This window comes from Pseudomonas xionganensis (assembly GCF_009763245.1).
In the GTDB taxonomy this organism is placed as follows: domain Bacteria; phylum Pseudomonadota; class Gammaproteobacteria; order Pseudomonadales; family Pseudomonadaceae; genus Aquipseudomonas; species Aquipseudomonas xionganensis.
This window is the reverse complement of the sequence record NZ_WKJZ01000001.1, coordinates 1,222,168-1,333,987: the sequence shown is the minus strand read 5'-3', so window position 1 is coordinate 1,333,987 and position 111,820 is coordinate 1,222,168. Positions and strand designations below refer to the sequence as shown.

At 64.2% G+C, this 111,820-nt stretch carries 109 protein-coding genes, 1 other RNA gene and 2 pseudogenes (1 of these 112 cut by a window edge); 48 read left to right on the top strand and 64 right to left on the bottom strand.

Annotation, left to right across the window (positions count from 1 at the left end):
- Both GJV18_RS18845 and GJV18_RS18840 read left to right on the top strand, forming a co-directional pair.
- Positions 1-899 (top strand): annotated as a pseudogene (locus GJV18_RS18845) (HAMP domain-containing protein) (its annotated part extends 382 nt beyond the left edge of the window); the annotation flags it as partial.
- A 15-nt stretch (positions 900-914) separates the two neighbouring features.
- Positions 915-1,757 carry a methyl-accepting chemotaxis protein gene (locus tag GJV18_RS18840; protein ID WP_407692351.1) on the top strand — a complete coding sequence of 281 codons (843 nt, stop codon included), beginning with the start codon at positions 915-917 and terminating at the stop codon, positions 1,755-1,757.
- A 31-nt stretch (positions 1,758-1,788) separates the two neighbouring features.
- Here the strand turns inward: GJV18_RS18840 and GJV18_RS06095 are convergent, their stop codons facing one another.
- From GJV18_RS06095 to GJV18_RS06085, 3 genes are read right to left on the bottom strand one after another with little or no spacing between them, the layout of a single operon-like run.
- A complete protein-coding gene (locus GJV18_RS06095; protein WP_160343811.1) occupies positions 1,789-2,406 on the bottom strand; it encodes an SOS response-associated peptidase in 618 nt (205 codons plus the stop codon).
- 49 nt (positions 2,407-2,455) lie between these two features.
- Entirely contained in the window at positions 2,456-2,716 is a 261-nt protein-coding gene (locus GJV18_RS06090; RefSeq protein ID WP_160343810.1) for a putative signal transducing protein, read from the bottom strand.
- Complete coding sequence (locus tag GJV18_RS06085; RefSeq protein ID WP_160343809.1) at positions 2,716-2,898, bottom strand: CPXCG motif-containing cysteine-rich protein; 183 nt, start codon at positions 2,896-2,898, stop codon at positions 2,716-2,718. The genes GJV18_RS06090 and GJV18_RS06085 overlap by 1 nt, the downstream gene beginning before the upstream one ends.
- Before the next feature lie 101 nt (positions 2,899-2,999).
- Here GJV18_RS06085 and GJV18_RS06080 point away from each other — a divergent pair, with 101 nt between their 5' ends.
- On the top strand, positions 3,000-4,166 hold the full coding sequence (locus tag GJV18_RS06080; RefSeq protein ID WP_160343808.1) for a 1-acyl-sn-glycerol-3-phosphate acyltransferase: 1,167 nt from the start codon (positions 3,000-3,002) through the stop codon (positions 4,164-4,166).
- A 67-nt stretch (positions 4,167-4,233) separates the two neighbouring features.
- On the opposite strand, the gene GJV18_RS06075 is transcribed toward GJV18_RS06080, so the two are convergent.
- On the bottom strand, positions 4,234-4,521 hold the full coding sequence (locus tag GJV18_RS06075; RefSeq protein WP_160343807.1) for a hypothetical protein: 288 nt from the start codon (positions 4,519-4,521) through the stop codon (positions 4,234-4,236).
- A 255-nt stretch (positions 4,522-4,776) separates the two neighbouring features.
- Between GJV18_RS06075 and GJV18_RS06070 the strand changes: the two genes are divergently transcribed.
- Positions 4,777-4,965: a hypothetical protein gene (locus GJV18_RS06070; RefSeq protein WP_160343806.1), complete on the top strand. Its 189-nt coding sequence runs from the start codon at positions 4,777-4,779 to the stop codon at positions 4,963-4,965.
- Between the two features lie 61 nt (positions 4,966-5,026).
- Here GJV18_RS06070 and GJV18_RS06065 read toward each other — a convergent pair whose 3' ends face one another.
- Entirely contained in the window at positions 5,027-5,611 is a 585-nt protein-coding gene (locus GJV18_RS06065) for a YajG family lipoprotein (RefSeq protein WP_160343805.1), read from the bottom strand.
- A gap of 175 nt (positions 5,612-5,786) precedes the next feature.
- Between GJV18_RS06065 and GJV18_RS06060 the strand changes: the two genes are divergently transcribed.
- Both GJV18_RS06060 and mqo read left to right on the top strand, forming a co-directional pair.
- Positions 5,787-6,020 carry a hypothetical protein gene (locus GJV18_RS06060; RefSeq protein ID WP_160343804.1) on the top strand — a complete coding sequence of 78 codons (234 nt, stop codon included), beginning with the start codon at positions 5,787-5,789 and terminating at the stop codon, positions 6,018-6,020.
- 457 nt (positions 6,021-6,477) lie between these two features.
- On the top strand, positions 6,478-7,989 hold the full coding sequence (mqo, locus tag GJV18_RS06055) for a malate dehydrogenase (quinone) (protein ID WP_160343803.1): 1,512 nt from the start codon (positions 6,478-6,480) through the stop codon (positions 7,987-7,989).
- Between the two features lie 119 nt (positions 7,990-8,108).
- On the opposite strand, the gene GJV18_RS06050 is transcribed toward mqo, so the two are convergent.
- The 3 genes from GJV18_RS06050 to GJV18_RS06040 form a co-directional block, all read right to left on the bottom strand.
- Entirely contained in the window at positions 8,109-8,465 is a 357-nt protein-coding gene (locus tag GJV18_RS06050) for a PilZ domain-containing protein (RefSeq protein ID WP_160343802.1), read from the bottom strand.
- 64 nt (positions 8,466-8,529) lie between these two features.
- Positions 8,530-8,955, bottom strand: coding sequence for a DUF4124 domain-containing protein (locus GJV18_RS06045; RefSeq protein ID WP_160343801.1), 426 nt, complete (start codon positions 8,953-8,955; stop codon positions 8,530-8,532).
- Positions 8,956-9,020: 65 nt separating this feature from the next.
- Positions 9,021-9,395 carry a tetratricopeptide repeat protein gene (locus tag GJV18_RS06040; protein WP_160343800.1) on the bottom strand — a complete coding sequence of 125 codons (375 nt, stop codon included), beginning with the start codon at positions 9,393-9,395 and terminating at the stop codon, positions 9,021-9,023.
- A 145-nt stretch (positions 9,396-9,540) separates the two neighbouring features.
- Here GJV18_RS06040 and GJV18_RS06035 point away from each other — a divergent pair, with 145 nt between their 5' ends.
- Positions 9,541-10,347, top strand: coding sequence for a tetratricopeptide repeat protein (locus tag GJV18_RS06035; protein WP_160343799.1), 807 nt, complete (start codon positions 9,541-9,543; stop codon positions 10,345-10,347).
- 92 nt (positions 10,348-10,439) lie between these two features.
- Complete coding sequence (gene pyk, locus GJV18_RS06030) at positions 10,440-11,891, top strand: pyruvate kinase (RefSeq protein ID WP_160343798.1); 1,452 nt, start codon at positions 10,440-10,442, stop codon at positions 11,889-11,891.
- Positions 11,892-12,137: 246 nt separating this feature from the next.
- Here pyk and GJV18_RS06025 read toward each other — a convergent pair whose 3' ends face one another.
- The 3 genes from GJV18_RS06025 to GJV18_RS06015 all read right to left on the bottom strand — a co-directional run bounded on the left by GJV18_RS06025 (position 12,138) and on the right by GJV18_RS06015 (position 15,082).
- On the bottom strand, positions 12,138-12,911 hold the full coding sequence (locus tag GJV18_RS06025) for an enoyl-CoA hydratase (protein WP_160343797.1): 774 nt from the start codon (positions 12,909-12,911) through the stop codon (positions 12,138-12,140).
- Positions 12,912-13,014: 103 nt separating this feature from the next.
- The gene (locus tag GJV18_RS06020) at positions 13,015-13,953 is read right to left on the bottom strand and encodes an iron-sulfur-binding ferredoxin reductase (protein WP_160343796.1); all 939 of its coding nucleotides are present in this window, start codon (positions 13,951-13,953) and stop codon (positions 13,015-13,017) included.
- Positions 13,946-15,082, bottom strand: a complete 1,137-nt coding sequence (locus GJV18_RS06015) for a GGDEF domain-containing protein (protein ID WP_218571967.1) — start codon at positions 15,080-15,082, stop codon at positions 13,946-13,948. Before GJV18_RS06015 ends, GJV18_RS06020 begins: the two co-directional genes overlap by 8 nt.
- A 234-nt stretch (positions 15,083-15,316) precedes the next feature.
- Between GJV18_RS06015 and GJV18_RS06010 the strand changes: the two genes are divergently transcribed.
- From GJV18_RS06010 to GJV18_RS06000, 3 genes are all read left to right on the top strand, one after another.
- The gene (locus tag GJV18_RS06010; protein WP_160343794.1) at positions 15,317-16,840 is read left to right on the top strand and encodes a fumarate hydratase; all 1,524 of its coding nucleotides are present in this window, start codon (positions 15,317-15,319) and stop codon (positions 16,838-16,840) included.
- A 187-nt stretch (positions 16,841-17,027) separates the two neighbouring features.
- The gene (locus GJV18_RS06005; protein ID WP_160343793.1) at positions 17,028-17,720 is read left to right on the top strand and encodes a class I SAM-dependent methyltransferase; all 693 of its coding nucleotides are present in this window, start codon (positions 17,028-17,030) and stop codon (positions 17,718-17,720) included.
- A gap of 2 nt (positions 17,721-17,722) precedes the next feature.
- Positions 17,723-18,439 carry a lipopolysaccharide kinase InaA family protein gene (locus GJV18_RS06000; protein ID WP_160343792.1) on the top strand — a complete coding sequence of 239 codons (717 nt, stop codon included), beginning with the start codon at positions 17,723-17,725 and terminating at the stop codon, positions 18,437-18,439.
- A gap of 80 nt (positions 18,440-18,519) precedes the next feature.
- Here GJV18_RS06000 and pdxR read toward each other — a convergent pair whose 3' ends face one another.
- Positions 18,520-20,019, bottom strand: coding sequence for a MocR-like pyridoxine biosynthesis transcription factor PdxR (gene pdxR, locus GJV18_RS05995; RefSeq protein ID WP_160343791.1), 1,500 nt, complete (start codon positions 20,017-20,019; stop codon positions 18,520-18,522).
- Positions 20,020-20,143: 124 nt separating this feature from the next.
- Here pdxR and GJV18_RS05990 point away from each other — a divergent pair, with 124 nt between their 5' ends.
- Positions 20,144-21,349, top strand: coding sequence for an NAD(P)/FAD-dependent oxidoreductase (locus GJV18_RS05990; RefSeq protein ID WP_160343790.1), 1,206 nt, complete (start codon positions 20,144-20,146; stop codon positions 21,347-21,349).
- Between the two features lie 105 nt (positions 21,350-21,454).
- Here GJV18_RS05990 and GJV18_RS05985 read toward each other — a convergent pair whose 3' ends face one another.
- Positions 21,455-21,796 (bottom strand): FKBP-type peptidyl-prolyl cis-trans isomerase, encoded by a 342-nt coding sequence (locus tag GJV18_RS05985; RefSeq protein WP_160343789.1) that lies wholly within the window; start codon positions 21,794-21,796, stop codon positions 21,455-21,457.
- Between the two features lie 80 nt (positions 21,797-21,876).
- Positions 21,877-22,389, bottom strand: coding sequence for a MarR family winged helix-turn-helix transcriptional regulator (locus GJV18_RS05980; RefSeq protein WP_160343788.1), 513 nt, complete (start codon positions 22,387-22,389; stop codon positions 21,877-21,879).
- A 91-nt stretch (positions 22,390-22,480) separates the two neighbouring features.
- Here GJV18_RS05980 and GJV18_RS05975 point away from each other — a divergent pair, with 91 nt between their 5' ends.
- Positions 22,481-23,374: an EamA family transporter gene (locus GJV18_RS05975; RefSeq protein WP_160343787.1), complete on the top strand. Its 894-nt coding sequence runs from the start codon at positions 22,481-22,483 to the stop codon at positions 23,372-23,374.
- Positions 23,375-23,385: 11 nt separating this feature from the next.
- Positions 23,386-24,003, top strand: coding sequence for a nitroreductase family protein (locus tag GJV18_RS05970; protein WP_160343786.1), 618 nt, complete (start codon positions 23,386-23,388; stop codon positions 24,001-24,003).
- A gap of 5 nt (positions 24,004-24,008) precedes the next feature.
- Here GJV18_RS05970 and GJV18_RS05965 read toward each other — a convergent pair whose 3' ends face one another.
- The 3 genes from GJV18_RS05965 to GJV18_RS05955 form a co-directional block, all read right to left on the bottom strand.
- Positions 24,009-24,314, bottom strand: coding sequence for a ribbon-helix-helix domain-containing protein (locus tag GJV18_RS05965; protein WP_160343785.1), 306 nt, complete (start codon positions 24,312-24,314; stop codon positions 24,009-24,011).
- A 43-nt stretch (positions 24,315-24,357) separates the two neighbouring features.
- Complete coding sequence (locus GJV18_RS05960) at positions 24,358-24,939, bottom strand: DJ-1/PfpI family protein (protein WP_160343784.1); 582 nt, start codon at positions 24,937-24,939, stop codon at positions 24,358-24,360.
- Between the two features lie 184 nt (positions 24,940-25,123).
- Positions 25,124-25,534, bottom strand: coding sequence for a hypothetical protein (locus GJV18_RS05955; RefSeq protein WP_160343783.1), 411 nt, complete (start codon positions 25,532-25,534; stop codon positions 25,124-25,126).
- A 193-nt stretch (positions 25,535-25,727) separates the two neighbouring features.
- On the opposite strand from GJV18_RS05955, the gene GJV18_RS05950 reads away from it, so the two are divergent.
- Genes GJV18_RS05950 through GJV18_RS05920 form a run of 7 tightly spaced genes read left to right on the top strand, consistent with a single transcriptional unit; the run spans position 25,728 to position 32,137 of the window.
- Positions 25,728-26,417, top strand: coding sequence for a thermostable hemolysin (locus tag GJV18_RS05950; protein WP_160343782.1), 690 nt, complete (start codon positions 25,728-25,730; stop codon positions 26,415-26,417).
- On the top strand, positions 26,401-27,861 hold the full coding sequence (locus tag GJV18_RS05945) for an AMP-binding protein (protein WP_160343781.1): 1,461 nt from the start codon (positions 26,401-26,403) through the stop codon (positions 27,859-27,861). The genes GJV18_RS05950 and GJV18_RS05945 overlap by 17 nt, the downstream gene beginning before the upstream one ends.
- The gene (locus GJV18_RS05940; RefSeq protein ID WP_160343780.1) at positions 27,861-28,526 is read left to right on the top strand and encodes a TenA family transcriptional regulator; all 666 of its coding nucleotides are present in this window, start codon (positions 27,861-27,863) and stop codon (positions 28,524-28,526) included. Before GJV18_RS05945 ends, GJV18_RS05940 begins: the two co-directional genes overlap by 1 nt.
- Positions 28,523-29,314 (top strand): SDR family oxidoreductase, encoded by a 792-nt coding sequence (locus GJV18_RS05935; protein ID WP_160343779.1) that lies wholly within the window; start codon positions 28,523-28,525, stop codon positions 29,312-29,314. Before GJV18_RS05940 ends, GJV18_RS05935 begins: the two co-directional genes overlap by 4 nt.
- Positions 29,315-29,326: 12 nt before the next feature.
- Positions 29,327-29,977, top strand: a complete 651-nt coding sequence (locus tag GJV18_RS05930) for a tetratricopeptide repeat protein (protein WP_160343778.1) — start codon at positions 29,327-29,329, stop codon at positions 29,975-29,977.
- Between the two features lie 43 nt (positions 29,978-30,020).
- Positions 30,021-30,680: a response regulator gene (locus tag GJV18_RS05925; protein WP_160343777.1), complete on the top strand. Its 660-nt coding sequence runs from the start codon at positions 30,021-30,023 to the stop codon at positions 30,678-30,680.
- Complete coding sequence (locus GJV18_RS05920; protein ID WP_160343776.1) at positions 30,680-32,137, top strand: ATP-binding protein; 1,458 nt, start codon at positions 30,680-30,682, stop codon at positions 32,135-32,137. The genes GJV18_RS05925 and GJV18_RS05920 overlap by 1 nt, the downstream gene beginning before the upstream one ends.
- Before the next feature lie 26 nt (positions 32,138-32,163).
- Here the strand turns inward: GJV18_RS05920 and GJV18_RS05915 are convergent, their stop codons facing one another.
- From GJV18_RS05915 to GJV18_RS05890, 6 genes are all read right to left on the bottom strand, one after another.
- Positions 32,164-32,778: a DUF2846 domain-containing protein gene (locus GJV18_RS05915; RefSeq protein WP_178113416.1), complete on the bottom strand. Its 615-nt coding sequence runs from the start codon at positions 32,776-32,778 to the stop codon at positions 32,164-32,166.
- Positions 32,779-32,848: 70 nt separating this feature from the next.
- On the bottom strand, positions 32,849-34,003 hold the full coding sequence (locus GJV18_RS05910) for a phospholipase D-like domain-containing protein (protein WP_160343774.1): 1,155 nt from the start codon (positions 34,001-34,003) through the stop codon (positions 32,849-32,851).
- An 86-nt stretch (positions 34,004-34,089) separates the two neighbouring features.
- Positions 34,090-34,410 (bottom strand): amidase, encoded by a 321-nt coding sequence (locus GJV18_RS05905; RefSeq protein WP_160343773.1) that lies wholly within the window; start codon positions 34,408-34,410, stop codon positions 34,090-34,092.
- A complete protein-coding gene (locus GJV18_RS05900) occupies positions 34,407-35,519 on the bottom strand; it encodes a serine hydrolase domain-containing protein (RefSeq protein ID WP_160343772.1) in 1,113 nt (370 codons plus the stop codon). The genes GJV18_RS05905 and GJV18_RS05900 overlap by 4 nt, the downstream gene beginning before the upstream one ends.
- 105 nt (positions 35,520-35,624) lie before the next feature.
- Positions 35,625-36,410: an oxygen-binding di-iron domain-containing protein gene (locus GJV18_RS05895; RefSeq protein WP_160343771.1), complete on the bottom strand. Its 786-nt coding sequence runs from the start codon at positions 36,408-36,410 to the stop codon at positions 35,625-35,627.
- Positions 36,411-36,504: 94 nt separating this feature from the next.
- A complete protein-coding gene (locus tag GJV18_RS05890; RefSeq protein ID WP_160343770.1) occupies positions 36,505-37,386 on the bottom strand; it encodes an acyl-CoA dehydrogenase family protein in 882 nt (293 codons plus the stop codon).
- A gap of 189 nt (positions 37,387-37,575) precedes the next feature.
- Between GJV18_RS05890 and olsB the strand changes: the two genes are divergently transcribed.
- Both olsB and GJV18_RS05880 read left to right on the top strand, forming a co-directional pair.
- Positions 37,576-38,331 (top strand): L-ornithine N(alpha)-acyltransferase, encoded by a 756-nt coding sequence (gene olsB / locus GJV18_RS05885; RefSeq protein ID WP_160343769.1) that lies wholly within the window; start codon positions 37,576-37,578, stop codon positions 38,329-38,331.
- Positions 38,332-38,462: 131 nt separating this feature from the next.
- Positions 38,463-39,236, top strand: coding sequence for a lysophospholipid acyltransferase family protein (locus tag GJV18_RS05880; protein WP_160343768.1), 774 nt, complete (start codon positions 38,463-38,465; stop codon positions 39,234-39,236).
- Here GJV18_RS05880 and GJV18_RS05875 read toward each other — a convergent pair.
- Entirely contained in the window at positions 39,233-39,820 is a 588-nt protein-coding gene (locus GJV18_RS05875; RefSeq protein ID WP_160343767.1) for an acyl carrier protein phosphodiesterase, read from the bottom strand. The two genes, GJV18_RS05880 and GJV18_RS05875, sit on opposite strands and share 4 nt — an antisense overlap.
- A 113-nt stretch (positions 39,821-39,933) precedes the next feature.
- Between GJV18_RS05875 and GJV18_RS05870 the strand changes: the two genes are divergently transcribed.
- On the top strand, positions 39,934-40,983 hold the full coding sequence (locus GJV18_RS05870; RefSeq protein WP_160343766.1) for an alkene reductase: 1,050 nt from the start codon (positions 39,934-39,936) through the stop codon (positions 40,981-40,983).
- Between the two features lie 56 nt (positions 40,984-41,039).
- On the opposite strand, the gene GJV18_RS05865 is transcribed toward GJV18_RS05870, so the two are convergent.
- Positions 41,040-41,882, bottom strand: a complete 843-nt coding sequence (locus GJV18_RS05865; protein ID WP_160343765.1) for an ATPase — start codon at positions 41,880-41,882, stop codon at positions 41,040-41,042.
- A 240-nt stretch (positions 41,883-42,122) separates the two neighbouring features.
- Here GJV18_RS05865 and GJV18_RS05860 point away from each other — a divergent pair, with 240 nt between their 5' ends.
- The gene (locus tag GJV18_RS05860; RefSeq protein ID WP_160343764.1) at positions 42,123-42,413 is read left to right on the top strand and encodes a hypothetical protein; all 291 of its coding nucleotides are present in this window, start codon (positions 42,123-42,125) and stop codon (positions 42,411-42,413) included.
- 6 nt (positions 42,414-42,419) lie between these two features.
- Here GJV18_RS05860 and GJV18_RS05855 read toward each other — a convergent pair whose 3' ends face one another.
- Positions 42,420-43,415: an NAD-dependent epimerase/dehydratase family protein gene (locus GJV18_RS05855; RefSeq protein WP_160343763.1), complete on the bottom strand. Its 996-nt coding sequence runs from the start codon at positions 43,413-43,415 to the stop codon at positions 42,420-42,422.
- Positions 43,416-43,578: 163 nt separating this feature from the next.
- On the opposite strand from GJV18_RS05855, the gene GJV18_RS05850 reads away from it, so the two are divergent.
- Together GJV18_RS05850 and GJV18_RS05845 are read left to right on the top strand one after the other, a co-directional pair.
- Positions 43,579-44,634 carry a saccharopine dehydrogenase family protein gene (locus GJV18_RS05850; protein WP_160343762.1) on the top strand — a complete coding sequence of 352 codons (1,056 nt, stop codon included), beginning with the start codon at positions 43,579-43,581 and terminating at the stop codon, positions 44,632-44,634.
- Positions 44,635-44,872: 238 nt separating this feature from the next.
- Positions 44,873-46,831, top strand: coding sequence for a methyl-accepting chemotaxis protein (locus GJV18_RS05845; RefSeq protein ID WP_160343761.1), 1,959 nt, complete (start codon positions 44,873-44,875; stop codon positions 46,829-46,831).
- A 66-nt stretch (positions 46,832-46,897) separates the two neighbouring features.
- On the opposite strand, the gene GJV18_RS05840 is transcribed toward GJV18_RS05845, so the two are convergent.
- On the bottom strand, positions 46,898-47,797 hold the full coding sequence (locus GJV18_RS05840; RefSeq protein WP_233280073.1) for a LysR family transcriptional regulator ArgP: 900 nt from the start codon (positions 47,795-47,797) through the stop codon (positions 46,898-46,900).
- Between the two features lie 97 nt (positions 47,798-47,894).
- Between GJV18_RS05840 and GJV18_RS05835 the strand changes: the two genes are divergently transcribed.
- The 3 genes from GJV18_RS05835 (at position 47,895) to GJV18_RS05825 (ending at position 49,640) form a co-directional block, all read left to right on the top strand.
- Positions 47,895-48,296 (top strand): ACT domain-containing protein, encoded by a 402-nt coding sequence (locus tag GJV18_RS05835; RefSeq protein WP_160343759.1) that lies wholly within the window; start codon positions 47,895-47,897, stop codon positions 48,294-48,296.
- A 1-nt stretch (position 48,297) separates the two neighbouring features.
- A complete protein-coding gene (locus GJV18_RS05830; RefSeq protein WP_160343758.1) occupies positions 48,298-48,909 on the top strand; it encodes a LysE/ArgO family amino acid transporter in 612 nt (203 codons plus the stop codon).
- A 149-nt stretch (positions 48,910-49,058) separates the two neighbouring features.
- Positions 49,059-49,640 carry a superoxide dismutase gene (locus tag GJV18_RS05825; RefSeq protein WP_160343757.1) on the top strand — a complete coding sequence of 194 codons (582 nt, stop codon included), beginning with the start codon at positions 49,059-49,061 and terminating at the stop codon, positions 49,638-49,640.
- Between the two features lie 135 nt (positions 49,641-49,775).
- Here GJV18_RS05825 and GJV18_RS05820 read toward each other — a convergent pair whose 3' ends face one another.
- Positions 49,776-50,417: a hypothetical protein gene (locus GJV18_RS05820; protein ID WP_160343756.1), complete on the bottom strand. Its 642-nt coding sequence runs from the start codon at positions 50,415-50,417 to the stop codon at positions 49,776-49,778.
- Entirely contained in the window at positions 50,414-51,715 is a 1,302-nt protein-coding gene (locus tag GJV18_RS05815) for an ammonium transporter (RefSeq protein ID WP_160343755.1), read from the bottom strand. The genes GJV18_RS05820 and GJV18_RS05815 overlap by 4 nt, the downstream gene beginning before the upstream one ends.
- A 186-nt stretch (positions 51,716-51,901) precedes the next feature.
- On the opposite strand from GJV18_RS05815, the gene GJV18_RS05810 reads away from it, so the two are divergent.
- On the top strand, positions 51,902-53,965 hold the full coding sequence (locus GJV18_RS05810) for a putative bifunctional diguanylate cyclase/phosphodiesterase (protein WP_160343754.1): 2,064 nt from the start codon (positions 51,902-51,904) through the stop codon (positions 53,963-53,965).
- Positions 53,966-54,039: 74 nt separating this feature from the next.
- Here GJV18_RS05810 and GJV18_RS05805 read toward each other — a convergent pair whose 3' ends face one another.
- Complete coding sequence (locus GJV18_RS05805; RefSeq protein WP_160343753.1) at positions 54,040-54,936, bottom strand: GIDE domain-containing protein; 897 nt, start codon at positions 54,934-54,936, stop codon at positions 54,040-54,042.
- Positions 54,937-54,939: 3 nt separating this feature from the next.
- Positions 54,940-55,512: a LemA family protein gene (locus GJV18_RS05800; RefSeq protein WP_160343752.1), complete on the bottom strand. Its 573-nt coding sequence runs from the start codon at positions 55,510-55,512 to the stop codon at positions 54,940-54,942.
- Positions 55,513-55,695: 183 nt separating this feature from the next.
- Between GJV18_RS05800 and GJV18_RS05795 the strand changes: the two genes are divergently transcribed.
- From GJV18_RS05795 to GJV18_RS05760, 9 genes and pseudogenes are all read left to right on the top strand, one after another.
- On the top strand, positions 55,696-57,030 hold the full coding sequence (locus GJV18_RS05795) for an imelysin family protein (RefSeq protein WP_160343751.1): 1,335 nt from the start codon (positions 55,696-55,698) through the stop codon (positions 57,028-57,030).
- A 165-nt stretch (positions 57,031-57,195) separates the two neighbouring features.
- Complete coding sequence (locus GJV18_RS05790; protein WP_160343750.1) at positions 57,196-58,611, top strand: di-heme oxidoreductase family protein; 1,416 nt, start codon at positions 57,196-57,198, stop codon at positions 58,609-58,611.
- 9 nt (positions 58,612-58,620) lie between these two features.
- Entirely contained in the window at positions 58,621-59,682 is a 1,062-nt protein-coding gene (locus tag GJV18_RS05785; RefSeq protein ID WP_160343749.1) for an imelysin family protein, read from the top strand.
- A gap of 1 nt (position 59,683) precedes the next feature.
- The gene (locus GJV18_RS05780) at positions 59,684-60,790 is read left to right on the top strand and encodes a DUF1513 domain-containing protein (RefSeq protein ID WP_160343748.1); all 1,107 of its coding nucleotides are present in this window, start codon (positions 59,684-59,686) and stop codon (positions 60,788-60,790) included.
- Positions 60,791-60,906: 116 nt separating this feature from the next.
- Positions 60,907-61,932, top strand: a complete 1,026-nt coding sequence (locus GJV18_RS05775; protein WP_160343747.1) for a CNNM domain-containing protein — start codon at positions 60,907-60,909, stop codon at positions 61,930-61,932.
- Between the two features lie 157 nt (positions 61,933-62,089).
- Positions 62,090-62,779, top strand: a pseudogene (locus GJV18_RS18995) (methyl-accepting chemotaxis protein); the annotation flags it as partial.
- Between the two features lie 165 nt (positions 62,780-62,944).
- Positions 62,945-63,712: a methyl-accepting chemotaxis protein gene (locus GJV18_RS18990; protein WP_456107190.1), complete on the top strand. Its 768-nt coding sequence runs from the start codon at positions 62,945-62,947 to the stop codon at positions 63,710-63,712.
- Between the two features lie 190 nt (positions 63,713-63,902).
- Entirely contained in the window at positions 63,903-65,024 is a 1,122-nt protein-coding gene (locus GJV18_RS05765; RefSeq protein WP_160343745.1) for an efflux RND transporter periplasmic adaptor subunit, read from the top strand.
- 91 nt (positions 65,025-65,115) lie between these two features.
- On the top strand, positions 65,116-68,157 hold the full coding sequence (locus GJV18_RS05760; protein WP_160343744.1) for a multidrug efflux RND transporter permease subunit: 3,042 nt from the start codon (positions 65,116-65,118) through the stop codon (positions 68,155-68,157).
- 55 nt (positions 68,158-68,212) lie between these two features.
- Here the strand turns inward: GJV18_RS05760 and GJV18_RS05755 are convergent, their stop codons facing one another.
- The 5 genes from GJV18_RS05755 to GJV18_RS05735 form a co-directional block, all read right to left on the bottom strand.
- Positions 68,213-68,440, bottom strand: a complete 228-nt coding sequence (locus GJV18_RS05755) for a hypothetical protein (RefSeq protein WP_160343743.1) — start codon at positions 68,438-68,440, stop codon at positions 68,213-68,215.
- Positions 68,441-68,978: 538 nt separating this feature from the next.
- Positions 68,979-70,625: a chaperonin GroEL gene (groL, locus tag GJV18_RS05750; protein ID WP_160343742.1), complete on the bottom strand. Its 1,647-nt coding sequence runs from the start codon at positions 70,623-70,625 to the stop codon at positions 68,979-68,981.
- Between the two features lie 47 nt (positions 70,626-70,672).
- Positions 70,673-70,966, bottom strand: coding sequence for a co-chaperone GroES (locus tag GJV18_RS05745; RefSeq protein ID WP_160343741.1), 294 nt, complete (start codon positions 70,964-70,966; stop codon positions 70,673-70,675).
- A 219-nt stretch (positions 70,967-71,185) separates the two neighbouring features.
- Positions 71,186-71,635, bottom strand: coding sequence for an FxsA family protein (locus tag GJV18_RS05740; RefSeq protein WP_160343740.1), 450 nt, complete (start codon positions 71,633-71,635; stop codon positions 71,186-71,188).
- A gap of 68 nt (positions 71,636-71,703) precedes the next feature.
- The gene (locus GJV18_RS05735) at positions 71,704-72,435 is read right to left on the bottom strand and encodes a HugZ family pyridoxamine 5'-phosphate oxidase (protein WP_160343739.1); all 732 of its coding nucleotides are present in this window, start codon (positions 72,433-72,435) and stop codon (positions 71,704-71,706) included.
- Positions 72,436-72,522: 87 nt separating this feature from the next.
- Between GJV18_RS05735 and GJV18_RS05730 the strand changes: the two genes are divergently transcribed.
- On the top strand, positions 72,523-73,281 hold the full coding sequence (locus tag GJV18_RS05730; RefSeq protein ID WP_160343738.1) for an SDR family oxidoreductase: 759 nt from the start codon (positions 72,523-72,525) through the stop codon (positions 73,279-73,281).
- Positions 73,282-73,329: 48 nt separating this feature from the next.
- Here the strand turns inward: GJV18_RS05730 and GJV18_RS05725 are convergent, their stop codons facing one another.
- Positions 73,330-74,328 carry a DUF481 domain-containing protein gene (locus tag GJV18_RS05725; RefSeq protein ID WP_160343737.1) on the bottom strand — a complete coding sequence of 333 codons (999 nt, stop codon included), beginning with the start codon at positions 74,326-74,328 and terminating at the stop codon, positions 73,330-73,332.
- A 1-nt stretch (position 74,329) separates the two neighbouring features.
- Here GJV18_RS05725 and GJV18_RS05720 point away from each other — a divergent pair, with 1 nt between their 5' ends.
- Both GJV18_RS05720 and GJV18_RS05715 read left to right on the top strand, forming a co-directional pair.
- Positions 74,330-74,719, top strand: coding sequence for an MGMT family protein (locus GJV18_RS05720; RefSeq protein WP_160346005.1), 390 nt, complete (start codon positions 74,330-74,332; stop codon positions 74,717-74,719).
- Positions 74,720-74,820: 101 nt separating this feature from the next.
- Positions 74,821-76,368: an AmpG family muropeptide MFS transporter gene (locus GJV18_RS05715; protein ID WP_160343736.1), complete on the top strand. Its 1,548-nt coding sequence runs from the start codon at positions 74,821-74,823 to the stop codon at positions 76,366-76,368.
- A 38-nt stretch (positions 76,369-76,406) separates the two neighbouring features.
- On the opposite strand, the gene GJV18_RS05710 is transcribed toward GJV18_RS05715, so the two are convergent.
- Together GJV18_RS05710 and GJV18_RS05705 are read right to left on the bottom strand one after the other, a co-directional pair.
- Positions 76,407-77,237, bottom strand: a complete 831-nt coding sequence (locus GJV18_RS05710) for a mechanosensitive ion channel family protein (RefSeq protein WP_160343735.1) — start codon at positions 77,235-77,237, stop codon at positions 76,407-76,409.
- 259 nt (positions 77,238-77,496) lie between these two features.
- Positions 77,497-77,976 carry a YajQ family cyclic di-GMP-binding protein gene (locus tag GJV18_RS05705; RefSeq protein ID WP_160343734.1) on the bottom strand — a complete coding sequence of 160 codons (480 nt, stop codon included), beginning with the start codon at positions 77,974-77,976 and terminating at the stop codon, positions 77,497-77,499.
- Positions 77,977-78,127: 151 nt separating this feature from the next.
- On the opposite strand from GJV18_RS05705, the gene GJV18_RS05700 reads away from it, so the two are divergent.
- The 4 genes from GJV18_RS05700 to GJV18_RS05685 are packed head-to-tail and all read left to right on the top strand — an operon-like array spanning position 78,128 to position 82,677.
- Entirely contained in the window at positions 78,128-79,093 is a 966-nt protein-coding gene (locus tag GJV18_RS05700) for a GGDEF domain-containing response regulator (protein ID WP_160343733.1), read from the top strand.
- A gap of 6 nt (positions 79,094-79,099) precedes the next feature.
- Positions 79,100-80,011, top strand: coding sequence for a putative 2-dehydropantoate 2-reductase (locus GJV18_RS05695; protein WP_160343732.1), 912 nt, complete (start codon positions 79,100-79,102; stop codon positions 80,009-80,011).
- A 60-nt stretch (positions 80,012-80,071) separates the two neighbouring features.
- A complete protein-coding gene (locus GJV18_RS05690) occupies positions 80,072-82,090 on the top strand; it encodes a sensor histidine kinase (RefSeq protein ID WP_160343731.1) in 2,019 nt (672 codons plus the stop codon).
- Between the two features lie 2 nt (positions 82,091-82,092).
- Positions 82,093-82,677, top strand: coding sequence for a cob(I)yrinic acid a,c-diamide adenosyltransferase (locus tag GJV18_RS05685; protein ID WP_160343730.1), 585 nt, complete (start codon positions 82,093-82,095; stop codon positions 82,675-82,677).
- A gap of 138 nt (positions 82,678-82,815) precedes the next feature.
- Here the strand turns inward: GJV18_RS05685 and GJV18_RS05680 are convergent, their stop codons facing one another.
- The 7 genes from GJV18_RS05680 to GJV18_RS05650 form a co-directional block, all read right to left on the bottom strand.
- Positions 82,816-83,709 (bottom strand): RluA family pseudouridine synthase, encoded by an 894-nt coding sequence (locus tag GJV18_RS05680; protein WP_160346003.1) that lies wholly within the window; start codon positions 83,707-83,709, stop codon positions 82,816-82,818.
- Between the two features lie 36 nt (positions 83,710-83,745).
- A complete protein-coding gene (locus GJV18_RS05675; RefSeq protein WP_218571966.1) occupies positions 83,746-84,837 on the bottom strand; it encodes an HPP family protein in 1,092 nt (363 codons plus the stop codon).
- Between the two features lie 71 nt (positions 84,838-84,908).
- Positions 84,909-85,850, bottom strand: coding sequence for a Nudix family hydrolase (locus GJV18_RS05670; protein ID WP_160343729.1), 942 nt, complete (start codon positions 85,848-85,850; stop codon positions 84,909-84,911).
- The gene (locus GJV18_RS05665; RefSeq protein ID WP_160343728.1) at positions 85,847-86,479 is read right to left on the bottom strand and encodes a glutathione S-transferase; all 633 of its coding nucleotides are present in this window, start codon (positions 86,477-86,479) and stop codon (positions 85,847-85,849) included. Before GJV18_RS05665 ends, GJV18_RS05670 begins: the two co-directional genes overlap by 4 nt.
- 185 nt (positions 86,480-86,664) lie before the next feature.
- Entirely contained in the window at positions 86,665-87,882 is a 1,218-nt protein-coding gene (gene argJ / locus GJV18_RS05660; protein WP_160343727.1) for a bifunctional glutamate N-acetyltransferase/amino-acid acetyltransferase ArgJ, read from the bottom strand.
- Positions 87,883-88,024: 142 nt separating this feature from the next.
- Positions 88,025-90,757 carry a preprotein translocase subunit SecA gene (gene secA, locus GJV18_RS05655; protein ID WP_160343726.1) on the bottom strand — a complete coding sequence of 911 codons (2,733 nt, stop codon included), beginning with the start codon at positions 90,755-90,757 and terminating at the stop codon, positions 88,025-88,027.
- Positions 90,758-90,874: 117 nt separating this feature from the next.
- Complete coding sequence (locus GJV18_RS05650; protein ID WP_160343725.1) at positions 90,875-91,795, bottom strand: M23 family metallopeptidase; 921 nt, start codon at positions 91,793-91,795, stop codon at positions 90,875-90,877.
- A gap of 78 nt (positions 91,796-91,873) precedes the next feature.
- On the opposite strand from GJV18_RS05650, the gene GJV18_RS05645 reads away from it, so the two are divergent.
- A complete protein-coding gene (locus GJV18_RS05645; protein WP_160345999.1) occupies positions 91,874-92,329 on the top strand; it encodes a DUF721 domain-containing protein in 456 nt (151 codons plus the stop codon).
- A gap of 101 nt (positions 92,330-92,430) precedes the next feature.
- On the opposite strand, the gene lpxC is transcribed toward GJV18_RS05645, so the two are convergent.
- From lpxC to rsmI, 18 genes are all read right to left on the bottom strand, one after another.
- Positions 92,431-93,342 carry a UDP-3-O-acyl-N-acetylglucosamine deacetylase gene (lpxC, locus tag GJV18_RS05640; protein ID WP_160343724.1) on the bottom strand — a complete coding sequence of 304 codons (912 nt, stop codon included), beginning with the start codon at positions 93,340-93,342 and terminating at the stop codon, positions 92,431-92,433.
- 112 nt (positions 93,343-93,454) lie between these two features.
- Positions 93,455-94,648 (bottom strand): cell division protein FtsZ, encoded by a 1,194-nt coding sequence (gene ftsZ / locus GJV18_RS05635; RefSeq protein WP_160343723.1) that lies wholly within the window; start codon positions 94,646-94,648, stop codon positions 93,455-93,457.
- Positions 94,649-94,692: 44 nt separating this feature from the next.
- Complete coding sequence (gene ftsA / locus GJV18_RS05630) at positions 94,693-95,940, bottom strand: cell division protein FtsA (protein ID WP_160343722.1); 1,248 nt, start codon at positions 95,938-95,940, stop codon at positions 94,693-94,695.
- 19 nt (positions 95,941-95,959) lie between these two features.
- A complete protein-coding gene (locus GJV18_RS05625; RefSeq protein ID WP_160343721.1) occupies positions 95,960-96,823 on the bottom strand; it encodes a cell division protein FtsQ/DivIB in 864 nt (287 codons plus the stop codon).
- A 3-nt stretch (positions 96,824-96,826) separates the two neighbouring features.
- On the bottom strand, positions 96,827-97,768 hold the full coding sequence (locus tag GJV18_RS05620) for a D-alanine--D-alanine ligase (RefSeq protein ID WP_160343720.1): 942 nt from the start codon (positions 97,766-97,768) through the stop codon (positions 96,827-96,829).
- Positions 97,765-99,165 (bottom strand): UDP-N-acetylmuramate--L-alanine ligase, encoded by a 1,401-nt coding sequence (murC, locus tag GJV18_RS05615; RefSeq protein ID WP_218572048.1) that lies wholly within the window; start codon positions 99,163-99,165, stop codon positions 97,765-97,767. Before murC ends, GJV18_RS05620 begins: the two co-directional genes overlap by 4 nt.
- A 34-nt stretch (positions 99,166-99,199) precedes the next feature.
- Positions 99,200-100,270, bottom strand: coding sequence for an undecaprenyldiphospho-muramoylpentapeptide beta-N-acetylglucosaminyltransferase (gene murG, locus GJV18_RS05610; RefSeq protein ID WP_160343718.1), 1,071 nt, complete (start codon positions 100,268-100,270; stop codon positions 99,200-99,202).
- A complete protein-coding gene (gene ftsW / locus GJV18_RS05605) occupies positions 100,260-101,471 on the bottom strand; it encodes a putative lipid II flippase FtsW (protein WP_160343717.1) in 1,212 nt (403 codons plus the stop codon). Before ftsW ends, murG begins: the two co-directional genes overlap by 11 nt.
- A complete protein-coding gene (murD, locus tag GJV18_RS05600) occupies positions 101,471-102,817 on the bottom strand; it encodes a UDP-N-acetylmuramoyl-L-alanine--D-glutamate ligase (RefSeq protein WP_160343716.1) in 1,347 nt (448 codons plus the stop codon). The genes ftsW and murD overlap by 1 nt, the downstream gene beginning before the upstream one ends.
- Before the next feature lie 21 nt (positions 102,818-102,838).
- The gene (mraY, locus tag GJV18_RS05595) at positions 102,839-103,921 is read right to left on the bottom strand and encodes a phospho-N-acetylmuramoyl-pentapeptide-transferase (protein WP_160343715.1); all 1,083 of its coding nucleotides are present in this window, start codon (positions 103,919-103,921) and stop codon (positions 102,839-102,841) included.
- The gene (locus tag GJV18_RS05590) at positions 103,921-105,291 is read right to left on the bottom strand and encodes a UDP-N-acetylmuramoyl-tripeptide--D-alanyl-D-alanine ligase (protein ID WP_160343714.1); all 1,371 of its coding nucleotides are present in this window, start codon (positions 105,289-105,291) and stop codon (positions 103,921-103,923) included. Before GJV18_RS05590 ends, mraY begins: the two co-directional genes overlap by 1 nt.
- Positions 105,284-106,747 (bottom strand): UDP-N-acetylmuramoyl-L-alanyl-D-glutamate--2,6-diaminopimelate ligase, encoded by a 1,464-nt coding sequence (gene murE, locus GJV18_RS05585; RefSeq protein ID WP_160343713.1) that lies wholly within the window; start codon positions 106,745-106,747, stop codon positions 105,284-105,286. The genes GJV18_RS05590 and murE overlap by 8 nt, the downstream gene beginning before the upstream one ends.
- Positions 106,747-108,471: a peptidoglycan D,D-transpeptidase FtsI family protein gene (locus GJV18_RS05580; protein ID WP_160343712.1), complete on the bottom strand. Its 1,725-nt coding sequence runs from the start codon at positions 108,469-108,471 to the stop codon at positions 106,747-106,749. The genes murE and GJV18_RS05580 overlap by 1 nt, the downstream gene beginning before the upstream one ends.
- The gene (gene ftsL / locus GJV18_RS05575) at positions 108,468-108,761 is read right to left on the bottom strand and encodes a cell division protein FtsL (RefSeq protein WP_160343711.1); all 294 of its coding nucleotides are present in this window, start codon (positions 108,759-108,761) and stop codon (positions 108,468-108,470) included. Before ftsL ends, GJV18_RS05580 begins: the two co-directional genes overlap by 4 nt.
- A complete protein-coding gene (gene rsmH / locus GJV18_RS05570; RefSeq protein ID WP_160343710.1) occupies positions 108,758-109,705 on the bottom strand; it encodes a 16S rRNA (cytosine(1402)-N(4))-methyltransferase RsmH in 948 nt (315 codons plus the stop codon). The genes ftsL and rsmH overlap by 4 nt, the downstream gene beginning before the upstream one ends.
- A complete protein-coding gene (gene mraZ / locus GJV18_RS05565) occupies positions 109,702-110,157 on the bottom strand; it encodes a division/cell wall cluster transcriptional repressor MraZ (protein WP_160343709.1) in 456 nt (151 codons plus the stop codon). The genes rsmH and mraZ overlap by 4 nt, the downstream gene beginning before the upstream one ends.
- Positions 110,158-110,469: 312 nt before the next feature.
- Positions 110,470-110,817, bottom strand: an RNA gene (gene rnpB, locus GJV18_RS05560) — RNase P RNA component class A.
- A 40-nt stretch (positions 110,818-110,857) separates the two neighbouring features.
- Entirely contained in the window at positions 110,858-111,706 is an 849-nt protein-coding gene (gene rsmI / locus GJV18_RS05555; RefSeq protein WP_160345997.1) for a 16S rRNA (cytidine(1402)-2'-O)-methyltransferase, read from the bottom strand.
- Positions 111,707-111,820: the final 114 nt, after the last annotated feature.

The window sequence follows — 111,820 nt, the reverse complement described above, 5'->3', positions numbered from 1 at the left end:
CCAATGCCTTCGACCAGGACGACGATCTCTACGCCGGTCAGACAGAAAACGGTTATGACGCCAGCGGACGCTTTATGCCCTGGTGGTACCGCGACGGCGGCCAGCTCAAGCGCGAGCCGCTGACCGTCGAGCAGATGGAAAGCGAGGAGCGCCAGCCGACTGGCGTGCGTACCGGCGAGTACTACCTGTGCCCCAAGGAAACCGGCAAGCCCTGCGTGATCGACCCGGCGTCCTATGACTTCGGCGGCAAGCAGGTGCTGGTCGCCTCCTTCAATGCGCCAATCATGGTAGACGGCCAGTTCAAGGGCATTGCCGGTAACGACCTGGCCCTGGACTTTATCCAGGACCTGCTCAACCAGGCCAAGCAGCAGCTCTATGCCGGGGCCGGCGAACTGGCGCTGATTTCCGCCAATGGCAGCCTGATCGCGGCGACCAAGGACGCCAGCCTGATCACCCAGCCCGCCGAGAAGGCGCTCGACCCCGAATTGCTGCAGGCCTTCAGGCAGAACGGCGGCGACAAGCCCATCCTGCGTCTGGATGCCGGGGGCGAAAACGTGCAGCTGCTGCAGCCCTTCCGCGTTGCCGGCACCGAAACCCGCTGGACCCTGGCCATCGCGCTGCCCACAGAAGCCGTACTGACCGAACTGCATCAACTGCAGAATGACCTGGCTGCGCAAGCCAACGAAGATACCCTGGGCATGGCTCTGGTCGGCCTGCTGGTCGCCGCCCTTGGCCTGCTGGTGATCTGGCTGGTCAGCTATGGCATCGCCAAACCCCTCAAGCAGATGGTGGCCATGCTCGACGATATTGCCCAGGGCGACGGTGACCTGACGCGGCGCCTGGAGGTGGATCGCGCCGACGAGCTGGGAGCGATCGCCAAGGGGTTCAACACCTTCCTCGGCAAGCTGCAGAGCATGATCACCCAGGTGGTCAGCTCGGTGCAGAAGGTCAGCGACTCCTCGGAACACACCGCCGATATCGCCATTCGCACCAACCAGGGCATGCAGAAACAGCTGGCCGAAATTGATCAGGTGGCCACCGCCGTGCATGAAATGACGGCTACCGCACAGGACGTGGCCCGTAATGCCACGCAGGCGGCAGAGGCTGCCAGTCACGCCGACCAGGCTGCCCACCAGGGCCGCCAGACAGTTCAGCTCACCGCCGATTCGATTGCCGCCCTGGCTGCGGAAATCGGCCGCGCCGTCGGTGTGGTGCAGACCCTGGCTAAGGACAGCGAGAACATCAACGCCATCCTGGTGGCCATCCGCGGAATTGCCGAGCAGACCAACCTGCTGGCGCTGAACGCGGCCATCGAAGCGGCGCGCGCCGGCGAACAGGGGCGCGGCTTTGCCGTGGTGGCGGATGAGGTGCGCAATCTGGCGCAGAAAACCCAACAGGCCACGGAAGAAATCCAGAGCATGATCCAGCAACTGCAGCAGGGCACGCGTGATGTGGTGCGGGTCATGGAGGACAGCCAGAACAAGACCGAAACCAGCGTGCAACAGGCCAGCGCGGCCGCCCAGGCCCTGAACGACATTACCCAGGCGGTGTCGGTGATCAACGACATGAACACCCAGATCGCCAGCGCCGCCGAGGAGCAGAGTGCCGTCGCCGAGGATATCAACCGCAACGTCACCAATATTGGCCAGGTGGCCAATGAGGTTGCCGGTGGCGCCGATGAGGCCAGCCAGGCCAGTGCTGAACTGACCAAGCTGGCCGAACAGCAGCGCCGGCTGATCAACCAGTTCAAGGTCTAGACCGAACCGCGCTGCTGCCTGGACGGAGGATTCACGCCGGAGTCAGACACTCCGGCGCATCCAGCGCAGGATCGTTGACCAGACTGGCCAGGGCACGCTCCCTGAGCTGCACCTGGGGGCGGGCCAACAGGGCGAGCAGATCGGACTGCGGGGTTTGCGGGTTCAGCCATAGCGCCCGCTCGGCGGCATCGAGCACCAGCGGCCGGCGCAATCCACCGGCCTCCTGGGTGACCAGGGCGGTACTCAGATAGTTGTGCCCGGAGACCGGATAGGCTTCCCACAAGGCGGCGAAATACAGAATCGAGTCCTCGGCGGTCATCCAGTAGGCGCGCTTGCGGGCACTGCCACGCCATTCATAGAAGCCGTTGGCCGGTACCAGGCCACGGCGCAGACGAAAGGCCTCGCGAAACATCGGCTGCTCGGCCAGGGTTTCGGCCCGGGCCTGGGCGGGGGTCTTGCTCAGGTCGGTGAGCCAGGCCGGCGTCAGCCCCCAACGCACCCGGTCCAACCTTGGCGCATCCTCGGTATGGCGCAGCAACAGCACCTGGGCCGGCGGGGCAATATTCCAATGGGGCTGCTGGTCAGCGGGAAAGCCTGGCAGCGCGGCAAACTCGGCAGACCAGCGAAACAGGGCAAAACGTCCACACATGGGCAGGCTCAACAGGGGGAAAGCATTGCAGCGGAGCGGCGGGCGTGACTCAACAGAGCAGCACGCCCAGGCTTGGCTCCGCGTCATCACCGGGCAAGGGTTGCGCCGCATTGTACGCGGCGATCAGCTGCTGCGCGCGCTCGGCCTGCTCATCGTCCACCAACAACCCCAGCAGCCCACAAGCGGGCAACTCACCCACCGCGCCGGACAGGTGACGACCGGTCAGATAGGCCTTTACCCCCTCGCTGGCCAGCATGGCCTGTAACAGTTCGCCTTCCATGGTGTCCTGGGGCTCGTAGATTCGCTGCATCAGTCATTCTCCGTACGCACGACCAGGGACCAGTCACGACCATCGGTGCACAACTCGAACAGCACCGGTCGGCAACACACCGGGCAATCCTCGATGTACTGCTGATCGCCGCCGGACAGATCCAGAGTCGCCTCCACCGATTCGCCGCAATAGGGGCATTGGTAAGCCTGATATTCCAGCATCTGAGCCTCCGTGTGACTTGGGCGTATAATCGCCGGTCTATACCTGGCCCCGGATTTCCTAAAGCGGGCGCCACCACCACCGCAGCCAACCACAAGAGAACATGATGGGCGAATTCGATGCCATCCGACCTTATGCCGACGCCGAAGTGCCCGCCGTTATGGCGCGCCTGCTGAAGGATCAGGCCTTTCTCGACACGCTCACCCGCTTCCGCTTTCCGCGCCTGGCCGGCTCATTCGCCTGGCTGCTCAAACCACTTATAGCCTATCGCCTGGGGCTTGAGTTCCGCGGCATCAACAGCGTGGCCGGACTGCAGGAAAAAATCGAACCCTATATCGACCGCACGGTGGAGCGCGCCACCGACGGCGTGACCTACTCCGGCACGGAAAACCTGTCCCGGGGCAACGCCTACCTGTTTCTGGCCAACCACCGCGATATCGTCATGGACCCGGCCTTCGTCAACTACGCCGTGTACCACGCCGGGCTGCCGACACCGCGCATCGCCATTGGCGACAACCTGCTGCAGAAGCCCTTTGTCAGCGATCTGATGCGCCTGAACAAGAGCTTTATCGTGCACCGCTCGCTGAGCGGCCGGCGCGAAAAGCTGGCGGCCTTTCAGCTGTTGTCGGCCTATATCAACCATTCGATCCTCAAGGACGGTGAGTCGATCTGGATCGCCCAGGCCGAAGGCCGTGCCAAGGACGGTGATGACCGCACCGACTCGGCCATCCTCAAGATGTTCCACATGAGCCGCAAGGACGAGCCCTTCGCCGAGGTGATCAATTCCCTGCAGCTGATCCCGGTGTCGATCAGCTACGAATACGACCCCTGTGACCAGGCCAAGGCCCGCGAGCTGTTTATCCGCGAGAGCAGCGGCAGCTATCAGAAGGCGCAAGGCGAAGACGACCAGAGCATTGCCCTGGGCATTACCGGCTACAAGGGCCGGGTGCATATCCATTTCGGCCAGCCGATCAGGCAGTGCCCGGAAGACAGCAAGCAACTGGCCAGTGAAATGGACCGACAGATTCTCACCGGCTATCGCCTGTTCCCCGTGCACTACCTGGCCTATGCCATGCACAGCGAGCGCGACCCGCAACTGGCCGTGCCGGACGCCAGCGAGCTGTTCCCCGCCGACGAGCTGGCCAAGGCCAGCCGCGAATGGCAGCGGCGCCTGGACGCCTGCCCGGCGGAACAGCGGCCACAGCTGATCCGCCAATACGCCAATCCGGTGCGCAATCAGTACCGCATCAAAGCTGGCTTGCCGCTCTAGCAGGCTCGGCGGCGGATGCAAAAACGGCAGCCCTGGGCTGCCGTTTCTCTTGCTGGGCGATGGCCGGCTAAACCTGGGTACTGGCCCAGGAAATCAGCAGCGCCGCGGCCAGCGTCACCAGACCAAAGCCGTAAAAGAAGCGGTTGATGCGCAGGCCCGGCTCGTCTTCGGGATATTCGGCGCTGCCCAGCTCATCCAGCTCACCCTGGGCCAACAGGCGGGCCACAACTCGTTGCTCGCGCATGCGGGTGGCCAGTAGCAGCCAGGCCCCGGCCAGGGCAAAAAACAGCGCCAGCCCGTTGAGCAGCTGGGCAGGATAGGCAAGAAACAGCGACCACAACACCTGCAACGACATCTTCGACCTCAACTTGGGGTCACCGGCTTCCTGCTCCGAACCCCGATGACGGCGACACGCTGCGACCGAGCCGAGCGTGCCCAAAGGCCGCGCAGTCTACCCAATCAGCCCCCTGACCAGATCCCTTTCCGACGAACTGCAAGATAAATGACCAGCCGGTCTAAACGCTGTCACATTCATGGCCTATGGTCTAAGGGCCCGGGGCAAACCAGACAGGCGCCCCAGGCCAGCCAACCACTCAAGGAGGGAAGACCCATGCTGCATACGCAACCCCAAGACCACGACTATCTGATCGACAGCCTGGAGGAGATCGAAGCGGTGATCGACGAGCTGTCATTCAATGTGCAGGATCACAACTGGCTTGTGTACTGCACCCTCGGGGGTCACGAGCATTACGCATTGCCCGATATCAGCGAGCCCGGTCACTACAGCGAAGCGGCCTGATACCCAGGATCTTTAAAGCACAAAGCCCGGTCTAGACGGGCTTTGTGCTTTACGGGGGAGCCTACTGCGCCAGCATCTGCGCCACGGCCGGATCCTTGAAGGCCCGGGTCAGGGCATCGCTGAGCACATCGCTGACCAGTTTGGTATTGGTGGCCTGGTTCGGTGCCATGCCGAAACGCTGATTGAGGGAGGCACCATAACGACCGCTGTAACGGCGATTGGCATTCTGCACCTCGATCCGCATGGTGGCAGCGATATCGGCTTCGGTCACATACAGGCCTTCCTTGGGCGACTGGTACTTCAACTCGGCCAGGGTCAGGGTCAACTGCGGGGCATTGTAGGCGCCAGCCGTGGGGGTAAAGCCGAGTAGACGCACGGCGGCCTCGGCCTGGGCCTGCAGCTTGGGCAGCACGTCCTGGCCGCTGACACTGATTGCGCTGGTATCAGGATAGAGGCCGCCACGGGTTCCCAGCACCGGAGAGGGACGACCATCCGCCACCCGCACCACCACCGGCTGGCCCTGCCCCACGGCAGTCAGCGGCGCATTGAGAGTCGGTTGCGGACGGAGTTGTTGCGGGCTGTGGGCGCACCCCACCAAGGCCAGACTGGTGACTGCGACCAGACCAATCAGCAGACGCTGCAGCATGCTCATCTCTCCAATAAAAAGGGGCGTATGCAAAAGTGGCCGCAGTATAACCAGCGCGGCCAGGGCCTAACAGGGCCTTGCTGGGACGTTATGGCGACGATTTTGGTTCCCGTCATGGCGCTGTCACGACGCTCTGGCATAAGACTTTAGTCTTCCCCAGCCGTGAGTCATCGCCATGTTTTCACTTCGTGCCCTGCTCGCTCCGCGCCCCGTCAAACGCTGCTTCGCCCTGCTCGACGCCCAGGGCATCTGCCGCGCATTGCGCCACTCAGCCCAGGCGCCACAAGGCCTGGGCTGGGTTGAAGTCGAGACGATGGGTTTGCACTGGCTCGATCAGCGCTTGCCCGCCCACGTCAGAATCAGCGCCCAACAGAGCCCGGCCTTTCGCCCCAAGGCGCTGACCGCCTGATCATCGGTCGAAGAAAAGCCACGTCAGGCAATCAATTTTCCCGCTTTGGCCTTATAATCGCGCCCCGATTATAAGGACGCCTCCTGTTCGGGCCTTGCCGTAACGCTGATGCACCCCCATCGGCCACGCCCCAGAGAGTCGCCCACTTCGCGCTGCCGCCCAGGCCGCCGCCTTTACCCATACGCAGAATGCCTTGCAACCATGCAAGGCGCTGCTATGCCGGTAAAAAGGCAGACCGGCGCAGACGTGCTTGAGGTTCACAGCTCCAAAAGAGCGTGACAGAAACGGTTTTGAAAACTTCACGAGAGTGTGGCGAAAATGAACGATCTTGCGGCAGTAATCTGCATCTTGAGCCCTTCCCCCTATAACCCCGAGTCTCTCCTCGACTGCTGATAGGCTGTGCTTTGCGCACAAGCCAACTAACGTCTATTGAGTGCTGGTTTGCGGAGAAGTGGTAATGACGCAGAACGAATACGAAACGATGGATGTGGTGCTGGTTGGAGCCGGCATCATGAGCGCGACCCTGGCCGTGCTGCTGAAGGAGCTCGACCCGGGCATCAAGCTGGAAGTGGTGGAACTGATGGCCTCCGGGGCGATCGAGAGCTCCAACCCCTGGAACAATGCCGGCACCGGCCACGCGGCTCTGTGCGAACTGAACTACACCCCGGAAGCGGCAGATGGTTCGATCGACATCAAGAAGTCGGTCACCATCAACGCCCAGTTTGAAGAGTCCAAGCAGTTCTGGGCTTATCTGGTCAATAAAGGCGCCATCGGCTCACCGCGCAGCTTTATCAACCCGGTGCCGCACATGAGCATGGTGCGTGGCAATGAGGGCATCGCCTTCCTGAAGAAGCGCTTCGATGCGCTGACCCAGCACCACGCTTTCAGCTCCATGGAATACACCGAGGATCGCGCCACCATTGCCAAGTGGGCGCCGCTGCTGATCCCCGGACGCGACCCCAGCGAACCCCTGGCCATGACCCGCGCCGAGGGCGGCACCGACGTCAACTTCGGCGCCGTGACCCAGAAGATGCTGGACTACCTGGGCCGTCAGGCCGAGGCCAAAGTGACCTGCAACCAGAAGGTTACCGATCTGAACCGCGATGGCGATGGCTGGCGAGTCACCATCAAGGACACCCAGACCGGCGCCAACCGCCAGATCAAGACCAAGTTCGTCTTCCTCGGCGCCGGTGGTGCCGCCCTGCCGCTGCTGCAACTCTCCGGCATTCCGGAAAGCAAGGGCTTTGGTGGGTTCCCGGTCAGTGGCCAGTGGCTGCGCTGCGACAACCCCGAGGTGGTCAAGCAGCACCAGGCCAAGGTCTACAGCCAGGCGGCCGTGGGCTCGCCGCCCATGTCGGTACCGCACCTGGATACCCGCGTGGTGGATGGCAAGACCTCCCTGCTGTTCGGTCCGTATGCCGGCTTCTCCACCAAGTTCCTGCGCCACGGCTCCTTCCTCGACCTGCCACTGTCGGTACGCCCGAACAATATCGGCCCGATGCTGGCGGTGGCCCGCGACAACTTCGACCTGACCCGCTACCTGATCAAGGAAGTGATGCAGTCCGAAGAGCAGCGCCTGGAAACCCTGCGCGGTTTCTACCCCGAGGCCAGGGCCGAAGACTGGCGCCTGGAGATGGCCGGTCAGCGCGTACAGATCATCAAGAAAGACCCGAAGAACGGCGGCATCCTGCAGTTCGGCACCGAGCTGGTGGCCGCGGCCGACGGCTCCATCGCCGCACTGCTGGGTGCCTCGCCAGGCGCATCGGTAACCGTTTCGATCATGCTTGATCTGCTTAACCGCTGCTTCCCCGAGCGCGTCAAGTCTGAGCAATGGCGCAGCAAGCTGGACGAGATCTTCCCGGCCATGGGTAAGGTTCTGGCCAGCGACCCGGAACGCTACCGTGAAGTCCAGGCGCGCTCCGATGCCCTGCTGCAACTGGCGCCGCTGGAACAGCCGGTTAACGCCTAAAAGGCTTCGAGCGACACTAAAAAACCGCCTTTATGGCGGTTTTTTAGTATCTATTTATCCAACAGCCTTGTAACCAGCTCGCACGGCTTGGGCCGGGCCAGCCAGTCACGCCGCGCGCCCTAGGCCGAGGCCGCCAGCGGGTGAAAGCTGAAATAGAAACGCAGCGCATCGACCATTTCCACATAGTCAGCCGGCGGGGCCACCAGGGCGAAGCCCGAATCGTAACAACCGGGCGTGACATCCTCGCGCGACCACTGGCAGGTGCCGGAGAAGTCGATGCAATGCAGGCCATGCTGGCCGGGAATCTTCAAACGCATATCGAACCGCGCGCCCACCAGCATGGGCAGCTGGCTGATCAACAGCAGGCCATCCAGGGAGACATTGCCGATGTAGCCCATCGGCTTGTCAGTAAAGCGGTTGAACACCTTCAGGTAGTAAGGCAGCTGATGGCGCTCGATGCGGCGTTGCACGGGCATAGGAATGCTAGCAGATGGCTACTGAGCATTTGAGTATGGCCCCACACCCACGTATCAGCCAGGCTCAGGAACAGCGTTCGGATATTCGGTCACGCAGTTGCCGACGAGTGGCATCCAACTCCTCATCGCTGTAGTACACGCGCTGCCCCTGCGCATCCTTGCGGTAATAACTGGCACCTTCAGGAATATCTGCAAGCTTACGCTGCAATTTCGCGCATTCAGCATCCCGTTGACGACGCTGCTCAGCAGCCTCGGCAGCGGCCTGGGCCTGCTCTGCTTGTCGTGCCTGATAAAAGCGTGCGGCGCGCTCCTCCCGCCCCTTGGTTTCTTCATCGCGCTCTATGACTTGGGGTCTGACCTCCACCTGCTGAGCCTGCACATCAGCAGCCGGACGCTGGCCGAAATGGACGCGCCCCTGCTCGTCGGTCCAACGATATATCTCCGCCATTGCCACGCCCGGCAATAGCAACAGACACCATATCGCACGCATAAATGTTCTCCCTGCATTGCGCACACCACAATCACTGAACCGGCCGCCCATACGAATCACGCTAATCAAGGCGTAGCCGGCACCAACTTGACCGACGCCGGCAGGCCGTCATGGCCCAACTGGCGCAGCGTTTCCATTCGAGCCCGGGCACGGTAGGCATATTCGCTCGCCGGATACTGGGTGAGGATGAATTGATAGGTTTGCATGGCATCTACGAATAAAGCCTGGCGCTCCAGGCACTGGCCCCGTAGCAGAGAAATCTCAGGCTGCATATGGCGCCGCGAACGGCTGGTGCGCTCGGCCTTGGACAACGACAGAATGGCGGCCTCACACTCGCCTCGCTCATAGGCCTCATAAGCGCTATTGAGGTGTCGATCAAACGAGTAGCGATTGCACCCCAGCAAACCCAACATCACACAAACCACCAATAAAATTCGCATAGAGCCCTCCTGTGATGTGCAGTGTATCGACTGCAGCGAAAAAACCTACAGACCCAATCCTCCGATGGGACTATCTGCTCAGCCGTGGTGGGCAGCGCCACAGCTAACTAGACTGGCGGAACGGCCAAGCTAATCTGGAGCCCCCATGCCTGTCATCCGCCTGTCACTTGTCCTGCTTGGTATTAGTCTGCTCAGCGCCTGCTCTCCCACCACACCTCTGTTTATCGCCCAGGTCGCCACCCATGAGGTGGTGGAATACAAGACCCTGAAGAACAACCGCATGCTGGCCGCCATCGAAGAGGAAGGCGACCTGCTGACCTACAGCGCCCAGGCCATTCGCGACGACCGCAGCGCCCAGGCCGAGAAGCTCTATCTGACGGGCTACAACGACCGCAACCTGAGCGACGAAGTACGCGCCATCGCCCTTTATCAGGCCGGCCTGCTGTATATGAATCGCTTTAACGAGGGCCGCGATGACAGCAAGGCGCTTCACTACCTGCATCAGGTGCTGGATGAGTTTCCTGCCAGCCGCGCCGCCGAACGGGCCGAGGCGCGCATCCTGCTGATCCGCCAGCGGCATAGCGAGCCGGTGCAGAAAAGCTCCAGGGAGCTGCTGGCGCACTGGCAGCCGGATCACCGACTGGATCTGTACAAGGCCAGCCTCGACCCGGACATGACCCTGCTGTCGCGCCGCGCCGTACTGAAAAACCGCGTGGATGAGGCCGAGGAGCTGTACCTGCTGGCCCTGAGCGACCCGGGTATCCCGGCCGACATCAAGGAGAAAGCCCTGTATCAGCTGGCCCTGATGTACCAGGCGCCGGACAACCCCCATGCCGACCGCGACAAGGCCATCCGCTACCTGCGCCGCCTGCTGGTGCAGTTCCCCCATAGCGAGCTAAACACCAAGGCGGCACGTCATCTGGACCAGGCACTGAACAGCAACGCACCGTGACAACAGGCCGCGATAGGTAGTGTGGTGCAACAATGACTACAGAGTCGCGGCGTAGTAGCCTGCTCGGCAGACGCTATCCATGGAGTGCCTGCATGACCCTTCGCCGCAGCAAAATCGTTGCCACCCTCGGCCCCGCCAGCAACAGCCCCGAAGTCCTCGAACAACTGATCATCGCCGGCCTCGACGTGGCCCGTCTCAACTTCTCCCACGGCACCCCGGACGAGCACAAGGCCCGCGCCCGCCTGGTGCGTGAGCTGGCGGCCAAACACGGGCGCCACGTTGCCCTGCTCGGCGACCTGCAGGGGCCGAAGATCCGCATCGCCAAATTCGCGGGCAAGCGCATCGAACTGAAGATTGGCGACCGCTTCACCTTCTCCACCAGCCACCCCCTGGACGCCGGCACCCAGGACATCGTCGGCATCGACTACCCGGACCTGGTCAAGGACTGCGGCGTCGGCGACGAGCTGCTGCTGGACGACGGCCGGGTGGTGATGCGCGTGCTCGAGGCCACAACCGACGCCCTGCACTGCGAGGTGACCATCGGCGGCCCGCTGTCCGACCACAAGGGCATCAACCGCCGTGGCGGCGGCCTCACCGCCCCGGCCCTGACCGAGAAGGACAAGGCCGATATCAAGCTGGCTGCCGAGATGGAACTGGACTACCTGGCAGTGTCCTTTCCCCGCGATGCCGCGGACATGGATTACGCCCGCCGGCTGCGCGATGAGGCCGGCGGCACCGCCTGGCTGGTGGCCAAGGTCGAACGCGCCGAAGCAGTGGCCGACGACGAGACCCTGGACGGCCTGATCCGTGCCAGTGATGCGGTGATGGTGGCCCGCGGCGACCTCGGCGTTGAGGTGGGCGATGCCGAACTGTGTGGCATCCAGAAAAAGATCATTCTGCACGCCCGCCGCCTGAACAAGGCCGTGATCGTCGCCACGCAGATGATGGAATCGATGATCCAGAACCCCATGCCGACCCGTGCCGAAGTCTCCGATGTGGCCAACGCCGTGCTGGACTACACCGATGCGGTGATGCTCTCGGCGGAAAGTGCCGCCGGCGCCTACCCGCTGGAAGCCGTACAGGCCATGGCGCGGATCTGCCTGGGGGCGGAAAAGCACCCCACCAGCAAGACCTCCAGCCACCGCATGGGCACCGAGTTTGCGCGCTGCGACGAAAGCATCGCCCTGGCCGCCATGTACACCGCCAACCACTTCCCCGGCGTCAAGGCCATTATCGCCCTGACCGAAAGCGGCTACACCCCGCTGATCATGTCGCGCATCCGCTCCTCGGTGCCGATCTTCGCCTTCTCCCCGCACCGCGAAACCCAGGCCCGGGCGGCCCTGCTGCGTGGTGTGTACCCGGTGCCCTTCGATCCGGCGGCGCTGCAGCCCAGTGAAGTCAGCCAGGCGGCCGTGGACGAGCTGCTCAAGCGTGGCGTGGTGCAAGCCGGCGACTGGGTGATCCTGACCAAGGGCGACAGCTACCACACCATCGGCGGCACCAATACCCTGAAGCTGCTGCATGTGGGTGAAGCCCTGGTTTAAAACACCCGCAATACTAAAGACCGCTCATGGAGCGAAATGCTGTTCATTTAAGGTCGCGTACGTTTTGCTCCCCTCTCCCATTTATGGGAGAGGGGCTGGGGGAGAGGGCTGAGGCACTGCGAAAATGCCAGACGCTCCTCTCCCTAACCCTCTCCCCAGAGGGGCGAGGGGACTGACCGCATCCGGCCGTGGCTAAAGTGAACAGCATTACGCTCACTGAGCGACCTTTCTGCTTGCCTCAAGAAATCAGGCGAACTTACTGAAATCCGGGGTACGCCGCTGCATAAAGGCGCTCAGGGCTTCGATGGCTTCCGGCGAACGCAGACGCTGGCCGAACAGGGCGCCCTCCTCCTCGATCACCCGGCGCAGCTGCTCACGATCCGGGGCGCGCATCAGCCGCTTGCTGTCGGCGACCGCTGCCGGCGCCAGCTGCTCGAAGCGCTGGGCCATCTCCCGGGCCTTGGCCAGGGTCGCCGCACCATCGGCCAGGGCCTGGTTGGCAATGCCCCAGCTGGCCGCCTGTTCACCGGTAAAGCTCTGCCCCAGCAACAGCAACTCGGCAGCGCGGGCATGGCCGAGCAGGCGCGGCAGGATCAGGCTGGAGCCGTATTCCGGGCACAGCCCAAGGTTAACGAAGGGCATCTTCAGGGTCGCATCGCGGCTCACGTAAACCAGGTCGCAATGCAGCAGCATTGTGGTGCCGATGCCCACCGCCGGACCGCTGACGGCCGCCACTACCGGCTTGCTGAACTCGAACAGGGCCAGCATAAACTGGAACACTTCGCTGCCCAGGCCGGTGGGCGGCGCCTGGATAAAGTCAGCCACATCGTTACCACTGGTAAAGCACTGCTCGCTGCCGGTGATCAGCACCGCGCGCACGCTCTTGTCCTGATCGGCCTGGCGCAGCACCTCGGCCATGCCGCTGTACATGGCCCGGGTCAGGGCATTCTTCTTCTCCGGACGATGCATGCGCAGGGTCAGCAGCGCGCCATCGCGTTCGACTTGCAGGTGTTCGCTCATAGGTGCTCCAAAACCTCGGGGTACGCCGCGTCGCCCAGACCGCGCGCAGCAGAAAGCGGATGTAGCGGGATCGAGTGTGCACAGCCTGGGCGGGCCAGGCATCCTACATATGGGGTAGAAACCGGTCGGCGAATATCTGACTGCGCGGCAAACCCGCCAAATAGAGGCGCCGGGCGAAATCGTCGAGCGTGGCAGGATGGCCACAGAGTAAGGCGCGGGTCTGCCGCGAAACAAGGCGCAGTTGTGCCAAAGCCGGCTGCAACTCGGCCGTCGTCCAGTACTCCACCTGCAGCTGGGGATGCTGCGCGGCCAGCTCGGCCAGAGGCTCGACCAGATAATGGCCGGCCGGGTCATGGGCCACATGGATCAGGCGTATCGCACCCTGATGCCCCTGGCGCAACGCCTCGCGCAGCAACCCATAGAGCGGCGCCAGACCGGTGCCGGAGGCCAGCAGCCAGAGCGGCAGGGTCTGCCAGTCCGGGTCATAGTGCAGAGCGCCGCCGCGCAGCTCGCCAAGACGCAGGCCATCCCCCGGGCGCAGGGCGCGGGCGGCATCGCGAAAGGCGCCGCCCTGGCGACAGTCGATATGAAACTCCAGCCAGTCATCCTCCCCCGGCACACTGGCCAGGGAATAGGGCCGGGCCACCCCCTGCTCGCTCCATAGCTGCAGGTGTTGGCCCGCCTGATAGCGCAGTGGTCGCTCGGGCTGCAGACGCAGGCGCAGCACCTCACCCGCCAGCCAGTCACAGGCCAGTACCCGGGCCGGCAGGCCATCGCGCATGGGGTCGAAGACTTCCACCTGCAGATCGTCCACCAGTCGACACTGGCAGGCCAGGCGCCAGCCCTGGACACGCTTGTCTGGAGCCAGGGCCTCGGGCTGCTGATCCAGGGGTTCGCCACTCAGGCAGCGCACCAGGCAGGCATGACAACTGCCGGCACGGCAGCTGTAGGGCACAGCCACCCCTGCATCCAACAGGGCATCGAGCAGGTTGGTAGAGGTGGAAACAACATGCCGTTGCGCACCCACGCGCAACTCAGGCATCGGCATCCTCCCAGGTCGCCGCGCAGCGATTGCGGCCATCGCGCTTGGCCTGGTACAGGGCCTGGTCGGCCCGCTGCAGGGCATCGTCGAGGTCATCATCCTTGTGCACCAGGGTCATGCCGATGGACAGGCTCAGCGGCCCTACCCTCACCCCCAAGGGTTCGGCATGGTTGAACGCCTCGCGCAGACGCTCGCAACAGGCGGAAAACTGGTCGGCCTCGGTATTGGGCAACAGCAGCACGAACTCCTCGCCGCCATAGCGGGCAATCACATCACCGTCGCGCAGACAGGCCCGCGCCACGGCGGCAAAGGTCTGCAACACCCGGTCACCGGCGGCATGGCCATGCACATCATTGATGCGCTTGAAGTGATCCAGATCGAGCAGGGCCAGGCCATGCTGACAGCCACGACTCATGCCCTCCAGCTCGTGGCTGGCCAGGCGCAGAAAATGCCGGCGGTTGCACAGCCCGGTCAGCTCGTCGGTAGCGGCCAGGTCTTCCAGCTGACGCATCATGCCGCGCAAGGTGTCCTGATGCGCCTGCAGGGCAAAACGGCGCTGGCGCATGCGCTGGCGCATGGCCTGGGCATAGGTGGCGAAGAGACAGAGCCAGGTCAGCACCACCGCCAGCACACAGACCTGCATGATGGCCACCGATGGGGTGCTCAGCTGCAGCTGGTAGCCCTCGTAGAGGTTGAGGCTGGCAAAACCGAAAAAGGCGAACAGGGCGCAGCGTACAAAGACCCGGGGCGGCAACTGGAACACGCCGAACAACATGATCAGCACATAGATCACCAGCATGCTGCCGCGGCCTTCATCGAACAGCCCCAACAGCAGGGTCAGCCAGGTCAGGGCCGTCAGCACCTGGGCCTCGGTCAGACTGGGATCGGCAAAGCGCAGATTGCCACGGCTAAGAAACAGGGCGAGAAACACCAGCTGGCTGGCAGCAGCGCCCAGCGTCATCAGCACCGCGGTTTGCGCCGTGGCCTGGAACAGCCCGACAAAGAAGCCGACCCAGCACAGCAAGGCGGTCAGGCCATAGGTCGCCACGGCCATGCCGAAACGCTTCAGCAACAGGCCCTGCAGTGTTCGCTGAGTCGCACTCTGGCTGCGTGTGCTCACGGACTCCATCCCATACTGGCATCTAGCCGTCACTGTACCCGCGTGCCGCCCTCGTGCCTAGCCCGGCCAAAGGTGGGCATACAGACCGTCCATCGGAGGTCGCTAAAGACCAAGGTCGCAGAGCGGCAGGTGTCCGCCCCACGCCTTGCGCGCTATACTGCGTGCCCTTTTTTACCGCACTGCGCGCCGGAGTAACACGCGGCGCCCCTTGAAGTTCCTGCCCCAGAAAAAGGAGCGCCCAGCATGACCGTGATCAAGCAAGACGATCTGATCCAGAGCGTCGCCGATGCCCTGCAATTTATCTCCTATTACCACCCCGTGGACTTTATCCAGGCCATGCACGAGGCTTACCTGCGCGAAGAATCGCCAGCAGCCAAGGACGCCATGGCGCAGATCCTGATCAACTCGCGCATGTGCGCCACCGGCCACCGCCCGATCTGCCAGGACACCGGCATTGTCACCGTATTTATCCGCGTCGGCATGGACGTGCGCTGGGACGGCGCCACCATGAGCGTCGACGACATGATCAACGAGGGCGTGCGTCGCGCCTACAACCTGCCGGAAAACGTCCTGCGCGCCTCGATCCTCGCCGACCCGGCCGGTGCCCGCAAGAACACCAAGGACAACACCCCGGCGGTGATCCACTACTCCATCGTCCCCGGCGACAAGGTCGAAGTGGACGTCGCGGCCAAGGGCGGCGGCTCCGAGAACAAGTCGAAGATGGCCATGCTCAACCCGTCCGACTCCATCGTCGACTGGGTTCTGAAGACCGTGCCGACCATGGGCGCCGGCTGGTGCCCGCCGGGCATGCTCGGCATCGGCATCGGCGGCACCGCCGAGAAGGCTGCGGTGATGGCCAAGGAAGTGCTGATGGAGCACATCGACATCCATGAACTGAAGGCCCGCGGCCCGCAGAACCGCATCGAGGAACTGCGCCTGGAGCTGTTCGACAAGGTCAACCAGCTGGGCATCGGTGCCCAGGGCCTGGGCGGCCTGACCACCGTGCTCGACGTCAAGATCATGGACTACCCGACCCACGCAGCAAGCCTGCCGGTGTGCATGATCCCCAACTGCGCCGCCACCCGTCACGCCCACTTCGTGCTCGACGGCTCGGGACCTGCCGAACTGGAAGCGCCGGACCTGTCCGCCTACCCGGAAATCGTCTGGGAAGCAGGCCCGAGCGCGCGCCGCGTCAACCTGGACACCCTCACCCCGGAAGAGGTGCAGAGCTGGAAACCGGGCGAGACCATCCTGCTCAACGGCAAGATGCTCACCGGCCGCGACGCTGCACACAAGCGCATGGTCGACATGCTGAACAAGGGCGAAGAACTGCCGGTCGATCTGAAAGGCCGCTTTATCTATTACGTCGGCCCGGTCGATCCGGTGCGCGAAGAAGTGGTTGGCCCGGCCGGCCCCACCACCGCCACCCGGATGGACAAGTTCACCCGGCAGATCCTGGAAAGCACCGGCCTGCTCGGCATGATCGGCAAGTCCGAGCGCGGCCCGATTGCCATCGAGGCGATCAAGGACAACAAGGCCGTGTACCTGATGGCCGTCGGCGGCGCAGCTTATCTCGTGGCCCAGGCGATCAAGAAGTCCAAGGTGCTGGCCTTCGAAGAACTCGGCATGGAAGCCATCTACGAGTTCGAGGTCAAGGACATGCCGGTGACCGTGGCGGTCGACACCAATGGCGAATCGGTGCATATCACCGGGCCTGCCATCTGGCAGCAGAAGATCCACGACAGCCTGGCTGTCGAGATCAAGTAAGCCTCGCAGTGTGATGCATCAAACCCGGCCCAGTGCCGGGTTTGTTGTTTAAGGCGTATCTGAGGTTAAGCGCTACAGCCTGAAGGCGGTTAAGCCGGGCTTAAGTTTAGCGGCCCATCCTGCACAACCAATCACCAACCGGCCTCTCGCCGAGAGGCTCCACGGTGCAGGAGATCGACTGTTGAACATGGCTAAAACAACCCCCATCGAACTCGAATTTTCCCGCAAGTACGATCGGGCACATGCCCGGCAATACCTGCACAAGCATCAGGATGGCCTGGCCCGGCGCCTGTCCCACTGGCGCGATGTGCAGGTGGCACGGCATGCCCTGAAACTGGCCGATGAGCCCACTCTGGTTCTGGACCTACCCTGCGGCGCCGGGCGTTTCTGGCCACTGCTGGCCGAGCAGCCGAATCGAGTGATTCTGGCGGCCGACAACTCCGCCGACATGCTCGCCACCGCCCTGGCCGCACAACCGGCCGAGGTGGTGGCGCGGGTCAATACCTTGCAGACCTCGGCATTTGCCATTGAACTGGAGGCCAATGCGGTGGATTGCATCTTCTCGATCCGCCTGCTGCATCACATCGAATCCGCCGCGCATCGCCTGGCCATGCTCCGCGAGTTTCATCGGGTCACCCGCGACACGGTGATCGTCTCGCTGTGGGTCGATGGCAACTACAAGGCCTGGAAACGCCGACGCCTGGAACAGCGCCGCACCGCCGAAGGACGGGCAGCACAGAACCAGAATCGTTTTGTGGTGGCCCGGGCAGTGGTCGAAGATGAGTTCAGGCAGGCCGGTTTTCAGGTTATCGGCTACGAAGACTTCCTGCCCGGCTATGCCATGTGGCGGACCTACGTGCTGCGCAAGCAGGAGGGCTAGGCATGGATCTGCTGCACAACCACGCGCTGAACGAAGTGGCGAGCACTCACTTTGACCGCTGGTGGCAGAGTCCTGGTGTCTGGGTGGAGCCGGCCAATCAGCGGCGTGGCGGCGAAAGTGGCGTGCGCTTGCTGGAGCCGCGCGACCCAAGCCATCGGCCGCTGTATTGCAAGCGCCAGAGCGGCCACACCTACCGCTCACTGCGCCACCCTCTGGGCCGCCCAACCGTTCTGCGCGAAATCAAGGCCTACCGCGCATTCGCCCGCATTGGCTTGAAAACGCCGACTATCGTCTATTGCGCCGCGCGCCAGCACCAAGGCCAATGGCAGGCGCTGCTGGTGACCGAGGCCCTGCAAGGTTTTGTCAGCCTGGAACAGTGGTATGCCAGCGCGCCAGGCGCCGAATGCCGCCATGCAGTAATGCCGCAAGTGGCGGCAACCCTGGCGCGCCTGCACCAGGCGGGCTGGCAGCATGGTTGTTGCTACCCCAAGCATATCTTTGTCAAAACCCAGACAGATCAGGAAGGACAGACTCGGGTCGAAATAGCCTTGCTCGATCTGGAAAAAAGCCGCCGCCGCTGGCGCACCCTGGATGCCGCGCGGCATGACCTGCGCCAACTGAAACGCCATCGCGGGCCGATGCCCAAGGCTGACCTGGCGGTGCTGTTGCAGGCTTATCAAGCCGCAGTGCACGGCCCATTAAGGCTGTTGCAGCCATAAGCAAAGTGCCTCCTCTGTATCCCTGAGCACGCTCAAGTCCGCGCCAGCAGGCAACTCATCCCCTTAGCCTACCGATGCCACTAGCGTTTCAGGGCCCGGGCCACTGCCCGGACCGCATCGTCGATAGCGCGCTCGGCATAGGGCGCAAAACCCAGCACCAGCCCCGCTTCTCGGGGCAGCACGCAGTAGCGCGCCAGCGGCATGCTGTCGATACCGGCGGCCTGCAGGCGGGCGAAGGCCGCCTGTTCGTCGTTCACCTGCAGGTTGCAGGTGATATCCAGCCCCGCACGAATCTCCGGCACATCAATCAACCCCTGCCAATGCCGCTGCGCCGACTCGGCGAAGGCCTCGGCGCGTGCGGCGTAGATTTTGCGCATGCGCCGTACATGGCGGTCGAAATGCCCTTCATGGATAAAGTCGGCCAGTACCGCTTGCGACAGGCTGTTGGCGTGGCGGGACATCAGCGCGGCGGCGCGGGTGAAACTCTCCAGCAGGTGCGCCGGCAACACCAGGTAGGCCAGGCGGATGGAGGGAAACAGCAGCTTGCTGAAGGTGCCAGCGAGGATCACCGACTGCTCTGCCGCCGGCATCGAGCGCAGTGCCGGAATTGGCTTGGCGATAAAGCGGTATTCGCTGTCGTAGTCGTCCTCGAAGATGTAGCTGCCGTGCTGCGCCGCCCACTGCAATAGGGCCAGACGCCGCGCTGGGGACAACTCACTGCCCAGCGGCGCCTGTCGTGACGGCGTGACATAGGCCAGCCGGGCATCGGGGGCCAGGCGTACGCCCTCCTCCACCTGAAGACCGTAGGCGTCGACCGGCACATCCACGCGCGTCACGCCCGATACATCGATCAGCTGACGCGCGCCGGGGTAGCCGGGGTCTTCCATCCACACCTGGGCGTTGCCCGGTGCCAACAGGCGCAGGCACAGGTCGAGTCCCTGCTGCACGCTGCTGAGTATCAGAATGCGTTCGGCCGGCACCTGCACACCCCGGGCGATGGCCAGGTAGCCGGCGATGGCTTCACGCAACGCCGGCAAGCCGCCAGGGTCCGAATCGAGCAGGATGGATAGCCGCGAGGCGCGCAGCTGCTGGATATGCAGCTTGCGCCACAGATCGACCGGGAACGCCTGAATATCACCCCGATGCGGGAAGAACGGGCGCAAACCCGGCATCACCGAGTGCCGCGCAAAGATTGGGGTGATCGCCTCCAGGCGTTCGACCCATGGCGAGGCCGGTGGTGTGCGCGGCGCCTCTTGCGGGGCCACGATCTTGCGCCGCACATAGCCGGCGTTCAGCGTGGCATCCGGCAACACGGCACATACCCGCGTACCGCTGCCGGTCTGCGCCTCCAGATAGCCCTCGGACAACAACTGTTGATAGGCCGCCTGGGCCGTACCCCGCGCCAGCTTGTAGTGCTCGGCCAGCGCGCGCGTGCTGGGCAGCTTGCTGCCAGCCGGCAGACGGCCGCCAAGAATGGCGCCGCGCAGCGCCTCATACAGCCAGCGCTGCAGGCTGACGCCCGGCTCGGGCGTGCCCAATGGTAGGAAGATCACCTGCGGCGGTGATTTTTCAGCAGGCATGGCCACTCCAAAGTGGATCAATGAGTTTTGCCAAGAATGGATCAATACCTTGATCCAAGCTAGAAGCAGAATCACTCCCGTCGTCAGCCAACAGCCTTTCTCTTCACCACGGGAACCTACCCATATGCAACAGCAAATCCTGATCATCGGTGCCGGCTTTGCCGGTATGTGGAGTGCACTCAGCGCCGTGCGCCTGCTTGATCAACAGCAGCGTCTGGACGTCAATGTCACCCTGCTTGCGCCCCAGGCGGAGCTGCGCGTACGTCCACGCTTTTATGAACCCGACCTGGCCAGCACAATCGCCCCGCTCGGCCCGCTGTTCGAGGCCGTGGGTGTGCGCTTCGTCCAGGGCAGCGCCACGCAGATTGATGCCGCCAACCAGTGCGTTAGCTACCGCGACGCCTCGGGTGCCGAGGCTGAGCTGAACTATGACCGCCTGATCCTCGCATCAGGCAGCCAGGTGGCGCGCCCACCGCTGGAAGGTATCGAACGCTTTACCTTCGACGTCGACAGCCTGGAGTCGGCGCAAAAACTCGAAGCCCACCTGCAAAACCTGGCGCAGCAGCCGGAGAGCGCGGCGCGCAACACCGTGGTGGTGGTCGGCGGCGGCTTCACCGGGATCGAAACCGCCAGCGCAATGCCGGCACGCCTGCGCGCCATACTCGGGGAACAGACCGACATCCGCGTGATCGTGGTGGATAGGGCCAAACAGGTTGGCGCGGCCATGGGCGAGGCAGTTGCCGGGATCGTCGCCGCAGCCAGCGACAGCCTGGGCGTCACCTGGCGGCTCGGCAGCCCGGTGTCCAGGGTCACTGAGCACGGCGTGCATCTGGGCAACGGCGAACGCATTGCCGCCAGTACGGTGGTCCTTGCCGTGGGCGTAAACGCCTCGCCACTGACCCGGCAGATCAACGGCGAACGCGACGCGCATGGCCGCCTGCACGTGGATCGCCACCTCAAGGTGTTCGGCCAGGACGCCATCTATGCCACCGGCGATACCGCCTACGCCGCCGTGGACGAGCATGGCAACCACGCCCTGATGAGCTGCCAGCACGCCATTGCCCTAGGCCGCTCGGCCGGCAATAACGCCGCCGCTGATCTGCTCGGTGTCGCGCCGATTGCCTATAGCCAGCCCAAATACGTTACCTGCCTGGATCTGGGCGGCTGGGGCGCAGTGTTTACCGAAGGCTGGGAGCGCCAGGTGTTGCTGACCGGCCCTGAGGCCAAGACGCTGAAAGTCCAGATCAACACCCAGTGGATCTACCCGCCCCAGGCTGATCGCGCGACCGCCCTGGCCGCAGCCGATCCATTGATCCCGGTAGTGGCCTAGCTACCTGCGCAGAGCATGCGGGTGGCCGCTCGCTCGGCGGGGCTAACCGCTCACAGCCATGACCACACACCGGACGCTGAGCACCGCCAGCGTCCGGCGCGCGATCTACTCATCCCGGGTCAGCACTTCCAGCAACTCCACCTCGAAGATTAGATTGGAGTGGGGTTTGATATAGGCGCCGAACTCCCGCTCGCCGTAACCCAGATGGGACGGGACATAGAGCTTGCGCTTGCCACCCACGCGCATGCCCATCATGCCGATATCCCAGCCCTTGATCACCCGACCGGTGCCGATCACACACTGGAAGGGCTTGCCGCGGTCGTAGGAGGAGTCGAACTTGCGGCCATCTTCCAGGTAGCCGTTGTATTGGGTGGTGATCAGGGCACCCTTGACCACTTCCTTGCCATCACCCAACTGGATGTCTTCGATCTTCAGTTCATCGCTCATGCTGTACTGCTCTCTTGTCTGGTTCGCCCGCAGGGGTGGCTGCCGCCTTCACAGCCGAGACAATCCGGCGGCCTGTCGAGTCACTTCTGCACAGGTTCCAATATAGCCAACAGCGCCGACAGCCCCTCGTTGAGTTGCACGCGGATCGTGGCGGGCAGGGCTTCGAGAATGCGCGCCTCATTGTCGACATGGGCCTCCACAGCCTGGTCGATCAGCGCCAGGCCTGCCGGGGTGAGCTGCACCAGCAGACTGCGGGCGTCATTGGGATTGGGGGTGCGGCTGATCCAGCCGGCGGCCTCCAGCTGCTGCAGCTGCCGGGTCATGGTCCCGGAGGTGATCATCAGTGCCGAGAACAGGGCCGTGGGCGCCAGGCAATAGGGGGCGCCGCTGCGGCGCAAGGTCGCCAGCACATCGAACTCCCAGGCGCTCAAGCCGAAGCGCTCAAACACGGGTAGCAACTCGCGACGCAGCAAGGCCGAGCAGCGGCCAATACGCCCGATCACCCCCATCGGGCTGACGTCCAGATCCGGGCGTTCTTTGGCCCATTGCTGGAGGATGAGATCGACGGCATCGCTGGGGCGTGACTGGTGCATGAAGGACCCTCAAAAATTATCTTGAATGCGAGATAAATTCGGCTTAGGCTGAACTTATCTTGAATGCGAGACAATTTACAGGATAACCATCATGCTGCGCACCCCCTGGTTCAACACCCTGCTCACCGCCCTGGCGCCCTTGATCTGGGGTTCCACCTATATCGTCACCACCGAGTGGCTGCCGGCCGATCGCCCCTTTATCGCCGCGATGCTGCGTGCGCTGCCGGCCGGTCTGCTGCTGGTGCTGTGCTGCCGTCAGCTACCGGCACGCAGCTACTGGGGTCGCCTGCTGGTACTGGCGGCGCTGAATATCGGCTGCTTTCAGGCCCTGCTGTTCGTCGCCGCCTACCGTCTGCCCGGCGGCCTGGCGGCCGTGGTCGGAGCGATTCAACCCCTGCTGTTGATGGGCCTGCTGTGGGGCCTGGAAGGCCGCCGTCCGGCTCAGATGGCCATCGGCGCCAGCCTGCTGGGTGTGGCCGGCATGGCGGCCCTGCTGCTGTCACCCGATTCCCGCTGGGACGCCCTGGGGATTGTCGCGGCCTTCGCCGGCATGAGCTGCATGGCCCTGGGGACCTACCTGACCCAGCGCTGGAAGAGCAATCTGGCCCTGCTGCCCTTTACCGGCTGGCAGCTGCTGCTGGGTGGGCTGATGCTGCTGCCGCTGGCCCTGCTGGTCGACCCGCCCCTGCAGAGCCTGAGCATCAGCCAGGGCCTGGCCTATGCCTACCTGTCGATCTTCGGGGCGCTACTGGCCTACGTGCTGTGGTTCCGCGGCATTGCCCGCCTGTCACCCGTAGCGGTTTCGTCACTGAGCCTGCTGAGCCCGGTGGTGGCGGTCCTGATCGGCTGGCTGCTGCTGGATGAGCGCATCACCGGCGTGGCCCTGCTCGGTCTGCTGACCGTACTGGGCAGCATCCTGGCCGTGCAGTGGGCCAGCCAAACCCCTCGTCAACCCAAAGCCCTTTCCCTGACCACCCCTGTGTAATGGAATCTGTCATGACCACCACTATCAAGCACCTGATCGAATCCCGGGTATCCACCACGCGCTACCAGGCAGGTCGCACACTGCCCGAGCCCGTGATCCGCGAGCTGGTGCAGCTGGCCACGCGTGCCCCCACGGCCTTCAACCTGCAGAACTGGAAATTTATCGCCGTGCAGTCCGCAGCGGCCAAGGCGCGCCTGCACGAGCTGGCCTACCAGCAACGTCAGGTACTGGATGCGGCGGTGACCTTTATCGTCTGCGGCACTGTTGAGGCCCACGCCCGCCTGGCCCAGCACCTGCAACCCTCGGTCGATGTCGGCATCCTGCCCGCCAGCGTCCAGCAAAGCTGGACGGACATGGTCCAGCAGAGCCATGCAGGCAACCCTCAGCTGCAACGTGAAGAGGCGGTGCGCTCGGCCTCCCTGGCGGCCATGACCCTGATGCTGGCGGCGCAAGGCATGAGCCTGGCCAGTGGTGCCATGACCGGCTTCGATGCCGAGGGTGTAGCCCAGGCCTTTGCGCTCGAAGCCCATGAGCAGCCCATCCTGCTGGTTACCGTCGGCTACGCCGCCGAGGGCAACTGGCCGCAGAAGGTGCGCCGCCCCGTGCAGGAGGTACTCGCCTTCGCCTGAGCCAGTTAGGGTACGTGCTGCGCCCGGGGCAGCAGTTCCCTTACATTACTGGGGCGCTGACTGAGAAAGCGGGTACAGCTGACCCGCAGAAAGGAGGCGAAATTCACCACCTCGCCACGGTAGTCCATGACCTCGTCATACAGCTTGGTGATCAGCTGATTGGTGGTCATGCCATCGACCTCGGCGATTTCGCGCAGGATGTCCCAGAACTGGTTTTCCAGGCGCAGGGTGGTGACCACACCACGGATACGCAGCGAGCGGGCGCGGGACTCGTAGAGAATCGGATCGGCTTTGACATACAGCTCGCACATGGCGGCCACCTCCCTGAATGCGAAGCCTGACAGGCCCCGCAGTTTACAGCGTGATCTGCGTACCCAGCAGCGCGAGAAAGGCCGCCAGCCAGTTGGGATGAGCCGGCCAGGCCGGTGCGGTGACCAGGTTGCCCTGGACATGGGCCTGATCCACGGCGATATCCATATAGCGCCCGCCGGCCAGGGTCACTTCCGGGCCGCAGGCCGGGTAGGCGCTGCACTCGCGCCCATTGAGCACGCCGGCGGCGGCGAGCAGCTGGGCACCATGGCAGACCGCCGCAATCGGCTTGCCGGCTTTATCGAAGGCCTGCACCAATGCCAGCACCTGGGCATTCAGGCGCAGGTACTCCGGGGCGCGGCCACCGGGAATCAACAGCGCGTCGTAATCCTCGGCCTTGACCTGGGCGAAGTCGAAGTTGAGGGCGAAGTTGTGCCCGGGCTTCTCGCTGTAAGTCTGCTCGCCTTCAAAATCGTGGATGGCGGTGCGTACTGTCTGTCCGGCAGTCTTATCCGGGCACACTGCGTGCACCTGATGACCGACCATCAGCAGTGCCTGAAACGGCACCATCACTTCGTAGTCTTCGACGTAGTCGCCGACCAGCATCAAAATCTTTTTCGCGGCCATGGTCCTGCTCCCTTCAATAAATTGACAAGCACAGAGTGTTAACCCGATCAGCCTCGCGCGGGTAATAGCCCGGTACTACAGGGCACAGGACGGATAGACGGTCGGCAATGGCAAGGGGCGCCATGCGCAGCGATACAGGCTGCGCAAGCCTGCTGCGCGCGGCGCACCCTACAAGGGCAGGCACTTACTCCAGCAGCTCCTCGTCACGCAGCAGCACATAGCTCAGGCTGCCATCCGGCTCTTCCAGATAGTCGTGGACGTAGTACATCAGCACCTCGCCCGCCCCCGGCAGGGTGGCCACATAGTCACCGACATCGGCGCTGAACCAGGCCTTGCTGTCCGGTTCGGCCAGGCATTCGACGCGGGCACTGAAAAACAGCTCCGGGGCACTGTCGCCAAAGTAGTCGGCACGCTCGGCGGCGTCCCAGTCGGCCGGCGCCTCGAAGGGGCCGATAAACAGCAGCTTGGCATCACCCAGGTCGAGTTCTTCGGCATCCGGGTCATTCTCGTCGGCACGGTAGAGCGTGCAGTCCAGCGCGTCCGGGCTATGCAGAACAGTCTGGCGCACGGCCAGTTGTGCATCGGTAAGGGGCATGGCGATCTCCATGGGCATAGCGCGTGGGACGGATTGAGAGTTGGCACGACAGGCTGTCGGCACCGGCCACAGTGTCAGGCACAGCCACGCCGACCTGCAAAGAATAAATAACGGGAAATTCTTACAGGACTTAATTTGCCGTTAAGCCTGGCCATCGAGACTCGCATCCAAGTTCTCAGATGAGGGTCCGCCGATGGAACTGCCTTGGCTGTATCAGAACACTGCACTTGCACGGATTGGCCGCGAGCAGCCGCTCGGCCTCTATCTGGCCAACGCCACCAGTCCACGCCGCGCCGGGGTTGAGGCCTTTATTGGCGAACGCTTCGCCGTCCAGCATCAGGCCCGCATCCGTCATTTCATGCCCTGCCTGCTGAGCCTGGAAGACGGCGCCGGGCAACTGCTCGGCGCGGTGGGCTTGCGCAGCGCCGCCAGTGGCCCGCTGTTTCTGGAGCGCTACCTGAGCCAGCCGGCCGAACAGGTGATTGCCGCCCGCCAGGTGGCGGGTGCGCCGCAGCGCACGCAGCTGATCGAGGTCGGCAACCTGGCGGCGGGCAGCCCCGGGGCCGCGCGTTTGCTGATCGTGGCACTGACCGACCTGCTGGTGGCGCGGGGTTATCGCTGGGTGTGTTTCACCGGCACCCTGGCCCTGCTCAACAGTTTCCAGCGTCTGGGCCTGACACCCCTGCCTCTTGGCCCGGCCAACCCCGATTGCCTGGGTGATGAGCAGGCGGACTGGGGCAGCTACTACGCCAACCAGCCCCAGGTGATGGCCGGCGACATCCATGCCGGACACCAGCGTCTGCTGCAGCTGGGCGCCTATCCGCGCCTGGCTCACCAAGCCTTCTATGCCCTGGAGGACATGCCCGATGTGGCCTGCCGCTGAATCCTTGTTTAACCGCCTGGCCGAGCTCGGCCACGCCAACGCCCTGCGCGAAGGCGAGCGGCAACTGAGCTACGCCCAACTGCTGAGCGAGGTCGAGCAACGCAGCGCGCAGCTGCAACAGCTCGGCGCCCGGCGGATCGCCCTGGCCCTGGATAACGGTATCGACTGGGTGCTCTGGGACCTCGCCGCCCTGCATGCCGGACTGGTCTGCGTGCCGCTGCCGGGTTTCTTTTCCGGCAGCCAGCAGCTGCACGTGCTGGACAGCGCCGGCATCGACTGCCTGATCAGCGCCCAGCCCCACGCCGGTTTTGTCCAGGCGACACCCGGCATATATCTGCGCGCAGTGGTCCAGCCCCCAGCCATGCATGCCGGCACCTGCAAGATCACCTACACCTCCGGCACCACCGGCCAGCCCAAGGGCGTGTGCCTGGATATCGCCACGCAACTCGCGGTGGCCCACAGCCTGGTGCAGGCCAGTGCCAGCTGCCGGGTCGAACGCCACCTGTGCGTGCTGCCGCTGGCCACCCTGCTGGAGAATATCGCCGGGGTCTATGCACCCTTGCTGGCCGGCGCGCAGATCGAGCTGATGCCCATGGCGCAGATCGGCCTGCTGGGCGCCAGCCAGTTCGACCTGCCGCGCTTTCTCGGCGCCCTGGCCCAGGCCCAGCCCCATAGCCTGATTCTGCTGCCGCAGCTGCTGCTGGCCCTGGTCAGTGCCGCCGAACGCGGCCTGCCGCTGCCGGACAGCCTGCGCTTTATCGCGGTTGGCGGTGGCCGCGTCGCCAGCCAGTTGCTTGCGCGTGCCGACGCCCTGGGGTTGCCGGTGTTCGAGGGCTATGGCCTGTCGGAATGCGCCTCGGTGGTGTGCCTGAACACCCCGGAAAACCGCCGCATCGGCACGGTCGGCCAACCGTTGGCGCACCTGCAGCTGCGCCTGGCGGCGGATGGCGAGGTGCTGGTCAAGGGTCCACGCCTGCTTGGTTATCTGGGCGAGGCGGGCGCCGACGAGGAATGGCTGGGCACCGGCGACCTGGGCCATTTCGACGGCAAATTCCTGGTGCTGCACGGGCGCAAGAAGCACCAGTTCATCACCGCCTTTGGTCGCAACGTCAACCCGGAATGGGTCGAGGCCGAACTGGTACAGCAACTGCCCATCGCCCAGGCCTGGCTGCATGGCGAGGCCCTGCCGGGCAATGTCGCCGTGCTGGTGCCGCGCTTCGCCCATATCAGCGACCTGCAGCTTGCCGAAGCAGTCGCCGCGGCCAACCAGACCCTGCCCGACTACGCCCGGGTGCACCACTGGCTGCGCGCCGAACAACCCTTCAGCAGCGCCAACGCGCTGGCCACCAGCAATGGTCGCCTGCGCCGCACGGCCCTGCTCAACCACTACCAAGGCGCCATCGAACAGTTGATGGCCAACCAGACCTGCTACGGAGATGCCTGATGAGCTTCTATGAATCCCTGCTCGAACAAACCACCCTTGAGCGTGACTACCTGCTCAGCGCGCCAATCATTGCCCAGGCCATGGCCGGCACTGTCAGCCTGCACAGCTACGTGGCCTTTCTCACCGAGGCCTATCACCACGTCAAACACACCGTGCCGCTGCTGATGGCCTGCGGTGCACGCCTGCCCGAGCGTCTGGAGTGGCTGCGTGAAGCCATTGCTGAGTACATCGACGAAGAAAAGGGCCATCAGGAATGGGTCCTCAATGACATCGCCGCCTGTGGTGCCGACAAGGAAGCCGTGCGCAATGGGCTGCCGCATCGCACCACCGAGCTGATGGTCAGCTATGTCTACGACCGCATCGCCCGGCACAACCCGGTGAGTTTCTTCGGCATGGTGCAGGTCCTGGAAGGCACCAGTATCGCCCTGGCCACCCAGGTGGCCGGCGTGATCCAGGACAAACTGCAACTGCCGAACAAGGCCTTCAGCTACCTGACCTCCCACGGCAGCCTCGACCTGGAACATATCGAGTTCTTCAAGAAATTGATGAACCAGCTGGACAACGACGATGACCAGGCCGCCGTGGTGCACACCGCCAAAGTGGTCTATCGCCTGTACGCCGACATCTTCCGCAGCCTGCCGCTGAGCACCCAGGAGCCGCAATGAAACTCTCCGAATGCCGCGCCGTAATTACCGGCGCCAGTGGCGGCATCGGCCAGGCCCTGGTTGCCGCCTTGCTGGCCGAGGGCGCGCAGCAGCTGCTGGTCGGCCGCCAGCCCGAGCCCCTGCAGGCTCAGGCAACGGCCCACGCCGGCAAGATCATGGTGGTGGCGGCCGATATTTGTCAGCGCAGCGGCCGCGAGGCTGTGGTCGCCGCGGCGCAACGCTGCGGCGGCATCAACTGCCTGATCAACGCCGCCGGGGTCAATCACTTCGGCCTGCTGGAGCAGCATGACGAAGGCGCCATCGCCGAGCTGATCGAGCTCAACGTTACCGCCACCCTGCAGCTGACCCATCGTCTGCTGCCGCTGTTGCGCCAGCAGGGCCGGGCGCTGGTGGTCAACCTCGGCTCGACCTTCGGCTCCATCGGCTACCCCGGCTTCAGCGCCTACTGCGCCAGCAAGTTCGCCCTGCGCGGGTTTTCCGAGGCGCTGCGCCGCGAGCTGGCCGACACCCAGGTCAAGGTTCTCTACTTCGCCCCGCGCGCCACCCGCACCGGCATGAACGCCGCCAACGTGGTGGCCATGAATGATGAGCTGAAGGTCGCCATGGACGATCCGCACAGCGTCGCCCAGCAACTGCTGGCGGCCATTCGCCGCGAGGAGGAGGAGCGCTACCTGGGCTGGCCGGAACAGCTGTTCGTGCGCCTCAACAGCCTGCTGCCGCGCCTGGTCGACCAGGCCCTGCGCAAACAACTGCCGATTATCCAGCGCTTTGCCCGCAGCAAAGCCTAAGAGGAGAACACCATGAAACTTATCCGTAACTCCGCCTGTGCCCTGCTCTGCCTCACCAGCCTGCCCAGCTTTGCCTTGAGTGAACAGGGCCAGGCGCAGCTGCAAACCCTGCAGGAGCGTTGGGCCGAGATCAATTACCAGCTGCCCAAGGCAGAGCGGGAAAAGGCCTTCGCCAGCTTGAGCCAGCAGGCGCAAAAAGCCGTTGCCGCCGAACCCAAGGCCGCCGAACTGCATATCTGGCACGGCATCATCCTCAGCACCTATGCCGGCGCCAAGGGCGGTCTGGGCGCGCTGGGCCTGGTCAAGCAGGCCAAGGCCAGCCTGGAACAGGGCCTGGCCCTTGACCCCAAGGCACTGTCCGGCTCGGCCTACACCAGCCTCGGCAGCCTGTATTACCAGGTGCCCGGCTGGCCGATCGGTTTTGGCGATGACGAGAAGGCCGAGGCCATGCTCAAGCAGGCCCTGGCGATCAACCCGGACGGCATCGACCCCAACTACTTCTATGGTGATTACCTGGCCCGCGCCAAACGCTTCACGGAGGCCCGCGCCGCCCTGGAAAAAGCCCTGCAGGCGCCGCCCCGGCCCAATCGCCTGTCCGCCGATGCCGGGCGCCAAGAAGAAATCCGGGCGCTGCTCAATACAGTCAAAGCCGAGCTGGAGTAATCTCGCCGGTGCAAGCTTGAATAGACAACGCGAGAGTCATGGCATGCGCATTCTGCTGGTCGAAGACGACAAGGCCCTGGGCGAAGGGATTCGCACCGCCCTCAAACCCGAGGGTTACACCGTCGACTGGGTGCAGGACGGCAGCAGTGCGCTGCATGCCCTGAGCAGCGAGAGCTTCGAGCTGGCCATCCTCGACCTTGGCCTGCCGCGCATGGACGGCCTGGAAGTGCTCAAGCACCTGCGCGCCGCCGCCAACCCGGTGCCCGTGCTGGTGCTGACCGCCCGCGATTCCACCCACGACCGCATCGCCGGGCTGGATGCCGGGGCTGATGATTACCTGGTCAAGCCCTTCGATGTCGCCGAACTCAAGGCCCGCCTGCGCGCCCTGCTGCGGCGCAGTTTCAACCGCCCGCAACCGGCACTGGAATACCGTGGCATCAGCCTCGATCCGGTCAGCCAGGCCGTCAGTTACCAGGGCCAGGCGGTCAATCTGCCGCGCAAGGAATTTCTCCTGCTGCACGAACTGCTGGCCCAGCCGGGCCGGGTGCTGACCCGCGACAAGCTGCAGCAGGCGCTCTACGGCTGGGATGAGGAACCGGAAAGCAATGCTCTGGAGGTGCATGTGCACCACCTGCGCAAGAAGTTCTTCGCCGAGCTGATCCGCACCGTACGTGGCGTCGGCTATCTGGTGGATAAAGCCTGATGCGCTCGATCCGTGCTCGTACCCTGCTGTTGGTTCTGGGCCTGCTCAGCCTGTCGATGACCCTGATCTCCTACAAGAGCTACCGCGACGCCCGCCATGAGATCGAAGAGCTGTTCGATGCCCAGCTGGCCCAGTCGGCGCGCCTGCTCGAAGGCATGCTGGGTACAGCCATGTCCACAGGTGACCTGCAGGCCCTGCAGCAAGCCTTGAACCAGGCCCTGCAGGTCAGCCAGACCGATCAGGGCCCGATAAAACGGGAAGGCCATGCCTATGAAAGCAAGCTGGCCTTCCAGGTGCTCGATGAGCACGGCCAGCTGCTGCTGCAGTCGGCCAGCGCACCCACCGGCGTACTGGCGCAGATGGTCGCCGACTTCCATCGCGATAACGACTCGCACGCGCACCAGTCGGACGAGTCGCTTAACAGCCTGGCCGACCAGCTCAGCGGTTATCACAGCGTTCCTCTGGCGGGTCATCACTGGCGCCTGTTTATCCTGCACGACCGCCAGGATCGGCACATGATTCTGGTGGCCGAGCGTGAAGACGTGCGCGGCGAACTGGTCGAGAAGATCACCCTGCGCAGCCTGCTGCCCGACCTTGTCGGCCTGCCGCTGCTGGCGTTGCTGGTGTGGCTGGCCATCGGCTGGGGCCTGCACCCGCTGCGGCGCATGGCCGAGGCGATCAAGGCCCGCGCACCGGACAATCTGGCCCCGCTGCTGCTGGGCCCGCTACCCCAGGAGCTGGAGCCCATGGGCGCCGCGCTCAACCGCCTGCTGTCCCAGGTCAATCAGCTGCTCGATCAGGAAAAACGCTTTATTGCCGATGCCGCCCATGAACTGCGCACGCCCCTGGCGGTGTTGCGTATCCATGCCCAGAACGCCCGCGAGGCCCCCGAACCGGCCGACCGCGAACTGGCTTTGGGGCAACTGCTGAGCGGGGTGGAGCGGGCCACCCGGGTGGTGGCCCAGTTGCTGACCCTGGCCCGCCTGGAGCCCAATGGCGTGCAACTGGCCATGGCCGAACTGGATCTGCTGGATTACCTGCGCCAGGAGCTGGCCGAACTCAGCCCACTGGCCCTGGCGCGCAATCAGGAGCTGGAGCTGGAAGCTGATGAGCACGGCAACTACCGCCTGCGCGCCGATGCCCCGAGCCTGGGCACGCTGGTGCAGAACCTGATCAGCAACGCGGTGCAGTACACCCCTGATGGCGGACGCATCCGGGTGCAGCTGCAGAGCTCAAGCGACACCCTTCTGCTGCGCGTGCAGGACAGTGGCCCCGGCGTGACAGCGGATCAGCGCGACCGACTGTTCGCACGCTTCTACCGCCAGGGCGACGGTCAGGGGGCGGGGCTGGGGCTGTCCATCGTGCAGCGGGTGGTGGAACTGCACCAGGGCAGGATCAGCCTAGGCGACTCCCCCCTGGGCGGTCTGGAAGTCTGTGTGGAGCTGCCGCGGCGTTAGCAGGCCGTTGAAAAACCACCTGCTGATTAGATCCCGATCAGCCCCAGTGCCTTGCCCACCGAGCGCCAGAAGCTGCGCTGCATACGCTCGCTTTCGCCGCTGGCGGCGATGCGCTCGAACGGCTGCACCTGACGGGTGTGCACGATCTCCAGCTGGGCCACCTGCTCCGATACCAGCTGCAGCGGGCCGTCGCCCTGGGTCAGCTTCGGCTCGCTGACCGGCGGTGGATTGAGCTCGTCATAGCGCAGATAGAAGACCCCACCGGCCTCGGCATCCAGGACAAAGCTGGCGATGCGGGTAAAGTCCATCGGCCCGTCGGCCAGCAGGGTCCAGTGGCTGCCGAACAACGGCCGACGCATTTCCAGCTGATAGCTGGCGCGCTCGAACTCCAGCACCAGGTAGGCGTTGCTCGGCAGGCTGCCGATCAGGGCGTTGTTGAGAAACAGCCCGGGGGCCTCCAGTTCCTGATCGGCCCAGTCGCTCTGGGGCCGGTACAGGTAGACCAGGGCATGCTCCTCATCACTCAGTTCATGGGGGCTAAAGGCTTCACCGGAGGTGGCCGCGAAGAAGGCGCCGGGGGTCGAGCAGCCGCCCAGCAGCAAGGTCGTCAGCACAAGAGAAGGAGTCAGGGCGCGCATCAATGGGTCCTTGGGGCGTTTGAACAGCGAGCATAGCGAGGGCGATAGACGACCACACCCGACAAAAGTGCGGCTATCGCCAGCGATCGAGCAGGTTGACCACCAACCTATCCAGCCAACCCCACAGTCGCTGCTGGGCACGCCGCCACAGTGGCCGGGCGCGCCAGTCCTCCAGGGTGATGACCTGGCTGGCGGCGAAGTCGGCGACAAAGCTGCGCGCCACGCTGGCACTGAAGGCCGGGTCGAGGGCTTCCAGGTTGGCATCCAGGTTGAAGCGCAGGTTCCAGTGGTCGAAGTTGCAGGAGCCGACGCTGGCCCAGTCGTCGACCAGGACCATTTTCAGGTGCAGAAAGCGCGGCTGGTACTCGAAGATCTGCACCCCGGCCTTGAGAAGGCCGGGGTAATAACGCTGGCCGGCGAAACGCACCGGCGGATGATCGGTATGCCGGCCGCTGAGCAGCAGGCGCACCTCCACGCCACGGCTGGCGGCCTGGCGCAGGGCCCGGCGTACGGTCCAGGTCGGCAGGAAATAGGGCGTGGCCAGCCAGATGCGCTGCTTGGCGCCGCGCAGGGCGCGTACCAGCGACAGCAGGATATCGCGGTGCTGGCTGGCGTCGGCATAGGCCACCCGGCCCAGGCCTTGTCCCGCAGGTGGCATCGCCAGGCGTTGCAGCCCCAGGGGAATGCGCGGGCGCCAGGCGATGCGCGCCTGACAGGCCTGCCACTGGCGCTCGAACAGGCGCTGCCAGTCCAGCACCAGCGGCCCGCTGACTTCCACCATCACCTCGTGCCACAGGCTGCTGGCCTGCCCCGGGCGCCAGAATTCGTCGGTGGCGCCGGTGCCGCCGACAAAGGCCCAGCGTTCGTCCACCAGCAGCAGCTTGCGATGATCGCGGTGAAAGTTGCGCCAGCCCTGGCGAAAACGCAGGGGGTTGTACCACTGCAAGCGCACCCCGGCCGCCAGCAGCAGATGACGATCGGCCGCCTGCAGGCCCTGGGCGCCATAGGCATCGAACAGACAGCGCACCTGTACACCACGCCGTGCCGCGGCGCAGAGCCCCTCGATCAGGGCGCTGGCACAGGCCCCGCTCTCCACCAGATAGAGTTCCAGATCCACCTGACGACGAGCCCCGGCCACCAATTCGAGCATGCGCGGGAAGAACAGCGGGCCATCGATCAGCAACTCGATGCGGTTACCGCGACGCCAGGGGAAGACGTTATAGGCCATGGGGGCTCTGGGGCAGATCAGGTGCCCTCACCTTAGTCATCTGGCGCGCCCTTGCAAGCCCCAGCAGGCGGTTAATCAGGTCGAGACTACTGCTCCGACACCAGCACACAGCCGCTGCGCTGATCCCGCCACTGGGCCAGATGGGTGCGGCCCAGGGCCGAGGCACTGACCCGTTTGCCTGCGGCATCGTCCTGCAAGTCGCTCAGCGGCACGTACTGTGTCACATAGGCCCGGCAGTAGTCCGCCGGCTGGTCGCTGACATAGCGGCAGGAGCAGTATTCCTTGGCGGAGTAGGCGCTGACGATGTCGGGGAAGGCCTGCAGGTGCACGCGGTTGTGCCAGCCAAGCGCGGCCAGCACCAGCAGGGCGAGCAACAGCAGGCTGAGCCAGGGGCGACGACGAATCATGGTTGCACCTCACCGGCAAAGGCCGCTTGCACCAGCTTGAGTAGCTGGTTGTGCTGGAAGCTGCCATCGCGGTCATCGGCGTAGCGCACGATCACCAGCTTTTCCCGCGGCAGCACATACAGGCCCTGGCCCCAATGGCCGAGGGCGGCAAAGCTCTCCACCGGCGCATCCGGCCAGGGCTTGGCCGCGCCGGCCACCGCCGCATTCAGCCACCAGTGGCCGCCGGGCACCGGCTCGTGGGGTTTGCCGGCCACGGGCAGGTAGTTGGCAAAGGGAGTGCGGTTGAATGCGACCCAGGCCTTGGGCAGCAGCTGCTGCTCGCCCCAGCGGCCGTCACGCTGCATCAGCAGGCCCACCCGGGCCAGATCGCGGGCGGTCATATAGGCATAGGAGGAGCCGACGAAGGTGCCGGCGCCATCACGCTCCCAGACCGCCGAGTCGATACCCAGGGGGTCGAACAGGGCCGTCCAGGGATAGTCGGCATAGGCCGCCTCCCCCACCATGCCCCTGAGTGCGGCGGCCAGCACATTGCTGTCGCCGCTGGAGTAGCGAAAGCGCGCACCGGGTGCCACGGCGGCCGGATGCTGGGCGGTAAAGGCGGCCATATCGGCGCGACCGCGGGTGTAGAGCATGGCCACCACCGAGGATTTCAGCGGTGCGTATTCATAGTCTTCCTGCCAGTCCAGACCCGAGGCCCAGTTCAGCAGATGGCCGACCTTGACCTGCGGGTGGGCGGCAAAAGGCGGGTAGAACTCGGCCACCGGCTGATCCAGGCGAAAGCGCCCCTGACCATAGGCCACCCCCAGGGTGGTGGCCAGCAGGCTCTTGGCCATGGACCAGGTCAGGTGCGCGGTCGCCGCATGGGTCGGCGCGGCGTAGCGCTCATAGACAATCTCGCCGTCGTGCACCACCAGCAGGGCATCGGTGCGCACGCCCGTGCGGCCGGCCTCATCGCGCGGCGGGAAGGCATAGGCCTCAAGCGCCGCGAGCGCCGGGCTGGCCGGCGCGCCGCGGCTGGACCAGTCGGGAATCGGCCAGGACTCGGCCAAGGCCGAAAGGCTGCCCAGCACCAGCGGCAGGGCCAGGACAAAGGGTTTCAACAATGACATAGGGGCGCCTGTGCGACGTGGCAAAGGCGGCACCCTAGCACGCCGATATGACGGCCAGTAGGGCCGGATCGGCCGATCCACAGGGGATTTCGGCGCGAATGGTCACTACTTGGGCAGGCTGTAGTCCTCGGGGCCGAGCAGATCCAGGCCGCATTCCAGATTTTCGATCCAGTAGAGGAAGGCGCTGATCATTTCCTGGCCGACAAAAGGCCGGCCATGCTGCGGCACGATCATCGCCACATCCATCTCCCGCACCATGGCCGCCCACAGCCGGCAGACCTTGTTGCTGGCCATGTAGCGGCGGTGAAAGCCGAGCATGTGCGGCACATGGTTGGCGAAGTCACGCACCGGGCTGGCGTCATCGACCATGGAGGCGCCCATGTCACCGGAAAAGAGGATCTTGCTCACCGGGTCGTACAGCTGGAAGTTGCCCACCGAGTGCAGAAAGTGCGCCGGCACCGCCTTGAGCGTGCACTTGCCGAGGGTGAAGGACTGGCCGCGATCCGGCAGCGCGATGATCCGGTCGAAGGTGTTGATGCCACGGCTCAGGGCCAGGTAGTTGGCCGTCAGGTGTGGCAGAAAGCGTGCCCACAGCTTGGAGCAGATGACCTTGGCGCGGGTGTGCAGCAGCCACTTGTCCAGGGAGGCGATGATGTCCGGGTCCTGGTGCGAGGCGAAGATATAGGTCAGATCCTGCACCGGAATGTGCTTGGACAGCTCCAGTGATAGCGGCGTATAGGTCAGGTCGCCGCCCGGATCGAGCAGCAGGTACTGCTCGTGGTCGGTGATCAGAAACTGGTTGGACTGCACCCCCTCGCCGCTGACCAGGTCATCGAACATCAGGCATTGGTGGTGACCGTTATCGAATAGCACTATGGGTTCGCGGCGCATGGCGGGCTCTCTTCCGAAAGCCGGCGACTTTACTGCCCGCCAGGGCCGCACTTACTGATCTGCATCAAGCCAGGCGCAGGTCCTTGGCCAAGCATCAGCCCTGCAGCACCCTGCGAGCCTTTTCCAGGCGCTTGCGCCGGGCACTGTTGGCGATCGCCAGCAAACCCTGGTCGCGCTGCCACAGCTGCGCCCAGGGCTGCGGCCCGGCGGCAAAGGCGCTGTCCAGCTCGCCACGCAGGCTGTCGAACTGGGCTAACAGCCCGGCCAGCAGCAGGTGGCTACTCGCCGCGCCGGGGCTTTGCCGGGCCACCTCGGCACAGCTGGCCAGCAGCCCCAGCAGGCGCAGTTGCAGCGGCTCGGGCCAGGCGCATTCCTCGCCCACGCCATACAGCCAGGCGCAGAAGGCCGCGAGCACATGGCAGTCCTCCAGGCTGCGGAAGGGCTTCACATAATCGTCCCAGCCATCCCCGGCCAGGCGCTCGCAATGGGCAGCGTGCAGGTGCAGGCGGGCATGGCCGATATCCGGCATCAGGGGCAAGGCCGGCAAGGGCTCGATACGCACCCCGGGATCACCATTGCGCACCACGCTCAGGGCCAGACGCGGCGCCTCGCCCGCCGACTCTTCTCGGGCGGCGACCAGTAACCAGTCGGCGGCCTCGGCAGCGGTGACGAAATCCTTGCGCCCGTTCAGCTGCAGCCCGGCGATACGGGTGGCCATGTCCGCCGGGCGAGTGCTCTTGTTCTCGGTCACGCACAGCGCCCCCAGGCTCCAGGGTGCGGCCGGCCAGAGGGCGCGCAGGGCGGCCTGGTAGCCGGCGAGAAAGGCCAGCCCCGGGGTGGCGGCCAGGCGCCCGCCGAGCAGGGCCAGCTCAAAGGGTGCGGCCTGGCCCAGCTGCTCCAGCAGGCTGGCGTACCAGTTCTCCAGATCCGCGGCGGGCAGGCGGGGTTGCGGGCGCAAGAATCGTTGCCAGGGCATGCGGGGCTCCTTTGGGCAGGGTCATGACGACTGTCATGCAAGCATCACCAAAATTTCACAGGGGTGACATTGCCGTTACCTAGCCTGAGCTTGCCCAACAAGATCGACCGGCTGCAAGGCAAAAAGCCGGCTTAATCGGCCAATTGCACGTCCTAGCGGCCTGCAAGGTCGCCTAATGGAGAGAACGGCATGACCCAGATGGCAAGCTCCCGTGACCGCAGCACCCCGCGCCGCCTGCAGGCCGAACGCCTGTGCGGGGCCAGCGCCCTGCGCGAGGCCCAGGCCCTGCGCTTTCGCGTGTTCAGCGCCGAATTCGACGCCAAGCTCAAGGGCGCCGAGCAGGGTTTGGACATGGATGACTACGACCTGCACTGCCGGCATATCGGCGTGCGTGACCTCAATAGTGGCGAGCTGGTCGCCACCACCCGCCTGCTCGACCATAGCGCGGCAGCGGACCTGGGGCGCTTCTACAGCGAAGAGGAATTCCGCCTGCACGGCCTGGCCGGCCTCGAAGGGCCGGTGCTGGAAATCGGCCGCACCTGCGTGGATGCCGCCTACCGCAACGGCGCCACCATCGCCGTGCTCTGGGCCGAACTGGCCGAGGTGCTCAATGAAGGCGGCTATCGCTACCTGATGGGCTGCGCCAGCATCCCCATGCAGGATGGCGGCATCCAGGCCCAGGCCATCATGCAGCGCCTGCGCGAACGCTACCTGTGCACCGAGCACCTGCGCGCCGAGCCGAAAACCCCACTGCCGGCCCTGGATATCCCGGGCAATGTGATCGCCGAAATGCCGCCGCTGCTCAAGGCCTATATGCGCCTGGGGGCGAAGATTTGCGGCGAACCCTGCTGGGATCGCGATTTCCAGGTAGCCGATGTGTTTATCCTGCTCAAGCGTGACGAGCTGTGCCCGCGTTATGCCCGCCACTTCAAGGCCGCCGTCTGATTGCAGTTGCGTATGGCTGACGCTGTCCGTAGGGTGCGCCATGCGCACCGCCTGCGGGCCAGCCGTGGTGCGCACGGCGCACCCTACCCGCCGTTATGCCTGTTAGCCCGACGTTGCCCGCGGAGAGGCCGATGAAAAAACTGCGTTTATACCTGCGTCTGCTGCGCCTGTTGGCGGTGATCAGCCTGGGCGCCCTGCTGGCCACCGGGGTGACCCTGCTGGAACGTCTGGTGCGGCATGACCTGATGCCCACCCGCCAGCGCCTGACCCGCTGGTTTCTCGCGCGCCTGACCGGCGCCCTGCCGTTTCGCCTGCAGGTGCAGGGCGGGCTGCCGCGTCAGCCCATGCTGTGGGTCAGCAATCATGTGTCCTGGACCGATATCCCGCTGCTCGGCATGCTCACCCCGCTGTCCTTTCTGTCCAAGGCCGAGGTGCGCACCTGGCCGGTGGCCGGCTGGCTGGCGCACAAGGCCGGCACCCTGTTTATCCGCCGCGGTTCGGGCGACAGCGGCCTGGTCGGCCAGCAGCTCAACCGTCATCTGCAACGCGGCCGCCCTCTGCTGATCTTCCCCGAAGGCACCACCACCGATGGCCTGGGCCTGCGCACCTTCCACGGCCGCCTGCTGAGCAGCGCCATCGACAGCGGCGTGCCGGTGCAGCCGGTGGCCATCCGCTACCTGCGTGGCGGCCAGCCGTGCAGCGTGGCGCCCTTTGTCGGCGACGACGATATGCTCAGCCACCTGCTGCGCCTGCTGGCCAGTGACCTGGGCGAGGTGCAGATCCAGCTGCTGACACCCATCGACAGCCGCGAACTGAACCGCAATGCCCTGGCCCGCCAGGCCCAGCAGGCCATCGGCCAGGCGCTGTTTGGCGACGCCCCGGCGCGAGCCAGCCAGGCGGCCTAATCGCTCAACCGTGCGCGTTCCTGGGCTGCAAACGCCTGCAGCTCGGGATAGAAGGCGCGAAAGTCCTCCAGCAGCGGCTGATACAAGCGCTCCAGTTCAACCATCGCCCCGGCCAGGGCCTCTGGCCGCGACAGGCGCCGCTGCAGGCCGGCTACCACCTGCGCCAGCACCGCAAACTCGCGATAACTGCCCAGCCAGTCCTGCGCCGCCATACGCGGCGCGATCAGGGCCAGGCGTCCAGGCAGCTGCGGTTCGCCAGCCAGCACCTGGTAGACCCGCCCGGTAAAGCGCGGCAGAGGCTCGGCGGCATAGTCGGCCCAGTGCCGGGCCAGGCAGTGATCGAAGAACACATCCAGCAGCATGCCGCTGTAACGCCGCCGCTCAGCGGGAAAGCGCGCACGGGCCTGGGCCTGCAAGGGATGGCTGTCGGTAAAGGCGTCGATACGTCGGTGCAGGCGGATGGCCGCCTCGATATCCGCCGGCCACTGCCCGGCCAGCGGCCCCTTGACGAAGTCGCCATAGAGGCTGCCGAGCAGCTGGGCCGGGGCGTCGCCGCCCAGATGAAGATGGGCCAGGTAGTTCATTTATCAGCTCATTCGATGATCACTATCGCGGCAAACGATCTGCTTCCCGAGCAGCCCCGCGCTAAGGTTCGCAGCACCACGATACGTCCTTTTCCAGGCAGATGGAGAGATTCATGAGCACCCTTTTCGACCCTATCCAGATCGGTGATCTGCACCTGCACAACCGCATCATCATGGCCCCGCTGACCCGCTGCCGCGCCGACGAAGGCCGCGTGCCCAATGCGCTGATGGCCGAGTATTACGTGCAGCGCGCCAGCGCCGGGCTGATCATCAGCGAAGCCACCGCCGTGACGCCGATGGGCGTCGGCTACCCGGACACCCCCGGCATCTGGTCGGATGCGCAGGTGCGCGGCTGGCGCAATATCACCCAGGCGGTGCATGCCGCCGGCGGCAAGATCGTGCTCCAGCTCTGGCATGTGGGGCGCATCTCCGACCCCATCTATCTGAACGGTGAACTGCCGGTGGCGCCCAGCGCCGTCAAGCCTGCCGGACACGTCAGCCTGGTGCGCCCGATAAAAGACTTCGTCACCCCGCGCGCCCTGGAAACCGAAGAAATCGCCGATATCGTCGAGGCCTACCGCCAGGGCGCGGAAAACGCCAAGGCCGCCGGCTTTGACGGTGTGGAGATCCACGGCGCCAACGGTTACCTGCTCGACCAGTTCCTGCAGAGCAGCACCAACCAGCGCAGCGACCGCTACGGCGGCAGCCTGGAAAACCGCGCACGCCTGCTGCTGGAAGTGACCGATGCGGCCATCGAGGTGTGGGGCGCCGGCCGGGTTGGCGTGCACCTGGCCCCCCGCGCCGATGCCCACGACATGGGCGACGCCGATCGCGCCGAGACCTTCACCTATGTCGCCCGTGAGCTGGGCAAGCGCGGTATCGCCTTTATCTGCGCCCGAGAACATGAGGCCGAGGACAGCCTGGCGCCGCGCCTGAAAGAGGCCTTTGGTGGCGTATTTATCGCCAACGAGGGCTTTACCAAGGAGCAGGCCAACGCCTGGCTGGCGGCGGGCAAGGCCGATGCGGTGGCCTTCGGCGTGCCCTTTATCGCCAACCCGGATCTGCCGGCCCGCCTGGCCCAGGATGCCGAGCTCAACCCGCCACGGCCGGAAACCTTCTACGGCCAGGGCGCCGAGGGCTATCTGGACTACCCGACGCTGTAACAGCGCCACGAAAAAGCCCGCTGAGTTCAGCGGGCTTTTTCATAACGGCCTGGGCTTTAGCGGGCGTCGATCTGCTGCTGCAGGTTGACCACCTGGGCCTGCAGGGTGCTGATATTGCGCGTCATCTGCGCACGGAAAGCGTCGAACTCGGCGGTGGAGCTGCTGCTGGCGGCGCGGGTTTCCAGATCGCTCTTGAGCACCAGCAGATCCTGTTCGATGCGGGCGATGGCGGTATTGGGGTTGCCCAGTTTCTTCAGGGCTTCGATATCCGTCGTCAGGCTCTGCAGTTGGGCTTCCAGCTTGCCGGTGTCGGCCTGGGCGGTTTTCAGCGCCACCTGTTCCTTTTTCAGGCTGGCCTGCTCGTTGGCCAGGGCCTTGAGGTTGTCCTCGAACTTGCCGGTGACGCCCTGCTGGCTCTTCAGCTCGCCTGCCAGTTGCTCGACGCGGGTATTGAAGCTGCCCTGCTGGCTGCTCAGGCTCTGTTGCTGCTTGCCCAGTTCGGCCAATTGGTTTTCCAGCTGTTTGACCCGCAGCTTGAGCGCTTCGCTGTCACCGAGCACGCTGGACTCGGTGGCCACCACCTTGCCGGAAATATCCTGAATGCGCCCGGCGGCTTCCTCGCTGATGCGGGCAAAGCTCTCCTGGGTCGCCACCAGTTGCTGCTCCATCAGGCTGATCTGCTGAAAACTCCACCAGCCCAAACCACCCAGGGCGATCGTCAGGGCACCGACCAGTGCCCACAGCGGCCCGTTACCGGCCGTCTTCTGCGGCGCAACCGGCGCACGCGCGTAAGCCGGGCTACGCGGCTCGACATGGGCCTCGGCGAAGTCATCCTGATCGCCCCGATCCGGGGTCAGACTGGGCACATGATCGAGTTCGTCGCGAGCATCATTACGCATGGGGTAAACCTTCAAATAAAGCCAGGGAGGCAAAGACTGGGCGCAGTATAACGATTCGCCCGGGGCGCTTCAGCGTTGCGCAGCTGCGGTGCGCAACGCACCGACGAAGGGCGCGCGTCCCGCCTCAGACCACGCGCCAGGCCACGGAGTTCGCCAATCGAGCATTTGGTACGGCGCTTGCAATATCCCTACTACCAGGGTGGTGACACCCATTCAGTGACGACTATCGGGGGATGGCATATGGAACTGAACAAAGCGGTGCTCGATTGCATGCAGGCCCTGCGCCGCAAGCTGCGCGAAGAACAGGCGGTGGATATCCGCCTGAGCCAGACGGATGCGATCAGCGCCATGCTCAGCGCCTGCCTGGCCTCCAGCAACGAGGAAACCCGCCAGCTGGGCCAGCGCCTGGCGCAGCTCAGCGATATGCCCTACCAGAGCGCGCCAAGCGTGCCAGCACTGGTCGAAGCCGCCCATGTCGCCGCACGCAGCGGTTCGGTGCGCATCTATCGCGGCCAGCGGGTGTATGCCTGAGCAGGCTCAGGCCTTGCCCTGCTGCGCCTGCCACCACTGACAGAACTCATCCAGGGCCGTCCACAGGCTGACCCGCGGCTCGTAGCCCAGGTACTGCCGGGCCTGGCTGATATCCAGGGAGAAATCCTTGGCCATCACCGCCACACCGAGACGAAACAGGGTCGGCTCCGGGCGCCCCGGCAGCAGCCGGCAGATGCCTTCATTGAGCGCTGCCGCGGCATAGGCCAAGCCATAGGGCAGATGCCGAGTGACCGGCGGCAGGTCGAGGCGACGCAGCACATGGTTGACCACCTCCCACAAGGGCAGCGGCTCGCCATTGCTGATGTTGTAGACCCGCCCCAGGGCCTGCTCGCCCACCTGCAGGCAGCTGAGCAGGGCGTCATTGAGGTTGTCCACGCTGGTGAAGTCCACCCGGTTCAGGCCATTGCCGATAATCGACAGGCGCCCCTTGCGCTGCATATTGATCAGCCGCGGGAAGATGCTGGCATCACCCGCCCCGGTGACAAAGCGCGGGCGCAGCGCCAGCACCTCCAGGCCCCGTGCCTGGGCGGCGAACACCCGCTGCTCGGCCAGGTATTTGGTCTGCCCGTAGTGATCGGAAAAGCGCCGCGGCAGCTGCTCCTCGCGCAGGCCGACATGGGCCTGGCCGTCGAAATACACCGAGGGCGAAGACAGGTGCACCAGGCGTCGCACACCCTGCTGCAGACAGGCTTCGATCAGGTTCTCGGTGACCTGCACATTGGCCTGGTAGAAGTGCGCATAGTCGCCCCACACCCCCACCGCGCCGGCACAGTGCACCACCGCCTCGACGTCCTGGCACAGACGCCTGACCAGTTCGGGGTCACCCAGATCGCCCTGGACAAATTCGCCTCCCGCCTCACGCAATGCCGACACCGCCTCGGCCCGGCGGCCGTTGATGCGCACCTGCAGGCCCTGCTGCAGAGCGCAACGGGCAAAGCGCCCACCAATAAAACCGCTGGCACCCGTGACCAAGATCTTCATGGCTTCCCCCTGTTCGAGCCTGTTGCCACTCTAGCAGCGCGCAGGCGCAGGCCGAGTGACCCTGGCGGCCAGAATAGCGACCCACTGCACGGAGGATCGGGCCGCAGTCACCCAGGAAACGACTAAGCTTGCTACGCACTCAATCGAGACCAGGAAAACGTACATGGCCAGTAACTGGATGATCTACGGCGCCAACGGCTACACCGGGCACTTGCTTGCAAGCGAGGCCAAGCGCCAGGGCCTGAACCCCATACTCGGCGGGCGCAACCCGGCGGCGGTGCATGCCCTGGGCAGCCTGCTGGGCCTGGAATGCCGCATCTTCGACCTGGATGAACAGGCCCGGGCCCGCGAGGTGCTGGCCGATATCGCCGTGGTGGTGCACTGCGCCGGGCCCTTCTCCGCCACCAGCGCGCCGATGCTGGACGCCTGCCTGGCCAGTGCCACCCACTATGTGGACATCACCGGGGAAATCGGCGTGTTCGAAGCGGCCCGGCAGCGCGACACCCAGGCCCGGGAACTGGGCCTGGTGGTCTGTCCCGGCGTCGGTTTCGATGTCATCCCCAGCGACTGCCTGGCCACCTGCCTGCACCAGGCCCTGCCCGATGCCTGTGACCTGGCCCTGGGCTTCGACAGTGGCAGCGGGCTGTCGCCGGGCACGGCCAAGACCTCGGTGGAGGGCCTCAAGTTCGGCGGCAAGGTGCGCCGCGCCGGGGTGATCACCGATGTGCCGCTGGGTTACAAACGCCGCTCGATCAACTTTGGTCGCGGCGAGAAGCCGGCCGTGACCATCCCCTGGGGCGATGTCTCCACCGCCTATCACAGCACCGGCATCGGCAATATCGAGGTGTACCTGACGACCCCACCGGCCATTGCCATCCTGATGCGCCTGATCGACCCGCTGCGGGGCCTGCTCGGCCTGAATGCCGTGCAGAACTGGCTCAAGGGCCTGATCGGACGCAAGGTCAAAGGCCCGGATGCCCAGGCCCGGGAGCGCCAGCGCACCTGGCTATGGGGCGAGGCACGCAATGCCGCCGGGCAGGTCAGGACGGCCCGCCTGCAGACCGCCAACGGCTACGAGGTGACGGTACACGGCGCGCTGCTGGCGGTGCGTCATCTGCTCGATTACCAGGGCCCCGGCGGTTACTTCACCCCCTCGCGGCTGTTCGGCGCCCGCTGTATCGAACAATTGCCCGGTTCCGGCCGCATCGAAATCGAGTAACAGGCCTTCCCTTCCGCCGCCCGCTCCCAGGCGGCGACAGCAGTTACCTTTTCTCCCACCCCCACTGTGCCTGAACACGGCGCAGACGGCTGCCCATCACCCAGCGACAAGCCCTGACCCGCAAACCACAGACTGACCGATCATTTTTATTGACACATCGTCAAGCAATTCGCACGATTCTTGCAGAATCTTAAACACCTATCAGTCTGTCACCTTCCCACCCGCGGAGCCCATAGACATGCCGTTACGCCTCAAGCTCGCCCTAAGCTATTTACTTATCGGCCTTTTCCCTGTGCTAGCGATGGCCATCACGGTCTATCTGCAGGCCAGCAAAGCCTTGCAGGAGCAGAGCCTGGACGCCCTGGAAGCCGTTGCAAATATCAAACAGCAGCAGCTGCTGGATAATCTCCAGGCCCGGCACAACCAGCTGGGCACCCTGGCCAGCAACCTGAGCACCAGCTACAGCGGCCTCACCGGCCCTTCCCTGATCAGCGCCGCCAACTACGACCGACCGATTTTCGAGAACTTCACCCAGACCTACGGCTACCGCGACCTCAAGCTGGTGGACGGCGATGGCCAGGTGATCTTCAGCGTGCTGCGCGGCGAGGATTACCAGCAGAACCTGTTGACCGGCAGCTGGCGCGAACACCCCATGGGCCGCCTGGCCCAGCACAGCCTGAGCAGCGGCCAGGCACACCTCAGCGACCTCAGCGTCAACCCGCAGACCGGCGAACCCAGCCAGTTCCTTGCCAGCCCCATACACAGTGATGGCGAGCTGACCGCACTGTTGCTGCTCGAACTGCCCATCGCCCCGCTCAACCAGGTGATGCAGACCCGCCAGGGTCTGGGCGAGGCCGGCGAAACCTATCTGGTGGGCAGCGATGGCCTGCTGCGCTCGGATTCGGTGCGTTTCCCCGCACACCAGGCCCCCCGCGCCCAACAAGCGGGCACGCCACTGCAGGGCGAAGCCTTCCAGCGCGCCCTGGGTGGCGACAGCGGCCGCCTGAGCGAAACCGGCCTGGCCGGCCAGCAGGCACTCAAGGCCTTTGTGCCGCTGCAGTTCGACGGCCTGCACTGGGCCCTGGTGGCCGAGATGGATCAAACCCAGGCCTTCGCCCCGGTGCGCGCGCTGATGCTGCAGATCCTCCTGCTCGGTCTGCTGACCATGGTCGCCGTGGGCCTCGCCACCTGGCTGGTCAGCCGCAGCGTAATGCGCCCCCTGGGCGGCGAGCCGCAGAATATGGCGCAACTGGCCCAGCAACTGGCCGCCGGCCAGCTGCAGCTCAGCCACCCGGCGGCGGGCGGTAACGGCCTGATGCAGGCCCTGCATGAAATGGCCGCGGCCTGGCGCCGAGTGATCGAGCAACTGCACCAGGCCAGCAGCGCGGTGGATCACGCCAGTGGCGATATCCTGGCCGCCGCCGGACAGACCAGCAGTCGCCTCGACCAGCAACAGGAAGCCCTGGAAATGGTGGTCAGTGCCGTCGACCAGATGGCTGCCACCGTGCAGGAGATCGCCGCCAACGCCAGCCAGAGCGCCGACAGCAGCGAAGCGGCACGCAGCGCCTTCGCCGCCATGCAGGGCACCCTGCAGCGCATGATCGGTCGCCAGGATCAGCTGCTCGGCGGCCTGCGCGAAGCCGATCAGGTGGTGCAGACCCTGGCCGGCAACAGCCAGCAGATCGCCTCGGTACTGGAAGTGATTCGCGGCATTGCCGAACAGACCAACCTGCTGGCCCTGAATGCCGCCATCGAGGCCGCCCGCGCCGGCGAGCAGGGGCGAGGCTTTGCCGTGGTGGCCGATGAAGTGCGCAGCCTGGCCATGCGCACCCGCACCGCCACCGAGGAGATCGTGCAGATCATCGCCACCCTGGGCGACTCCTCGCAGCAGGCCCTGAGCAGCATGCAGGGTTCCACCACCCAGGCCCGCGCCCTGGAAGACGAAACTCAGGCGGTACTGACCACCCTCAGCGACCTGGAGCAGTCCCTGCAGGCCGTACACGGCCTGGCCTTTCAGATCGCCGCCGCAGCCGAGCAGCAGGCCGCCACCACCCAGGAGGTCAACCAGCATATGCATCAGCTCAGCGCCATGACTGCGGAAAATCGCGAAAACGCCGCCAATACCCGCCACAGCGGCGAGCGCCTGCGTAACGTGGCCAGTGACCAGCAGCAGTTGCTGGGGCAGTTTCAGCTGTAAGCCAGATGGGCAGGGCGCCAAGGGGTGAGCGCCCCGCTCACCCCTTGGCGCCCCATCACATGCGCTTTATACGCCCACCACCGGCACCAGCCATTTATCCGCCTGGCGATGCAGATGGCGGGTCAGTTGCTCCAGCAGGGCCCCACCATTGCGCCAGTGGTGCCAGTACAGCGGCACATCCACAGGCCTTTGCGGCAGCAACTCGACCAGGCTGCCCCGACCCAATTCGGCCTGCACCTGCAGCTCCGGCATCAGCCCCCAGCCGAAGCCGGCCTCGGCCAGGCGCACAAAGCCTTCCGAGGAAGGACAGAGGTGATGACAGAAGCCACCCTCCTGGCCCAAGGCTGCCAGGTAGCGATGCTGCAGCTGGTCATCCGGCCCAAAGACGATGGCCGGGGCGCGGGCCAGAGCCGGCGCGCTCACGCCCTCGGCGAAATGCCGGCGGATAAAGTCCGGACTGGCCAGGGCCCGGTAACGCATGGCACCCAGCAACTCGGCCCGGGCTCCGGCCAGGGGCCGCTCGCTGGCACACAGGCAGGCGGCCACTTCACCGGCGCGCATGCGCTTGAGGCCGACATCCTGATCCTCCACCAGATGCTCCAGCAGCAGGCGCTGCTCGGCGCAGAAATCGCCCACCGCCGACGCCCACCAGGTGGCCAGGCTGTCGGCATTCAAGGCAATGCGCAGGCGCTCCGGCGCGCCCCCTTCATCCAGGCTCGGCACCTGGGCCTGCAGGTCGCGCTCCAGCAGGCGCACCTGCTGCACATGGTTGAGCAGGCGCTGGCCCACTGCCGTGGCCACGGGAGGGCTGACGCGCATCAGCACCGGCTGGCCGACCCGCGCCTCCAGCAGCTTGATCCGCTGCGACACCGCCGATTGTGACAAGCCCAGCACCTGGGCCGCCCGTTCGAAGCCGGCCTGCTCCACCACCGCCGCCAGGGCGGCAAGCAACTTGTAGTCGAACAAAATAAGAATCCCTAATGAGTCATGAGTATCATTGATTTTTCTTATACAACAACTGGCCCCAGACTGCCCCCATCGCAATCTCAGACAGGAACCTGACATGTCCGGCGAAACGTCACTGAGCACACTGCTGGCCGGCCTCGCGCCGCGCCTCAACCCCGGCACCTACGTCTTCTGCAGCCTGCCTTCCCCCAGCGCCGAGCAGCTTGCCGTGGCCCTGGGCAGCTTTCGCGAAACCGAGGGCATGACCCTGATCCTGCCCCGGGAGGCCGCCGAGCACATGGGCCTGGACTACGACTACCAGGCCGCCTGGATCACCCTCGAGGTGCATTCCGCCCTGGCGGCGGTTGGCCTGACGGCGGCCTTTGCCACGGCGCTGGCCGGTGCCGGCATCAGCTGCAATGTGATCGCCGGTTACCACCACGACCATCTGTTCGTGGCCCAGGCCGATGCCGAACGGGCCCTGCAGGTATTGCATCAACTGGCCCGGGAGCCCCGCTGATATGTGGCAGAGCTACAGCAACGGCCTGATTATCGCCGCCGGCCTGATCATCGCCCTGGGCGCGCAGAATGCCTTCGTCTTGGCCCAGAGCCTGCGCCGCGAGCACCACCTGCCGGTGGCGCTGCTCTGCGTGCTGTGCGACGCCCTGCTGGTCGCCGCCGGGGTATTCGGCCTGGCCACCCTGCTGGCGCAAAGCCCACTGCTGCTGCATATCGCCCTGTGGGGCGGCGCTGCCTTTCTCCTCTGGTACGGCGCCCAGGCCCTGCTGCGCGCCTGCCGGCCCCAGGCTCTGAATGCCCATGGCCTGGGCACACCCCGTTCGCTGCGCGCCGTGCTGCTGGCCGCCCTGGCGGTGACCCTGCTCAACCCCCATGTGTATCTGGATACCGTGCTGCTGATCGGCTCCCTCGGTGCCCAGCAGGCCGTGCCCGGCGCCTATGCCCTGGGCGCCGCCAGCGCCTCGCTGCTGTGGTTTATGAGCCTGGCCCTGGGCGCCGCCTGGCTGGCCCCCTGGCTGGCGCGGCCGGCGACCTGGCGGGTGATTGACCTAGGCGTGGCGCTGATGATGTTCACCATCGCCGCCCAATTGCTGGCCAACCCCTCGCTTGGCTGAGCGGGTTCCCACACAGTTGTCGCGTGTTTAAGGCTCAAGGCCGGTGCTATGATTCAGGGCTCGCGGCGCATGTCATATAAGCGCCGCACCCATAGCCGCCCGTGATCGGCTTAGCGCACCCCGCACCCGACCTGATTAGGAGATCAACCATGGCTTTCGAATTGCCGCCACTGCCGTACGCCCATGACGCCCTGCAGCCGCACATTTCCAAGGAAACCCTGGAATACCACCACGACAAGCACCACAACACCTATGTGGTGAACCTGAACAACCTGGTGCCGGGCACCGAGTTTGAAGGCAAGACCCTGGAAGAGATCGTCAAGACCTCCTCCGGCGGCATCTTCAACAACGCCGCCCAGGTGTGGAACCACACCTTCTACTGGAACTGCCTGAGCCCCAACGGCGGTGGCCAGCCCACCGGCGCTCTGGCGGATGCCATCAACGCCGCCTTCGGCTCCTTCGACAAGTTCAAGGAAGAGTTCAGCAAGGTTTCCATCGGCACCTTCGGTTCCGGCTGGGGCTGGCTGGTGAAGAAGGCTGACGGTTCGCTGGCCCTGGCCAGCACCATCGGCGCCGGCTGTCCGCTGACCAGCGGCGACACCCCGCTGCTGACCTGCGACGTGTGGGAACACGCCTACTACATCGACTACCGCAACATGCGTCCGAAGTATGTCGAGGCGTTCTGGAACCTGGTCAACTGGGACTTCGTGGCCCAGAACTACGCGGCCTGAGTTTCTCCCGCTTGAAAAAAACCGGTCGCTGACCGGTTTTTTTTGTGCCCAGCCATCCCTGGTGCTCCCCTTGCGGGCCGTCGCTGTGCGACGTCAGAAAGTGCTCCCGGCACTTTTTCAGCCTGTCACTTCCCCTCAAAGCAGTTGCCTGACCCCATAGGCTGGCTGCAACTGCTCCACCTGCTGCACGCTCTGGCTGAGCAGGCGATCCGCCGCCACCGGCCCGAGAAACTCGCACAGGCCGATATACAGCAGGTTGAGCAGCTTGCGCAGTTGCTCCGGGGCCAGGCCCAGCAAACCCTGCTCGTCGCCCTGCAGCAACCAGGCGCGCAGGCGCAGGCCAGTGCCATCGTCCACCTGCATGCCGCCCAGATTGCCGGCAGCAAAGCGGCGCAGGCGCTCGCTCTGTTCGCTGCCCAGGGTGGTAAACAGCATCTGACTGAGCAAACCAAAGCTGTGCCGCGCCTGCCCATGCACGGCCGGCTCCGGCGCCCGCATACCTTGCTGCTGACGCCAGGCATGCAACTGCGGCGCAGGATCCGGCAGCAGTGCCGAGAGCGGGCCGGTCAGGGCCCCGACCAGCTCGCGGTAGAGCTTGGCGCGCTCCAGGCGCTGCCCACTGGCCTGGGCCACCTCGGCGAGAAACTCGTTGAGGGCGAAGGGCGGTTTCTCGGCATAGCGGTCCTCCCACAAACAGAGCACGGCCAGCAGTTCATCCCCGGCAAAATGCCCGGCCAGGCCGGTGTAGATGGCGCGGCGGCGTGTCACCAGGCTCATTTGCCTACCCTCCCGGGCAACGCATCGGCATCGAAGGTCTGCGCCAGATTGAACTCGGGGTAGCCCACCTCGGCATGCTCGGCGTAGTCCAGACCACGCTGCTCGTCCTGGCTGGAGACGCGCAGGCCGAACAGCTTGTCCAGCAGCAGATAGAGCAGCAACGCCAGCGGGAAGGCCCAGAGAAAGGCGGCCGCGGCGCCCAGCAACTGCACCCCGACCCGCTCCCAGTTGAACAGATCGCCACTGAAGAACAGCCCCGCCGCCACGGTGCCCCAAACCCCGGCAAAACCATGCACCGGCACCGCACCGACCACATCATCCAGTTGCAGACGATCGAGCAGGCGCATACCGAACACCACCACAAAACCGGCCACCAGCCCGGTCAGCAGGGCAAATCCCGGCTGCATGCTGGCACAGCCGGCAGTAACGCCCACCAGACCACCGAGCGAGCCATTGACCGTGGTGGTCAGCAGCACCGGGCTGGAGCTGCCGCGCTGGGCGAGAAAGGCCCCGAGAGCACCGGCGCTGGCCGCCAGGTGAGTATTGAGAGCGATCAGGCCGAGGCTGACATTCATTTCCAGGCTGCTGCCGGCATTGAAGCCGAACCAGCCCACCCAGAGGATAAAACCGCCCAATGCCACCAGGCTGAGGTTATGCCCGGGAATCAGCCGCGGCGTGCCATCCGCCGCATAGCGCCCCAGGCGTGGGCCCAGCACCAGAATGCCGGCCAGGGCGCACCAGGCGCCCACGCTGTGCACCACGGTGGAGCCGGCAAAGTCGATAAAGCCCAGGCTGGCCAGCCAGCCCTGCCCCCCGTACATCCCACTCCAGACCCAGCTGCCGAACACCGGGTAGATCAGCCCGCTGATCACCACCGCACCGATCAGGTAGGCCGTATAACGGGTTCGCTCGGCCATGGCGCCACTGGCGATGGTGGCCGCCGTGGCGGCGAACATCATCTGGAACAGCAGAAAGGTGAAGTCCCAGGGCTCGCCCTCCTGCACCGCGAAATGACTGGTGCCGAACCAGCCGGTGAGGTTGCTGCCGAACATCAGGCCAAAGCCCAGCAGCCAGAACACGATGCCGCCGGCACAGGCGTCCATGTAGTTCTTCATCATCACGTTGACCGCATTCTTGGCCCGTGACATGCCGCTCTCCAGCAGCGCAAAGCCGGCCTGCATAAAGAACACCAGCACGCTGGCCAGCACCAGCCAGGCGGTATTGCTTGCCTCATTGCCACTGGCATGGGCCGATGACGAGAACCCCAGCACCAGAATGCCTACACTCGCTTTGTTCATCCCCATATCCCCCAAGAAGTGAGTGATTGAGGTATCGCAACTCTTGTGCCAAGTATCGACAGACCACCCTTAGAGCAGGCTGCGCAGAAATCCCGGACAAACTGCTAATGGCCCTTTGACTGCAAGCGCGACTTTGCCAATACTCAGGTACGTCGGACGCCCAGTGCCTCGAACAAGGAAACTCACTTGAAGCTGGAACTGAAAAACAGCTTGTCGCTCAAGTTGCTGCGCGTTGTGCTGCTCTCGGCACTGGTCGTTGGCGTAGTCCTCAGTTGCGCGCAAATCGTCTTTGATGCCTACAAGACCCGCCAGGCCATCGCCAACGACGCCCAACGCATTCTCGGCATGTTCCGCGACCCCTCCACCCAGGCGGTCTACAGCCTGGATCGGGAAATGGGCATGCAGGTGATCGAGGGCCTGTTCCAGCACGAATCCGTGCGCACCGCCGCCATCGGCCATCCCAACGAACCCATGCTGGCGGAGAAATCCCGCGAACGGGTCGAGATGCCCACCCGCTGGCTCACCGACCCGATCCTCGGCCAGGAGCAGAGCTTCGTCACCAAGCTGGTCGGCCGCGGCCCTTACAGCGAATACTACGGCGACCTCAACATCACCCTGGACACCGCCCCCTACGGACAGAACTTCGTCACCAATTCGGTGATCATCTTTATCTCCGGCGTGCTCCGTGCCCTGGCCATGGGCCTGGTGCTCTATCTGGTCTACCACTGGCTGCTGACCAAGCCACTGTCGAAGATCATCGAGCACCTGACCAATATCAACCCGGACCGCCCCAGCGAACACAAGCTGCCCATGCTCAAGGGCAACGAGAAAAACGAGCTGGGCCTGTGGATCAACACCGCCAACCAGCTGTTGTCCTCCATCGAGCGCAACACCCACCTGCGCCGCGAAGCGGAAAACAGCCTGCTGCGCATGGCCCAGTACGACTTCCTCACCGGCTTGCCCAACCGCCAGCAGCTGCAACAGCAACTGGATCAGATCCTCGATGACGCCGGCCGCCTGCAGCGCCGCGTGGCCGTACTCTGCGTCGGCCTGGACGACTTCAAGGGCATCAACGAACAGTTCAGCTACCAGACCGGCGACCAGCTGTTGCTGGCCCTGTCCGACCGCCTGCGTGGCCACAGCGGCCGCCTGGGCGCCCTGGCCCGTCTGGGCGGCGACCAGTTCGCCCTGGTCCAGGCCGATATCGAACAGCCCTACGAGGCCGCCGAACTGGCCCAGAGCGTGCTGGACGATCTGGACACCCCCTTTACCCTGGACAACCAGGAAGTGCGCCTGCGCGCCACCATCGGCATCACCCTGTTCCCGGAAGATGGCGACAGTACCGAGAAGCTGCTGCAGAAAGCCGAGCAGACCATGACCCTGGCCAAGAGCCGTTCGCGTAACCGCTATCAGTTCTACATCGCCAGCGTCGACAGTGAAATGCGCCGCCGTCGCGAGCTGGAGAAGGACCTGCGCGACGCCCTGGCCCAGGACCAGTTCCACCTGGTCTACCAGCCGCAGATCGACTACCGCGACCACTGCGTGGTGGGGGTCGAGGCGCTGCTGCGCTGGCAGCATCCGCAACACGGTTTCGTCCCGCCAGACCTGTTTATCCCCCTGGCCGAGCAGAACGGCACCATCATCCCCATCGGCGAGTGGATTCTCGACCAGACCTGCAAGCAACTGCGCGAATGGCATGACCAGGGCTTTACCGAGCTGCGCATGGCGGTCAACCTGTCCACCGTGCAGCTGCACCATGCCGAGCTGCCGCGGGTGATCAACAACCTGATGCAGATGTACCGCCTGCCGCCGCGCAGCCTGGAGCTGGAAGTCACCGAAACCGGCCTGATGGAAGACATCAATACCGCCGCCCAGCACCTGCTCAGCCTACGCCGCTCCGGCGCCCTGATCGCCATCGACGACTTCGGTACCGGCTATTCCTCGCTGAGCTACCTGAAGACCCTGCCCCTGGACAAGATCAAGATCGACAAGAGCTTCGTTCAGGACCTGCTGGAAGACGAAGACGACGCCACCATCGTTCGCGCCATCATCCAGCTGGGCAAGAGCCTGGGCATGCAGGTGATCGCCGAAGGGGTGGAAACCGTGGAGCAGGAGGCCTACATCATGGCCCAGGGCTGCAACGAGGGTCAGGGCTACTTCTACAGCAAGCCCCTGCCGGCACGGGAGCTGACCAACTACCTGAAACAGGCCCGGCGCCTGAACACCACGGCCAACCCCGCCACGCTCTGAGCCATGCTGCCAGACCCACAAACGCCCCGTTCATGGGGCGTTTGCTTTTGCCCTAAAGGCTGAGTGGGCACAGGCTAGAACCGCTCAACCCCCAGCAACCAGGCAAAGGCCAGGGCGCCGATCATGCACAGGAGTGCGCCACCTGCCGCCTGCCAGTAGAAGCGCCGCACCAGCTCGTCCTCCCCAGCGCAGGACAGGATAAAGGGCTGGCGCTCGGCCGGTTTGCCCAGGCGATGCTGCACCGGCTGCAGGCTTTGCTCACGGCGCCGCTGCTCGGCCTCAAGCCCCGCCGCCACTTGCACCCGCTGCCACTCCTGCTCATCCAGCTGACCATTGCCGTCATGGTCAAAGCGCTGCAACAGGCCGGCGAAGTCACCCTTCCACTGGCGAATCACCTCGCCCTTGGCGGCATTCAGGTCGAAGGCCTGGCGCCCACCACCATGGCTGCGGAAATCACCGATGGCGTACAGCGGCTGGCCCACATGCAGGCGCTCCTCGGTATAGCGATAGCGTTTGCCAGCACTGAACAACGCGGCCCAAGCGCTTTTCGCCGACCCCAGGGGATGACGCTGGTTGCCCTGCCAGACCTGCCGGGTGGCCGGGCGCACCTCGGCACCACGCGGGTCGATCAGACAGTTGCCGGTGCTGTCCTGCAGTTGCAGCCAGGCGTCGCTGCTGCCACTTTCCAGCACCCGCCAACTGCGGTTCTTGCCGTTGGATTTATATTCCTCGATCTTGTAGCGCCACCACAGACAGGACGTCTGGGTCAGGGGGCCGAGCAGAGCGGGCTGTTCGCTGGCGACCAGCACACCATAGAACTCGGCATAACCCTGGGCCGCCGAGCGGATTTTCGAGGTGGGCGTATCGAGCAGATGGCGGGCCTGGGCGAAACGCCGGATAAACCACCAACCGCCCGCCAGGCTGGCCGCACCGCTGCAGACCAGGCCAATGATCTGTCCCTCTGCCGTCATGGCTCAACCAAACAGCGACTTGAGATCGACATCGGCCTTCTCGCCCTCGCTGAACTCCAGCAGCACCGCCGCCTTGAAGGCGAACAGACGGGCAATGATCAGATCGGGAAACTGCTCGATGCGCACGTTGTTCAGGTTGACCGCTTCGTTGTACAGCTCGCGGCGGTCGGCAATCCCGTGCTCCAGACCGCTGATGCGCTGTTGCAGGTGCTGAAAGCTTTCGTTGGCCTTGAGCTCGGGATAATTCTCGGCCAGGGCAAACAGCTGCCCCAGGCCCATGCGCAGACCGGTCTCGGCCTTGCCCAGGGCGCCCAGATCGCCCTTCTCCCGAGCGCTGGACACGGCACTGCGGGCGGCGATCACCGCCTCCAGGGTGCCCCGCTCGTGCTGCATGTATTGCTTGCAGGTCTCCACCAGCTTGGGCAGCTCTTCATGGCGCTGCTTGAGCATCACGTCGATATTCGACCAGGCCTTGCTGACCCCATGCTTGAGCCGCACCAGGGCGTTATAGAGCGCTATGGCATAGGCAGCGAGCAGTATAAGGACAACGATCAGGGCAACACTGGTCAGGCTCATCGGGGCACTCCAGAAGTCGATGGGGCGATGCGGGCATTCTAGCCCCATCCACCTCGGCAAGGACGGTTGCGCCTCACGAAGCACAAAAGCGCAACAAGGCTTTGCATAAAATGCAAATCTTTCGCATTATCCTCACCTTTCACAAAAACCGGCTCACGCCGCCAGACACGCAAAGGACTCCCCATGCGCTCCAATCCCTTGGCCACCGCCAGCCTGCTCGCCCTTGCCATCGCTCTCGCCGGTTGCGGCGAAGATAAAGCCCCCGCCACCCAGGCCGCCGCTCCGGCCGTCAGCAGCGAAAGCGCTGCTCCGGCGACCACCGGCACGCTCGACCAGGCTGCTGCCCAGGCGGTGGTCAAGCACTATGCCGACCTGGCCCTGGCCGTGTTCAGCGACGCCGCCAGCACCGGCAAGACCCTGCAGAGCGCCATCGACGCACTGCTGGCCAACCCCAGCGAAGACACCCTGCAGGCCGCCAAGCAGGCCTGGCTGGCCGCGCGCGTGCCCTATATGCAGACCGAGGTGTTCCGCTTCGGCAACGCCGTGGTCGACGACTGGGAAGGCCAGCTCAATGCCTGGCCGCTGGACGAAGGCCTGATCGACTATGTGGCCAGCGACTACCAGCACGCCCTCGGCAACCCGGGCGCCCAGGCCAATATCATTGCCAACGCGGCGATCCAGATCGGCGAAGACCAGCTCGATGCCAGCACCATCACCCCGGAACTGCTGGCCAGCCTGAACGAGCTGGGCGGCTCCGAGGCCAACGTTGCCACCGGCTACCACGCCATCGAATTCCTGCTCTGGGGCCAGGACCTCAACGGCACCGAGCCGGGCGCCGGCGAGCGGCCCTACACCGACTACCTGATCGGCGAAGGTGCCACCGGTGGCCATAACGAGCGCCGCCGTGCCTACCTGCAGGCCGCCACCGCCCTGCTGGTCAGCGACCTGGACAGCATGGTCGAGCAATGGCAGGACAGCGTCGAAGGCAACTACCGCAGCGAACTGTTGGCCGACTCGGCCGAAAACGGTCTGCGCAAGATGCTGTTCGGCATGGGCAGCCTGTCCCTCGGCGAACTGGCCGGCGAGCGCATGAAGGTCGCGCTGGAAGCCAACTCCACCGAAGACGAGCATGACTGCTTCAGCGACAACACCCACAACTCGCACTTCTACAATGGCAAGGGCATCCGCAACGTCTACCTGGGCGAATATCGCAAGGTCGACGGCAGCACCCTGAGTGGCCCGAGCCTGTCGCAACTGGTGGCCAAGGTTGACGCGGCCGCCGACAGCAGCCTGCAGTCTGACCTCGCAGCCAGCGAAGGCAAGCTGCAGGTCCTGGTCGACAGCGCCAACAGCGGCCAGCACTTCGATCAGCTGATCGCCGCCGATAACGCCGCAGGCCAGCAACTGGTCCGCGACGCCATTGCCGCGCTGGTCAAGCAGACCGCAGGGATTGAGCAGGCAGCAGCCAAGCTGGGCATCAGTGACCTGAACCCGGACACCGCCGACCACAGCTTCTAAGCCTGCGCGCTCGCCGCTTCAGCCAAGGCCGACAATCCAGCCGATTGTCGGCCTTTTTCATGGCTGCGACCCAAAGCCGCAAGCGCAAATGCAAATCCATCTTATTTTTAATGACATGCACTGCTACCATTGCCGGCCAGTTTTTCAGCCTGCGAATCCACCGCCATGTCCGCCCTGTCGCCTCGCCTGCTCACCCTTGCCCTGCTATTGCTCCTGAGCGCCTGCGACCAGCCCCCTCAGTTCACCCGGGTCGAGCCCGGCGAAGCCCTCTCCGCCGGTAGTGCCACGGTATTCAAGCGCGACCACAACGCGTTTTCCCTGCCGGCCGCCAATCTCGCCCCCAGCCGGCGCCTGGACTTCGCCGTGGGCAACAGCTTCTTTCGCAACCCCTGGGTCGTCGCCCCGGCCACCACCATCGCCCGTGATGGCCTCGGCCCACTGTTCAACACCAATGCCTGCCAGAACTGCCATATCAAGGACGGTCGCGGTCACCCGCCCGCAACCGACGCCAGCAGCGCAGTGTCCATGCTGGTGCGCCTGTCGCTGCCCCACAGCGCCGGCACGGCCGAACAGATCGAGCGCCTCGGGGTAGTGCCCGAGCCGACCTACGGCGCCCAGCTGCAGGATATGGCCAACCCCGGCATTGCCCCGGAAGGCAAGGTACGGGTGCGCTACAGTGAAGTACCCATGCAGTTTGCCGACGGCACTGTGGTACAGCTGCGCAAACCCGAGCTGGAAATCAGCCAGCTGGGCTATGGCGCTCTGCACCCGGATACCCGCTTCTCCGCCCGGGTGGCGCCACCGATGATCGGCCTGGGCCTGCTCGAAGCCATTCCCGAGGCGGCGATCCTGGCCCAGGCCGACCCGGAAGACGCCGATGGCGACGGCATTTCCGGTCGCCCCAACCGGGTCTGGGATCATGCCAGCCAGAGCACCCAGCTCGGCCGCTTCGGCTGGAAGGCCGGCCAGCCCAGCCTCAATCAGCAGAATGCCGAAGCCTTCGCCGGCGATATGGGCCTGACCAGCAGCCTGGTGCCTCGGGACAACTGCAGCGCAGCCCAAAGCGATTGCCAGACCGCCCCCCACGGCGGCGAACCGGAGGTCAGCGACAGCATCCTCGCCAGCGTGCTGTTCTACAGCCGCAACCTGGGCGTACCAGCGCGCCGCGCGGTCGACGCCCCCGAGGTGCTCAGGGGCAAGAACCTGTTCCACCAGGCCGGTTGCCAACAGTGCCACACCCCCAGCTTTACCACCGCTGCGGATGCCGCGGAGCCGGAGCTGGCCAATCAGCTGATCCGTCCCTACAGCGACCTGCTGCTGCACGACATGGGCGAAGGCCTGGCCGATCAGCGCGAGGAATTTCTCGCCACTGGCCGCGAATGGCGCACCCCGCCACTGTGGGGCATCGGCCTGACGGAGGCGGTCAACGGCCACAGCCAGTTCCTCCACGATGGTCGCGCGCGCAACCTGCTGGAGGCCATCCTCTGGCATGGCGGCGAAGCAGAAGCGGCCAAGCAACAGGTACTCACTTTCGATGCCGAGGAGCGCAGCGCGCTGCTGGCCTTTCTCAACTCCCTCTGAGGTAATCCCATGCTACGCAAGCCCCTGATCGCCGCCCTGCTCGGCCTGGCCCTGGCCGGCTGCGACCAGTCGCCGCCCGAAGCCAGGATCAGCGCCGCCCTGGCCGACAGCGTTGTGCTGCCGGCCTATCGCAGCTGGCTGCTGAGCAACCAGCAACTGGCCAGCAGCGCCGCGGCCTTCTGCGCCGGAGAGAGCGCGCTGCCGGCAGCACGCCAGGCATTTCTGAGCGCCCAGAGTGCCTGGGCCGGGCTGCAACCCCTGATGGTCGGCCCGCTAGCCGAAGGCAATCGCGCCTGGCAGGTGCAGTTCTGGCCCGACAAGAAGAATCTGGTTCGGCGCCAGGTCGAGGCCCTGCTGAGCAGCAAGCCCCAGTTGAACCAGGCCGATGTGGAGAACGCCAGCGTGGTGGTGCAAGGCCTGAGCGCCTATGAATACCTGCTGTTCGACCCGGCGCTGGACTTGCGCCAGGCGGAACAGAAAGCCCGCTACTGCCCACTGCTCAAAGCCATCGGCAACCATCAACAGGCCCTGGGCCAGGAGGTGCTCGACCAGTGGCAGGCCGAGCAGGGCATGGCCAGCCAGCTCAAGCGCTTCCCCAACGCGCGCTACGCCGACGCCAATGAAGCCATCGCCGAGTTGCTGCGCGCACACATCAGCGCCCTCGACGGCCTGAAGAAAAAGCTCGGCGCGCCCATGGGTCGACAGAGCAAAGGTCACCCCCAGCCCTACCAGGCCGAGGCCTGGCGCAGCGCTGCCAGCCTGGCCAACCTCGCTGCCGCCCTGGCCAGCGCCGAACGGCTGTGGCAGGGCCACAACGGGGACGGCCTCAAGGCGCTGCTCGGCCGTGATCAGGCTGAACTGGCGGGGCGAATCGACGCCGCCTACCTGGACACCCGCCAGCGCCTGGCAGCCCTGGAGCGGCCCCTGGGCGAACTGCTCGGCGAGCCAACCGGGCTTGCCCGCCTCAACGAGCTGTACGCCAGCCTCGACCAACTGCATCGCCTGCAGGAAAGCGAGCTGGCCAAGGCCCTCGGCGTGCAGATCGGCTTCAACGCCCACGACGGAGACTGACATGCAGCGCAGAACCCTGCTCGGCCTGGGTGTGCTGCTCGGCGCCGGCGCCGCGACCGGTGCCTTCGCCGGCTGGACCCTGTTCGGCGCAAACGGCCAGCCCCTGCTGCTGTCTGCCCGCGACGACGCCGACGGCCGCCACTACGCCGTCGGCTACCGCCTGGACGGCGAGCGCGCCTTCGCCACGCCGGTAGCCGAGCGCTGCCACGACGTGGTGCCGCACCCCGGCCTGCCGCTGGCGCTGTTCGTCGGCCGCCGACCGAGCACCGCGAGCTACCTGATCGACACCCGCGATGGCCGCCTGCTGCAGACCCTGGTCACGCCGGCCGGCCGTCACTTCAACGGCCACGCGGTATTCCACAAGGGCGGCGACTGGCTGTACGCCACTGAGAATGACAGCACCGAGCCCGGGCGCGGCGTGCTCGGTGTCTACCGCCTGCAGGGCGAGCGCCTGGCGCGCGTCGACGAGCATTCCACCCACGGCGTCGGCCCGCACCAGCTGCTGTGGATGCCCGACGGCGAAACCCTGGTGGTGGCCAACGGTGGTATCCGCACCGAGGCCGACAGCCGGGTGGAGATGAACCTCGACGCCATGGACGCCAGCCTGGTGCTGATGCGCCGCGACGGCAGCCTGCTCAGCCGCGAACGCCTGGCCGACCGGCAGAACAGCGTGCGCCACCTGGCCGTGGCCAGCGACGGCACGGTGGTCAGCGGCCAGCAATATATGGGCGATCTGCACGATTCAGTGCCGCTACTGGCGATCAAGCGCCCCGGCCAGCCCCTGCAACCCTTTGCGATCGACGAGCCGCTGCGCCAGAGCCTGAATCAGTACACCGCCAGCCTGGCCATCCACGATGAACTGCGCCTGCTGGCCCTGACCGCGCCACGGGGCAACCGCTTGCTGATCTGGGAGCTGGACAGCATGCGCCTGCGCCTGGACGTCCATCTGCCCGACTGCGCCGGCGTGGCGGCCTGCGCCGTGGGCTTCGTGGTCAGCTCCGGCCAGACCCGCTGCCGTCTCTATGACTGTCGCCAGCCGGCCATCCGCACCACCGCGCTGAGCCTGCCTGCGGGGTTGTGGGACAACCATCTGCGCCTGGGCAGCTGAACCGCCGGACCGGGCAGCGCTCAGGATATGTGCGGTAACACTGTCAAGCCGCCCAGATCTGGCCATTTGCATACCCATGGGCCAGCATAAGTGCCCCTTAGTCACTTAATATCCCCATGACACTGCTGATCGCCTTTGTTGTCCTCTCCATCCTCGTCTCGTTCATCTGCTCCATCCTCGAAGCCGCGCTGCTTTCGCTAACGCCCAGCTACATTGCCCGGCAAAAGACCGAGCGCCCGCGCCTGCATGAGCGTCTCAAGGCCCTCAAGGAAAAAATCGACCAGCCCCTGGCCGCGATACTGACCCTCAACACCATCGCCCATACCGTGGGCGCCACGGGTGTCGGCGCCCAGGTGACCCTGGTATTCGGTGACGGCTACCTGGGCATTGCCTCGGCCGTGATGACCTTCCTGATTCTGGTGCTCTCGGAAATCCTGCCCAAGACCATCGGCGCCCGCTACTGGCCAGCCCTGGCGCCCTATCTGCCGGCCGTGCTCAACACCCTGATCCTGGCCCTCAAACCTTTTATCTGGTTGTCCGATCGCATCATGCAGCTGCTCGGCGGCCAGCACCCCGAACCTGACATTCGCGAGGAAATCAAAGCCTTGACCCTGCTCGGCCGGGAAGTAGGCAAGCTCGACGAAGATGAACAGCGCGTCATCAGCAATATCCTCGACCTGCATGAAATCCGTCTGCGCGACATCATGACGCCGCGCATCGTCTGCGAGCATGTGGCGCCGGATGAATCGATCGGGGCCTTCAGGGAGCGCGTCAAGCAGAGCCAGTTTTCCCGCTACCCGGTGATCAGCGAGGACGAAGCACCCTTGGGCGTGGTGTTTCGCTTTGATCTGCTTAGCGCCGAGGATGACAGTGCGCCGGTCACCAGCCTGATGAAAAACCTGCTGGTGGTGCCGGACACCATGAACGTGGAAAGCCTGATGACCCAGTTGCTGCAAGAGCGTCAGCACATGTGCCTGGTGTACGACGAGTTCGGCAGCTGGCGCGGTCTGGTGACCCTGGAAGACATCATGGAAACCATCATCGGCAAACCCATCCTCGATGAGACCGATGACATTCCCAATATGCGCCGCCTGGCCAAACGCCGCTGGGAGCATCGGATCAAGGCCATCCGCGCAGACTGAGAACGCGCCCCTCAAGTGCGCCCCTCCCCAGCCGATCTATACTCTCAAGACCCCTGTTCTAGGCAGGGGCCATGGCCATTCTGGCCGAAAGGGATTTCTGCGATAGGCGCCTGCGACGGGCGCCAGATCCTGCATCCAACCTTCAGGGGAACCACCCATGTTTCAGCACTCCCTTCGCGCCCAGATTCTCGCCCTGCTCGGCGGCAGTCTGGCGCTAATCCTGATCACTGCCCTGGCCTGCTTCAGCTTCCTGTCCAGCGGCATGCAAGCCTATCGCGGCCTGCTCGAAGGTCCGCTGGAGGCCTCGCGCCTGGTGGACCAGGCCAACCTGGAGTTCAAGATCCAGGTCCAGGAATGGAAGAACGTATTGCTACGCGGCAGCGACAAAGCGCAGCTGGACAAATTCTGGACCCAGTTCCAGACACAGGAGCAAAAAGTACAAGACTCCCTTGGGCAGTTGCTGTCTCTGCCAAGCGCCGACAGTGCATTAAAGACTCAGGTCGAGGCACTGCGACGCGAACACCAGGCACTCGGCGGCAATTATCGCAAGGGACTGGAAGCATTCTTGGCTGCCGGTGGCGATTCCAAGGTGGGTGATAAAGCGGTATCCGGCATCGATCGGGGCACCAGTGCACAATTGAATGAGTTGGTTGACCAACTGCACGCGCTTAGCCGCCAGCAGGCAACCCAAATAAACGAAAGTGCTGAACGAACCATCCTGTTCGGCACACTGATCATGCTAGGCGCCACCGCCCTGATTGCCCTGTTCAGCCTGTGGCTGGTCAACCGCAACCTGATCAATCCGATTCGCGAACTGATCGAGCATATCGCCCAGCTCAGCCAGGGCAACTTCGCCAAACAGGTGGATGCCAGCCGCCAGGATGAACTGGGCAAGCTGGCCGCTGCGGCCAATATCCTGCGCGACTTTCTTGCCGATACCTTCAATCGCCTCAAGCGCAGCACCAGCGACCTGGATGTGGCCAGCGGCGAGCTGAACAGCATTGCCACTCTGATGGCACAGGGCACCCGCGAGCAGTTCTCGCGCACCGACCAGGTGGCCACCGCCATGCACGAGATGTCCGCCACCGCCCAGGAAGTGGCGCGCCATGCCGCCGAAGCCGCCACGGCGGCGGACGAAGCCGACCACGCGGCACGCAAGGGCGAAACGGTGATGCAGGCCACCATCAAGACCATCACCGATATCCGCGGCGAGATCAGCAACACCTCCGATGTGGTGCGCCGCCTGGAAGCGGACAGCGGGCGGATCGGCAAGGTGCTGGAAGTGATTCGCGGCATTGCCGAGCAGACCAACCTGCTGGCCCTCAACGCCGCCATCGAAGCGGCGCGGGCCGGCGAGCAGGGCCGCGGTTTTGCCGTGGTGGCCGACGAGGTGCGTACCCTGGCCCAGCGCACGGCCGAATCCACCGCCGAGATCCACCAGATCATCGATACGGTGCAGACCGGCGCAGTCAACGCGGTGCGTGCCATCGAAAGCGGCCAGACCCGCAGCGAGGAAGGGGTGACCCAGGTCACCGAGGCCGGCGCCACCTTGCAGCTGATCACAGGCGCGGTGGAGGCCATCCGCGACATGAACCGGCAGATCGCCACCGCCGCCGAGGAACAGACCTCGGTGGCCGAGGATATTTCACGCAACCTCACCGAGATCACCGCCATCGCCACCGCCAACCAGGAGAACGTGCAGCGTACCGAGGCCGCCGGGCAGAACCTGCACAGCCTCTCTGCCCAGCTCAGCGAAGTCACCCAGCGCCTGAGCGCCTGAGTTCGGCGGCAACGCCAGCAAAATGCCAGCTTATGCTGGCATTTTGCTTGAAAAGCAGCTGATCAAGCGGACAGCTTTGCCTGCGCAATCTTTTGCAAATGCGAATCTTTGACAGCCTTGTCCGAGGGGTCTACTGTGCCCCTCTTGCCTATTCCCAGGCCATTCAATCGCCCTGCCAAGGAACCGGAATATGTTGCTCCGTCGCATGCTGATCATGCTCGGCGTCGTGCTTCTCGTGGTACTCGCCCTCGCCGCCTATAAAGGCCTTTCAATCTACCGGGAAATCCAGATGTTCTCGGCGCCGCAGCCTGCGATCAGCGTGGCCGCTGCCACCGCCCAGACGCAGCCCTGGCAGGAGCGCCTGCCGGCCATCGGTACGCTCAAGGCGATTCAGGGCGTGGACCTGACCGTGGAAGTGGGCGGCACCGTGCGCGAGGTGCTGTTCCGCTCAGGCGAACAGGTGCGCCTGGGCCAGCCGCTGATCCAGATGGACAGCGAGGTGGAACAGGCCAGCCTGGCCACGGCTCAGGCGGAGCTGGGCCTGGCCCGGGTCGAATTCGAGCGCGGGCGCAGCCTGGTCAGCCGCCAGAGCATTTCCAAGAGCGAGTTCGACCGCCTCTCAGCCGAGCTGCAGAAAGCCAACGCCAGCGTCGCCCAGTTGCAGGCGCAGCTGGCCAAGAAGCGCATCCTCGCGCCCTTCTCCGGCACCATCGGCATCCGCCAGGTGGATGTCGGCGACTACCTGTCCTCCGGCACCATCATCGCCACCCTGCAGGATCTTTCCGCCCTGTCGGTGGATTTCTTCCTGCCCGAACAGGCCGCACCCAAACTGGCCATAGGCGAAACCGTGCTGCTCAGCGTGGCCGCCTACCCGGGCGAACAGTTCGAGGGGCGCATCACCGCCATCAATCCCAAGGTCGAGGACAACACCCGCAACCTGCAGGCCCGCGCCGAGCTCGCCAACCCGGGCAACAAGCTGCTGCCGGGCATGTTCGCCAACCTGCAGGTCCTGCTGCCACAAACTCCGCAACGGGTGGTGGTGCCGGAAACCGCCCTCACCTACACCCTGTATGGCAACTCGGTCTATGTGATCGAGGAGCAGCCCGCCGAAGGCGACAAGCCGGCCCAGTTGCAGGTGCAGCGACGTTTTGTCGAAACCGGCGAACGGCGCGACGGCCAGGTGGTGGTGCTCAAGGGCCTGAAGGCCGGTGAGCAGGTGGTCAGTGCCGGCCAACTCAAGCTGGATAACGGCGCCCATGTGGCGATAGTCGAGGAAAAGACTCAGCCCGCCGCCGACACCGCCACCCCCTGATCAAAGGCTGTAGGAGCCAGCTTGCTGGCGATCAGGCATAACAACCTATCGCCAGCCTGCCCTACTCCAAGCAATAGCCAAGGACATCGTTATGGCTTTTACCGACCCCTTTATCCGTCGCCCGGTGCTGGCCAGCGTAGTCAGTTTGCTGATCATCCTGCTCGGCCTGCAGGCCTTCAGCAAACTGACCATCCGCCAGTACCCGCAGATGGAAAACGCCCTGATCACCGTGACCACCGCCTACCCCGGGGCCAATGCCGAGACCATCCAGGGCTATATCACCCAGCCCCTGCAGCAGAGCCTGGCCAGCGCCGACGGCATCGATTACATGACCTCGGTGAGTCGGCAGAACCTGTCGATCATCTCCATCTACGCGCGCATCGGCGCCGACAGCGACCGCCTGTTTACCGAGCTGCTGGCCAAGGCCAGCGAGGTGAAGAACCAGCTGCCGGCCGACGCCCAGGACCCGGTGCTGAGCAAGGAGGCGGCCGACTCCACGGCGCTGATGTATATCAGCTTCTTCAGCGACGAGCTGTCCAACCCGCAGATCACCGACTACCTGTCCCGGGTCATCCAGCCCAAGCTGGCGACCCTGCCAGGCATGGCCGAGGCCGAGATCCTCGGCAATCAGGTGTTCGCCATGCGCCTGTGGCTGGACCCGGTAAGGATGGCCGCCTACGGCGTCACCGCCGCCGACGTCAACGATGCCGTGCGCGACTACAACTTCCTCTCCGCCGCCGGCGAGGTAAAGGGTCAGTATGTGGTCACCAGCATCAGCGCCGAAACCGACCTCAAGTCCGCCGAAGCCTTCGCCGCCATCCCGCTCAAGACCCAGGGCGACAGCCGCGTGCTGCTCGGTGACGTGGCGCGGGTGGAAATGGGTGCGGAAAGCTACGACGCGATCAGCTCATTCGACGGCACGCCTTCGGTCTATATCGCCATCAAGGGTACGCCGGGGGCCAACCCGCTGGATGTGATCAAGGAAGTGCGCGGCATCATGCCCTCCCTGGAGGCGCAGCTACCACCCAACCTCAAGGTGTCCATCGCCTACGACGCCACCCTGTTTATCCAGGCCTCCATCGACGAGGTGATGAATACCCTGGGCGAGGCGGTGCTGATCGTCATCGTGGTGGTCTTCCTGTTCCTCGGCGCATTCCGTTCGGTGCTGATCCCGGTGATCACCATCCCCCTGTCGATGATCGGCGTGCTGTTCTTTATGCAGCTGATGGGCTACTCGATCAACCTGCTGACGCTGCTGGCCATGGTGCTGGCCATCGGCCTGGTAGTGGACGACGCCATCGTCGTGGTGGAGAACATCCACCGGCATATCGAGGAGGGCAAGACGCCGTTTGACGCCGCCCTCGAAGGGGCCCGGGAGATTGCCGTACCAGTGGTGTCGATGACCATCACCCTGGCCGCGGTGTACGCCCCCATCGGTTTTCTCGAAGGCCTCACCGGCGCGCTGTTCAAGGAGTTCGCCCTGACCCTGGCCGGCGCCGTGATCATCTCCGGCATCGTCGCCCTGACCCTGTCGCCGATGATGTGCGCCAAGCTGCTGCGCCACGAGGAAAACCCCACGGGCCTGGCGCACCGCCTGGATATGCTGTTCGAGCGCCTGAAAAAGCGCTACCAGCATGCCCTGCACGAGACCCTGAATACCCGCGCGGTGGTACTGGTGTTCGGTCTGATCGTGATGGCGCTGATCCCCGTGCTGCTCAAGTTCACCACCAGCGAACTGGCCCCCGAGGAAGACCAGGGCATCATCTTTATGATCGCCAATGCCCCGCAGCCCACCAACCTGGAGTACCTGAACAAGTACACCGACGAGTTCGTGACCATCTTCAAGGAGTTCCCCGAGTACTACTCCTCCTTCCAGATCAACGGCTTCAATGGCGTGCAATCGGGTATCGGCGGCTTTCTGATGACGCCCTGGAACGAGCGCGAACGCACCCAGATGGAGATTCTCCCCGAGGTCCAGGGCCGGCTGAGCCAGATCCCCGGCCTGCAGATCTTCGGCTTCAACCTGCCCTCCCTGCCCGGCACCGGCAGTGGCCTACCCTTCCAGTTCGTGATCAACACCCCCAATGATTACGAGTCACTGTTGCAGGTGGCCGACCGGGTCAAGCAGAAGGCCATGGCCAGCGGCCAGTTCGCCTTCCTGGAGGTCGACCTGGCCTTCGACAAACCGGAAGTGGTGGTGGAGATCGACCGCGAAAAGGCCGCGCAGATGGGCGTATCCATGCAGGACCTGGGGCTGACCCTGGCCAGCCTGCTGGGTGAAGGCGAGATCAACCGCTTTACCATCGACGGCCGCAGCTACAAGGTGATCGCCCAGGTCGAGCGCGCCTACCGCGATAATCCGGGCTGGCTCGGCAGCTATTACGTGAAGAGCGACAGCGGCGCCATGTTGGCCCTGTCGACCCTGATCAAGGTCAGCGACCGCGCCCGGCCGACCACCCTCAACCAGTTCCAGCAACTCAACTCGGCAATTATCCAGGGCATGCCCATCGTCAGCATGGGCGAGGCCATCGCCACCCTGGAGCAGATCATGGCCGAGGAAGCGCCGGCCGGCTTCGCCTACGACTTCGCCAGCGCGGCGCGCCAGTATGTGCAGGAGGGCAGCGCCCTGTACCTGACCTTCGGCCTGGCCCTGGCGTTGATCTTCCTGGTGCTGGCGGCGCAGTTCGAGAGCTTCCGTGACCCCTTGGTGATCCTGGTGACCGTGCCGCTGTCGATCTGCGGCGCCCTGGTGCCGCTGTTCCTCGGTTTTTCCACGATGAACATCTACACCCAGGTGGGCCTGGTGACCCTGATCGGCCTGATCACCAAGCACGGCATCCTGATCGTCGAGTTCGCCAACCAGCTGCGCCGCGAGAAGGGCCTGTCACGCCGCGCCGCGGTGGAGGAAGCCGCCGCCATCCGCCTGCGCCCGGTGCTGATGACCACTGCGGCCATGGTCTTCGCCATGGTGCCGCTGATCCTGGCCAGCGGGGCCGGGGCGGTCAGCCGCTTCGATATCGGCCTGGTGATCGCCACCGGCATGACCGTCGGCACTGCCTTTACCCTGTTCGTCCTGCCCTGCGTCTACAGCCTGCTGGCCAAGCCGGATGCAGCGCAGCCCAGGGCAGCATGAGTTAGCCCTAAAACAAAAAAGCCCTGAGTGATCAGGGCTTTTTCATTCTATGGGGCTACTGACTGCCTTGCAGGCCTTGCGACAGGCCGAAGATAAACAACAGCAGGTCTTCATCGGGGCGCGTGGCCGCACTATCCGTATGGGCCTTGGGCGCCAGGGGCTCAAGCCCCCTGTCTAGCTCGCTGACCACCTGCATACCCGGTTCGTGCCAGGAGGCCGCGGCCAGGGATGCCACGCCCAGCGCAGCAACAAGAAACAAACCTCGTGCGATTTCTAACTTCATCACTGCAACCTCTTGAAAGCGCTGCCAAACGCTCATTGCTTACCCTAGATCACGAATGACGCAGACGTCGTTTCTATCGACGAATGGTCGCATTGGCCGGGCGCGCCCGACGGATCCAACTCAGATCATCCTGATCATCGACAAAGACTCCAGCCCTGCTTGGAGCACACGCCAGGCAAAGGGTTCCCCTGCAATCTGCGCAAAGGCCTGCATTGCGGGCAGTAACACCCATGCAGTCACCTATCTGCCCAATTGCTGAGCACCTGCAGACAGCCGCAGGCGCCAACCTGGCCACCTGCACAGCCCTGGGCTGGTACAGGCAAAACCGCGTCGTAGAGCACATCCAGGTGAGGGAACGACAAACCAGAAGCCGGGCATCAGGCCAATGTCCAGGCAGAAGACAGGCCCCAATCCAGAGGCCGGGGTAATCGAAAGCAATTACCGTACCTTTTTGCTGGTCGGTTTTTTATAACCCATAAATATGAAAACCCCGCGACAAGCGCGGGGTTTTCGGTACAGCAAAGGATGCCGGGCTGGCTTACATCATGCCGCCCATGCCACCCATACCGCCCATGCCGCCCATATCCGGCATGGCCGGGGCCTTGTCGTCAGCCGCGTCGGCCACCATGGCCTCGGTGGTGATCATCAGACCGCCGATGGAGGCAGCAGCCTGCAGGGCCGAACGGGTCACCTTGGCCGGGTCGAGAATACCCATCTCGATCATGTCGCCGTAGGTGTCGGTGGCCGCGTTGAAACCGAAGTTGCCGGAGCCCTGCTTGACCTTGTCGACCACCACGCTCGGCTCGCCGCCGGCGTTGGCGACGATCTGGCGCAGCGGTGCTTCGACAGCGCGGCGCAGCAGAGCGATACCGACGTTCTGGTCATCGTTGTCGCCTTTCAGCTCGTCGATGGCCTGCAGGGCGCGCACCAGGGCCACACCACCGCCAGGTACCACGCCTTCTTCAACGGCTGCACGGGTGGCGTGCAGGGCGTCTTCGACACGGGCCTTCTTCTCTTTCATCTCGACTTCGGTGGCAGCGCCAACCTTGATCACGGCAACACCGCCAGCCAGCTTGGCCAGACGCTCTTGCAGCTTCTCCTTGTCGTAGTCGGAGGTGGTGTCTTCGACCTGCTTGCGGATCTGCGCAACACGGGCTTCGATGTCGGCCTGGGCACCCGCACCATCGATGATGGTGGTGTTGTCCTTGTTCAGTACGACGCGCTTGGCGTTACCCAGGTGCTCCAGGGTGGCGCCTTCCAGGGACAGACCGACTTCTTCGGAGATGACGGTACCGCCGGTGAGGATGGCGATGTCCTGCAGCATGGCCTTGCGGCGGTCGCCGAAGCCCGGCGCTTTGACGGCAGCGACTTTAACGATGCCGCGCATGTTGTTCACAACCAGAGTCGCCAGGGCTTCGCCTTCAACGTCTTCGGCAACGATCAGCAGCGGACGACCGGCCTTGGCCACAGCTTCCAGAACCGGCAGCAGTTCGCGGATGTTGCTGATCTTCTTGTCCACCAGCAGCAGCAGAGGGCTTTCCAGCTCGGCAACCATGGTGTCCGGCTTGTTGATGAAGTACGGGGACAGGTAGCCACGGTCGAACTGCATGCCTTCAACCACGGACAGTTCGTTTTCCAGGCCCGAGCCTTCTTCAACGGTGATCACGCCTTCTTTACCGACCTTCTCCATGGCTTCGGCAATGATGTCGCCGATGGAATTGTCGGAGTTGGCGGAGATGGTGCCGACCTGGGCGATGGCCTTGGTGTCGGTGCACGGCTTGGCCAGCTCTTTGAGCTGGGCGACGATGGCGATGGTGGCCTTGTCGATGCCGCGCTTCAGATCCATCGGGTTCATGCCGGCAGCGACCGACTTCAGGCCTTCATTGACGATGGCCTGGGCCAGAACGGTGGCGGTGGTGGTGCCGTCACCAGCCTGGTCGTTGGCGCGCGAGGCGACGTCCTTGACCAGCTGGGCGCCCATGTTCTCGAAGGCGTCTTTCAGTTCGATTTCCTTGGCAACCGATACACCGTCTTTGGTGATGGTCGGGGCGCCGAAGGACTTGGCCAGTACCACGTTACGGCCTTTCGGGCCGAGGGTGGCTTTAACGGCATCAGCCAGTACGTTTACGCCGGTGAGCATTTTCTTGCGGGCGGAATCGCCGAATTTGACTTCTTTAGCAGCCATGGAAATTGATCCTCAATTCTTGACGGTTAAACGGAATGTGCTGCGAATCAGGCTTCGATGACGGCGAGAATTTCGCTCTCACCCATGACCAGCAGGTCTTCGCCGTCGACCTTGATGGTGTTGCTGCCGGAGTAAGGGCCGAATACCACCTTGTCACCGACCTTGACGGCCAGGGCACGGACTTCGCCATTGTCCAGCACGCGACCGGTACCGACGGCGACGATCTCGCCCTGGTTCGGCTTCTCGGCAGCGGAGCCCGGCAGCACGATGCCGCCTGCGGTCTTGGTTTCTTCTTCGCTGCGACGGATTACGACGCGGTCATGCAGAGGACGAAGCTTCATTGTCGATCTCTCCCAATAAGTTGTTTACATCAGCCGATGCAGTCATCGGCGGGTTGGCAAAGTCCGGCGGGGCCGGTAGCGCGACGCGCGGGCGTCGCGCAGAAGTCTGATTTCTGCCGTTGCCGGCAAAAAACCTTGCGGTGACCGCTACATAAGGGCGGCCCGGGGGATTTCAAGGGCGGGGGAAATATTTTTTAACGGCAGACGAGGGGCCGCGACTCAGTCACGGCGCTCGTATTCGCCTTCCAGCACCTGGGCCCGGCTCGGCCCGGTACGCCCGGCCTGCTCATCGAAGAAGGCGCGCTGACGCAGCGCCTGCTCTTCCATGCGCTGCTGCAGACGACTGAGCAGCAGCTGACGGGTAAAGGGCAGCAGGCAGACCAGTCCCAACAGGTCGCTGATAAATCCGGGCAGCAGCAGCAAGCCGCCACCCACCGCAATCAGCAGGCCACCGAGCATTTCCTGCTCGGGGGCTTCGCCCCGGGCCAGGCGCTCGCGCACGCGCAACGCGGTGGCAAGACCCGCCACGCGCCAGACCAGACCACCTGCGAGCATGCCGGCAATCACCAGCAGCAACGTCGGCAGCACACCAATGGCGCTGCCCACCTGAATCAGCACGGCAAGCTCAAGAAAAGGGAACAGCAGGAACAACAGAAGAAAAACACGCATGAACGGAGGGTTCCTTGGCGCAAGACAGGCTTGCTGTAGAAGGTTAAGTAAGGGGCAAAACGCTTAAATCAAGCTGAAACCTGACCAGCGGTCGGCCAGACCTCGGCCTGGGCCAGTTGCACCAGCGCCTGACGCACCGCCCCCGGGTTGCTGCAGGCTGCGGGGAAGGCCAGCCAATACAGGCTCTGGCCGATACGCAGGTGAAAGCCTTCGCTATCGATACCCACCAGTTGCGCCGGCTCATGGGCGGGCAAGCCGGCCAGTGCGACATAGTGGGCAATGGCGCGAGCATGATCGCTGTTCATATGCTCAAGCATGCCGGCTTCGCTCTCACCGGCAAAGGGGTTGGCCAGGGCCACCTGCTCCAGCCAGTGGATGGCGCCAAAACCGCCGATATAACGCCAGCGTACCGGCTCAAGTACCCAGAAATCGAAGTCATGCACCCGGTGGTAGTCCGCCGACTGCGGGAAATAGCGGTAATAGCGCCGGGCCGCCGCCTCGATCTCGTTCTCGTCCTGCAACGGCCGCGCCTCGGCCAGCAGGGTCAGACGCCCCACCGCCTGAATATCCTCGGCGCCCCGCTCGCCCACCAGCAGCGAGCATTTGCCGTCCAGCCTGAGGTTATGGGTGTGCTGGGCAATCCGGCTGATCAGGATCAGCGGCCGACCCTCGGCATCCAGGCAATAGGGCACCACCGAGCCGAAGGGAAAGCCCGGCATGGCCTTGGAATGGGTGCTGAGCACGCCACGGTATTCCTTGAGAAGCAATTCTCGGGCATGCTTGCCGGCTTTCACGCTCACCTTATGACTCCTTGCACAGAATCCGTCATAAACGGACAGGCTTTTATAAGCAGCAAGGTTACACCACACCACTTGAGGGGATAAGCGATGCAACTCAAAGACAAAGTGATCATCATCACCGGCGGCTGTCAGGGCCTGGGCCGCGCCATGGCCGAGTACCTGGCCGACAAGGGCGCCAAGCTGGCCCTGGTGGACCTCAACCAGGAGCGTCTGGACGAAGCCGTAGCCGCCTGCCAGGCCAAGGGTGTGGAAGCCCGCGCCTACCTGTGCAACGTCGCCAACGAGGAGCAGGTGACCCACACCGTGGGCCAGATCGCCGAAGATTTCGGCGCCATCAACGGCCTGGTCAACAACGCCGGCATCCTGCGTGACGGCATGACCATCAAGGTCAAGGACGGCGAAATCACCAAGCTGAGCCTGGCCCAGTGGCAGTCGGTGATCGACGTCAACCTGACCGGCGTGTTCCTCTGCACCCGCGAAGTGGCGGCGAAGATGATCGAGCTGAAGAACGAAGGCGCCATCATCAACATCTCCTCCATCTCCCGCGCCGGCAATATCGGCCAGGCCAACTACTCCGCGGCCAAGGCCGGCGTCGCCGCCGACACCGTGGTCTGGGCCAAGGAGCTGGCACGTTACGGCATCCGTGTGGCCGGCGTGGCCCCGGGCTTTATCGAGACCGAAATGGTCGCCAGCATGAAGCCCGAAGCCCTGGAGAAGATGACCTCCGGCATCCCGCTCAAGCGCATGGGCAAACCGGCCGAGATCGCTCACTCGGTGGCCTATATCCTGGAAAACGACTACTACACCGGTCGTATCCTGGAGCTGGATGGTGGCCTGCGCCTGTAAGCCCTTCTGCGGCAGCCTCAGGGCATGTACCTGGGGCTGGCGCGATGGCTACCAGCCCACACCGATCCCCAGCAGGTAACGTCGCTCACTGGTGCTCTGCCCCAGGCCACGGGCGGCGTCCAGCTCATAGAGCAGCGATAGCCGGGCCCACTCATTCACGCGATAGCGCAGCCCCGCCTCGGCATCGAACACGTAATCCACCTCCTCGATATCCGGCAATTGCAGCTCCGCCGTGCTGTAGAGCTCCAGCCGGGTGCCCCAGAGCAAGCGCTTGTAGTCCCATTCCAGCCCATAGGTATTGAAGCTCAGCTCACCTTCGGCACTGCGCAACTGGACGCGATTGAGCTGGGCAATCATGTCGAAACGCCCCAGTTCGGTATCCCAGAAGCGATAACCCGGCCCCGTGCCCAGGGTACGCTGGCGATTGAGGAAGGCGAATTCGTCTTCGTCATGCCCGGCCCCGGCGCGCCAGAACCAGTGCTCGTCGATAAAGCGGTCGAGGTCATACTCCAGCTGCCAGTTATCGGCGGTCTTCACATCATTCTTGACCTTGCGCTCCAGCTCGCCACTGAGCACATGGCGCCAGCGCCCATGTTCGACACGGGTATTGCCCTTGACCTTCCACTCATCGGTTTCGCTGCTGTCGCGTTTCATATCCAGCTTGGCGTCCAGGTTGCCCTCGATGACTCGATCGCTGAGCACCGCCTTGGGAGGCACCAGCCGGTTGATGCTGCCCAGGGCAATGGTTTGACTGCTGCCGTTGACCAGTCGCACCATGCCCTGGCCGGCCGCTTCCAGGCGCTCGCTGTGTTCACTCTCGAAGCCCTGGCGGCGCACCAGCATCGGCTGGTCCGAACGCAGCGTGTCAATATCCTTCCAGGCGATCAGCACCTGGCCGGCATAGCGGGTCTTCAAGGCCAGCTTGCCGCCGTCAAGCAGGATGATCTCGCCCGTCAAGCGGTCACCATTGCGCAACCAGACCGTATCGGCCACTACAGGGGTTGCCAGCACAGCAAGCAGCACGGACGAGAGGAAACGTAACAACATGATGGGAAAGCCTGAACGGGAAGCGAAATCGGGCGGCAAGGATGCCGCGACACGCCACTCGCCAGCAAGCCAGGATGAACGCCTGAATGCGCTCTATAGCGTGCTCGCACAGATACCTTGCGGCCGGGTCATCAGCTACGGCCAGCTGGCCCAGCTGGCCGGCCTGGGCCGCGCCGCACGCTGGGTCGGCCGCACCCTGAGCCAGTTACCCGAGGGCAGCACCCTGCCCTGGCACCGGGTGATCGCGGCGGGCGGACGCCTCAGTCTGCCGGCCGGCAGCCCCAGCGGTGACGAGCAACGGGCACGATTGGCCGCCGAAGGTGTCCTTATCCATAACCAACGCGTGGATATGCGACGACATGGCTGGCATCCGACAGAGCACAACAGTTAGAGTGCGCCCTGAGCAGGGATGTCATGCCAGTCAGCCTGCCAGGGGTCTGTCCTGTTGGCAGCCGCGTTTGATCAACCCTTATCAAGGCCGATACCTGCTCAATGCCTCGTAAAAGCTGGCGCGAAGCCCTCGCCGCCTATTCCAGCCCTTCCACCCTGGTTCTGCTGCTGCTCGGTTTTGCCGCCGGCCTGCCGTATATGCTGGTGTTCTCCACCCTCTCGGTGTGGCTGCGTGAGGCCGGCGTGGCCCGCGAGACCATCGGCTTCGCCAGCCTGATCGGCCTGGCCTATGCCTTCAAGTGGGTCTGGTCACCGCTGCTCGACCAGTGGCGCCTGCCGATCCTCGGCCGCCTGGGCCGCCGACGCTCCTGGCTGGTGCTGTCACAGATTCTGATCGCCATCGGTCTGGCCGGCATGGCCCTGTGCGACCCGCAGACCCACCTGACCTGGCTGATCTCCCTGGCCGTGCTGGTGGCCTTCGCCTCGGCCACCCAGGACATTGCAGTGGACGCCTATCGCCTGGAGATCGTCGACAACACGCGCCAGGCTGCCCTGGCCGCCAGCTATATGGCCGGCTACCGGGTCGCGGCCCTGCTGGCCACCGCCGGCGCCCTGTATTTTGCCGAAGGCTTCGGCTCCACCGCCCAGCTTTACCAGCATGGCGCCTGGACCGGCACCTATCTGCTGTTTGCCCTGCTGATGCTGCCCGGCCTGCTCACCAGCCTGTGGATGCGCGAGCCGGACGTACCGCTGCAGACCCAGCTGGCCGCGGCCCGCTATGGCTTTACCCACCAGATCGTCTCGGTACTGGTGCTGATCGTGCTGCTGGTATCGGTACCGGCCATGTTCACCCAGTTCTTCCATACCGATTTCGCTAGCGTGCTGCGCGGCGAAGCCAGCCTGCTCGACCTGTTGCTGGAAGATCGCGCCTTCCTGCGCGCCCTGCTCTACACCATCCTCACCGGCCTGTGCCTGTCGACCATGGGTCGCCGCGGCCTGGCGCCGGTGCTGACGCCGATCAACGACTTTGTCGTGCGCTACCGCTGGCAGGCCTTTCTGCTACTGGGGCTGATCGCCACCTACCGCATGTCGGATACGGTGATGGGGGTCATGGCCAACGTCTTCTATATCGACCAGGGCTTTACCAAGGATCAGATCGCCAGCGTCAGCAAGCTGTTCGGCCTGGTCATGACCCTGATCGGTGCGGGCGTCGGCGGCCTGCTGATCGTGCGTTTCGGCATCATGCCGATCCTGTTTATCGGCGGGGCAAGCGCGGCGGCCACCAACCTGCTGTTTATGTTGCTGGTCAGCATGGGCGCCGACCTGCAGATGCTGATCGTGACCATCTCGGCGGACAACTTCAGCGCCGGCCTGGCCACTGCGGCTTTCGTCGCCTACCTGTCGAGCCTGACCAACCTGCAGTTCTCCGCCACCCAGTACGCCCTGCTCAGCTCCATCATGCTCCTGCTGCCACGTCTGCTGGGCGGCTATTCCGGGGTGGTGGTGGAGAAGTTCGGCTACGAGCAGTTCTTTATCATCACCGCCCTGCTGGGCGTGCCAACCCTGCTCCTGATCCTGTTGCAGTGGCGCCGCCAGGGCCCTCATCAGGCCAATGGCGAGGCGCCCGGCACCGCGCCGGAAAAAGCCTGATCCCCCATGAAAAAGCCCCGCTATTGCGGGGCTTTTCTTCAACCATTGCTCTGCACCAGATGCACCACCCGCTGCGGGAAGGGAATACCGATGCCGGCCTCGGTCAGTCGCTCCTTGGCCAGCTCGGTGAACTCGAAGGTCACCGGCCAGAAGTCTGCGGTACTCACCCAGACCCGCAGGGACAGGTTGATGGCGCTATCGCCCAGGCCGGTGACAAATACAACCGGCGCCGGATCACGCTGCACCCGTGGGTCCTCGGCGATTTTCAGCAGCACCTCGCGGGCAGTCTTGATATCGCTGGAGTAGTCGATACCCAGGTTGATATCGGCGCGGCGCACAGGCTCGCGGGAATAATTGGTGATATGGCCATTGGACAGGCTGCCATTGGGCACGATGACCACCTTGTTATCGGCGGTTTTCAGGGTGGTATGGAAGATATGGATGCTGTCCACACTCCCGGATACACCCTGAGCCTCGATCCAGTCGCCGGAACGGAAGGGCCGGAACAACATGATCAGCACACCACCGGCGAAGTTGGCCAGGCTGCCCTGCAGGGCCAGGCCAATGGCCAGGCCGGCCGCACCGATCATGGCGATAAAGGAGGTGGTTTCCACCCCGACCATGGAGGCCACGCTGATCAACAGCAGCACCTTGAGCACGATGCCGGCCAGGCTGCAGATAAAGCTGTGCAGCACACGGTCGACGTTACGCCCATCCATCAGGCCACCGACCTTGGCCACCAGGGTATTGATCAGCCACCAGCCCAGCAGCAAGGTCAGTGCTGCCAGGGCCAGCTGTGCAGCGTATTGCATCAGCACCGGCAACCAGGCCTCAGACATTTTCAACACTTGCTCTACATTTATTTCCATCCAGCTATTCCTCCAATTCCATAAAAAGCTACCTGCAGCCGTTTAAACCCCACATAGAGACAGCACACAGACTTGAGCACCCTAGATGACAGCCCAGCAAAAATGGCCTGGAGCCATTTTTAACGTCGCCTGCGACGGCCCGCAGGGTGGGCGCCATGGATGGCAGCCCATAAAATGCAAACGCCATGGCAAGCCATGGCGCTTTAACAGGGTACCTTTTTTGCGACGCCCGCAGGGCCACAAGGTTCCCCCGGGGTTATCAGTCGCGGAAGTTATTGAACTGCAGCGGCATACCGAAATCCTTGGCGCGCAAATTGGCGATCACTTCCTGCAGGTCATCGCGCTTCTTGCCGGTGATGCGTACCTGCTCACCCTGAATGGCCGCCTGGACCTTGAGCTTGCTGTCCTTGATATGAGCAACAATCTTCTTGGCCAGCTCCTTGTCGATGCCTTCACGCAGGATCACCTCCTGTTTGACACTCTTGCCAGAGGGGTAGGCATCCTTGAATTCCAGACACTGAATATCGATTTTGCGCTTGACCAGGCTGAGCTTGAGAATCTCGACCATCTGCTCCAGCTGGAAGTCCGCATCGGCGGTCAGGTTGACAGTCAGCTCTTTCAGTTCAAAACTTCCCTTACCACGCAGGTCGTAACGGCGCTCAAGTTCCTTGATCGCGTTGTCCACCGCATTGGTGACTTCATGTTTGTCCAGTTCGGACACCACATCGAATGAGGGCATGGATTCTCTCCTTACTAAACGGCGCTACCCCTGTCACGATTGGGGCCCACATCGCTTGACGGTTAAAAAACCGGGCCATTATATAGCGGTAGAGACAAACACTGCCCGGCGAAGTATCGGGCGTATGTGACCACCCAACGAGCCTGCCCCCATGCCCAACCCCCATCTCAGCATTCTGGTCGTGGATGACGCCAAGTTCTCCAGCGCCATCATCGGCCGCGCCCTGAGTCAGGCCGGCTACCAGGATGTGCGCTTTGCCAGCAGTGCCGCCGAAGCCATCACGCTGCTGGAACAGCGACCGGCCAGTGTGCTGCTGGCCGACTGGCTGATGCCCGAGATGAATGGCCTGGAGCTGACAGTACGGGTACGCCAGCAGGACGAGATGGCCCACCACTACACCTATGTCATCCTGCTCACCGGCAAGGAGGGCGAAAACGTCCTGGCCGAGGCCTTTGACAGCGGCGTGGACGACTTTATCAACAAGGCCTCCATGCATGAGCAACTGGTGCCTCGGGTATACGCCGCCGACCGCCTGTGCAACACCCTGCAACGCCTGCTGCAGGAAAACCGCCTGCTCACCGAGAATATCGCCAGCCTGGAACAGCGCAATCTGGTCGACCCACTGACGGGCCTGGGCAACAGCCGCTATCTGCAGCAGAAGCTGCTCGACAGCCTGCGCCAGGTGGAGTCCCGCGGTGGGGCCCTGTGCTACCTGCTGATCGGTCTGCAGGACATCGAGGCGCTGCACCTGCAATACGGTGAAAGTTTCTATAACGAGTTGCTCGGCAGCGTGGCCCGGCGCCTGCAGCAACTGGTGCGCCCCCTGGATATTCTGGTGCGTCAGGACGAAATGCACTTCGGCATGATTGCCATGCTCAGCGACCTGCACGAATGCTCGCCAAGCAGCTTCAAGCGCTTGCATGAGGGCATCAATCTCAAGGCCTTCAAGACCAGCGAGGGTTTTATCAGCCTCAAGGCCGGTATCAGCCTGGTCGGCCTGGACACCAAGGCCCTGCCCTGTACCCCACAGAGCCTGATGCTGCATGCCGCCAACCTGCTGCCGGAGTCTTACAGCAGCGGCCTGGTCAGTGCCCTGCGTCTGCCCATACCTCACTGACCAGCGATGAGCTGGCATATTCTCGGCGCCGGCAGCCTGGGCAGCCTGTGGGCCGCACGTCTGGCCCGCTGCGGCGAAGACGTGACCCTGATCCTGCGCAACGCCGCGCGCCTGCAGGCCTATCAACAGGCCGGCGGCCTGACACTGGTGGAGCAGGGTCAGGCTCAGCTGCATGCGCTGCCGGCACAACTGCCTGATGACGAGCAACCCATCCAGCGCCTGCTGCTGGCCTGCAAGGCCTATGACGCGGCCCCGGCCGTGGCCAGCCTGGCCCCCCGCCTGGCATCCGGCGCCGAACTGATCCTGCTGCAAAATGGCCTGGGCAGCCAGGATGAGGTGGCGCGCCTGGTGCCGCAGGCACGCTGCATCTTCGCCTCCAGCACCGAGGGCGCCTTTCGCCAGGCAGATTTCCAGGTGGTGTTTGCCGGCCATGGCCATACCTGGCTGGGCGACCCTCTGCGTCCCCAACCACCCGCCTGGCTTGACGCTCTGCACACTGCCGGGATTGCCCACGACTGGAGCCTGGATATCCACAGCCGGCTCTGGCGCAAACTGGCGCTGAACTGTGCGATCAATCCGCTGACCGTGCTCCATGACTGCCGCAATGGCGAGTTGCGCGAACATCCGGCGGAAGTCGCCAACCTGTGTGCAGAACTGACCGAACTGCTGCAGCGCTGCGGCCAGAGCAGCGCCGCCGAGAACCTGCATGGCGAGGTGCAACGGGTGATCCAGGCCACCGCCGCCAACTATTCCTCCATGCACCAGGATGTGCAGCACCGACGCCGCAGCGAGATCGCCTACCTGCTCGGTTATGCCTGCCAGGCCGCCAAGCGCCACGACCTGGCCCTGCCCCATCTGCAGGCCCTGCATCAGCGCCTGCAGGGCCACCTGCAGGCCCGCGGATTGCCCAGCCACTGATTGCCCAGTGATTCAACCGCGCGTTACCCTGCCCGCTCTTCACTCACGCGACACCTGCCCATGCACCTGCGTCAGCGCCTCGAAAACCTGCCGGTGGGCCGCAAACTGCTTGTGGCCCTGCTGGCCTTGCTCGCCGCCGTGCTGCTGGTGGCCAACCTGGCCTTTATCAGCGCGGCCTACTGGATTTCCCAGGAGAGCGTGGCGCCCCAGGCCTTGCATACCCTCGGCCGGCTGATCGCCAGCCCGGCCCTGAGCCATCAGGCGCTCAACTCGCCACAAACGGCCCAGGCCCTGCTACAGCGCCTGGATGACTACGCACCGCTACGCGCCGCAGTGCTCTACGACAGCAACGGCCTGAGCCTGGCCCAGTTGCAGCGCGGAGAACACCTGCAGTTGCCCTTGCAAGTGGATCAGGTCGAGAGCTGGCGTCAGCATGAATTTCGCACCAGCCAGCTGATCGAGCTACCTCAGCCCGGCGGCCGCCCTGGCCACCTGCTGCTGGTCGCCTCCAGCGAGCTGCCCGGCGCCTTCTATACCGGCACCCTGACCGCCAGCGGGGCGATCCTGTTTTTCAGCCTGCTGCTCTGGCTGATCGTCTCGCGTCAGGTCAAGCGTCTGGTCACCCGGCCGATCCGACGCCTGGAGGAGCTGTCACGCCAGGTTACCCGCGAGGAAAACTATGCCCTGCGTGCACGTCGTGGTCATGCCGACGAAATCGGCAGCCTGGCCGAGGCCTTCAACACCATGCTCAGCCGCATGGAAGCCCGCGAGCAGCAGCTCAAGCGCGCCCGTGACGATGCCGAGAACGCCTTTGAGCATGCCCGTCAGCTGGCCGAGGAGACCCGTCACTCCAATCGCAAGCTGGAACTGGAAGTGCAGGTGCGCAGCAAGATCGAAAAAAAGCTCACCGGCTTTCAGAACTACCTCAACAACATCATCGACTCCATGCCCTCGGCGCTGATCGCCCTGGACGAACAGCTCTTTGTCACCCAGTGGAATCAGGAGGCCAGCGCCCTCTCCGGCACGCCACTGAACGAAGCCTTGAACCAGCCGATCTTCCTCGCCTTTGCCCCGCTCAAGCCTTTTCTGGCGCAGATTCGCCGCGCCACCGAGCAGCACAGGGTGGAGAAAATCGAGCGGGTAACCTGGGAAAAGGCCGGCGAGCCCCATCACTATGCGCTGACCATCTACCCGCTGACCGGCAGCGCCGGACGCGGCACGGTGATTCGCATCGACGACATCACCCAGCGCCTGGTGCTGGAGGAGATGATGGTGCAATCGGAAAAAATGCTCTCGGTGGGCAGCCTGGCGGCCGGCATGGCCCACGAGATCAACAACCCCCTGGGCGCTATCCTGCACAACGTGCAGAACATTCGCCGGCGCCTGTCCAGCGAGCTGGCCAAGAATCAGCAGGAGGCCGAACAGGCGGGTATCTGCCTGGAAGCCATCGACCGCTACCTGCAGGCCCGGGAAATCCCCAAACTGCTCGATGGCATCCAGCAGGCCGGCAGCCGCGCCGCCCGTATTGTCAGCCATATGCTCAGCTTCAGCCGCCGCAGCAACCGCCAGCTGGCCCCCTGCGAGCTGCCCGCCCTGCTCAACCAGGCGCTGGAAATCGCCGGCAACGACTTCGACCTGACCGAAAGCTTCGATTTCAAGAGCCTGCGCATCGTCCGCGATTTCGCCGCCGACCTGCCCACCGTGCCGGGCACCGCCAACGAACTGGAGCAGGTGCTGCTCAACCTGCTGAAAAACGCCGCCCAGGCCATCCACCAGCGTCCCGCAGGGGCTGCACCGGGACAGATTACCCTGCGTGCGCACCTGGCCGGCGCCTGGGCACAAATCCAGGTGGAGGACAACGGCATCGGCATGAACGAGGCGCTGCGCAAGCGCATCTTCGAGCCGTTCTTCACCACCAAGGAAGTCGGCCAGGGCACGGGGCTGGGCCTGTCGGTGTCCTACTTCATCATCACCAACAACCACAAAGGGCAGATGGAAGTGCAATCCAAGCCGGGCCAGGGTACCTGCTTTACCCTGCGCCTGCCGCTGGCCGCCGCCACTGCCGACACGGACCTGTAAGCATGGGCTATCGACTGTCGAAGATTTACACCCGCACCGGCGATGCCGGTGAAACCGGCCTGGCCGATGGGCGCCGGGTGACCAAGGACCACCCCCGGGTAGACGCCATGGGCGAGGTGGACACGCTGAACAGCCAGATCGGCCTGCTGCTGGCCGAACTGGCCGAGCAACAGACCACCTGCCCGGGGCTGGGCGAGATCATCGAAGTGCTGGCGCCCTGTCAGCATCGCCTGTTCGACCTGGGCGGCGAACTGGCCATGCCCGAGTACCAGGCGCTGCAAAGCGCGGAAATCGAGCGCCTGGAAACGGCCATCGACCGCTGGAACGAAGAGGTCGGCCCCCTGGAAAACTTTATCCTGCCCGGCGGTTCGCGCCTGATCGCCCAGGCCCATGTCTGCCGCAGCCTGGCCCGCAGCGCCGAACGCCGCTGCCAGCATCTGAACGCGGTGGAGCCGATCCGCGGCGTCGGCCTGGCCTATGTCAACCGCCTGTCCGACCTGCTGTTCGTCGCTGCGCGTCTGATCGCCAAGCGCCAGGGTATCGATGAAGTGCTATGGCAGGCGGCCGCCAAGGAGCCCGCCGCGTAGGGTGGATGACGTTGTTTTCATCCACCATACGGGTTGGTGGATGGATAAAGCGCCATCCACCCTACCACTGGGTCGGGTGGACATGCGCAGCTTGTCCACCCTCAAGCTAACGGCGGACAAGGCGGTGCCATGTCCGCCCTACAGCAGGCTCAGCCCGCTTTCAAAGCTACGCCGCTCACCGCTAAGCGGGTCGATAAAGCTTAGCCCCCGGGCCAACAGCTTAAGCGGCTTGGCGTAATCGTCCGGATCACCCGGCGCGGCAGTCACCTCGGGATAGAAGGGATCGTTGAGAATGGGCGCACCCAGGGCTGCCAGATGCACCCGCAGCTGGTGCTTCTTGCCCGTCACCGGATAGAGCCGATAGAGCCAGTGCTCGCCCAGCTTCTCGGCCACCTCGATACGCGTCTCGCTATTGGCCGGGCCCGCCACCTCCTGCATGCGAAAGAAGGGCTCGGCGGCGTCCAGGCGGGTCTGGCGCAGCAGGGGAAACTCCAGATCCGGCAAGGCCGGGGCCAGGGCCTCGTAGCACTTGTCCATCTGCCGCTCGCGGAACAGGGCCTGATAGCGGCCACGGCTTGCAGGGTTGGTGGAGAACAGCACCAGGCCGGCGGTGTGCCGGTCGATGCGGTGCAGCGGCACCAGATCGGCATTGCCCAGGGTCTTGATCAGCCGCGCCAGCAGCGTTTGCTCGACATACTCACCGGCGGGCATCACCGGCAAGAAATGCGGCTTGTCGGCCACCAGCAGATGCTCATCCTGAAACAGCAGCGCCTCGCTAAAGGGAATCGGCGTTTCCGCCGGCACTTCGCGAAAGTAATGCACCTTGAGCCCTTCGCGGTAGGGCGCATCCAGCCCCAGAGGCTGCCCATCGGCATCCAGCACCCGTCCGCGCAACATGCGTTCGCGCCAGATATCCGGGGCGATGGCCGGGAAATGCGCACACAGGCACGCCAGCACCGTGCCCCACTCGCCCCGGGGCAGATGCAAGGTGCTGGGACGCATGGCGGAGGGAGCACTGGCCTGGACAGTCATCATGAATTCTCGGAGCAGAGGTCGGATGCGGGACGTCTATTCGCGGCGGGTAAAAGGCCCGATGGACAGATTGAACAATGCAGCCAGCAGATCGGACTGGCTGATGATACCCACTACCTGCTGCCTGTCATCCAGCACCGGCACCTGATGGATATCGCTGCTGGTGAGCATCTGCAGCAGATAGGTAATGGGCCAGCCCGGCCGGCAGGTGGGCGCATAGCGGCGCATCAGGCTGGCTACCGGCATATCTCCGCGCGCCTCAGCCGTTAAGAGATCATGCAGCACCAGCAAGCCCTGGTATTGCCCCGTGGCACTCCTGACCGGCAGCGCATAAAGGCGATGCTCATGCATGCAGAGTCGGGCTTCGCTCAGGGTGCAATCGCCCGCCAGGCTCTGGACATCCCGCGACATGATCTCGGCACACTTCACTTCGCCAAAGCGGCGCTGGTAAGCCCGCTCTTCGGTGGCCAGAAGCACCGCCTGCAGATCCTCGCGATTGATATCCAGCAACTCACCGCGAGCCTCCAGCACCGCGTCGAGATCCTCAGCGGTAAAGCCCAGCCGCTCCCTTGGCAAGGGATCGCGGGTACGATGCACGTTGCCGGGGCTGGTGGCCACATGGGGGTAACGACGGCGCAAGGCGTTGTTGAACAGCAGTGCAATCAGCAGCAGCCCCAGGCTGTTCAAACCCACCGGATACAGGGCAAAGGCATAACCCAGCTTTGCAATTTCCGGCCCGGCCAGCACTGCGGTCAAGGCCACGGCGCCCCCCGGCGGGTGCAGACAGCGCAGGGCAAACATGCTGGCCGTAGCCAAACCGCCCGCCAGGGCTGCCACCTCCCAGCTATGCCCCAAGAACTCGGCACAACTGACGCCTACCAGGGCGGACAGCAGATTGCCACCAAGTACCGACCAGGGTTGTGCCAGGGGACTGGCCGGCACCGCGAACAGCAACAGGGACGAAGCGCCCATGGGCGCAATCAGCCACGGGCTGGCAGACCCCAACAGTTCGCCACACAGCCAGCCACTGAACAGCAACCCGACGCCGACACCGAGACACCCCAGCAACCGCTCATTCAGACTCACGGCCATGGCCTGCGGCCAAAAGCCCTTCAACCAGTTACGCACGCCACCCTCGATTCAATGCACCAATTCGGGGCGACACTATACGGACTGCTGCCAGGCAGGGCCACGCCGGATCAGTCTGGCCACAGCCCGCGGATTCCGGCCACACCCTGAGCACCCGACTGCCAGGCACGCTCAATATCCACAGCCCCCAGACCGCCGAGCAGATAGGCTGGCTGATTGAAGCCTTGCAGCAATTGCGCAGCATTGGCCCAGCCCAGGGGCTGTACCTCTGGATGGGTCTGGGTAGGTTGCACCGGCGACAGGGTGACAAAGTCCAACCCCAGCTCGGCCGCCAGGGCCAGCTCGCGGGCATCGTGACAGGACGCCGCCAGCAGCCCGCCAGCAGGACGCGACACTCCAGCGCCAGCCAGTTCGCTCAGCTGCCTGGCCGTCAGATGCCAGCCGGCTCCGGGAAAATCCCCCCAGGCGTGCAGCGGCCCCTTGAGCATCAACTGGGCGCGCCCGGTACACAGGCTCAGGGCCTCCTCGGCCAGGGCACGGTACTGGCTGACCGATAGCTGCGGCGCGCGTAACTGCAGCAGGCTCACGCCCTGGCTCAGGGCCAGCTCGATACCTTGCAGCAACTGGGCGGCACTCAGGTTATCGGGGGTGATCAGGTAACGATCCGGCAATTGCGCCGCCACCACGATGGGCCGGTTGGCCGCGGGAAACTCATAGTCAGCCAACTCCGCCGAACTGACCCAGGCCAGCGGCTGGCCCTCGGCGCCATGGGGCTCGCCGCCAAAGGCAGTGACTTCCCAGACGTCCAGCAACACCTGCTTGTCCGGATAGTCGTGACGCACCTGAATCAGTGGTCGCGCCGCCGTCGGGCGAATCCCCAGTTCCTCTTCAAGCTCCCGGGCCAGGGCGACCTCGACCGCTTCCCCCGCTTCCACCTTGCCGCCGGGAAACTCCCACAGGCCGCCCTGGTGTGTATCCACAGGTCGTTTAGCCAGCAGGATTCGCCCGTCAGCGCCACGAATCACGGCGGCGGCCACATGAATACGTTTCACGCCAGCGCCTCCTCCTGCGCAGCCTGATACCAGCGCTGAAAGGCCGGCCAGCGATAGATGGTCGCCACATAAGCCGCCGCCACCTCGGGCAAGGGCACCTGATAACTGTGCAAGCGTGCAGCCACCGGCGCAAAGAAGGCGTCCGCCAGGCTGGCGTGACCGAACAGAAAGGGGCCATCCTCACCGAAACGGCTGCGGCAATCGGCCCACAACTCACAGACGCGCTGGATATCGACCTGAGCCTCGGGGGCTATTGCAGCCAAGGCCTGATCACGCTTGAGGTCCATGGACAGATGTGTGCGCAAACCGACAAAGCCGCTGTGCATCTCCGCGCAGAGGCTGCGCGCCAAGGCCCGGGCATACTCGCCGCGCGGCCACAGATGGGCCTCGGGGAAGCGCTCGGCCAGGTACTCGGCAATGGCCAGACTGTCCCATACCGGCCCCTGCTCGGTTTTCAGCACCGGCACCTTGCCTACCGGCGAGTGCTCCAGCATGCGTGCCCGAGTGTCTTCCCGGTACAGCGGAATTAGCAGCTCGTCGTAGGCCACCTCGGCCAGCTCCAGGGCCAGTGCCGCACGCAGCGACCAGGACGAGTAGGTCTTGTTGCCAATAACCAAAGTGAGGGACATGGCAGCGCTCCTTGCGTAGAGAGAGATCAGAGGACGGTAAGAGTCGCCACCCCAAATAGCAAATTCCGCTTGTTCATGCCCTCATGAACAAGCGGAATAGCAGGCTGCAAACAAACAGTGTGAACGCCCCGGCATCGAGTGCCAGTGCTTGTACTTAGCGCTTATGGCTTGCAGCTTGCCGCTGCTCAGGTGCGGTATTCGGCGTTGATCTTCACATACTCATGGGACAGGTCGGTGGTCCAGATGGTCTCGCTGCAATCGCCGCGGCCAAGCTCGATACGGATGGTGATTTCCTCCCGGGCCATCACCGCCGCGCCCTGGGCCTCGGTATAGCTGGCAGCGCGCCCGCCCTTGCTGGCGATACAGACCTCACCGAGGAACACATCGATCTTGCTCACATCCAGATTGGCCACCCCGGCATAGCCGACAGCGGCGAGAATGCGGCCCCAGTTGGGGTCGGAGGCAAACAGCGCGGTCTTGATCAGTGGCGAATGGGCCACGGCATAGCCCACATCCAGGCATTCCTGGTGGGTGGCGCCGCCATTCACCTGCACGGTGACGAACTTGGTCGCGCCCTCGCCATCGCGCACGATGGCCTGGGCCACCTCCATGCATACCTCGAATACCGCCGCCTTGAGCTTGGCGAACAATTCACCACTGGCCTGGGTGATTTCCGCCAGGCGGGCCTGGCCGGTGGCGATCAGCATGCAGCAGTCGTTGGTGGAAGTGTCGCCGTCGATGGTGATGCGGTTGAACGACTTGTTCGCCGCATCGCGCACCAGATCCTGCAGCACACTGCGCGAGACCTTGGCGTCGGTGGCGATATAACCCAGCATGGTGGCCATGTTCGGGCGGATCATGCCCGCGCCCTTGCTGATACCGGTGACGGTGACGGTCACGCCCTCGTGCACGAACTGGCGACTGGCGCCCTTGGGCAGGGTGTCGGTGGTCATGATGCCTTCGGCGGCCTGGGCCCAGTTGTCTTCCTTGAGATCATCCAGGGCAGCCTGCAGGGCCGCTTCGATCTTCTCCACCGGCAGCGGCTCGCCGATCACCCCAGTGGAAAACGGCAGCACCGCCTCCTCGGCCACACCGGCCAGAGTGGCCAGGGCGGCGCAGGCACGGCGGGCATTGACCAGTCCCTCCGGGCCGGTGCCAGCATTGGCGTTGCCGGTGTTGGTTAGCAGCAGGCGCACCTCGCCCTGCAGACGCTCACGGGTCACCAGCACCGGCGCCGCGCAGAAGGCATTGGTGGTGGTCACCCCGGCGATACGCGAACCCTCGGCGCAGCGCATCACCACCACGTCCTTGCGCCCGGGGCGCTTGATGCCGGCCGAGGCGATGCCCAGCTCGAAACCTGGAACCGGGTGCAGGGTGGACAACGGGCCAAGACCGACAGCCATAGAGAACGCTCCTTGAGATGAAACGACGAAATGAGGATGGTAAAACGCCGCGAGCGGTCAAACCGTTCGCGGCGTCAGCAATTGCCTGTGCAGCATAGCCAAATTGGGGGCTGGCTCAACCCGCCTTTTGTCGCGGCTTCGGTTAACTCAACTGGCCGTGACAGTGCTTGTACTTCTTGCCGGAACCACAGGGGCAGGGTTCGTTGCGACCGATCTTCGGCTCGGTACGCACCGGTGCTGCGGCCACGGCCACATCGCCCTCCTCTGCGGCTTCAGGCTGCGGCATGGCCGAAGCTTCGGCGTGCTGGAACTGCATGCGCTCGGCCAGAGCCTCGGCCTCGCGGCGCAGGCGGGCTTCTTCCTCGGCCGGGTCTTCGCGGCGCACCTGCACATGGCAGAGCACGCGGATGGTGTCGCGCTTGATCGAATCCAGCAGCTCCTGGAACAGGGTAAAGGACTCGCGCTTGTATTCCTGCTTGGGGTTCTTCTGCGCATAACCGCGCAGGTGAATGCCGTGACGCAGGTGATCCATGGTGGACAGGTGATCCTTCCACAGATCGTCCAGCACGCGCAGCAGGATCTGCTTCTCGAAGGTGCGCAGGGCCTCGGCACTGGCCTGCTCTTCCTTCTCGTTGTAAGCCTTGAGCAGCTCTTCGAGGATGCGTGCGCGCAGGGTTTCCTCGTACAGCTTGTGGTCATCATCCAGCCACTGCTGGATCGGCAGCTTGAGGCCGAAATCGCTGTACAGGGTGGCTTCCAGACCGGCGATGTCCCACTGCTCGGGCAGCGACTGCGGCGGGATATGGCCATTGATCGCGGCGCTCAGCACTTCCTCGCGGAACTCGGCGATGGTCTCGCCGATATTGTCCGCGGCCAGCAGGGTGTTGCGCATGTGATAGATCACCTTGCGCTGCTCGTTGGCCACGTCGTCGAATTCCAGCAACTGCTTGCGCATGTCGAAGTTGCGTCCTTCCACCTTGCGCTGGGCCTTCTCGATGGCGTTGCTGACCATGCGATGCTCGATGGCCTCACCGGCCTGCATGCCCAGGGCCTTCATAAAGTTCTTCACCCGGTCGGAGGCGAAGATGCGCATCAGGTTGTCTTCCAGCGACAGGTAGAAGCGGCTGGAGCCCGGGTCCCCCTGGCGACCGGCACGGCCGCGCAGCTGGTTGTCGATACGCCGCGACTCGTGGCGCTCGGAGGCGATCACATGCAGGCCGCCGGCTTCGATCACCTGCTGATGGCGCTTCTGCCAGTCGGCCTTGATCTGCGCGATCTGCTCGGGAGTGGGGTTCTCCAGGTTGGCGACTTCCACTTCCCAGTTACCGCCGAGCAGGATGTCGGTACCGCGACCGGCCATGTTGGTGGCGATGGTCAGCGCGCCGGGGCGACCGGCCTGGGCGATGATCTCGGCTTCCTTGTCATGGAACTTGGCGTTGAGCACCTTGTGCTCGATGCCTTCCTTGTTCAGCAGCTGCGACACGTACTCGGAGGTTTCGATGGTCGCCGTACCCACCAGGATCGGCCGGCCCAGGGCCAGGCATTCCTTGATATCGGTGATGATGGCGGCGTACTTCTCTTCCTGGGTCAGGTACACCAGGTCGTTGAAGTCCTTGCGCGCCACGGCCTTGTTGGTGGGGATGACCACCACATCCAGACCGTAGATCTGGTTGAATTCGAAGGCTTCGGTGTCGGCGGTACCGGTCATGCCGGACAGCTTGTTGTAGAGGCGGAAGTAGTTCTGGAAGGTGGTCGAGGCCAGGGTCTGGCTCTCGGCCTGGATGTTCACCCCTTCCTTGGCCTCGATGGCCTGGTGCAGGCCTTCGGACAGGCGACGGCCCGGCATGGTGCGACCGGTGTGCTCGTCAATCAGGATCACCTGACCGTTCTGTACGATGTACTCGACATTGCGGTGGAACAGCTTGTGCGCGCGCAGGCCGGAGTAGACATGGGTCAGCAGGCCCAGGTTATGCGCCGAGTAGAGGCTTTCACCTTCAGCCAACAGGCCGGCGGCGGTGAGCATTTCCTCGACATACTGGTGGCCGGCTTCGTTGAGTTCGACCTGACGGGCCTTCTCGTCGATCTTGTAGTGACCTTCCTGGGTCACCACGCCTTCCTCTTCCTCGATATGCTGCTTGAGGCGCGGGATCAGCTTGTTGATCTCGACGTACATGCGCGAGCTGTCTTCGGCCTGGCCGGAGATGATCAGCGGGGTACGGGCTTCGTCGATCAGGATGGAGTCGACTTCGTCGATCACGGCGAAATTCAGTTCACGCTGGAACTTCTCTTCCAGGCTGAAGGCCATGTTGTCGCGCAGGTAGTCGAAACCGAATTCGTTGTTGGTGCCGTAGGTGATGTCGGCAGCATAGGCGGCGCGCTTTTCTTCCGGCGGCATAAAGGGGGTGACGATGCCCACGCTCATGCCGAGGAATTCATAGAGCGGACGCATCCAGTTGGCGTCGCGGCGGGCCAGGTAGTCGTTGACCGTGACCACGTGCACGCCCTTGCCGGACAGGGCATTGAGGTACACCGCCAGGGTCGCCACCAGGGTCTTGCCCTCGCCGGTGCGCATCTCAGCGATCTTGCCTTCGTGCAGGGTCATGCCACCAATCAACTGCACATCGAAGTGACGCATGCCCATCACCCGCTTGCCGGCCTCGCGGGCCACGGCAAAGGCTTCTGGCAGCAACTGGTCGAGGGTTTCACCTTTGGCCAGACGGGCTTTGAATTCGTCAGTCTTGGCGCGCAGTTGCTCATCGGAGAGGGCGAGCATCTGCTCCTCGAAGGCATTGACGGTTTGCACCGCCTTGAGCATGCGCTTGACCTCACGCTCGTTCTTGCTTCCAAAGAGTTTCTTCAACAAAGGCGCAAACATATCGACAGGATCTTCCAGGCGTATGGATTGAGGGCGGCTTGCAAGCGACCCATGCAGCCTTCATGGCTGCGTGCGAAGGGGGCATTCTACCCGGAAACGCGGATGAGGAAAGCGCCGTTATTCGACGCCACTGACCCGGGCAATAAAGCTTGCCGGGTTGATCTGGCGACCACCCTTGCTCACTTCAAAATGCACGTGATAGCCGGTGGAACGGCCGGTGCGGCCGACCTTGGCAATGGTCTGGCCGCGTTGCACCAGATCACCGATCTGCACCAGATTGCTCTGGTTGTGGGCATACAGGGTGGTATAGCCATCGGCGTGGCTGATCTCCACGGTATTGCCATAACCCGACTTGCGCCCGGAGAAGGTCACCACCCCGGCCGCCACCGCCACCACATCGCTGCCCGGCTTGGCAGCGAAGTCCACGCCCTTGTGCAGGCTGGAACGACCACTGAGCGGATGCACGCGACGCCCAAAAGGCGAAGACATATAGCCCTGACGCACCGGCATGCCAGAGAGATACTCGGCCTCGCTGAGCTGACGTTCGCCGAGCAACTGTTCCAGCACTTCGAGCAACTGCTCGCGGCTGTCCAGGCGCAGGCTCAACTGATCCAGGGCATCCATAAAGGAAGGCGGGGCATAAGCCGCTTCGCCAAAGCTGTCCTCGGCACCGCCCTGCCCCACGTTCAGGGAGAAATCGAATTCCTCGGTATCCAGCTCGGCCAGTTCGGTAAGCCGTTCGCCCAGTGCATCGAGGCGGGTCAGGCGCGCCTGCAGCTCGGCAACATGAGCAGCGAAGGCATCCAGCTGACGCTGGGCATCGGCGCGCACCACGCCGACCTCTTCACGTTGTTGATCCAGGGCCTGGGCCAGCTCATGGTCGAGCGGCGCTTCGCCCACGCCCCACTTGACGCCCAAGGCTGCACCCGCAGAGGTGGCCACCAACAACAAGACCACCAGCAGCGCCAGCAGCCAGCGCAGATCCAGATGCAGTGAGCGGGCCGCGCCATGGCGGCTGCTAAGAAGAATAATGTGCATGGCATCCCCATAAGGCGGCGCTCAGATCGGCAGCAGGCTCTGCTACCATGGCGGCTCCGCAATCTCAGGCTTCCTGCCATGACGTTTCGTCCTTTACCAGCCAAGGCGCCCGCCGTATTGATGCGGGAACTCAAGCCTCTGAAGACACTGTTCAATCAGGCCCAACGCCTGGATCGACTGCAGCATCTGCTGGAAAGCCAACTACAACCTGCCGCCCGCGAACACTGTTATGTCGCATCCTGGCGCGAAGGCTGCCTGGTTCTAATCGTCACCGATGGCCACTGGGCCACCCGCCTGCGCTATCAGCAAAAACGCTTGCTGAGACAGCTGCAGACCCTCGAAGAGTTTGCGACCTTAACCAAGATCCTGTTCAAGGTGCAACCGCCGACCGCCCAAAGGCGTGCACCCGGTCGCACTATTAGCCTCTCCAGCAATGCCGCGGAAAATATCCAGGCCACTGCCGAGGGCATCCAATACGCGCCCCTGCGCGCCGCCCTGGAACGACTGGCCAAACATACCCAGAGCGAAGATTGACGCCTTGGGCCATCACCCAGAACGGCCGCGCCGCCCTGAAATCTTTGCAAAAAAAAGGCCACCCCAGGGTGGCCTTATAAGCAAGGAAAGAGAGTAAAGCGTTACACGGCCGCAACCGGGCGCATGTAGGAGATCGGCGCAGTACTGGCATCGTCGAAGGTCACCACTTCCCAAGCATCGGTTTGCTCGATCAGGGTGCGCAACAGGCGATTATTCAGTGCATGACCGGACTTGAAGCCCTTGAACTCACCAATCAGGCTGTTACCCAAGAGGTAAAGATCGCCGATGGCATCGAGAATCTTGTGTTTGACGAATTCGTCCTCGTACCGCAGGCCGTCTTCGTTCAGCACACTGTACTCGTCCACCACGATGGCATTTTCCACGCTGCCGCCGAGCGCCAGGTTCTGCGAACGGAGGAACTCGATATCGCGCATAAAGCCGAAGGTGCGGGCGCGACTGACTTCCTTAACAAACGAGGTGCTGGAGAAGTCAACACTGGCCGACTGGGTGCGGTTGCGGAACACCGGATGATCGAAATCGATCTCGAAGGTCACCTTGAAGCCCTCGAACGGCACGAAGGTGGCGCGCTTGTCGCCCTCTTCAACCGTCACTTCACGCTTGATGCGGATGAACTTCTTCAGGGCGTCCTGCTCTTGCAAGCCAGCGGACTGAATCAGGAATACGAAGGGACCGGCGCTGCCGTCCATGATCGGCACTTCAGACGCGGAGAGCTCGACGTAGGCGTTATCGATGCCCAGGCCTGCCATGGCCGAAAGCAGGTGCTCTACCGTGTCTACCTTGACATCCCCATTGACCAGCGTGGTCGACATGGTGGTTTCACCGACATTGCCTGCACAGGCAACGATTTCCACGACAGGATCGAGGTCGGTACGACGAAACACGATCCCGGTGTCCACAGGGGCCGGCTTCAGGGTCAGGTAAACCTTTTCCCCGGAATGCAGGCCAACGCCAGTGGCGCGGATGATGTTTTTCAAGGTGCGTTGTCTGATCATGGCTCTGGCCGCTATAGCACTAGTTGCGAATTGTTTTCAACAATGGCCGGCGATAATAGCAGAACCGGCCTTTGCTGAACACCAATCACCCCAATACTCCTGATACATTCCATCAATCGGCCTGACGACGCAGGAAAGCCGGAATATCCAGGTAATCCAGATCGTCCTGGGGGTTGAGCTTAGCCGCAGTCGCCGCACCGCCATGGCTCTGGCGCTGAACGGTCGGACGCTCGTAGTCCTTGTAGTTGACCGACTGCTCGCTGCGCGGCTGCGCGGCGGACGGCTGGGCAACCGGTTGGCTGGCGGCAACCTGCACGGTGTTGTCGATCACCTTGACCGGTTTGTCCATGCGCGCACCCAGGCCGGTGGCAACCACGGTGACATGCAGCTCGTCGCGCATGTCCGGGTCGATCACGGTACCCACCTTGACGGTGGCGTGCTCGGAAGCGAACTGCTCGATGATATTACCGACGTCGGAGTACTCGCCCAGGGACAGGTCGGGGCCGGCGGTGATGTTGACCAGAATGCCGCGGGCGCCCTGCAGGTTGACGTCTTCCAGCAGCGGATTGCGGATCGCCGCTTCGGTGGCCTCACGCGCACGGTTCGGGCCGCTGGCGCAACCGGTGCCCATCATGGCCATGCCCATTTCGCTCATCACGGTCTTCACGTCGGCGAAGTCGACGTTGATCATGCCCGGACGCTTGATGATGTCGGAGATACCGCGCACGGCGCCGGAGAGCACATCGTCAGCCTTGGCGAAGGCGGACAGCAGGCTGGCATCCTTACCGAGGATGGTCAGCAGCTTCTCGTTGGGGATGGTGATCAGCGAATCAACACTTTCCGACAGTGCACGAATGCCTTCTTCGGCGATCTGCATGCGCTTCTTGCCTTCGAAGGGGAACGGACGGGTCACCACTGCCACGGTGAGGATGCCCATTTCCTTGGCCACCTGGGCGATGACCGGGGCTGCACCGGTACCGGTACCGCCGCCCATGCCGGTGGTGATAAAGACCATATCGGTGCCTTGCAGCACTTCTGCGATGCGCTCGCGGTCTTCCATGGCCGCCTGACGACCGACATCCGGGTTGGCACCCGCACCCAGGCCCTTGGTCACGGCAGTGCCCAGTTGCAGCACGGTGCGTGCGCCGATGTTCTTCAATGCCTGGGCATCGGTGTTGGCGCAGATAAACTCGACGCCCTCGATGTTGTTTTTCGCCATGTGGTTGACCGCGTTACCGCCGCCGCCGCCCACGCCGATGACCTTGATCACTGCACTTGCTGGAGCGCTGTCTACGAGTTCGAACATTTTCCCTCTCCTTTACTTTCTAGTTGTAACGCCTACCGCAAAAATCAGAAATTGCCCTGGACCCAGCGCTTGAGCCGTTCCAGAACAGGTTGTTTGGGTTCTTCGCCGTAATTGCCGAATGCAGACATGGCGCTGCCGTCGGTCTGCTTTTGCAGTCCGTACATGAGCAGGCCCACGCCTGTGGAATAGATGGGGTTACGCACGACGTCGGCCAGTCCCTTGACACTGTGGGGCACGCCCAGGCGTACCGGCATATGGAAAATCTCTTCGGCCAGCTCGACGGCTCCTTCCATCTTCGCTGTACCGCCGGTGAGAACGATCCCGGCCGGGATCAGGTCCTCATAGCCGCTGCGCCGCAGTTCCGCCTGGATCAGGGTAAACAGCTCGTCATAGCGCGGCTCGACCACTTCGGCCAGGGACTGTCGCGACAGATCCCGGGGCGGCCGATCACCGACGCTGGGGACCTTGATGGTCTCGCCAACGCCCGCCAGTTTGGCCAGCGCGCAAGCATAACGAATCTTGATCTCCTCGGCATACTGGGTCGGCGTGCGCAGCGCCATGGCGATGTCATTGGTGACCTGGTCGCCGGCAATCGGAATCACCGCGGTGTGACGGATCGCGCCCTCGGTGAAGATGCAGATATCGGTGGTGCCGCCACCGATATCCACCAGGCACACGCCCAGCTCCTTCTCGTCCTCGGTCAGTACCGAATACGCGGAAGCAAGCTGCTCCAGGATGATGTCATCCACTTCCAGGCCGCAGCGGCGCACGCACTTCTCGATGTTCTGCGCCGCATTGACCGCACAGGTCACCACATGCACCTTGGCTTCCAGGCGCACGCCGGACATGCCCAGGGGTTCGCGCACGCCTTCCTGGTTATCGATCACATAGTCCTGGGGCAGGCTGTGCAGCACCCGCTGATCGGCCGGAATGGCCACGGCCTGGGCGGCTTCCAGCACACGCTCCAGATCGGCACTGCTGACTTCACGGTCGCGGATGGCGACGATGCCATGACTGTTCTGACTGCGGATATGGTTACCGGCCACCCCGACAAAGGCCGAGTGGATACGGCAGCCGGCCATCAGCTGAGCCTCTTCCACGGCGCGCTGAATCGAGGCCACGGTGGACTCGATATTGACCACCACGCCCTTCTTCAGTCCGCGGGACGGATGGGTGCCGATGCCGACGATTTCCAGCTGGCCATCTGCGCCCACCTCACCCACCAGCGCCACCACCTTGGAGGTGCCGATATCGAGGCCGACGATCATCTTGCCGCTCTGCATAGTTGCCATGAGTCCTGCTTCTCCTGATTCACTGCACGACAGCGGTGTCAGCCGCCGTGGGCGCAACCGGCTCGCGCCATGCCACGGCCAGGCCGTTGGCATAGCGCAGATCGATCCGCGCGATATTCGCTTGCTGCTCTTTCAGTGCCTTGCCATGGATGGCACTGAAACGGCGCATTTTCTCCACCAGATGATCCCGCCCCAGCAGCAGCTCGATGCCCTGCCCGGTGGAGAGGAACCAGCTGCCACGTTCGCGCAATTCCAGGCGCGACACGGTAAAGCCCATGGGCCGCAGCATCTGGCTGAGCACCTGGTATTGCTGCATCACCCTCTGCTGGGCACGCTTGGGCCCGTACAGCTGGGGCAGATGCTGGTAGGCCTCCAGCTGATTGGGAGCAAAGGCCACGCCCTGGCTGTTGAGCAGGGCCTCATCACCCCAGCGGGCAATCGGCAACTGCTCTTCCAGGCGGATCAGCACCTGATCCGGCCATACCCGCCGCACCTGGGCCTGGGCAACCCAGGGCATCTGCTCCAGCTCCAGACGCATGGCACGCAGGTCGACGCTAAAGAAGCTGGCGCTGACATAGGGCGCAATACGCTGCTGCACGGCCTGCTGGCTGGTGTAGCTCAGTTCACCCTCGACGCTGATCCGCGCAATCGGTTGGTCCATATAGGGCATCAGGCGCACGGACAGCTGATAGGCGCCCAGCCCCAGACCCAGCAACAGGAAGGGCCAGGCCACCCGCTTGAGCCCGGCCAGACTCGGCCGCGGCATACGCGCCCGCACGGAAATCGGCTCCTTGGCCACCAGGCGGCTGGCGCCGCGCTGCGCCGGCTTGCCGCGCACGGGGGCGCGGGCAGAGCCGGACGGGTGACGCAAGTGAGCGACCATGGTTTAACCCCTTGCCTCAAGGCTGTCGGCCAGGATGGCCAATACCAGCTGCTGAAAATCCAGACCTGCTGCCTGGGCCGCCATGGGCACCAGACTGTGATCGGTCATGCCCGGTACGGTGTTGACCTCCAGCAGCCAGAACTGGCCATCGGCATCCTGCATCACGTCGGCCCGGGCCCAGCCCTGGGTGCCGACCGCTTCGCAGGCGCGGGCGGTGAGTTCCTTGAGCTCCGCTTCCTTTTCGGGCGAAAGACCGCAGGGAATGCGGTACTGGGTGTCATTGGCCAGGTACTTGGCGTCGTAGTCGTAGAAACTGTGCGGAGTGCCCAGGCCAATGGGCGGCAGCACCTGGCCGCGCAACATGGCAATGGTGAACTCGGGGCCGACAATCACCTGCTCCACCAGCACCTGGGCGTCGTAGCGGCTGGCGTCCTGCCAGGCCTTGATCAGTTCATCCAGGCTGGCGACCTTGGCCATGCCGATGCTGGAGCCTTCATGGGCCGGCTTGACGATCAGCGGGAAGCCCAGCTCACTGGCTGCCGTTTCGCAGTCGGCCACCGAAGCCAGTGCCGCATGGCGCGGAGTTGGCAGGCCCAGGCTCTGCCACACCTGCTTGGTACGCAGCTTGTCCATGGCCAGGGCCGAGGCCAGGATGCCGCTGCCGGTGTAGGGGATGCCGGCGCATTCGAGCAGGCCCTGCATGCTGCCGTCTTCGCCACCACGGCCGTGCAGCACGATAAAGGCGCGGTCGATTTTCTCGGCCAGCAGCCGCTGCAGGAAATCGGGGCCGACATCAATACCGAAGGCATCCACCCCGGCGGCTTGCAACGCGGCGAGCACGGCATTGCCGGATTTCAGCGACACTTCACGCTCGGCACTGGTGCCGCCGAACAGCACGGCAACACGGCCAAAGGTTCTGGGATCGAGGGTGCTATGCAGACTCATTGCGCCTCCCCCACAAACAGCGGGTGCTTGATCAGTTGCGGGGCCAGGCCGCCGATGTCACCGGCGCCCTGGCACAGCAGAATGTCACCGGCACGCAACAGCGGCTTGACGATGGGCGCCAGGTCGACGCCGCGTTCGATATAGATGGGATCGAGCTGACCGCGCTGGCGGATGCTGTGACACAGGTGCTTGCTGTCCGCGCCCGGGATCGGCTCTTCACCGGCCGGGTAGACTTCCATCAGCAGCACCACATTGGCCTCGCCCAGCACCTGCACGAAGTCCTCGTAGAGGTCGCGGGTACGGCTGTAACGGTGCGGCTGGTAAACCATCACCAGGCGCCGCTCCGGCCAGCCACCGCGCACGGCCTTGATCACTGCGGCCACTTCGCGGGGGTGGTGACCGTAGTCGTCCACCAGCATCACGCTACCGTCCTGCACCGGCAGCTCGCCATACACCTGAAAGCGCCGGCCGACCCCCTGGAAGCCGGACAGACCCTGGACGATGGCTTCATCGCTGATGCCCTCGTCGGTGGCGATGGCGATGGTGGCCAGGGCGTTGAGCACGTTGTGGTTGCCCGGCATATTGACCGACACGTCCAGCGGCTCGCGGCCGTTACGCAGCACGGTAAAGAAGGTCTGCATGCCCTTCTGGCTGATATTTACCGCACGCACGTCGGCATCTTCGCCGAAGCCATAGGTCAGGGTCGGACGCTTCACCTGGGGCAGAATCTCGCGCACGATCGGGTCGTCCACGCAGAGCACCGCCAGGCCATAGAACGGCAGGTTGTGCAGGAACTCGACGAAGGTCTTCTTCAGCTTGCTGAAGTCGCCCTCGTAGGTGCTCATATGGTCCATGTCGATATTGGTCACGACCGAAACCATGGGCTGCAGGTGCAGGAAGCTGGCGTCGCTCTCGTCGGCCTCGGCGATCAGGTAGCGGCTGCTGCCCAGCTGGGCGTTGGTGCCGGCAGCGTTCAGCCGGCCACCAATCACAAAGGTCGGGTCCAGGCCGCCAGCGGCGAATACCGAGGCCAGCAGGCTGGTGGTGGTGGTCTTGCCGTGGGTGCCGGCGACGGCGATGCCGTGGCGGTAGCGCATCAGTTCGGCGAGCATCTCAGCCCGCGGCACCACCGGAATGCGCCGCTCGATGGCGCGGGCCACTTCCGGGTTGGCGGTGTTGATGGCGCTGGACACCACCAGCACATCGGCCTGCTCGGCGTTCTCGGCGCGGTGGCCGATATAAATGGTGGCACCGAAGTTTTCCAGGCGCTCGGTGACGACCGAGGTCTTCAGGTCCGAGCCGGACACTTCATAGCCCAGGTTGAGCAGCACTTCGGCGATGCCACACATGCCCACCCCGCCGATACCGACGAAGTGGATGCGGCGGATACGGCGCATGCGGCGGATTTCCGAGCGTGCAGCGGCGGGAGACTTAGCCACGGGCCACCTCCAGGCAGATATCGACCACCTCGCAGGTGGCGTCCGGTTTGGCCAGGCTGCGGGCGGTACGGCCCATGGCCTTGAGTTTTTCGGGATGCATCAGAACCTCGGTCAGCTGCGCGGCCAGCTTGGCGGCGTCAGTAGAAACTTGCGGCAGCAGGATGGCGGCATCCTGACTGGCCAGGTATTCGGCATTACGGGTCTGGTGATCGTCGATGGCGTGGGGCAGCGGCACCAGGAAGGCCGGCAAACCCGCGGCGGCCAGCTCGCTGACGGTCAGCGCACCGGCCCGGCACACCACCAGATCGGCCCAGGCGTATGCCCGTGCCATGTCCTTGATAAAGGGCGCGACGGTCGCTTCGACGCCGGCGGCCTGATAGCGTTCCGTACTGATTTCGGCGTGCTGCTTGCCGGCCTGGTGGAACACTTCAGGGCGCAGCTCCAGGGGGATGGCCTTGAGGGCTTCGGGCAACAGTTTGTTCAGCGGCTCGGCGCCCAGACTGCCGCCCAGCACCAGCAGGCGAACCCGGCGTACGCCGAGGGCATCACGCGGGGTTTCCAGAAACAGTTCCTCGCGCACCGGGTTGCCGGTGGTGCGGCGCTTGGCAGATGCCTTGAAGGTATTCGGGAAGGCCTCGCAGACCCGGCTGGCGAAGGGCACCAGGCTGCGGTTGGCGGTACCGGCCACGGCGTTCTGCTCATGAATGATCAATGGTGCACCGGCCATGCGTGCCGCCAGGCCGCCGGGGCCGGTGACATAGCCGCCCATGCCCAGCACACACACCGGCTCCAGCTCGCGCATGATCTTGCGCGCCTGCAGCAGGGCGCGGACCAGCTGGAACGGGGCCTTGAGCAGGGACAGTTTGCTCTTGCCACGCAAGCCGCTGACGCTGATCAGGTGCAGCGGCAGCTCGGCGGCCGGCACCAGCTCGTTTTCGATACCACGGGGCGTACCTAGCCAGTGCACGCTGTAACCACGATTCTTGAATTCCTTGGCACAGGCCAGGGCGGGGAACACGTGGCCGCCGGTACCTCCGGCCATGATCACGACATTACCGCGCATGGGACGCCTCCTCGGCAAAGTCGCTTTCATCGAACTCCAGTTCCTCGCTGCCCAGGCTGGTGCGCCGCTCCCACTCGATACGCAGGAGCATGGCCAGACTGACGCAGCAGATCACCAGGGAGCTGCCGCCATAGCTGAGGAATGGCAAGGTCAGGCCCTTGGTTGGCAACAGGCCGACATTCACGCCGATATTCACCAGAAACTGGCCGATCCACAGAAAAGCCAGGCCATAGGCCACATAGGCGGCGAAAAACTGCTTGGCCTGCTCGGCCCACAGGCCGATATACAGGGCGCGCACGGTAACGAAGACGAACAACGCAACAGTGATCAGCGAACCGACCATGCCCAGCTCCTCGGCCAGCACCGAGAAGACGAAATCGGTATGGGCTTCCGGCAGGTAGAACTGCTTCTGGATGCTGTTGCCCAGGCCCACGCCGAACCACTCGCCGCGGCCGAAGGCGATCAGCGCCTGGGTCAGCTGATAGCCGGCGCCGTACTGGTCAGCCCAGGGGTCGGTAAAGGTGATCAGACGCTGCAGGCGGTATTCCTGGGTCTGCACCAGGACGAATACCGCGCCGACCGCCAGGGCCACCATCAGACCAAAACGCAGCAGGCCGACACCACCGAGAAACAGCATGGCCATGGCCGCGCCCATCATCACCACGGTGGCACCGAAGTCCGGTTCCAGCAGCAGCAGACCGGCCATGGGCAGCAGCACCACGAAGGGTTTGAAGAAACCGGCCCAGCTCTCGCGCACCTCGTCATGCCGGCGCACCAGATAGCCGGCGAGAAACACCACCACAAACAGCTTGGCCAGCTCCGAGGGCTGCACGTTGAAGGCACCAAAACCAATCCAGCGCATGGAGCCGTTGACTTCACGACCGATGCCCGGCACCAGCACCAGGATCAGCAGCGCGAAGGCCGCCAGCAGCAAGACCCAATCGAAACGCTGCCACACCGCCAGAGGCACCAGAATCACCACAAAGGCGGCGCCCAGGCCGATCACCAGATAGATCAGGTGACGGATCATGTGATACAGCGGGTTGCCGGCATTCACCGCCGCCACTTCGGTCGACGCCGAGGCGATCATCACCAGGCCCAGGCCGAGCAGGGCCAGACATCCGGCCAGCAGCGGGAAGTCCAGATCCACGCCACGGCGGCTGAAGAGGGGCGAAGGCGAGATACGCAGCAGGCTCAGCATCAGTGCAAGGCCTCCACGGCTTGGGCGAACAGGCGTCCGCGCTCCTCGAAGTTCTTGAACATGTCCAGGCTGGCGCAGGCCGGCGATAACAGAACCGCATCGCCGCTTTCGGCCAGCTCGCTGCAGCGCTGCACGGCTTCATCGAGTGTCTTCACCCGCAGCAGCGGCGCAGCATCGCCCAGTGCCTCGGCCAGACGCTCGGCATCACGCCCCAGCAGCACCACGGCGCGGCAGAACCTGGCTACCGGCGCTTTCAACGCGGAGAAATCGGCGCCCTTGCCGTCACCACCGGCGATCAGCACCAGCTTGCCGGCGATATCCGCCCCCAGGCCTTCGATGGCAGCCAGGGCCGCACCGACGTTGGTGGCCTTGGAGTCGTCGTAATAGCTCACCCCGGCGCGCTCACCAACCCACTGGCAGCGATGGGCCAGGCCCTTGAACTGACGCAGGGTGGCCAGCATCGGCTCGAACGGCAGGCCCACGGCATGGCCCAGGGCCAGAGCAGCCAGGGCATTGGACTGGTTATGGGCGCCACGGATCTTCAACTCGCGCACCGGCAGCAGCGCGGCGAACTGATAGGCCAGATACTTCTCGCCGTTTTCTTCCAGCAGGCCAAAGCGGTTGAAGTCCGGTTTGCCCAGGCCGAAGCACAGGCTGGGCAGCTGATCGGCCACCAGCGGACGCGACAGCGCGTCATCACGGTTGATCACCACCTGACGCGCGCCACGGAAGATCCGGTGCTTGGCCAGGTGATAGGCCGGCAGGCCGCTGTAGCGGTCCATATGGTCTTCGCTGATATTCAGGCAGGTGGCCACTTCGGCATTGAGCTGATGGGTGGTTTCCAGCTGGAAGCTGGACAGCTCCAGCACATAGAGCTCGACGCTGTCATCCAGCAGATCCAGAGCCGGGGTACCGAGGTTGCCGCCCACCGCCACGCGCTTGCCGGCTGCAGCGGCCATCTCACCGACCAGAGTGGTCACCGTGCTCTTGGCGTTGGAGCCGGTAATGGCCACGATCGGTGCCTTGGCATACCGGGCGAACAGGTCGATATCGCCGGACAGCTTGACACCGCGGGCTGCCGCCTCAGCCAGGGCCGGGGTGCTGATGGCCAGGCCCGGGCTCACATAGAGCTCCGAGGCGCGGCAGAGGAACTCCACATCCAGCTCGCCGCAGCGCACTTCCACTTCTGGGTAGTCGCGCTTGAGACCTTCCAGCTCCGGCGGGTTCGCGCGGGTGTCGCACACGGCAAAGCGCAGGCCCTGGCGCGCGAGGAAGCGCACCAGGGACATGCCGCTCTTGCCGAGGCCGACAACGATGCGGAATTGGTCGGAAGCGATCAGGCTCATGCTGTTATAAATCCTCAGTCCTCAACGCAGTTTCAGGGTGGCCAGGCCGATCAGCACCAGAATCACGGTGATGATCCAGAAGCGCACGATCACGCGCGGCTCAGGCCAGCCCTTGAGTTCGAAATGGTGATGAATCGGCGCCATGCGGAATACGCGCTTGCCGGTCAGCTTGAAGCTGGCCACCTGGATGATCACCGACAGGGTTTCCACCACGAAGATGCCGCCCATGATGAACAGCACCACTTCCTGGCGGACGATCACCGCGATGGTGCCCAGGGCCGCGCCCAGGGCCAGGGCGCCGACGTCACCCATGAAGACCTGGGCCGGATAGGTGTTGAACCAGAGAAAGCCCAGGCCTGCGCCGACCAGGGCGGCGCAGAAGATGATCAGCTCGCCGGCACCCGGAACATAGGGAATCAGCAGGTACTCGGCGAAATTCACGTTGCCCGACAGGTAGCAGAAGATGCCCAGGGCGCCGCCGACCATCACGGTGGGCAGAATGGCCAGTCCGTCGAGGCCATCCGTTAGATTCACGGCATTACTCGAACCGACGATGACGAAGTAGGTCAGCACGATAAAGCCCAGGCCCAGCTCCAGGCTGAAATCCTTGATCAGCGGCAGGATCAGGGTGGTTTCCACTGGGCTCTGGGCGCTCATAAACAGGAAGATGGCCGCGCCCAGGCCGAATACCGACTGCCAGAAATACTTCCAGCGGCTCGGCAGGCCGCGGGAGTTCTTCTCGATCACCTTGCGATAATCATCAACCCAGCCGATGGCGCCGAACAGCAGGGTCACGGCCAGCACGACCCAGACATAGCGATTGGACAGGTCGGCCCAGAGCAGGGTGCTGACCGCAATAGCGGTGAGAATCAGGGCGCCACCCATGGTCGGCGTGCCCTTCTTCGACAGATGCGACTGCGGCCCGTCATTGCGCACGGCCTGGCCGATCTGGCGGATCTGCAGGGTGCGGATCATCCAGGGCCCCAGCCACAGGGCCAGGGCCAGGGCGGTGAGCACGCCGAGGATGCCGCGCAGGGTCAGGTACTGGAAGACCGCGAAGCCCTTGTGGAACTGTTGCAGGTATTCGGCCAGCAGCAGCAGCATTACTGAGTCTCCCCGACTGTGCCACAGAGCGCCGCCACGACTTTATCCATCGCGGCGCTGCGTGATCCTTTGATTAGAATGGTGGTGCCGGCCTGCTCGGCGCCCAAGGCTTCGATCAGGCTGGTTTGATCCTTGAAATGCCGGCCTTGAGCGCCGAATTCCTCGACCGCGTAACTCATCAGCGGGCCCACGGCATACAGCGCAGAGACCTTGCCGGCGGCATGCCGACCGACCTCGCGGTGACCCTGTTCGGCCCACTCGCCCAGCTCACCCATATCCCCCAGCACCAGCACGGTACGCCCGGGGAAACCGGCGAGAATATCCACCGCGGCGCACATCGACACCGGGTTGGCGTTGTAGCTGTCGTCGATCACTCGCAGCCCCTTGGCGGTCAGCTGCGCGGCGACACGGCCCTTGACCGGCTGCACAGCCTGCAAACCGGCCTGGATGGCCACCAGGCTAATGCCCACGGCCAGGGCGGCGGTGGCCGCTGCCAGCGCATTGGCCACATTGTGCTCGCCCAGCAGATTGAGCTGCACCGGCGTACTGCCTGCAGCGCAATTGAGGGTAAAGGCCATGCAACCGCGCGCATCGCGGGTCAGATCGCTGGCATAGACATCCGCCGCAGGATTGCTCAGGGCAAAGCTGCGTACCGCACGGCTACCAGCGCGGCGCTGCCAGATGCCGAAGGCTTTGTCGTCCAGATTGAGCACCGCTACGCCATCGGCCGGCAGGCCTTCGATGATTTCACCCTTGGCTTCGACAATCTTTTCCGGACCGCCAAACTCGCCGACATGGGCGTTGCCGGCGTTGTTGAGGATGGCTACCTGGGGCCGGGTCAGGCCCACGGTATAGGCGATTTCGCCGACATGATTGGCGCCCAGTTCGATCACCCCGGCCACGTGTTCAGGGGCCAGTTCCAGCAGGGTCAGAGGCGCACCCAGGTCATTGTTCAGATTGCCGCGGGTGGCCAGCACCGGGCCATTCAGGCCGGCACGCAGGATGCTGGCGAGCATTTCCTTGACCGTGGTCTTGCCGCTGGAGCCGGTGACAGCCAGCAACGGCGCGGTGAAGGCCTGGCGATTCAGCGCACCGAGCTGGCCCAGGGCCAGACGGGTATCCTTGACCAACAGCTGCGGCAACGGCGCATCCACCACCTCGCGCTGCACCAGGGCCGCGACGGCGCCCTTGGCGGCGACCTCGGCCAGGTAGTCATGGCCATCGAAATTCGGCCCGACCAGGGCGATAAACAGCTGCCCGGGTTCGATCTTGCGGCTATCGGTGCTGACCGCGGCAAAGGCGACATCGGTGCCGATCACCTGGGCCTGCAGCGGGCCTGCGACCTGGCTGAGCAGCAGCGGCTTAAGCATGGGCCACCTCCCAGTCAGCCAGGGCCTTGCCGGCTTCCACTAGGTCGGAGAAGGGTTGGCGCACGCCGTTGATTTCCTGATAGTCCTCGTGGCCCTTGCCGGCCAGCACCAGCACGTCATCGGCCTGGGCGGCAGCGATCAGCTGGGCGATGGCATGGCCACGGCCATGGACAAACTGCACCTTGTCCGGCGCGGCAAAGCCTGCGCGGATATCCGCCACGATCTGCTCGGGCGCCTCGGTGCGCGGGTTGTCGTCGGTGACCAGTACGGCATCGGCCAGGCGCTCGGCGACCGCGGCCATCAGCGGACGCTTGCCGCTGTCACGATCACCACCGCAGCCGAACAGGCACAGCAAACGACCCTGGACATGGGGGCGCAGGGCTTCCAGTACCTTTTCCAGGGCATCCGGGGTGTGGGCGTAGTCCACCACCACCAGCGGCTTGCCGGCACCGCCCAGGCGCTGCATGCGCCCCACCGGCCCCTGCAGACGCGGCAGTACCTGCAGGATCTCATCCAGCGGATAGTCCATGCCCAGCAGACTGCCGACCACGGCCAGCAGGTTGCTCAAATTGAAACGTCCCAGCAGCGGGCTGCGCAGACTGCCCTCACCCCGCGGAGTGACCAGAGTGGCACGCACGCCCTGCTCGTCGAACTGGGCATTACGGCAATGCAGGTAGGCGCCGGCATCCTCCAGGCTGTAACTGATCAGGCGCGAGTCGTGCTCACGGGCAGCCAGTTCGCGGCCAAAGGCGTCATCCAGATTGATCACCCGGCAACGCAGGCTGTCCCAGGCGAAGAGCGCGGCCTTGGCCTCGCCGTAGGCCTGCATGTCGCCGTGGTAATCCAGATGATCGCGGGACAGGTTGGTAAACACCGCCACATCGAAGGCCAGCGCCGCGACCCGCCCCTGATGCAAGCCATGGGACGACACTTCCATGGCCACGGCGCGGGCGCCGGCATGCTGCAGATCGGCCAGATTCGCCTGCACGCCAATAGGATCCGGAGTGGTGTGCTGCCCCTGGGCCAGGGCGCCGTAAAAGCCATTGCCCAGGGTACCGACGATGCCGCAGCGGGTGCCGAGCAGATCCAGGGCCTGGGCCAGCAGCTGGCTGACGCTGGTCTTGCCGTTGGTGCCGGTAATGCCGATCAGTTGCAGGCCACGGCTGGGCTCGCCATAGAAGCGCCCGGCAATGGCCGAGAGCTGACCGGCCAGGCCCTTGATGGCCACCAGTTCGGCGCTATGGGCATGCATGGCCGCTGCACCTTCGGCTTCATAGGCCACGGCGGCGGCGCCGCGGGCGATGGCATCGGCAATATGCACACGGCCATCCTGCTGGGTGCCGGGCACGGCCAGGAACAGGTCGCCCGGACGCACCTTGCGGCTGTCCAGGGTCAGTTCGCGAATCAACAGGGAACTGGCTGCTTCGGGCAGCAACTGATTAAGCGGCATGGGCATCAGATACGCCCTCCTTTGGCGCTTTCGATCACCGCAGTCTGCGGTTCGGGCAGGTTGTCCGGGGCAACGTTCATCAGGCGCAGGGCACCGGCCATGACCTTGCCAAATACCGGGGCCGAAACCAGGCCGCCGTAATAGCCGCCTTCGCTGGGTTCGTCGATCATGATGACGGCGGCGATGCGCGGGTTATCGATGGGAGCCACTCCGGCAAAGAAGGAGCGATAGGCCTTGTCGACATAACCCTTGCTGCCGGTAGATGCCTTGCGCGCAGTACCGCTCTTGCCGCCGACGTGATACCCCGGCACCTTGGCTCGGGCACCGCCGCCGCCTGGCTCCTCCACCACGGCCTGGAGCATGCCAATGACGGTCTGGGCGATCTGCTGATCGATTACCTGGGTGGCTTCGGGCCGGCGATCCAGTCGCACCATTGAAAGCGGCACATTGCGCCCGTCATTGGCCAGCACCGCATAGGCGTGGGCCAGTTGCACGGCGGTCACCGACAGGCCATAGCCATAGGCCAGGGTCGCGGTTTCCGCTTCACGCCAGACTCGATGACTGGGCAGCGTACCGACTCGCTCGCCAGGAAAGCCCAAACCGGTGTCCTGGCCCAGACCGACCTGCTGCATCACGGCGTGGATGGGCTCGGCGCCGATATCGAAGGCAATCTTGCTGATGCCGACGTTGCTCGACTTCATCAGGATCTCGGTGAGGTTGAGCAGGCCGCCGCGGGATACGTCACGGATTGTGTAACGACCGATACGCAGGCTGCCCGGCGCGGTGTCCACGGTGGATTCCGGCTGCCAGCGCCCGGAAGCCAGGGCTGCGGCGATGGAGAAGGGCTTGACCGTGGAGCCTGGCTCGAACACATCGATCATGGCGCGATTGCGCATGGCCGCCGGCTGCAGGGAGCGGCGGTTGTTGGGGTTGTAGGTGGGCTGATTGACCATGGCCAGCACTTCGCCGGTCTGCACATCGAGCAGCACCAGGCTGCCGGCCTTGGCGCCGAACTCGGCCACGGCATTACGCAGTTCGCGATGGGCCAGGTATTGCAGGCGCAGGTCAATGGACAACGCCAAGGCCCGGCCGGCCTTGGCGTTCTGTGCCACTTGGACATCTTTGATCAGACTGCCGCGCCTGTCCTTGAGCACCTGGCGCTTGCCCGGCACCCCGGCCAGCCATTCCTCGAAGGCCAGCTCCATACCCTCGCGGCCCCGGTCATCAATATCGGTAAAGCCCACCACATGGGCGGCCACCTCCCCAGCCGGGTAGAAGCGGCGGAATTCTTCGATGCCATATACACCCGGCACCTTGAGATCGAGAATGCGCTGCCCCTGTTCCGGGGTCAGGCCACGGACCAGGTACATAAATTCGCGCTTGGCATTGGCCTGCAGGCGCGCGGTAAAGCTCTTGCGATCCTGCCCCAGCGCGGTAGCCAACTCGGGCCAACGAGCCTTGGCCGCCTGCAGTTCGCGACCATTGGCCCACAGCGTGGTCACCGGCGTGCTCACTGCCAAAGGTTCGCCATTGCGATCGGTGATCAAGCCACGATGGGCCGGAATCGGAATGTGCCGCACACTGCGAGCATCGCCGTGGGCCTGCAGAAAATCGTTATCAAGCACCTGCAGATCGACAATCCGCCAACCGATAGCCGCCACCATCAACGCCAGGAGCAGCAGCACCAGGCGAAAGCGCCAGGGATAGAGTGCACCCTGGAGGCCGATCATGGCGCCACCATACGGACTTCACCGGCATCGGGGATGCGCATGCCCAGGCGCTCGCTGGCCAAGGTTTCGATACGGTTATGCGCAGTCCAGGTGCTCTGCTCCAATACCAGACGCCCCCACTCGGCCTGGGCCTTATCACGCACGCTCAATTCGGCATACAGGTCATTGAGCAACTGGCGATTCCAGTGAGCGCTGTAGGACACCGCCAGGGCGGAAACCAGCAGCGCCAGGAACAGCACCAGCATCAGCAGGCTGCCCTTGGGCAAAGGTTTGGCGAACAGCGCGCTCATCGCAGCTTCTCCGCCACACGCATGACTGCGCTGCGCGAGCGCGGATTGGCCGCCAGCTCCGCTTCGGAAGCGAACTGCGGTTTGCCCAGCAGCTTCAGGCGCGGCTCGAAGGCCTTGGGGATGATCGGCAGATCGCGCGGCAACTTGTCCGCTTCGCCCTTGGCCTGACGCTTCATAAACTGTTTGACGATGCGGTCTTCCAGGGAGTGGAAGCTGATCACCACCAGACGCCCACCCACTTCCAGAGTTTCCAGGGCAGCCTGCAGGCCACGCTCCAGGTCACCCAGCTCGTTGTTGACGTGAATGCGCAACCCCTGGAAGGCACGGGTCGCCGGGTTCTTGCCCTTCTCCCAGGCCGGGTTGGCCTCGGTCAGCACGGCAGCCAGATCGGCAGTGCGGGTAAAGGGCTGCAGCGCCCGGCGCTCGACCACGGCGCGCGCCATGCGCTTGGCAAAGCGTTCCTCGCCATACTCCTTGAACACCCGGGCGATCTCGTCGACGCTGGCGCTGGCGATAAAGTCCGCCGCGCTGATCCCGGCATCCGGGTTCATGCGCATATCCAGCGGGCCATCATTGAGGAAGCTGAAACCGCGGGCAGCATCATCAAGCTGCGGCGAGGAAACCCCCAGATCCAGCAGAATGCCGCTGACCTTGCCGGCCAGGCCGCGCTGCGCGCACTCCTCACCCAGCTCGGCGAAACTGCGCTGCACAACGACAAAGCGGCCATCTTCGGCCGCCAGCTGATGCCCTGTCGCGATGGCGAGTGGGTCCTTGTCAAACCCGAGCAAGCAGCCCTCTGGCCCCAGCTTGCTGAGAATAAGGCGACTATGCCCACCCCGCCCGAAGGTGCCGTCCAGGTAGCAGCCATCTGCGCGCACGGCCAGGCCGTCGACGGCCTCGTCGAGCAGCACGGTGATATGGCGAAAGCTGCTGGTCTGGTTCACAGGATCAGGTCACGTAGTTCGTCGGACAATGCGCCCGGTTGCTTGATGGCGGCCAGATCGGCATCAGCCACGGCATTCCAGGCATCTTCGTCCCACAGTTGAAATTTATTGAGCTGACCGACCAGCATGGCGCGCTTATCCAGCTTGGCGTATTCGCGCAGCCGCGGCGGCACCAGGAAACGACCGCTGGCATCCAGCTCCAGGTCGACGGCATTACCAATCAGCAAACGCTGCAAGCGCCGGTTTTCCTCACGAAAGGAGGCCAGCTCGCGCAGTTTGGCTTCGATCAACTCCCACTCGGACAGCGGGTAGACACAGAGGCAGGGATCAATGGCATCGATGGTCACGATAAGCTGGCCGGCGCAACGCGAAACCAGCTCGTCACGATACCGACTCGGCATCGCGAGGCGCCCTTTGGCGTCGAGACTGATGGCGTTAGCTCCGCGAAACACGACAGCGTTTCCCCTTTCTTAACTAGCTTTCCATGCCTAAAAAACCCACTTTCTGCCACTTCGTACCACTCGCGCACACTATAGGAACGCGCGCACCCCACCGTCAAGGCGCGCCACAGGGGAAAAATCCTTACAGGGCGGTAATTTAGAGAACTTTGGCAGGCGCCGGAGAGAGAATTTGCCGCAACATCGGAAGGAAAAGCCAAGACAATCAAAACCACTAAAACCACAACTTAAAGTGATTTGTTAAGAGTAAGATTTTTTCGGTATTAAAAAGAAAGGGACTAGAGAGAAGGTAAAGCAGAAGAGAAGGTGGAGAGTCGATCTGTAAGCCGGGTTCTGTCGAGGACAGTCATTCCTCTACGACGTACATCACTGCACGCCTTTAGCAACCTACCCGGTTCCAGCGCGGGCCACGCCAATGGAACCCTATTTGGTCTTGCTCCGAGTGGGGTTTGCCTAGCCACGGACTGTTACCAGCCGTGCGGTGCGCTCTTACCGCACCTTTTCACCCTTACCGGCACCGAAGCGCTTAGGCGGTTATTTTCTGTGGCACTTTCCGTAGGCTCGCGCCTCCCAGGCATTACCTGGCACTCCGCCCTATGGAGCCCGGACTTTCCTCCCCCTTCTTGCGAAGGCAGCGACTGTCCGATCGACTCTCCGCCGGCAAGGTTAACGGCCCGCGCTCAATAGAACAAGCTCAAGCGTCTTTCTGCCGTTCCAGCGCCACCTGATAGAGCAGATTCTTGCGCACCCCGGTGATCTCCGCCGCCAGGGCAGCGGCACGCTTGAGCGGCATTTCTGCCAACAACAGATCCAGCACCCGCAAGGCTTCGGCACTGACGGCCTCCTCACCTTCCGGCGCCTGCCAGCCGGCCACCAGCACCACGCACTCGCCACGCTGCTGGTTGGCGTCTGCCGCCACCCAGGCGGCCAGCTCGGAAAGCGGCATGCCCTTGAGCGTCTCGAAGGTCTTAGTCAGCTCACGCGCCAGCAGCGCCGGGCGCTCGTCACCAAATACCGACTGCATATCCTGCAGGCATTCGAGAATGCGGTGCGGCGCCTCATAGAAGATCAGCGTCCGCGGCTCTTCCTTGACCTGCTCAAGCCGCGCACGACGCCCGGCCGCCTTCGCCGGCAGAAAACCCTCAAAGATAAATCGATCGGACGGCAGCCCAGCCGCCGACAGCGCGGCAATCAGGGCACAAGGCCCCGGCACAGGCACCACCGGCACACCCGCAGCACGCGCCTGGCGCACCAGGTGGTAGCCCGGATCGGAAATCAGCGGCGTGCCGGCATCGGAAATCAGCGCCACATCTTCGCCCGCCTGCAGACGGGCGATAAAGCGCCCGCCCTGGTCACGCTCATTGTGCTCATGGCAGGCCGCCAACGGTGTGCCGATGCCAAAGTGCTGCAGCAGACGCGCCGAATGCCGGGTGTCTTCGGCGGCGATCAGGGCCACGCTGCGCAGGATGTTCAACGCCCGGGCGCTGATGTCATCCAGGTTGCCAATGGGTGTAGCCACCACATAAAGACTGCCCAAAGGCACATTCGCAGCAGTGGAAGTGGTCACAGCACAGGCCTCTCAAGATCAGCAAAGCGCGCATTGTAGCCCGTTTCCAAGCTTCGACATCGCGCCACGGGGCGGGCTTGGGTACAATTC

Bases quoted from the DNA above. Each gene is read 5' to 3' on its own strand.
- GJV18_RS18840 (WP_407692351.1), top strand. From the start codon at position 915: ATGATCACCCAGGTGGTCAGCTCGGTGCAGAAGGTCAGCGACTCCTCG.
- GJV18_RS06095 (WP_160343811.1), bottom strand. From the start codon at position 2,406: ATGTGTGGACGTTTTGCCCTGTTTCGCTGGTCTGCCGAGTTTGCCGCG.
- GJV18_RS06090 (WP_160343810.1), bottom strand. From the start codon at position 2,716: ATGCAGCGAATCTACGAGCCCCAGGACACCATGGAAGGCGAACTGTTA.
- GJV18_RS06085 (WP_160343809.1), bottom strand. From the start codon at position 2,898: ATGCTGGAATATCAGGCTTACCAATGCCCCTATTGCGGCGAATCGGTG.
- GJV18_RS06080 (WP_160343808.1), top strand. From the start codon at position 3,000: ATGATGGGCGAATTCGATGCCATCCGACCTTATGCCGACGCCGAAGTG.
- GJV18_RS06075 (WP_160343807.1), bottom strand. From the start codon at position 4,521: ATGTCGTTGCAGGTGTTGTGGTCGCTGTTTCTTGCCTATCCTGCCCAG.
- GJV18_RS06070 (WP_160343806.1), top strand. From the start codon at position 4,777: ATGCTGCATACGCAACCCCAAGACCACGACTATCTGATCGACAGCCTG.
- GJV18_RS06065 (WP_160343805.1), bottom strand. From the start codon at position 5,611: ATGCTGCAGCGTCTGCTGATTGGTCTGGTCGCAGTCACCAGTCTGGCC.
- GJV18_RS06060 (WP_160343804.1), top strand. From the start codon at position 5,787: ATGTTTTCACTTCGTGCCCTGCTCGCTCCGCGCCCCGTCAAACGCTGC.
- mqo (WP_160343803.1), top strand. From the start codon at position 6,478: ATGACGCAGAACGAATACGAAACGATGGATGTGGTGCTGGTTGGAGCC.
- GJV18_RS06050 (WP_160343802.1), bottom strand. From the start codon at position 8,465: ATGCCCGTGCAACGCCGCATCGAGCGCCATCAGCTGCCTTACTACCTG.
- GJV18_RS06045 (WP_160343801.1), bottom strand. From the start codon at position 8,955: ATGCGTGCGATATGGTGTCTGTTGCTATTGCCGGGCGTGGCAATGGCG.
- GJV18_RS06040 (WP_160343800.1), bottom strand. From the start codon at position 9,395: ATGCGAATTTTATTGGTGGTTTGTGTGATGTTGGGTTTGCTGGGGTGC.
- GJV18_RS06035 (WP_160343799.1), top strand. From the start codon at position 9,541: ATGCCTGTCATCCGCCTGTCACTTGTCCTGCTTGGTATTAGTCTGCTC.
- pyk (WP_160343798.1), top strand. From the start codon at position 10,440: ATGACCCTTCGCCGCAGCAAAATCGTTGCCACCCTCGGCCCCGCCAGC.
- GJV18_RS06025 (WP_160343797.1), bottom strand. From the start codon at position 12,911: ATGAGCGAACACCTGCAAGTCGAACGCGATGGCGCGCTGCTGACCCTG.
- GJV18_RS06020 (WP_160343796.1), bottom strand. From the start codon at position 13,953: ATGCCTGAGTTGCGCGTGGGTGCGCAACGGCATGTTGTTTCCACCTCT.
- GJV18_RS06015 (WP_218571967.1), bottom strand. From the start codon at position 15,082: ATGGAGTCCGTGAGCACACGCAGCCAGAGTGCGACTCAGCGAACACTG.
- GJV18_RS06010 (WP_160343794.1), top strand. From the start codon at position 15,317: ATGACCGTGATCAAGCAAGACGATCTGATCCAGAGCGTCGCCGATGCC.
- GJV18_RS06005 (WP_160343793.1), top strand. From the start codon at position 17,028: ATGGCTAAAACAACCCCCATCGAACTCGAATTTTCCCGCAAGTACGAT.
- GJV18_RS06000 (WP_160343792.1), top strand. From the start codon at position 17,723: ATGGATCTGCTGCACAACCACGCGCTGAACGAAGTGGCGAGCACTCAC.
- pdxR (WP_160343791.1), bottom strand. From the start codon at position 20,019: ATGCCTGCTGAAAAATCACCGCCGCAGGTGATCTTCCTACCATTGGGC.
- GJV18_RS05990 (WP_160343790.1), top strand. From the start codon at position 20,144: ATGCAACAGCAAATCCTGATCATCGGTGCCGGCTTTGCCGGTATGTGG.
- GJV18_RS05985 (WP_160343789.1), bottom strand. From the start codon at position 21,796: ATGAGCGATGAACTGAAGATCGAAGACATCCAGTTGGGTGATGGCAAG.
- GJV18_RS05980 (WP_160343788.1), bottom strand. From the start codon at position 22,389: ATGCACCAGTCACGCCCCAGCGATGCCGTCGATCTCATCCTCCAGCAA.
- GJV18_RS05975 (WP_160343787.1), top strand. From the start codon at position 22,481: ATGCTGCGCACCCCCTGGTTCAACACCCTGCTCACCGCCCTGGCGCCC.
- GJV18_RS05970 (WP_160343786.1), top strand. From the start codon at position 23,386: ATGACCACCACTATCAAGCACCTGATCGAATCCCGGGTATCCACCACG.
- GJV18_RS05965 (WP_160343785.1), bottom strand. From the start codon at position 24,314: ATGTGCGAGCTGTATGTCAAAGCCGATCCGATTCTCTACGAGTCCCGC.
- GJV18_RS05960 (WP_160343784.1), bottom strand. From the start codon at position 24,939: ATGGCCGCGAAAAAGATTTTGATGCTGGTCGGCGACTACGTCGAAGAC.
- GJV18_RS05955 (WP_160343783.1), bottom strand. From the start codon at position 25,534: ATGCCCCTTACCGATGCACAACTGGCCGTGCGCCAGACTGTTCTGCAT.
- GJV18_RS05950 (WP_160343782.1), top strand. From the start codon at position 25,728: ATGGAACTGCCTTGGCTGTATCAGAACACTGCACTTGCACGGATTGGC.
- GJV18_RS05945 (WP_160343781.1), top strand. From the start codon at position 26,401: ATGTGGCCTGCCGCTGAATCCTTGTTTAACCGCCTGGCCGAGCTCGGC.
- GJV18_RS05940 (WP_160343780.1), top strand. From the start codon at position 27,861: ATGAGCTTCTATGAATCCCTGCTCGAACAAACCACCCTTGAGCGTGAC.
- GJV18_RS05935 (WP_160343779.1), top strand. From the start codon at position 28,523: ATGAAACTCTCCGAATGCCGCGCCGTAATTACCGGCGCCAGTGGCGGC.
- GJV18_RS05930 (WP_160343778.1), top strand. From the start codon at position 29,327: ATGAAACTTATCCGTAACTCCGCCTGTGCCCTGCTCTGCCTCACCAGC.
- GJV18_RS05925 (WP_160343777.1), top strand. From the start codon at position 30,021: ATGCGCATTCTGCTGGTCGAAGACGACAAGGCCCTGGGCGAAGGGATT.
- GJV18_RS05920 (WP_160343776.1), top strand. From the start codon at position 30,680: ATGCGCTCGATCCGTGCTCGTACCCTGCTGTTGGTTCTGGGCCTGCTC.
- GJV18_RS05910 (WP_160343774.1), bottom strand. From the start codon at position 34,003: ATGGCCTATAACGTCTTCCCCTGGCGTCGCGGTAACCGCATCGAGTTG.
- GJV18_RS05905 (WP_160343773.1), bottom strand. From the start codon at position 34,410: ATGATTCGTCGTCGCCCCTGGCTCAGCCTGCTGTTGCTCGCCCTGCTG.
- GJV18_RS05900 (WP_160343772.1), bottom strand. From the start codon at position 35,519: ATGTCATTGTTGAAACCCTTTGTCCTGGCCCTGCCGCTGGTGCTGGGC.
- GJV18_RS05895 (WP_160343771.1), bottom strand. From the start codon at position 36,410: ATGCGCCGCGAACCCATAGTGCTATTCGATAACGGTCACCACCAATGC.
- GJV18_RS05890 (WP_160343770.1), bottom strand. From the start codon at position 37,386: ATGCCCTGGCAACGATTCTTGCGCCCGCAACCCCGCCTGCCCGCCGCG.
- olsB (WP_160343769.1), top strand. From the start codon at position 37,576: ATGACCCAGATGGCAAGCTCCCGTGACCGCAGCACCCCGCGCCGCCTG.
- GJV18_RS05880 (WP_160343768.1), top strand. From the start codon at position 38,463: ATGAAAAAACTGCGTTTATACCTGCGTCTGCTGCGCCTGTTGGCGGTG.
- GJV18_RS05875 (WP_160343767.1), bottom strand. From the start codon at position 39,820: ATGAACTACCTGGCCCATCTTCATCTGGGCGGCGACGCCCCGGCCCAG.
- GJV18_RS05870 (WP_160343766.1), top strand. From the start codon at position 39,934: ATGAGCACCCTTTTCGACCCTATCCAGATCGGTGATCTGCACCTGCAC.
- GJV18_RS05865 (WP_160343765.1), bottom strand. From the start codon at position 41,882: ATGCGTAATGATGCTCGCGACGAACTCGATCATGTGCCCAGTCTGACC.
- GJV18_RS05860 (WP_160343764.1), top strand. From the start codon at position 42,123: ATGGAACTGAACAAAGCGGTGCTCGATTGCATGCAGGCCCTGCGCCGC.
- GJV18_RS05855 (WP_160343763.1), bottom strand. From the start codon at position 43,415: ATGAAGATCTTGGTCACGGGTGCCAGCGGTTTTATTGGTGGGCGCTTT.
- GJV18_RS05850 (WP_160343762.1), top strand. From the start codon at position 43,579: ATGGCCAGTAACTGGATGATCTACGGCGCCAACGGCTACACCGGGCAC.
- GJV18_RS05845 (WP_160343761.1), top strand. From the start codon at position 44,873: ATGCCGTTACGCCTCAAGCTCGCCCTAAGCTATTTACTTATCGGCCTT.
- GJV18_RS05835 (WP_160343759.1), top strand. From the start codon at position 47,895: ATGTCCGGCGAAACGTCACTGAGCACACTGCTGGCCGGCCTCGCGCCG.
- GJV18_RS05830 (WP_160343758.1), top strand. From the start codon at position 48,298: ATGTGGCAGAGCTACAGCAACGGCCTGATTATCGCCGCCGGCCTGATC.
- GJV18_RS05825 (WP_160343757.1), top strand. From the start codon at position 49,059: ATGGCTTTCGAATTGCCGCCACTGCCGTACGCCCATGACGCCCTGCAG.
- GJV18_RS05820 (WP_160343756.1), bottom strand. From the start codon at position 50,417: ATGAGCCTGGTGACACGCCGCCGCGCCATCTACACCGGCCTGGCCGGG.
- GJV18_RS05815 (WP_160343755.1), bottom strand. From the start codon at position 51,715: ATGAACAAAGCGAGTGTAGGCATTCTGGTGCTGGGGTTCTCGTCATCG.
- GJV18_RS05805 (WP_160343753.1), bottom strand. From the start codon at position 54,936: ATGACGGCAGAGGGACAGATCATTGGCCTGGTCTGCAGCGGTGCGGCC.
- GJV18_RS05800 (WP_160343752.1), bottom strand. From the start codon at position 55,512: ATGAGCCTGACCAGTGTTGCCCTGATCGTTGTCCTTATACTGCTCGCT.
- GJV18_RS05795 (WP_160343751.1), top strand. From the start codon at position 55,696: ATGCGCTCCAATCCCTTGGCCACCGCCAGCCTGCTCGCCCTTGCCATC.
- GJV18_RS05790 (WP_160343750.1), top strand. From the start codon at position 57,196: ATGTCCGCCCTGTCGCCTCGCCTGCTCACCCTTGCCCTGCTATTGCTC.
- GJV18_RS05785 (WP_160343749.1), top strand. From the start codon at position 58,621: ATGCTACGCAAGCCCCTGATCGCCGCCCTGCTCGGCCTGGCCCTGGCC.
- GJV18_RS05780 (WP_160343748.1), top strand. From the start codon at position 59,684: ATGCAGCGCAGAACCCTGCTCGGCCTGGGTGTGCTGCTCGGCGCCGGC.
- GJV18_RS05775 (WP_160343747.1), top strand. From the start codon at position 60,907: ATGACACTGCTGATCGCCTTTGTTGTCCTCTCCATCCTCGTCTCGTTC.
- GJV18_RS18990 (WP_456107190.1), top strand. From the start codon at position 62,945: ATGGCACAGGGCACCCGCGAGCAGTTCTCGCGCACCGACCAGGTGGCC.
- GJV18_RS05765 (WP_160343745.1), top strand. From the start codon at position 63,903: ATGTTGCTCCGTCGCATGCTGATCATGCTCGGCGTCGTGCTTCTCGTG.
- GJV18_RS05760 (WP_160343744.1), top strand. From the start codon at position 65,116: ATGGCTTTTACCGACCCCTTTATCCGTCGCCCGGTGCTGGCCAGCGTA.
- GJV18_RS05755 (WP_160343743.1), bottom strand. From the start codon at position 68,440: ATGAAGTTAGAAATCGCACGAGGTTTGTTTCTTGTTGCTGCGCTGGGC.
- groL (WP_160343742.1), bottom strand. From the start codon at position 70,625: ATGGCTGCTAAAGAAGTCAAATTCGGCGATTCCGCCCGCAAGAAAATG.
- GJV18_RS05745 (WP_160343741.1), bottom strand. From the start codon at position 70,966: ATGAAGCTTCGTCCTCTGCATGACCGCGTCGTAATCCGTCGCAGCGAA.
- GJV18_RS05740 (WP_160343740.1), bottom strand. From the start codon at position 71,635: ATGCGTGTTTTTCTTCTGTTGTTCCTGCTGTTCCCTTTTCTTGAGCTT.
- GJV18_RS05730 (WP_160343738.1), top strand. From the start codon at position 72,523: ATGCAACTCAAAGACAAAGTGATCATCATCACCGGCGGCTGTCAGGGC.
- GJV18_RS05725 (WP_160343737.1), bottom strand. From the start codon at position 74,328: ATGTTGTTACGTTTCCTCTCGTCCGTGCTGCTTGCTGTGCTGGCAACC.
- GJV18_RS05720 (WP_160346005.1), top strand. From the start codon at position 74,330: ATGGGAAAGCCTGAACGGGAAGCGAAATCGGGCGGCAAGGATGCCGCG.
- GJV18_RS05715 (WP_160343736.1), top strand. From the start codon at position 74,821: ATGCCTCGTAAAAGCTGGCGCGAAGCCCTCGCCGCCTATTCCAGCCCT.
- GJV18_RS05710 (WP_160343735.1), bottom strand. From the start codon at position 77,237: ATGGAAATAAATGTAGAGCAAGTGTTGAAAATGTCTGAGGCCTGGTTG.
- GJV18_RS05705 (WP_160343734.1), bottom strand. From the start codon at position 77,976: ATGCCCTCATTCGATGTGGTGTCCGAACTGGACAAACATGAAGTCACC.
- GJV18_RS05700 (WP_160343733.1), top strand. From the start codon at position 78,128: ATGCCCAACCCCCATCTCAGCATTCTGGTCGTGGATGACGCCAAGTTC.
- GJV18_RS05695 (WP_160343732.1), top strand. From the start codon at position 79,100: ATGAGCTGGCATATTCTCGGCGCCGGCAGCCTGGGCAGCCTGTGGGCC.
- GJV18_RS05690 (WP_160343731.1), top strand. From the start codon at position 80,072: ATGCACCTGCGTCAGCGCCTCGAAAACCTGCCGGTGGGCCGCAAACTG.
- GJV18_RS05685 (WP_160343730.1), top strand. From the start codon at position 82,093: ATGGGCTATCGACTGTCGAAGATTTACACCCGCACCGGCGATGCCGGT.
- GJV18_RS05680 (WP_160346003.1), bottom strand. From the start codon at position 83,709: ATGACTGTCCAGGCCAGTGCTCCCTCCGCCATGCGTCCCAGCACCTTG.
- GJV18_RS05665 (WP_160343728.1), bottom strand. From the start codon at position 86,479: ATGTCCCTCACTTTGGTTATTGGCAACAAGACCTACTCGTCCTGGTCG.
- argJ (WP_160343727.1), bottom strand. From the start codon at position 87,882: ATGGCTGTCGGTCTTGGCCCGTTGTCCACCCTGCACCCGGTTCCAGGT.
- secA (WP_160343726.1), bottom strand. From the start codon at position 90,757: ATGTTTGCGCCTTTGTTGAAGAAACTCTTTGGAAGCAAGAACGAGCGT.
- GJV18_RS05650 (WP_160343725.1), bottom strand. From the start codon at position 91,795: ATGCACATTATTCTTCTTAGCAGCCGCCATGGCGCGGCCCGCTCACTG.
- GJV18_RS05645 (WP_160345999.1), top strand. From the start codon at position 91,874: ATGACGTTTCGTCCTTTACCAGCCAAGGCGCCCGCCGTATTGATGCGG.
- lpxC (WP_160343724.1), bottom strand. From the start codon at position 93,342: ATGATCAGACAACGCACCTTGAAAAACATCATCCGCGCCACTGGCGTT.
- ftsZ (WP_160343723.1), bottom strand. From the start codon at position 94,648: ATGTTCGAACTCGTAGACAGCGCTCCAGCAAGTGCAGTGATCAAGGTC.
- ftsA (WP_160343722.1), bottom strand. From the start codon at position 95,940: ATGGCAACTATGCAGAGCGGCAAGATGATCGTCGGCCTCGATATCGGC.
- GJV18_RS05625 (WP_160343721.1), bottom strand. From the start codon at position 96,823: ATGGTCGCTCACTTGCGTCACCCGTCCGGCTCTGCCCGCGCCCCCGTG.
- GJV18_RS05620 (WP_160343720.1), bottom strand. From the start codon at position 97,768: ATGAGTCTGCATAGCACCCTCGATCCCAGAACCTTTGGCCGTGTTGCC.
- murC (WP_218572048.1), bottom strand. From the start codon at position 99,165: ATGCGCCGTATCCGCCGCATCCACTTCGTCGGTATCGGCGGGGTGGGC.
- murG (WP_160343718.1), bottom strand. From the start codon at position 100,270: ATGCGCGGTAATGTCGTGATCATGGCCGGAGGTACCGGCGGCCACGTG.
- ftsW (WP_160343717.1), bottom strand. From the start codon at position 101,471: ATGCTGAGCCTGCTGCGTATCTCGCCTTCGCCCCTCTTCAGCCGCCGT.
- murD (WP_160343716.1), bottom strand. From the start codon at position 102,817: ATGAGCCTGATCGCTTCCGACCAATTCCGCATCGTTGTCGGCCTCGGC.
- mraY (WP_160343715.1), bottom strand. From the start codon at position 103,921: ATGCTGCTGCTGCTGGCCGAATACCTGCAACAGTTCCACAAGGGCTTC.
- GJV18_RS05590 (WP_160343714.1), bottom strand. From the start codon at position 105,291: ATGCTTAAGCCGCTGCTGCTCAGCCAGGTCGCAGGCCCGCTGCAGGCC.
- murE (WP_160343713.1), bottom strand. From the start codon at position 106,747: ATGCCCATGCCGCTTAATCAGTTGCTGCCCGAAGCAGCCAGTTCCCTG.
- GJV18_RS05580 (WP_160343712.1), bottom strand. From the start codon at position 108,471: ATGATCGGCCTCCAGGGTGCACTCTATCCCTGGCGCTTTCGCCTGGTG.
- ftsL (WP_160343711.1), bottom strand. From the start codon at position 108,761: ATGAGCGCGCTGTTCGCCAAACCTTTGCCCAAGGGCAGCCTGCTGATG.